This is a genomic window from Hydrogenophaga sp., assembly GCF_011772445.1.
Taxonomy (GTDB): Bacteria; Pseudomonadota; Gammaproteobacteria; order Burkholderiales; family Burkholderiaceae_C; genus Hydrogenophaga.
Map to the genome: position 1 here is coordinate 111,019 of NZ_WVZN01000005.1, position 110,710 is coordinate 221,728.

General features: G+C 68.0%; 109 protein-coding genes and 1 pseudogene (2 of these 110 running past the window's edge). 40 read left to right on the forward strand and 70 right to left on the reverse strand.

The genetic code is table 11. The features are described from left to right. The 9 genes from GTO19_RS02055 to GTO19_RS02095 form a co-directional block, all read right to left on the reverse strand. Positions 1-682, reverse strand: the 5' portion of a protein-coding gene (locus GTO19_RS02055; RefSeq protein WP_291017904.1) for a UbiA family prenyltransferase. It extends 785 nt beyond the left edge of the window; only the first 682 of its 1,467 coding nucleotides appear in the window; it begins with the start codon at positions 680-682; its stop codon lies beyond the left edge, outside the window. Positions 683-732: 50 nt separating this feature from the next. Continuing rightward, the gene (locus GTO19_RS02060) at positions 733-1,392 is read right to left on the reverse strand and encodes an exopolysaccharide biosynthesis protein (RefSeq protein ID WP_291017907.1); all 660 of its coding nucleotides are present in this window, start codon (positions 1,390-1,392) and stop codon (positions 733-735) included. Between the two features lie 97 nt (positions 1,393-1,489). Further along, on the reverse strand, positions 1,490-2,500 hold the full coding sequence (locus GTO19_RS02065) for a sulfate ABC transporter ATP-binding protein (protein ID WP_291017910.1): 1,011 nt from the start codon (positions 2,498-2,500) through the stop codon (positions 1,490-1,492). Continuing rightward, positions 2,497-3,384 carry a sulfate ABC transporter permease subunit CysW gene (gene cysW / locus GTO19_RS02070; protein ID WP_291017913.1) on the reverse strand — a complete coding sequence of 296 codons (888 nt, stop codon included), beginning with the start codon at positions 3,382-3,384 and terminating at the stop codon, positions 2,497-2,499. The genes GTO19_RS02065 and cysW overlap by 4 nt, the downstream gene beginning before the upstream one ends. Beyond that, positions 3,381-4,256, reverse strand: coding sequence for a sulfate ABC transporter permease subunit CysT (cysT, locus tag GTO19_RS02075; protein WP_291017915.1), 876 nt, complete (start codon positions 4,254-4,256; stop codon positions 3,381-3,383). Before cysT ends, cysW begins: the two co-directional genes overlap by 4 nt. Before the next feature lie 3 nt (positions 4,257-4,259). Further along, the gene (locus GTO19_RS02080) at positions 4,260-5,255 is read right to left on the reverse strand and encodes a sulfate ABC transporter substrate-binding protein (RefSeq protein ID WP_291017917.1); all 996 of its coding nucleotides are present in this window, start codon (positions 5,253-5,255) and stop codon (positions 4,260-4,262) included. A gap of 135 nt (positions 5,256-5,390) precedes the next feature. Continuing rightward, positions 5,391-5,684, reverse strand: a complete 294-nt coding sequence (locus GTO19_RS02085) for a DUF1330 domain-containing protein (RefSeq protein WP_009519403.1) — start codon at positions 5,682-5,684, stop codon at positions 5,391-5,393. A gap of 68 nt (positions 5,685-5,752) precedes the next feature. Then, positions 5,753-6,769: a sulfate ABC transporter substrate-binding protein gene (locus tag GTO19_RS02090; RefSeq protein WP_291017921.1), complete on the reverse strand. Its 1,017-nt coding sequence runs from the start codon at positions 6,767-6,769 to the stop codon at positions 5,753-5,755. A gap of 146 nt (positions 6,770-6,915) precedes the next feature. Next, complete coding sequence (locus GTO19_RS02095; protein ID WP_291018262.1) at positions 6,916-7,866, reverse strand: LysR family transcriptional regulator; 951 nt, start codon at positions 7,864-7,866, stop codon at positions 6,916-6,918. Between the two features lie 107 nt (positions 7,867-7,973). On the opposite strand from GTO19_RS02095, the gene GTO19_RS02100 reads away from it, so the two are divergent. Together GTO19_RS02100 and GTO19_RS02105 are read left to right on the forward strand one after the other, a co-directional pair. Then, positions 7,974-9,491, forward strand: coding sequence for a CoA-acylating methylmalonate-semialdehyde dehydrogenase (locus tag GTO19_RS02100; protein ID WP_291017923.1), 1,518 nt, complete (start codon positions 7,974-7,976; stop codon positions 9,489-9,491). Positions 9,492-9,541: 50 nt separating this feature from the next. Further along, positions 9,542-11,200 (forward strand): GMC family oxidoreductase, encoded by a 1,659-nt coding sequence (locus tag GTO19_RS02105; RefSeq protein ID WP_291017925.1) that lies wholly within the window; start codon positions 9,542-9,544, stop codon positions 11,198-11,200. A gap of 6 nt (positions 11,201-11,206) precedes the next feature. Here GTO19_RS02105 and GTO19_RS02110 read toward each other — a convergent pair whose 3' ends face one another. After that, positions 11,207-11,533 (reverse strand): hypothetical protein, encoded by a 327-nt coding sequence (locus tag GTO19_RS02110; RefSeq protein WP_291017928.1) that lies wholly within the window; start codon positions 11,531-11,533, stop codon positions 11,207-11,209. Positions 11,534-11,547: 14 nt separating this feature from the next. Next, positions 11,548-12,810, reverse strand: coding sequence for an ammonium transporter (locus GTO19_RS02115; protein WP_291017931.1), 1,263 nt, complete (start codon positions 12,808-12,810; stop codon positions 11,548-11,550). Between the two features lie 360 nt (positions 12,811-13,170). On the opposite strand from GTO19_RS02115, the gene GTO19_RS02120 reads away from it, so the two are divergent. The 6 genes from GTO19_RS02120 (at position 13,171) to GTO19_RS02145 (ending at position 18,590) form a co-directional block, all read left to right on the forward strand. Next, complete coding sequence (locus tag GTO19_RS02120; protein ID WP_291017933.1) at positions 13,171-13,929, forward strand: TSUP family transporter; 759 nt, start codon at positions 13,171-13,173, stop codon at positions 13,927-13,929. 162 nt (positions 13,930-14,091) lie between these two features. After that, positions 14,092-14,616, forward strand: coding sequence for a hypothetical protein (locus GTO19_RS02125; RefSeq protein WP_291017935.1), 525 nt, complete (start codon positions 14,092-14,094; stop codon positions 14,614-14,616). A gap of 198 nt (positions 14,617-14,814) precedes the next feature. Beyond that, positions 14,815-15,594, forward strand: coding sequence for a hypothetical protein (locus tag GTO19_RS02130; RefSeq protein WP_291017938.1), 780 nt, complete (start codon positions 14,815-14,817; stop codon positions 15,592-15,594). Further along, positions 15,591-16,103, forward strand: coding sequence for a hypothetical protein (locus GTO19_RS02135; protein WP_291017941.1), 513 nt, complete (start codon positions 15,591-15,593; stop codon positions 16,101-16,103). The genes GTO19_RS02130 and GTO19_RS02135 overlap by 4 nt, the downstream gene beginning before the upstream one ends. After that, positions 16,100-16,804 (forward strand): hypothetical protein, encoded by a 705-nt coding sequence (locus GTO19_RS02140; RefSeq protein WP_291017944.1) that lies wholly within the window; start codon positions 16,100-16,102, stop codon positions 16,802-16,804. Before GTO19_RS02135 ends, GTO19_RS02140 begins: the two co-directional genes overlap by 4 nt. Next, a complete protein-coding gene (locus GTO19_RS02145) occupies positions 16,773-18,590 on the forward strand; it encodes a calcium-binding protein (protein WP_291018266.1) in 1,818 nt (605 codons plus the stop codon). Before GTO19_RS02140 ends, GTO19_RS02145 begins: the two co-directional genes overlap by 32 nt. A gap of 50 nt (positions 18,591-18,640) precedes the next feature. Here GTO19_RS02145 and mrdA read toward each other — a convergent pair whose 3' ends face one another. Genes mrdA through GTO19_RS02165 form a run of 4 tightly spaced genes read right to left on the reverse strand, consistent with a single transcriptional unit; the run spans position 18,641 to position 23,182 of the window. Further along, entirely contained in the window at positions 18,641-20,602 is a 1,962-nt protein-coding gene (mrdA, locus tag GTO19_RS02150; RefSeq protein WP_291017947.1) for a penicillin-binding protein 2, read from the reverse strand. A gap of 16 nt (positions 20,603-20,618) precedes the next feature. Continuing rightward, positions 20,619-21,149, reverse strand: a complete 531-nt coding sequence (gene mreD / locus GTO19_RS02155) for a rod shape-determining protein MreD (protein WP_291017949.1) — start codon at positions 21,147-21,149, stop codon at positions 20,619-20,621. After that, positions 21,146-22,111 carry a rod shape-determining protein MreC gene (gene mreC / locus GTO19_RS02160; RefSeq protein WP_291017951.1) on the reverse strand — a complete coding sequence of 322 codons (966 nt, stop codon included), beginning with the start codon at positions 22,109-22,111 and terminating at the stop codon, positions 21,146-21,148. The genes mreD and mreC overlap by 4 nt, the downstream gene beginning before the upstream one ends. 27 nt (positions 22,112-22,138) lie before the next feature. Then, the gene (locus GTO19_RS02165; RefSeq protein WP_291017953.1) at positions 22,139-23,182 is read right to left on the reverse strand and encodes a rod shape-determining protein; all 1,044 of its coding nucleotides are present in this window, start codon (positions 23,180-23,182) and stop codon (positions 22,139-22,141) included. A 269-nt stretch (positions 23,183-23,451) separates the two neighbouring features. Between GTO19_RS02165 and gatC the strand changes: the two genes are divergently transcribed. Genes gatC through gatB form a run of 3 tightly spaced genes read left to right on the forward strand, consistent with a single transcriptional unit; the run spans position 23,452 to position 26,764 of the window. Beyond that, a complete protein-coding gene (gene gatC / locus GTO19_RS02170) occupies positions 23,452-23,751 on the forward strand; it encodes an Asp-tRNA(Asn)/Glu-tRNA(Gln) amidotransferase subunit GatC (RefSeq protein WP_009519391.1) in 300 nt (99 codons plus the stop codon). Continuing rightward, complete coding sequence (gene gatA, locus GTO19_RS02175; RefSeq protein ID WP_291017955.1) at positions 23,748-25,250, forward strand: Asp-tRNA(Asn)/Glu-tRNA(Gln) amidotransferase subunit GatA; 1,503 nt, start codon at positions 23,748-23,750, stop codon at positions 25,248-25,250. The genes gatC and gatA overlap by 4 nt, the downstream gene beginning before the upstream one ends. Before the next feature lie 2 nt (positions 25,251-25,252). Continuing rightward, the gene (gene gatB / locus GTO19_RS02180; RefSeq protein ID WP_291017957.1) at positions 25,253-26,764 is read left to right on the forward strand and encodes an Asp-tRNA(Asn)/Glu-tRNA(Gln) amidotransferase subunit GatB; all 1,512 of its coding nucleotides are present in this window, start codon (positions 25,253-25,255) and stop codon (positions 26,762-26,764) included. Between the two features lie 10 nt (positions 26,765-26,774). On the opposite strand, the gene GTO19_RS02185 is transcribed toward gatB, so the two are convergent. Together GTO19_RS02185 and pyrE are read right to left on the reverse strand one after the other, a co-directional pair. Further along, positions 26,775-27,443, reverse strand: coding sequence for a DUF4124 domain-containing protein (locus GTO19_RS02185; RefSeq protein WP_291017959.1), 669 nt, complete (start codon positions 27,441-27,443; stop codon positions 26,775-26,777). A gap of 29 nt (positions 27,444-27,472) precedes the next feature. Further along, complete coding sequence (gene pyrE / locus GTO19_RS02190; protein ID WP_291017962.1) at positions 27,473-28,171, reverse strand: orotate phosphoribosyltransferase; 699 nt, start codon at positions 28,169-28,171, stop codon at positions 27,473-27,475. Between the two features lie 13 nt (positions 28,172-28,184). Between pyrE and GTO19_RS02195 the strand changes: the two genes are divergently transcribed. Further along, positions 28,185-28,979 carry an exodeoxyribonuclease III gene (locus GTO19_RS02195; protein ID WP_291017964.1) on the forward strand — a complete coding sequence of 265 codons (795 nt, stop codon included), beginning with the start codon at positions 28,185-28,187 and terminating at the stop codon, positions 28,977-28,979. Positions 28,980-28,983: 4 nt separating this feature from the next. Next, positions 28,984-29,625 carry an MBL fold metallo-hydrolase gene (locus tag GTO19_RS02200; RefSeq protein ID WP_291017966.1) on the forward strand — a complete coding sequence of 214 codons (642 nt, stop codon included), beginning with the start codon at positions 28,984-28,986 and terminating at the stop codon, positions 29,623-29,625. 3 nt (positions 29,626-29,628) lie between these two features. Here the strand turns inward: GTO19_RS02200 and GTO19_RS02205 are convergent, their stop codons facing one another. Continuing rightward, complete coding sequence (locus GTO19_RS02205; RefSeq protein WP_291017968.1) at positions 29,629-30,486, reverse strand: M48 family metallopeptidase; 858 nt, start codon at positions 30,484-30,486, stop codon at positions 29,629-29,631. Between the two features lie 58 nt (positions 30,487-30,544). Here GTO19_RS02205 and GTO19_RS02210 point away from each other — a divergent pair, with 58 nt between their 5' ends. Next, on the forward strand, positions 30,545-31,936 hold the full coding sequence (locus GTO19_RS02210) for an AmpG family muropeptide MFS transporter (RefSeq protein ID WP_291017970.1): 1,392 nt from the start codon (positions 30,545-30,547) through the stop codon (positions 31,934-31,936). On the opposite strand, the gene GTO19_RS02215 is transcribed toward GTO19_RS02210, so the two are convergent. After that, entirely contained in the window at positions 31,896-33,413 is a 1,518-nt protein-coding gene (locus tag GTO19_RS02215; RefSeq protein ID WP_291017973.1) for a class I adenylate-forming enzyme family protein, read from the reverse strand. The two genes, GTO19_RS02210 and GTO19_RS02215, sit on opposite strands and share 41 nt — an antisense overlap. Positions 33,414-33,550: 137 nt before the next feature. Between GTO19_RS02215 and GTO19_RS02220 the strand changes: the two genes are divergently transcribed. Next, positions 33,551-34,270 carry a response regulator transcription factor gene (locus tag GTO19_RS02220; protein WP_291017975.1) on the forward strand — a complete coding sequence of 240 codons (720 nt, stop codon included), beginning with the start codon at positions 33,551-33,553 and terminating at the stop codon, positions 34,268-34,270. Further along, the gene (locus GTO19_RS02225) at positions 34,267-35,511 is read left to right on the forward strand and encodes an ATP-binding protein (RefSeq protein WP_291017978.1); all 1,245 of its coding nucleotides are present in this window, start codon (positions 34,267-34,269) and stop codon (positions 35,509-35,511) included. Before GTO19_RS02220 ends, GTO19_RS02225 begins: the two co-directional genes overlap by 4 nt. 221 nt (positions 35,512-35,732) lie before the next feature. Here GTO19_RS02225 and GTO19_RS02230 read toward each other — a convergent pair whose 3' ends face one another. From GTO19_RS02230 to GTO19_RS02425, 40 genes are all read right to left on the reverse strand, one after another. Then, positions 35,733-37,715 carry a nucleoside-diphosphate sugar epimerase/dehydratase gene (locus tag GTO19_RS02230; RefSeq protein ID WP_291017981.1) on the reverse strand — a complete coding sequence of 661 codons (1,983 nt, stop codon included), beginning with the start codon at positions 37,713-37,715 and terminating at the stop codon, positions 35,733-35,735. After that, complete coding sequence (locus GTO19_RS02235; protein WP_291017983.1) at positions 37,712-38,293, reverse strand: acetyltransferase; 582 nt, start codon at positions 38,291-38,293, stop codon at positions 37,712-37,714. The genes GTO19_RS02230 and GTO19_RS02235 overlap by 4 nt, the downstream gene beginning before the upstream one ends. 32 nt (positions 38,294-38,325) lie before the next feature. Beyond that, a complete protein-coding gene (locus tag GTO19_RS02240) occupies positions 38,326-38,889 on the reverse strand; it encodes a sugar transferase (protein WP_291017986.1) in 564 nt (187 codons plus the stop codon). Further along, complete coding sequence (locus GTO19_RS02245; RefSeq protein ID WP_291017988.1) at positions 38,886-39,845, reverse strand: SDR family oxidoreductase; 960 nt, start codon at positions 39,843-39,845, stop codon at positions 38,886-38,888. The genes GTO19_RS02240 and GTO19_RS02245 overlap by 4 nt, the downstream gene beginning before the upstream one ends. Beyond that, positions 39,842-40,969: a non-hydrolyzing UDP-N-acetylglucosamine 2-epimerase gene (gene wecB, locus GTO19_RS02250; protein WP_291017990.1), complete on the reverse strand. Its 1,128-nt coding sequence runs from the start codon at positions 40,967-40,969 to the stop codon at positions 39,842-39,844. The genes GTO19_RS02245 and wecB overlap by 4 nt, the downstream gene beginning before the upstream one ends. Then, on the reverse strand, positions 40,962-41,972 hold the full coding sequence (locus GTO19_RS02255; protein ID WP_291017992.1) for a polysaccharide biosynthesis protein: 1,011 nt from the start codon (positions 41,970-41,972) through the stop codon (positions 40,962-40,964). The genes wecB and GTO19_RS02255 overlap by 8 nt, the downstream gene beginning before the upstream one ends. 6 nt (positions 41,973-41,978) lie before the next feature. Then, positions 41,979-42,845: an SDR family oxidoreductase gene (locus GTO19_RS02260; RefSeq protein ID WP_291017994.1), complete on the reverse strand. Its 867-nt coding sequence runs from the start codon at positions 42,843-42,845 to the stop codon at positions 41,979-41,981. After that, positions 42,842-44,098, reverse strand: coding sequence for a glycosyltransferase family 4 protein (locus GTO19_RS02265; RefSeq protein WP_291017996.1), 1,257 nt, complete (start codon positions 44,096-44,098; stop codon positions 42,842-42,844). The genes GTO19_RS02260 and GTO19_RS02265 overlap by 4 nt, the downstream gene beginning before the upstream one ends. Then, positions 44,095-46,530 (reverse strand): hypothetical protein, encoded by a 2,436-nt coding sequence (locus GTO19_RS02270; protein WP_291017997.1) that lies wholly within the window; start codon positions 46,528-46,530, stop codon positions 44,095-44,097. Before GTO19_RS02270 ends, GTO19_RS02265 begins: the two co-directional genes overlap by 4 nt. A 94-nt stretch (positions 46,531-46,624) precedes the next feature. After that, positions 46,625-47,683, reverse strand: coding sequence for a glycosyltransferase (locus GTO19_RS02275; RefSeq protein WP_291017998.1), 1,059 nt, complete (start codon positions 47,681-47,683; stop codon positions 46,625-46,627). Beyond that, on the reverse strand, positions 47,680-48,402 hold the full coding sequence (locus GTO19_RS02280) for a methyltransferase domain-containing protein (protein ID WP_291017999.1): 723 nt from the start codon (positions 48,400-48,402) through the stop codon (positions 47,680-47,682). The genes GTO19_RS02275 and GTO19_RS02280 overlap by 4 nt, the downstream gene beginning before the upstream one ends. Next, positions 48,399-49,337: a glycosyltransferase gene (locus GTO19_RS02285; RefSeq protein WP_291018001.1), complete on the reverse strand. Its 939-nt coding sequence runs from the start codon at positions 49,335-49,337 to the stop codon at positions 48,399-48,401. The genes GTO19_RS02280 and GTO19_RS02285 overlap by 4 nt, the downstream gene beginning before the upstream one ends. A 2-nt stretch (positions 49,338-49,339) precedes the next feature. Continuing rightward, positions 49,340-51,304 carry a hypothetical protein gene (locus GTO19_RS02290; protein ID WP_291018003.1) on the reverse strand — a complete coding sequence of 655 codons (1,965 nt, stop codon included), beginning with the start codon at positions 51,302-51,304 and terminating at the stop codon, positions 49,340-49,342. Then, positions 51,301-52,299 (reverse strand): lysylphosphatidylglycerol synthase transmembrane domain-containing protein, encoded by a 999-nt coding sequence (locus GTO19_RS02295; protein WP_291018005.1) that lies wholly within the window; start codon positions 52,297-52,299, stop codon positions 51,301-51,303. Before GTO19_RS02295 ends, GTO19_RS02290 begins: the two co-directional genes overlap by 4 nt. A 26-nt stretch (positions 52,300-52,325) precedes the next feature. After that, positions 52,326-53,504 carry a glycosyltransferase family 4 protein gene (locus tag GTO19_RS02300; RefSeq protein ID WP_291018008.1) on the reverse strand — a complete coding sequence of 393 codons (1,179 nt, stop codon included), beginning with the start codon at positions 53,502-53,504 and terminating at the stop codon, positions 52,326-52,328. Continuing rightward, entirely contained in the window at positions 53,501-54,163 is a 663-nt protein-coding gene (locus GTO19_RS02305) for a NeuD/PglB/VioB family sugar acetyltransferase (protein WP_291018011.1), read from the reverse strand. The genes GTO19_RS02300 and GTO19_RS02305 overlap by 4 nt, the downstream gene beginning before the upstream one ends. Beyond that, entirely contained in the window at positions 54,153-55,112 is a 960-nt protein-coding gene (locus tag GTO19_RS02310; protein ID WP_291018013.1) for an NAD(P)-dependent oxidoreductase, read from the reverse strand. Before GTO19_RS02310 ends, GTO19_RS02305 begins: the two co-directional genes overlap by 11 nt. A gap of 10 nt (positions 55,113-55,122) precedes the next feature. After that, positions 55,123-56,604: a lipopolysaccharide biosynthesis protein gene (locus GTO19_RS02315; protein ID WP_291018015.1), complete on the reverse strand. Its 1,482-nt coding sequence runs from the start codon at positions 56,602-56,604 to the stop codon at positions 55,123-55,125. Continuing rightward, the gene (locus GTO19_RS02320; protein ID WP_291018017.1) at positions 56,594-57,916 is read right to left on the reverse strand and encodes a hypothetical protein; all 1,323 of its coding nucleotides are present in this window, start codon (positions 57,914-57,916) and stop codon (positions 56,594-56,596) included. The genes GTO19_RS02315 and GTO19_RS02320 overlap by 11 nt, the downstream gene beginning before the upstream one ends. A gap of 12 nt (positions 57,917-57,928) precedes the next feature. Continuing rightward, positions 57,929-58,849 carry a hypothetical protein gene (locus GTO19_RS02325; protein ID WP_291018020.1) on the reverse strand — a complete coding sequence of 307 codons (921 nt, stop codon included), beginning with the start codon at positions 58,847-58,849 and terminating at the stop codon, positions 57,929-57,931. A 4-nt stretch (positions 58,850-58,853) separates the two neighbouring features. Next, a complete protein-coding gene (locus GTO19_RS02330; RefSeq protein WP_291018023.1) occupies positions 58,854-59,480 on the reverse strand; it encodes a class I SAM-dependent methyltransferase in 627 nt (208 codons plus the stop codon). Further along, positions 59,481-60,140: an acetyltransferase gene (locus GTO19_RS02335; protein WP_291018025.1), complete on the reverse strand. Its 660-nt coding sequence runs from the start codon at positions 60,138-60,140 to the stop codon at positions 59,481-59,483. After that, positions 60,137-61,204, reverse strand: a complete 1,068-nt coding sequence (locus GTO19_RS02340) for a GNAT family N-acetyltransferase (protein WP_291018028.1) — start codon at positions 61,202-61,204, stop codon at positions 60,137-60,139. Before GTO19_RS02340 ends, GTO19_RS02335 begins: the two co-directional genes overlap by 4 nt. After that, entirely contained in the window at positions 61,201-63,081 is a 1,881-nt protein-coding gene (gene asnB / locus GTO19_RS02345; protein ID WP_291018030.1) for an asparagine synthase (glutamine-hydrolyzing), read from the reverse strand. Before asnB ends, GTO19_RS02340 begins: the two co-directional genes overlap by 4 nt. Beyond that, positions 63,081-64,268, reverse strand: coding sequence for a DegT/DnrJ/EryC1/StrS aminotransferase family protein (locus GTO19_RS02350; RefSeq protein ID WP_291018033.1), 1,188 nt, complete (start codon positions 64,266-64,268; stop codon positions 63,081-63,083). Before GTO19_RS02350 ends, asnB begins: the two co-directional genes overlap by 1 nt. 16 nt (positions 64,269-64,284) lie before the next feature. Continuing rightward, positions 64,285-65,286 carry an SDR family NAD(P)-dependent oxidoreductase gene (locus GTO19_RS02355; protein ID WP_291018035.1) on the reverse strand — a complete coding sequence of 334 codons (1,002 nt, stop codon included), beginning with the start codon at positions 65,284-65,286 and terminating at the stop codon, positions 64,285-64,287. A gap of 17 nt (positions 65,287-65,303) precedes the next feature. Continuing rightward, positions 65,304-66,416 (reverse strand): DegT/DnrJ/EryC1/StrS aminotransferase family protein, encoded by a 1,113-nt coding sequence (locus GTO19_RS02360; protein ID WP_291018269.1) that lies wholly within the window; start codon positions 66,414-66,416, stop codon positions 65,304-65,306. 2 nt (positions 66,417-66,418) lie between these two features. After that, complete coding sequence (locus GTO19_RS02365) at positions 66,419-66,997, reverse strand: acyltransferase (protein WP_291018272.1); 579 nt, start codon at positions 66,995-66,997, stop codon at positions 66,419-66,421. A gap of 5 nt (positions 66,998-67,002) precedes the next feature. Then, the gene (locus GTO19_RS02370) at positions 67,003-67,953 is read right to left on the reverse strand and encodes a Gfo/Idh/MocA family oxidoreductase (protein WP_291018037.1); all 951 of its coding nucleotides are present in this window, start codon (positions 67,951-67,953) and stop codon (positions 67,003-67,005) included. Positions 67,954-67,981: 28 nt separating this feature from the next. Next, the gene (locus GTO19_RS02375) at positions 67,982-69,280 is read right to left on the reverse strand and encodes a nucleotide sugar dehydrogenase (RefSeq protein WP_291018040.1); all 1,299 of its coding nucleotides are present in this window, start codon (positions 69,278-69,280) and stop codon (positions 67,982-67,984) included. Continuing rightward, positions 69,277-69,849 (reverse strand): dTDP-4-dehydrorhamnose 3,5-epimerase, encoded by a 573-nt coding sequence (gene rfbC, locus GTO19_RS02380; RefSeq protein WP_291018043.1) that lies wholly within the window; start codon positions 69,847-69,849, stop codon positions 69,277-69,279. Before rfbC ends, GTO19_RS02375 begins: the two co-directional genes overlap by 4 nt. After that, positions 69,846-70,751, reverse strand: coding sequence for a glucose-1-phosphate thymidylyltransferase RfbA (gene rfbA / locus GTO19_RS02385; protein WP_291018046.1), 906 nt, complete (start codon positions 70,749-70,751; stop codon positions 69,846-69,848). Before rfbA ends, rfbC begins: the two co-directional genes overlap by 4 nt. Then, positions 70,748-71,650: a dTDP-4-dehydrorhamnose reductase gene (rfbD, locus tag GTO19_RS02390; protein WP_291018049.1), complete on the reverse strand. Its 903-nt coding sequence runs from the start codon at positions 71,648-71,650 to the stop codon at positions 70,748-70,750. Before rfbD ends, rfbA begins: the two co-directional genes overlap by 4 nt. Next, complete coding sequence (gene rfbB, locus GTO19_RS02395; RefSeq protein ID WP_291018051.1) at positions 71,647-72,711, reverse strand: dTDP-glucose 4,6-dehydratase; 1,065 nt, start codon at positions 72,709-72,711, stop codon at positions 71,647-71,649. Before rfbB ends, rfbD begins: the two co-directional genes overlap by 4 nt. A gap of 54 nt (positions 72,712-72,765) precedes the next feature. Next, positions 72,766-72,972, reverse strand: coding sequence for a zinc-finger domain-containing protein (locus GTO19_RS02400; RefSeq protein ID WP_291018054.1), 207 nt, complete (start codon positions 72,970-72,972; stop codon positions 72,766-72,768). 10 nt (positions 72,973-72,982) lie between these two features. Next, the gene (locus GTO19_RS02405; protein ID WP_291018057.1) at positions 72,983-73,921 is read right to left on the reverse strand and encodes a branched-chain amino acid transaminase; all 939 of its coding nucleotides are present in this window, start codon (positions 73,919-73,921) and stop codon (positions 72,983-72,985) included. A gap of 62 nt (positions 73,922-73,983) precedes the next feature. Further along, positions 73,984-74,394 (reverse strand): glycerate kinase, encoded by a 411-nt coding sequence (locus tag GTO19_RS02410; protein ID WP_291018060.1) that lies wholly within the window; start codon positions 74,392-74,394, stop codon positions 73,984-73,986. 1 nt (position 74,395) lies between these two features. Continuing rightward, positions 74,396-75,775, reverse strand: a complete 1,380-nt coding sequence (gene radA, locus GTO19_RS02415; RefSeq protein ID WP_291018063.1) for a DNA repair protein RadA — start codon at positions 75,773-75,775, stop codon at positions 74,396-74,398. 10 nt (positions 75,776-75,785) lie between these two features. After that, the gene (locus GTO19_RS02420) at positions 75,786-76,832 is read right to left on the reverse strand and encodes a nitronate monooxygenase family protein (protein ID WP_291018066.1); all 1,047 of its coding nucleotides are present in this window, start codon (positions 76,830-76,832) and stop codon (positions 75,786-75,788) included. A gap of 50 nt (positions 76,833-76,882) precedes the next feature. Then, positions 76,883-77,800 carry a LysR family transcriptional regulator gene (locus GTO19_RS02425; protein WP_291018068.1) on the reverse strand — a complete coding sequence of 306 codons (918 nt, stop codon included), beginning with the start codon at positions 77,798-77,800 and terminating at the stop codon, positions 76,883-76,885. 72 nt (positions 77,801-77,872) lie between these two features. On the opposite strand from GTO19_RS02425, the gene GTO19_RS02430 reads away from it, so the two are divergent. From GTO19_RS02430 to GTO19_RS02505, 16 genes and pseudogenes are all read left to right on the forward strand, one after another. Continuing rightward, entirely contained in the window at positions 77,873-79,528 is a 1,656-nt protein-coding gene (locus GTO19_RS02430) for an FAD-dependent oxidoreductase (RefSeq protein ID WP_291018071.1), read from the forward strand. A gap of 208 nt (positions 79,529-79,736) precedes the next feature. Further along, positions 79,737-80,539, forward strand: a pseudogene (locus tag GTO19_RS02435) (Bug family tripartite tricarboxylate transporter substrate binding protein). 104 nt (positions 80,540-80,643) lie between these two features. Next, positions 80,644-81,129: a homoprotocatechuate degradation operon regulator HpaR gene (gene hpaR / locus GTO19_RS02440; RefSeq protein WP_291018074.1), complete on the forward strand. Its 486-nt coding sequence runs from the start codon at positions 80,644-80,646 to the stop codon at positions 81,127-81,129. Beyond that, the gene (locus tag GTO19_RS02445; protein WP_291018077.1) at positions 81,126-81,782 is read left to right on the forward strand and encodes a fumarylacetoacetate hydrolase family protein; all 657 of its coding nucleotides are present in this window, start codon (positions 81,126-81,128) and stop codon (positions 81,780-81,782) included. The genes hpaR and GTO19_RS02445 overlap by 4 nt, the downstream gene beginning before the upstream one ends. Then, positions 81,779-82,552 (forward strand): fumarylacetoacetate hydrolase family protein, encoded by a 774-nt coding sequence (locus GTO19_RS02450; RefSeq protein WP_291018079.1) that lies wholly within the window; start codon positions 81,779-81,781, stop codon positions 82,550-82,552. The genes GTO19_RS02445 and GTO19_RS02450 overlap by 4 nt, the downstream gene beginning before the upstream one ends. Further along, entirely contained in the window at positions 82,549-84,018 is a 1,470-nt protein-coding gene (hpaE, locus tag GTO19_RS02455) for a 5-carboxymethyl-2-hydroxymuconate semialdehyde dehydrogenase (RefSeq protein ID WP_291018081.1), read from the forward strand. The genes GTO19_RS02450 and hpaE overlap by 4 nt, the downstream gene beginning before the upstream one ends. Positions 84,019-84,376: 358 nt before the next feature. Next, a complete protein-coding gene (gene hpaD / locus GTO19_RS02460) occupies positions 84,377-85,303 on the forward strand; it encodes a 3,4-dihydroxyphenylacetate 2,3-dioxygenase (protein WP_291018083.1) in 927 nt (308 codons plus the stop codon). 5 nt (positions 85,304-85,308) lie between these two features. Next, positions 85,309-85,764 carry a 5-carboxymethyl-2-hydroxymuconate isomerase gene (locus tag GTO19_RS02465; RefSeq protein ID WP_291018085.1) on the forward strand — a complete coding sequence of 152 codons (456 nt, stop codon included), beginning with the start codon at positions 85,309-85,311 and terminating at the stop codon, positions 85,762-85,764. A 2-nt stretch (positions 85,765-85,766) separates the two neighbouring features. Then, complete coding sequence (gene hpaH / locus GTO19_RS02470; protein ID WP_291018088.1) at positions 85,767-86,591, forward strand: 2-oxo-hept-4-ene-1,7-dioate hydratase; 825 nt, start codon at positions 85,767-85,769, stop codon at positions 86,589-86,591. A gap of 11 nt (positions 86,592-86,602) precedes the next feature. Continuing rightward, the gene (locus tag GTO19_RS02475; RefSeq protein ID WP_291018092.1) at positions 86,603-87,430 is read left to right on the forward strand and encodes an HpcH/HpaI aldolase/citrate lyase family protein; all 828 of its coding nucleotides are present in this window, start codon (positions 86,603-86,605) and stop codon (positions 87,428-87,430) included. A gap of 34 nt (positions 87,431-87,464) precedes the next feature. Continuing rightward, positions 87,465-88,259, forward strand: coding sequence for a class II aldolase/adducin family protein (locus GTO19_RS02480; protein ID WP_291018095.1), 795 nt, complete (start codon positions 87,465-87,467; stop codon positions 88,257-88,259). Continuing rightward, entirely contained in the window at positions 88,256-89,263 is a 1,008-nt protein-coding gene (locus tag GTO19_RS02485) for a 2-dehydropantoate 2-reductase (RefSeq protein ID WP_291018098.1), read from the forward strand. The genes GTO19_RS02480 and GTO19_RS02485 overlap by 4 nt, the downstream gene beginning before the upstream one ends. Before the next feature lie 41 nt (positions 89,264-89,304). Next, a complete protein-coding gene (locus GTO19_RS02490) occupies positions 89,305-90,120 on the forward strand; it encodes a LuxR family transcriptional regulator (RefSeq protein ID WP_291018101.1) in 816 nt (271 codons plus the stop codon). Between the two features lie 36 nt (positions 90,121-90,156). Beyond that, positions 90,157-90,612, forward strand: a complete 456-nt coding sequence (locus GTO19_RS02495; protein ID WP_291018103.1) for a hypothetical protein — start codon at positions 90,157-90,159, stop codon at positions 90,610-90,612. Positions 90,613-90,700: 88 nt separating this feature from the next. After that, entirely contained in the window at positions 90,701-91,789 is a 1,089-nt protein-coding gene (locus GTO19_RS02500) for an aromatic ring-hydroxylating dioxygenase subunit alpha (RefSeq protein WP_291018106.1), read from the forward strand. Positions 91,790-91,811: 22 nt separating this feature from the next. Continuing rightward, positions 91,812-92,825: a TRAP transporter substrate-binding protein gene (locus GTO19_RS02505; RefSeq protein WP_291018108.1), complete on the forward strand. Its 1,014-nt coding sequence runs from the start codon at positions 91,812-91,814 to the stop codon at positions 92,823-92,825. Positions 92,826-92,848: 23 nt separating this feature from the next. Here GTO19_RS02505 and GTO19_RS02510 read toward each other — a convergent pair whose 3' ends face one another. Beyond that, entirely contained in the window at positions 92,849-93,925 is a 1,077-nt protein-coding gene (locus GTO19_RS02510; RefSeq protein ID WP_291018111.1) for an NADP-dependent oxidoreductase, read from the reverse strand. A 14-nt stretch (positions 93,926-93,939) separates the two neighbouring features. Further along, complete coding sequence (locus GTO19_RS02515; protein WP_291018114.1) at positions 93,940-95,181, reverse strand: MFS transporter; 1,242 nt, start codon at positions 95,179-95,181, stop codon at positions 93,940-93,942. 89 nt (positions 95,182-95,270) lie between these two features. On the opposite strand from GTO19_RS02515, the gene GTO19_RS02520 reads away from it, so the two are divergent. Then, positions 95,271-96,287, forward strand: coding sequence for an AraC family transcriptional regulator (locus GTO19_RS02520; RefSeq protein WP_291018117.1), 1,017 nt, complete (start codon positions 95,271-95,273; stop codon positions 96,285-96,287). A 22-nt stretch (positions 96,288-96,309) separates the two neighbouring features. On the opposite strand, the gene GTO19_RS02525 is transcribed toward GTO19_RS02520, so the two are convergent. The 3 genes from GTO19_RS02525 to GTO19_RS02535 are packed head-to-tail and all read right to left on the reverse strand — an operon-like array spanning position 96,310 to position 98,195. Further along, entirely contained in the window at positions 96,310-96,930 is a 621-nt protein-coding gene (locus GTO19_RS02525) for a MarC family protein (protein WP_291018118.1), read from the reverse strand. A gap of 36 nt (positions 96,931-96,966) precedes the next feature. Next, complete coding sequence (locus GTO19_RS02530) at positions 96,967-97,446, reverse strand: MaoC family dehydratase (protein ID WP_291018120.1); 480 nt, start codon at positions 97,444-97,446, stop codon at positions 96,967-96,969. Beyond that, positions 97,446-98,195, reverse strand: a complete 750-nt coding sequence (locus GTO19_RS02535; protein ID WP_291018123.1) for an SDR family oxidoreductase — start codon at positions 98,193-98,195, stop codon at positions 97,446-97,448. The genes GTO19_RS02530 and GTO19_RS02535 overlap by 1 nt, the downstream gene beginning before the upstream one ends. Before the next feature lie 90 nt (positions 98,196-98,285). Here GTO19_RS02535 and GTO19_RS02540 point away from each other — a divergent pair, with 90 nt between their 5' ends. From GTO19_RS02540 to GTO19_RS02555, 4 genes are all read left to right on the forward strand, one after another. Then, entirely contained in the window at positions 98,286-98,885 is a 600-nt protein-coding gene (locus GTO19_RS02540) for a 2-hydroxychromene-2-carboxylate isomerase (protein ID WP_291018126.1), read from the forward strand. Positions 98,886-98,909: 24 nt separating this feature from the next. Further along, positions 98,910-99,596: a dienelactone hydrolase family protein gene (locus GTO19_RS02545; protein WP_291018129.1), complete on the forward strand. Its 687-nt coding sequence runs from the start codon at positions 98,910-98,912 to the stop codon at positions 99,594-99,596. Between the two features lie 113 nt (positions 99,597-99,709). Next, on the forward strand, positions 99,710-100,576 hold the full coding sequence (locus GTO19_RS02550) for an amidohydrolase family protein (protein ID WP_291018132.1): 867 nt from the start codon (positions 99,710-99,712) through the stop codon (positions 100,574-100,576). After that, positions 100,573-101,235 carry a glutathione S-transferase family protein gene (locus tag GTO19_RS02555; protein WP_291018135.1) on the forward strand — a complete coding sequence of 221 codons (663 nt, stop codon included), beginning with the start codon at positions 100,573-100,575 and terminating at the stop codon, positions 101,233-101,235. The genes GTO19_RS02550 and GTO19_RS02555 overlap by 4 nt, the downstream gene beginning before the upstream one ends. A 2-nt stretch (positions 101,236-101,237) precedes the next feature. Here the strand turns inward: GTO19_RS02555 and GTO19_RS02560 are convergent, their stop codons facing one another. After that, positions 101,238-102,350 carry a magnesium transporter CorA family protein gene (locus GTO19_RS02560; RefSeq protein WP_291018138.1) on the reverse strand — a complete coding sequence of 371 codons (1,113 nt, stop codon included), beginning with the start codon at positions 102,348-102,350 and terminating at the stop codon, positions 101,238-101,240. 25 nt (positions 102,351-102,375) lie between these two features. After that, on the reverse strand, positions 102,376-103,377 hold the full coding sequence (gene hemB, locus GTO19_RS02565; protein ID WP_291018141.1) for a porphobilinogen synthase: 1,002 nt from the start codon (positions 103,375-103,377) through the stop codon (positions 102,376-102,378). 208 nt (positions 103,378-103,585) lie between these two features. Here hemB and GTO19_RS02570 point away from each other — a divergent pair, with 208 nt between their 5' ends. Next, the gene (locus GTO19_RS02570; RefSeq protein WP_291018144.1) at positions 103,586-104,707 is read left to right on the forward strand and encodes a hypothetical protein; all 1,122 of its coding nucleotides are present in this window, start codon (positions 103,586-103,588) and stop codon (positions 104,705-104,707) included. A gap of 88 nt (positions 104,708-104,795) precedes the next feature. Here the strand turns inward: GTO19_RS02570 and GTO19_RS02575 are convergent, their stop codons facing one another. Beyond that, positions 104,796-106,994: a malate synthase G gene (locus GTO19_RS02575; RefSeq protein ID WP_291018146.1), complete on the reverse strand. Its 2,199-nt coding sequence runs from the start codon at positions 106,992-106,994 to the stop codon at positions 104,796-104,798. Positions 106,995-107,029: 35 nt separating this feature from the next. Continuing rightward, positions 107,030-107,725, reverse strand: coding sequence for a haloacid dehalogenase type II (locus GTO19_RS02580; protein WP_291018148.1), 696 nt, complete (start codon positions 107,723-107,725; stop codon positions 107,030-107,032). A 107-nt stretch (positions 107,726-107,832) separates the two neighbouring features. Between GTO19_RS02580 and GTO19_RS02585 the strand changes: the two genes are divergently transcribed. Further along, positions 107,833-109,035, forward strand: coding sequence for a CaiB/BaiF CoA-transferase family protein (locus GTO19_RS02585; protein WP_291018150.1), 1,203 nt, complete (start codon positions 107,833-107,835; stop codon positions 109,033-109,035). 5 nt (positions 109,036-109,040) lie between these two features. Further along, positions 109,041-109,970: a LysR family transcriptional regulator gene (locus GTO19_RS02590; protein WP_291018152.1), complete on the forward strand. Its 930-nt coding sequence runs from the start codon at positions 109,041-109,043 to the stop codon at positions 109,968-109,970. Here the strand turns inward: GTO19_RS02590 and GTO19_RS02595 are convergent. Further along, entirely contained in the window at positions 109,927-110,685 is a 759-nt protein-coding gene (locus GTO19_RS02595; protein WP_291018154.1) for a nitrilase-related carbon-nitrogen hydrolase, read from the reverse strand. The two genes, GTO19_RS02590 and GTO19_RS02595, sit on opposite strands and share 44 nt — an antisense overlap. A 4-nt stretch (positions 110,686-110,689) precedes the next feature. After that, positions 110,690-110,710: the 3' end of an NAD(P)/FAD-dependent oxidoreductase gene (locus GTO19_RS02600; protein WP_291018156.1), read on the reverse strand. It continues 1,641 nt past the right edge of the window; 21 of the gene's 1,662 nt are visible here — the last part of the coding sequence; its start codon lies beyond the right edge, outside the window; its stop codon occupies positions 110,690-110,692.

The following is a 110,710-nucleotide window of genomic DNA, read 5'->3' on the forward strand; positions in this document are numbered from 1 at the left end:
TGAACCACAGCGCGGGTGACGTGGCATGCGCGGCCAGCAGCGGCACGAACAACAGGCCGTTCTTGGACCACTGCTTGAGCCGGATGGCGCGCAGCACGGTCTTGAGCGTGAGCGGGCGGTGCTCGAACACCTGCGCGGGCGCATGGGTGGACTGCAGGCGCCGCAGCACGCCGGCGGGCGTGTTCACCGCAACGGCCTGCGCGCTGCCGGCCCACACGTGCAGGTCGTCGGCGCTGTTGCCGGCGTAGGCCCAGCGCTCGTGGCCGAGCAGGCGCGCGTGCGCAGCAATGGCCTCGCGCTTGTTGGCGCGGCTCAGGTTGGGGCCGCCGTCCCCGGTGGCCAATACGTCGCTGAACACGCCCAGGTGATCGGCCACGCGGCGAGCGATGCGCACGTCGGCCGCCGTGGCCAGCACCAGGGTGCGGCCACGCGCGTGTTCATGGCGCAGGAAATCGATGAAGTCGGTGCGCCAGGGCAGTTGCTCGGGCTCGGGCAGCACGGCATCGGCCAGCGCGCGCTTGAAGCCGGCCTTGCCGCGCGGCAGCCAGACCACCATGCGCAGCAGGTTCATCGGGTGGCGGCGCGCGAACAGCACCACGGACTCGTGCAGCGTATCGCTCGGCGTGAGCGAGCCGTCGAGGTCCACGTAGAGCGGACAGTCGTCCAGGGGCGGGTTGTTCATTTGCCTGAGCTGCGGGTCTCGGGCGATTCTAGGGGTCGCCCGTGACAGCATCAGGTGGAGAACAACCAGGCCCAGCCGCGCTGCACCAGGTCGATCGCGAGCTGGCCGAACGCCAGGGTATAGGCGATGGCGGCGGCGCCGGTCACGGTGGACACGGCCAGCGCCAGGCCGTCGCGGAACAGCCAGCCCAGGCCCAGCAGCACCAGGCTGGCGCTGGGCAGCACATTGCCGAAGGGCAGGGGCAGGAAGATGATGAAGGCCATCACCGCAATCCACAGGCCCCACCAGCCGCGCGTGCCTTCGTGGCGCCAGACCTGCCAGCGCGGACTCAGCCAGCGGTCGGCCAGGGCGTAGAGCCAGGCCAGACCGTGCAGGCTGCGGCGCGACCAGCGTTCGTTCAAGGTGAAGCCGCCCAGCGTGCCGGGCAGCGCCACGCGCTCGTGGCCGCGCGCCCAGTACCAGCCCAGGCCTGCGATGAAAAAGCTCACGAACCAGCCGGCGCCGCCCACGGGGATGAGCGTGAACAGCGAGAGCACCATCACCAGCACCGGCAACGAGGCTTCGCCGTGCAGGTTCATCAACTCGGCCAGCGTCAGGCGCAGCGGCGCGTGCACGTCGGGGTCGTGCGAGCCGCCCAGACCGTGCGAGCGCCACAGCCGCTCCTGGCGGATGGCGGCGCGGCGCAGGCGGCGTGCAAGGCTGTGGTCCATGGGGCGCGGTGATGCTGGTGTCCCTGCATGACCGTTTGACGACAGCGGGGTTCCCGGGCCACGCGCCAGCGCGACCGGCGCGACCGCGCCCCTGCGCTCAGGCCAGGGCCAGGGCGGGGTCGGCCGCGCCGAGGGGGCTGCGCGGCGAGACCAGCACCGTGTCGCCCTCGCGCAGGCCCAGGGCCTGGAACTGCGCCGTGCCCAGGCGCGCCTCGATCAGGTCGTGCCCGCCCGAGGTGCACTCGAGCTCGAGGCGCACCACCGGGTCCAGCACCAGCGCGCGGCGCAGGGTGGCCACCACGGCGCCGGTGGTGTCGACGCCGGGCAGCAGGCGCTGCACCTGCAGCTCGTGCGGGCGCAACGGGCGCGTGCCGTCGCCCACCAGCGGCACGCCGCCCAGGAAGCGCGCCACGAAGGGCGTGGCCGGGTGTTCCCACACCTCGCGCGGCGAACCGACCTGTTCGATCTTGCCGTGGTTCATCAGCACCACACGGTCGGCCACTTCCAGCGCCTCTTCCTGGTCGTGCGTGACGAAGATGCTGGTGACGTGCAGTTCGTCGTGCAGGCGGCGCAGCCAGCGGCGCAGTTCCTTGCGCACCTGGGCGTCGAGCGCGCCGAAAGGCTCGTCGAGCAGCAGCACCTTGGGCTCCACCGCCAGCGCGCGCGCCAGGGCGACGCGCTGGCGCTGGCCGCCGGAGAGCTGCGCGGGGTAGCGGTCGGCCAGCCAGTCGAGCTGCACGAGCTGAAGCAGCTCGTGGACCTTGGCCTGGATCTGCTTCTCGCTCGGGCGCTCCCCGCGCGGCTTCACGCGCAGGCCGAAGGCCACGTTGTCGGCCACCGTCATGTGGCGGAACAGCGCGTAGTGCTGGAACACGAAGCCCACGTTGCGCTCGCGCACGTGCACGTGCGTGCTGTCCTCGCCGCTGATCACGATCTGGCCGGCGTCGGCCGTTTCCAGGCCCGCGATGATGCGCAGCAGCGTGGTCTTGCCGCAGCCCGAGGGGCCCAGCAGGGCCAGCAGCTCGCCGCTTTCGATGTCGAGCCGGATGTTGTCCAGCGCGTGGAACGAGCCGAAGTGCTTGGAAATGTTCTGGACGTTGATGCTCATACGGATGCTCCTGCGACGGCGGGGTCGTGACGCGGCCGCTCGGGCGGCAGCTCGGCCAGGGCTTTGAGCTCGCGCTCCATGCGCCATTCGGCCACGGTCTTGATGACGAGGGTGATCAGCGCCAGCAGCGCCAGCAGCGAGGCCACGGCGAAGGCGGCGACGGACTGGTACTCGTTGTAGAGGACTTCCACGTGCAGCGGCATGGTGTTGGTCTGGCCGCGGATGTGGCCCGAGACCACCGAGACCGCACCGAACTCGCCCATGGCGCGCGCGTTGCACAGGATCACGCCGTAGATCAGGCCCCACTTGATGTTGGGCAGCGTGACGTGCCAGAAGGTCTGCCAGCCCGAGGCACCCAGCACCTGCGCGGCCTGCTCCTCGTCGTTGCCCTGCGCCTGCATCAGCGGGATGAGCTCGCGCGCGATGAAGGGGAAGGTGACGAAGATGGTGGCCAGGATGATGCCGGGCACGGCGAAGACGATCTTGATGTCGTGCGCGGCCAGCCAGGGGCCGAGCCAGCCCTGCGCGCCGAACACCAGCACGTAGATCAGGCCCGCCACCACGGGCGAGACGGAGAACGGCAGATCGATCAGCGTGGTGAGGAAGGCCTTGCCACGGAACTCGAACTTGGCCACGGCCCAGGCCGCGGCCACGCCGAACACCAGGTTCAGCGGCACAGCCACGGCGGCGGTGATCAGGGTGAGGCGGATCGCGGCCCAGGCGTCGGGCTCCTTCAGCGCCTCCCAGTAGGCTTCCCAGCCCTTGCGCAGCGCCTCGGCGAACACCGCGGCCAGCGGCAGCACCAGGAACAGCGCCATGAAGACCAGGGCGATGGCGATCAGCGTGCGGCGCACCCAGGGCGCTTCGGTTCGTACAAGGCTCATGCCATCGCTCCACCGGAGCGCTTGCGCTGCCAGGCCTGCAGGCCGTTGATGACCAGCAGCAGAACGAAGGAGATGAGCAGCATGACGGTGGCCACGGCGGTGGCGCCTGCGTAGTCGTACTGCTCGAGCTTGGAGATGATGATCAGCGGCGTGATCTCCGAGACCATGGGCATGTTGCCGGCGATGAAGATCACCGAGCCGTACTCACCCACTGCGCGCGCGAAGGCCATGGCGAAGCCCGTGAGCAGCGCAGGCGCGATGCTGGGGAAGATCACGCGCCAGAAGATCTGCCAGCGCGTGGCGCCCAGGCTGCTGGCGGCTTCTTCCAGCTCTTTCTCGGTGTCTTCCAGCACGGGCTGCACCGTGCGCACCACGAAGGGCAGGCCGATGAAGATGAGCGCGATGACCACGCCGTTGGGGTTGAAGGCGAGCTGGATGCCCAGCGGCGCGACGTACTGGCCGATCCAGCCGTTGTCGGCCAGCAGCGCGGTGAGCGAGATGCCGGCCACGGCCGTGGGCAGCGCGAAGGGCAGGTCCACCAGCGCGTCGACGATCTTCTTGCCGGGGAAGCTGTAGCGCACCAGCACCCAGGCCACCAGCAGGCCGAACACCACGTTGACCAGCGCTGCGATCAGCGAGGCACCGAAGGTCAGGCGGTAGGAGGCCAGCACACGCGGTGAAGCCACCGCGTCCCAGAACTGAGGCCAGGTCATCGAGAAGGTCTTGAAGACCAGGGCCGAGAGCGGGATCAACACGATCAGGCTCAGGTAGAGCAGCGTGTAGCCCAGGGTGATGTTGAAGCCCGGCAGCACGCGGCGCGCGGGGCGCCGCGCGCCGGGCGCTGCCGGCAGGGGCAGCGTGGTGGCGGTCATGGCTCAGCGGACCGTGTAGAGCTGGTCGAACTTCCCGCCGTCGTTGAAGTGGGTCTTCTGCGCCTCGGCGAAGGAGCCGAAGTACTGCTCCACCGTGAACAGCTTGACGGGCTTGAAGACGTCGGCGTGCTTCTTCAGCACCGCTTCCGAGCGCGGGCGGATGTTGTGCTTCGCCGCGATCTCCTGGCCCTGCTCGGTGTAGAGGAAGTCGAGGTAGGCCTTGGCTTCGGCGGCCGTGCCTTTCTTGTTCACCGTGCGCTCGACGATGGCGACCGGGTTCTCGGCCACGATGCTCGCGCTCGGGTGGATGGCGTCGACCTTGCCGGCGCCGAACTCGTTGTTCACCGACACCACCTCGGACTCGAAGGTGATCAGCACGTCGCCGACGTTGCGCTGCAGGAAGGTGCCGGTGGCGTCGCGCCCGCCGCGCGCCAGCACGGGCACGTTGGCGTAGAGCTTCTTCACGAACGCGGCGGCCTGTTCATCGGTGCCGCCTTTGGCGCGCACCTGGCCCCAGGCGGCCAGGTAGGCGTAGCGGCCGTTGCCGCCGGTCTTGGGGTTGACCACCACGACCTGCACGCCGGGCTTGATCAGGTCGTCCCAGTCCTTGATGTTCTTGGGGTTGCCGTTGCGCACCAGGAACAGCATGGTGGACGTGGTGGGCGCGGCGTTGTGGGGGAATTTCTGGCGCCAGTCCTTGGCGACCACGCCCTTGTCGGCGAGGAAGTCGACGTCGGTGGTGGTGTTCATGGTGACCACGTCGGCCTCCAGTCCGTCGGCCACGGCGCGCGCCTGGGCGCTCGAGCCGGCGTGCGACTGGTTCACCACCACGGTCTTGCCGGCCTTTTTCTGCTGCTCGACGAAGGCGGCGTTGATGTCCTTGTAGAACTCGCGCGCCACGTCGTACGAGACGTTGAGCAGCGTGGTGCTCTGGGCCGAGGCCAGGGTGCTGAGGGCCAGCCCGAGGGTGGCGACGGTGGTGCGCAGGGCGGTGTTCATGGTCGAAGGCTCATGGTGTTCAGGGGGCAGGAGCGGGATTCTGGAAGTGCCCTTCACAAAAGCAAACGACAGTTTTCTTGTTTCTTCATGCCATGACGGCATAAGAAACGGCGGCCACCGGCCGCCGGCCAGCGCTCAGGCGATGGCTTCGATGATGCGGATGTCGCGCTCGGCGCCATCGCCCAAGGCCTGCAGCGCCTCCTGGTAGGCGGGGCTGTCGTGCGCCGCGATGGCCTGGTCCACGCTGTCGAACTCGATCAGCACGGCGCGCTGCTGCACGGCCGCCTCGTACACCTGCGCGGGCATGCCGCGCGCCAGAAAGCGCGCGCCAAATGCTTGCAGGGCCGGCCCCGCCAATTGGGCATAGGCCGCCAGCGCGGCGGGGTCGCTGATCGATCGGTAGGTGGCCATCCAGTAAGCCTTGGGCATGGGGGGAATCTCCTCGTGGGTTGATGGGGCCTTCAACGGCGCGAGGATTGTCGCTCCCATGGGAAGACCTACTTGCGGGTGTAGATCTGGTCGAAGCTGCCGCCGTCGGCGAAGTGCACCTTGGCCGCCTGGTCCCAGCCGCCGAAGGCGGCGTCGATGGTGAACAGCTTGAGCTTGGGCAGTTGCTTGGCGTACTTGGCCTGGGCCTTCTCGGAGCGCGGGCGGTAGAAGTGCTTGCCGATGATGTCCTGCGCCTCTTCGGTGTAGAGGAACTCCAGGTAGGCCTGCGCCACGGCGCGCGTGCCTTTCTTGTCCACGTTCTTGTCGACCACGGTCACCGCGGGCTCGGCCAGGATGGACAGCGAGGGGTAGACGAAGTCCACCTTGTTGCCGAACTCCTTCTCCAGCAGGTAGGCCTCGTTCTCCCAGCTGATGAACACGTCGCCCTGGTTGCGCTGCGCGAAGGTGACGGAGGAGCCGCGCGCGCCGGTGTCCAGCACGGGCACGTTGGCGTAGAGCTTGGCGACGAATTCCTTGGCTTTTTCATCACCGCCGTACTTGCGCTTGGCGAATTCCCAGGCGGCCAGGTAGTTCCAGCGCGCGCCGCCCGATGTCTTGGGGTTGGGCGTGATGACCTTGACGTCGGGTCGGATCAGGTCGTCCCAGTCCTTGATGTTCCTGGGGTTCCCGGCGCGAACCACCAGCACGATGGTGGAGGTGTAGGGCGAGCTGTTCTGCGGCAGGCGCTTCTGCCAGTCCTTGGGCACCCACTGGCCGTTGGTGTGCAGGGCGTCGGTGTCGCCGGCCAGGGCCAGGGTGGCCACGTCGGCGTCCAGGCCGTCGATGATGGCGCGCGCCTGGCGGCCCGAGCCACCGTGCGACTGCTTGATGGTCACGTCCTGGCCGGTTTTGGCTTTCCAGTGTTTGGCGAAGGCGGCGTTGTATTCGACGTAGAGCTCGCGCGTGGGGTCGTAGCTCACGTTGAGCAGGGTGACGGGTGCGGGCGCCTGGGCCTGGGCGGCGCCCAGCGTCAGGGTGAGGGCGGCGGCGCCCAGGGTGGTCAGCAGGTGGCGGCGGGTGGTCATGGTTCGTTCCTTGTTCGGTCGGTCGTTCGGAGGCGCTGGTGTCAGCGACAAGGCCGCGATGTTCCCGGCAAGCGGGCGAACAAGGAACGAATACGTTTTTGGTTGTTTATGACGAAAACATCTATGGGCGCTGCAGGGCGTTCCTGTCAGGGCCGCAGCGGAAAGCCCTCGGCCAGCGCCCCGCGCAGCCAGGCCACGAACACCGTGACCGCGCGCGGTACATGGCTGGCGTAGGGCCGGATGGCGTAGATGTGGTCGCTGAAGGTGCCGACGGCTTCCCAGTCCGGCAGCACCTCCACCAGCTTGCCGGCGCGCAGCGCGGCCTGCGCGCTGAAGTCCGGCAGCAGGGCGATGCCCAGGCCCGCCAGGGCGGCCTCGCGCAGTGCCTCGCTGTTGTTGGCGCCGAAGGGGCCGGTCACCGCCACCGTGGTGCGGGGAGCGCTGGCCTTGCGCCGCCCTTCGGCGGGCTGGAAGTGCCAGGCCGGCGTGTCCTGCGCGCGCGGGTAGTGCAGGCAGTCGTGGCCGGCCAGGTCCTGCGGCGTGGCGGGCGTGCCGCGGCGGCGCAGGTAGGCGCGGCTGGCCACCAGCACCGAGCGTGTGCGGCACAGCGTCCAGGCCACGTGCGTGTCGGGTGGCGCGGCGGTGTGGCGGATGGCAAGGTCGAAACCCTCGGTGGCCACCGAGCTCAGGCGGTCGGACAGGTCGAGCTCGATGCGGATGCCGGGGTGCTCGCGCAGGAAATCGGCGATGCGCGGCACGAGCTGCTGGCGCGCGAAGGCCACCGGCGCCGTTACCCGGACGCGGCCCGCCGGCACCTCGGCCAGGTCGCGCACGCTGGCGAAGCCTTGGGCGATGCGCTCGAAAGGCTCGCGCAGGCCATCGACCAGGCGCTGGCCTGCTTCGGTGAGGCGCACGCTGCGCGTGGTGCGCTGCACCAAGGGCACGCCGGCCGCGCGTTCCAGCTCGCTGATGTGCTGGCTCATGGCGGCCTTGCTCACGCCCAGGCGCTGCGCCGCCGCGGTGTAGCTGCCGTGCTGCGCCAGCACGGTGAGCCAGTGCAGGTGGGACCAGAGGTGCTCGGCTTTTTCCAGACTCATGGGCACATTGTTCACCATGGCAAACAATGCGTTCAAGTCCGGCGCCTAGGCAGGGGCGGGGCCGCTGCCTAGACTGGGCCGCTTCGCCACCGCCAGGGACCGCCGCCATGACCACGAACCCCACCTCCATCGCCCACTTCATCGGCGGCCGCGTCGCCGCCGGTTCGTCCGTGCGCGTGCAGGACGTGACCAACCCCGCCACCGGCGCCGTCACCGGCCGCGTGGCCCTGGCCAATCCGGCCGACGTGGATGCGGCCGTGGCCGCCGCGCAAGCCGCCTTCCCGGCCTGGGCCGACACGCCGCCGATCCGCCGCGCGCGCGTGATGTTCAAGTTCCTCGAGCTCGTGAACCAGCACAAGGACGAACTGGCGAAGCTGATCACCAGCGAGCACGGCAAGGTGTTCACCGACGCGCAAGGCGAGGTCGCGCGCGGCATCGACATCATCGAATTCGCCTGCGGCATTCCGCAACTGCTCAAGGGCGACTTCACCGACCAGGTCTCCACCGGCATGGACAACTGGACCCTGCGCCAGCCGCTGGGTGTGGTCGCGGGCATCACACCCTTCAACTTCCCGGTGATGGTGCCCATGTGGATGTTCCCGGTGGCCATCGCCGCGGGCAACTGCTTCGTGCTCAAGCCCAGCCCCATCGACCCCTCGGCCTCGCTGTTCATGGGCGAACTGCTGAAGAAAGCGGGCCTGCCCGACGGCGTGTTCAACGTGGTGCAGGGCGACAAGGAGGCGGTGGACGCGCTGCTGGTGCACCCCGACGTGAAGGCGATCAGCTTCGTCGGTTCCACGCCGATCGCGAACTACATCTACGAGACCGGCGCGCACCACGGCAAGCGCGTGCAGGCCCTGGGCGGCGCCAAGAACCACATGGTGGTGATGCCCGACGCCGACCTGGACCAGGCGGTGGACGCGTTGATCGGCAGCGCCTACGGCAGCGCCGGCGAGCGTTGCATGGCCATCAGCGTGGCGGTGCTGGTGGGCGACGTGGCCGACAAGATCATGCCCAAGCTGGTCGAGCGCACGAAGACGCTGAAGGTGCTGGACGGCATGAACCTCGCGGCCGAGATGGGCCCCATCGTCACGGCCGCCGCGCACCAGCGCATCAGCGGGTATATCGACGCGGGCGCCAAGGAAGGCGCGACGCTGCTGGTGGATGGCCGAGGCTTCAGCGGCGCCACGGCGGGCAAGGGCTGCGACAAGGGCTTCTGGATGGGCGGCACGCTGTTCGACCACGTCAGCACCGACATGAAGATCTACAGGGAGGAGATCTTCGGCCCGGTGCTGTCCTGCGTGCGCGTGCCCGATTTCGCGCAGGCGGTGCAGATCATCAACGAGCACGAGTTCGGCAACGGCGTCTCCTGCTTCACGCGCGACGGCAACGTGGCGCGCGAGTTCGCGCGGCGCATCCAGGTGGGCATGGTGGGCATCAACGTGCCCATTCCCGTGCCCATGGCCTGGCAGGGCTTCGGCGGCTGGAAGAAGAGCCTGTTCGGCGACATGCACGCCTATGGCGAAGAGGGCGTGCGCTTCTATACGAAGCAGAAGTCGATCATGCAGCGCTGGCCGGAAAGCATTTCAAAGGGCGCCGAGTTCGTCATGCCGACGGCGAAGTAAAGTCCCGCGCGCCAGCAGCGCGACAAACAACAACGAGAGCGAGACAAGGCATGAGCGACACCCGCTTCGACTTCATCGTCATCGGCGCCGGCACGGCGGGCTGCCTGCTGGCCAATCGCCTGAGCGCCGACCCGACGAAGCGGGTGCTGCTGCTGGAGGCCGGCGGCAAGGACGACTACCACTGGATCCACATCCCGGTCGGCTACCTCTACTGCATCGGCAACCCGCGCACCGACTGGTGCTACCAGACCGAGCCCGACCCCGGCCTCAATGGCCGGCGCCTGCGCTACCCGCGCGGCAAGACCCTGGGGGGCTGCTCCAGCATCAACGGCATGATCTACATGCGTGGCCAGCGGCGCGACTACGAGCACTGGGCCGAGGCCACCGGTGACGCCGCCTGGCGCTGGGACGCCTGCCTGCCCGACTTCACCGCGCACGAGGACCACTACCGCCTCGACGCCGCGCAGGACCCTTCATTCGCCGCGCTGCACGGCAATGGCCGCCGCGGCAGCACCGGCGAGTGGCGCGTGGAGAAGCAGCGCCTGCGCTGGGACATCCTCGACGCCTTTGCGCAGGCCGCGCAGCAGGCCGGCGTGCCCGCCACGGCCGACTTCAACACCGGCGACAACGAGGGCGTGGGTTATTTCGAGGTGAACCAGAAGGCCGGCTGGCGATGGAACGCGTCCAAGGCCTTCCTGCGCCCGGTGCTGCGACGGTCCAACCTCACGGTGTGGACCGAGACGCTCACCGAGCGCCTGCTGTTCGAACGCGCAGCGAATGGCGAACTGCGCTGCAGCGGCGCCGAGTTGCGCCGCGGCGGCGAGCGCGTCAGCGTGCAGGCCATGCGTGAGGTCGTGCTGAGCGCGGGCAGCATCGGATCGCCCGCGGTCCTGCAGCGCTCGGGCGTGGGCCCGGCGGCGCTGCTGCGCGCGCACGGCATCGACGTGGTGCATGAACTCAAGGGCGTGGGCGAGAACCTGCAGGACCACCTGCAGATCCGCGCCGTCTACAAGGTGCAGGGCGCGCCCACGCTCAACGTGCTGGCCGGTTCGCTGTGGGGCAAGGCCCGCATCGGCCTGCAGTACGCGCTGTCGCGCAGCGGGCCCATGAGCATGTCGCCCAGCCAGCTCGGCGCCTTCACGCGCAGCGATCCCGCGCAGCCGCACGCCAACCTGGAGTACCACGTGCAGCCGCTGAGCCTGGACGCCTTCGGCGAGCCGCTGCACGCCTTTCCGGCCTTTACCGCGAGCGTGTGCAACCTCAACCCCACCAGCCGCGGCCACGTGCGCATCACCGGCGCCGACCCCGAGGCCGCGCCCGCCATCGCACCGCTGTACCTGGCCACGGACGAGGACCGCCGCGTGGCCGCCGACAGCCTGCGCGTGACGCGGCGCATCGTGGCCCAGCCTGCGCTGGCGCCATTCAAGCCCGAGGAGTTCAAACCGGGCCCGCAATACCAGAGCGATGACGAGCTCGCGCGCCTGGCCGGCGACATCGCGAGCACGATCTTCCACCCTGTGGGCACCACCAAGATGGGCCGCGCCGACGACGACACGGCCGTGGTGGACAGCCACCTGCGCGTGCGCGGCATTGCCGGTCTGCGCGTGGTGGACGCGGGCGTGATGCCCACCATCACCAGCGGCAACACCAACAGCCCCACGCTGATGATCGCGGAGAAGGCGGCGCGCTGGATACGCGAGGGAGCCTGACAGCCCTCAGCGCAGCCCGCCCACGTACTTGTGATCGGCGCCCGCGGGCGCTGGCCCGGGTGGCGCGGTGCGCAGGGCTTCGGCCGCCACGTCCAGCAGGGTCTTGCGCGGCGTGGCGCCCATGTCGACGATGGCCGCTTCCAGCTTGTCGGCCCATTGCCGAAGGTCCTCGTGGCCCTCGGCGGTGGCCTTCTCGCGCGCGAAGCGCACGATGGCGCGCGCGTACTCCGCGTTGGTCGCGAGCCATTCGGTGTCGGTCACGCGCCCCGTCTTGCGCCGCAGCAGCACATGCAGGTGTGCCGCGATGGCGAACAGCTCGCTCGTGTTGCTCATGGCCCGGACCGCGCTCAGCCGCCCAGGCGTTCGTTGTGCAGCGAAGCGTCCAGCCCCTGGCGCTCGTCGTCCGCGCGCACGCGCAGGCCCGCGAAGCGCGACACGATGAACAGCACCACCGTGGTCATCACCAGGCTGTAGGCCAGCACCGCCACGCAGGCAATGAGCTGGGTGAGCACGCTGCCCTCCAGTCCCGAAATGGCCGGGTCGGCCAGCACGCCGGTGAGCAGCGCGCCCACCAGGCCGCCCACGCCGTGCACCCCGAAGACGTCGAGCGAGTCGTCGGCGCGCAGCAGGCGTTTGAGGCCCGTGGCGCCCCAGTAGCAGGCGAAGCCCGCCGCCACGCCGATCAGCAGGGCCGCGCGCGGCCCCACAAAGCCGGCGGCGGGCGTGATGGCCACCAAGCCGGCTACCACACCCGAACACAGGCCCAGGAGCGTGGCGCGTCGGCGGGCCCACCACTCGGCCGCCATCCAGGCCAGCGCACCGGCGGCGGCGGCGATGTGCGTGACTGCGATGGCCAGGCCCGCGCGGCCGTCGGCCGCCAGGGCCGAGCCGCCGTTGAACCCGAACCAGCCCACCCACAACAGGCCGGTGCCGGCCATGGTCAGGCCCAGGTTGAAGGGCAGGAAGGGTTCGCGCCCGTAGCCCTGCCGGGGCCCCAGCGCGTAGGCGCAGACCAGGGCCGCCGCGCCGGCGTTGATGTGCACCACCGCACCGCCCGCGAAATCGAGCGCACCGAGTTGCGCCAGCCAGCCGCCCGGCTCCCACACCCAGTGCGCGATGGGCGCGTAGACCAGCAGCAGCCACAGCCCGGAGAAAGCGAGCAGGGCGCCGAACTTCATGCGCTCCACCAGAGCGCCTACCACCAGCGCGCAGGTGATGACCGCGAAGCTGAGCTGGAACATGGCAAACACCGATTCCGGCAGGTGCGGGGCGATGTGGCTCACCGCCACCTGACCACCTTGACCCAGGTAGTCCAGCCCCGCGAAGCCCGCGCGGGACAGGCCACCGATGATTCCCCCGAATGAGCCTCCGGGCGTGAAAGCCAGTGAGTAAGCGATCGCAAACCAGAGAACGCTGACCAGGGCGGCGATGCCCATCACGCTGGCCATGGTGTTGATGACGTTGAAGCGGCGGACCATGCCGCCGTAGAACAGACCGATACCGGGCAGGGTCATGAGCAGCACCAGGGCGGTGCTCACCATCACCCAGGCGGTGTCGGCGGCGGAGAGGCTGTCCAGGGCCGCCAGGGCGGGGCCGCTGATGTCTGGCATACGAATCCCCCAACGTGGTTGTGCACGGCGTGGTGCATTTCCTGTGCCAGGACCGGCCCGGTGCAAGGGAAAGCCCGGATGCACCCGGGCGGTGCAAGCCGCTACAGTCCCTGCATTGCCTGGTGCTCGGTAGGGTATTCAGGACGTTGGAGACCGAGGAGACACCCGTACCGGCACCGCCGGACACGCCGCACAGGCACCCCGACAGAGCCGACCCACAAGGTCGGCTCTTTCTTTTTAGGCTCCCCCCTGCGCGCCTTCGGCGCTTCCCCCGGGGGGGACGCTGCCGATGGACCGGCGGAGCCGGATCCATGGCAGCCTGGGTGTGGGCGTGCTCGGCGCGGCGAGAATCCGTGTCCTATGGAACTGCTGCTCGTCTCGGCCGCCTCGCTGCTCGCTGGTTTCGTGGACTCGATCGTGGGCGGGGGCGGGCTGATCCTCGTGCCGGCGATGTTCGCGGTCTTCCCCACCACCCACCCGGCCACGCTGTTCGGCATCAACAAGGGGGCGGCGGTGCTGGGCACGGCGGCGGCCACGGTGCAGTACGCGCGACGCGTGGACATGCCCTGGCGCTCCTTGCTGCCGGCGGCGGCCGCGGCGTTCATCGGGGCGATGGCGGGGGCCTGGACGGTCACGGTGATCTCGCCCGACTTCCTGCGCCGCGCGCTGCCGTTCGTGCTGGGCGCCGTGCTGGTCTATACGCTCATGCGCAAGGACCTGGGCCACGCGCACGACCCGGCCTTCGCCGGGCGCCGTCTCACCGCAGCGGCCTGTGTGATGGGCGTGGTCATCGGCTTCTACGACGGCTTCTTCGGTCCGGGCACGGGCAGCTTCTTCGTCTTCCTGTTCGTGCGCTGGCTGGGCTTCGACTTCCTGCACGCCAGCGCCAGTGCCAAGCTGCTGAACACGGCGTCCAACCTGGCGGCGCTGCTGCTGTTCGCGCTCAAGGGCCACGTGTGGTGGCACTACGCGCTGGTGATGGCGCTGGCCAATGTGGTGGGCAGCCTGGCCGGTACGCGGCTGGCGCTCAAGCACGGCAGCGGGTTCGTGCGCTGGGTGTTCATCGTGGTGGTGGGGGCGCTGATCCTCAAGACCACCTGGGACGCCTGGCTGCGGTAGTCGGCCTGCGGTCGACGAACACCAGGCTCGGTGGCCGTGAGGGCGCTACACCTGGGGGTAGCCGCCACAAGGCTTCTGCAAGATCCATCCGCCATGGCATGGGTGAGTCTTGCATGCGGTCCTCGTAAGCGACTTCACCCAACGCCTTCTCCCCTTGCCCTCATGCACTCCAAGTTCCACGACACGCTCCGTCTCCTCAGGAAGGGGGTCGCACTACTTCTCGTCATCGTCGTCGGGACGCTGGCCGTGAGCGTCGCGCTCATCGGCTGGAACGAGTTCAAGCGCACCCGTCAGCTCGATCGACTGTCTCGCGAAACGCAAGTGCCCCAAGCGTTGATTGACATCGGCGAGCGCCCATTGGCATCGCTCTTCGGATCGCTCGAAGAGCGCATCTGCGTATTGCGTCCCTACACGGGCAATCGAGGGATTGAGAACATGAGTCCGGAAGAAGAACAGGCGGTGCGCCGCCTTGATCTGCCCAGCGAGGACCTGACCTGGTATCTGGTGGCGTTTCAGGGCAAGGCAATTGCGCGGGTGCTGCTCATCAACGAGACGACTGTTGCAGAACTGACCTCTGACTCCATGTGCTTCGGCCAGCATGACATTGGCCTCATCCGGGTGCAGCAACACCCGACATCACCACCGCCCATCCGGCAGGTGCAATTCATCAATGGGAGCGTCAAATGAGCACGGTGTTCGGTCGTTTCGCCATGCCTGTACCGGTGCGCCATGGACGAAACACCTGGGCGAAGGTGGTGGCGATAGCGCGCGTGGGTCGTACACCCGGGGGTTAGGCGCACACCCGCTCCCGCATGATCCTCCCGCCAAGGCAAGGAGGAGCGGATGGGGCTTGAGGCATCGACGCGCGCACACGCGCTGAAGTGGATGTTGCGGATCGCGTGGGCAGGGGCGGCCCTGGCCGCCTGCGTGGCACTGGGCCATGGCTTTCAGTACGCGAACTGGTCGGGCTATGTCCCGGCGCAAGCGCCCACGCACTGGGGCCCGCGCGTACCCACTGTCGGGCTGCTGGGTGGCGTGCCGGTCCACATCCCGCCCGGGGCGGCCGACTACCCGGAGTTCGATGGCGATCCGGCCTGGGGGCAGTGGACGCGCCACGTGCCGGTGCGCACCCCCACCTCGTCCATCCGCCGCTTCGGCATGCTCCTGCGGCACCCGGAGCTGACGCCGGTCCACGAACCGGGCCCGTTGTCCGCGGGCCTCAAGGCGCTTGAAGCCGAGGCCGACCATCCCTGGGTGCTGGCATTGGTCCTCAGCGGCGAGCGCTTTCCCGGTGCCGATGCCCTGCGCCGGTTCGTGCGCGAGCGCGTGACCGACGACGCCCACTGGCCCGCGCCAGCACAGCAGGGCCGACAGCACCGGGTCGATTTCGTGCCACCGGCCCTGCAGGCGGCAAGGCACGAAGGGCTCGGCCCGGTGCCGGACGACCGCCACCTGGCCTACGACGATGCCGGGCACCTGCTGGCCTACATCGCCTGCAGCAACGACCCCGTGCTGCCCCGGCACTGCGTGCAGGTCTGGTCGCTGGAGCGCCACGGCTGGCCGGTGCTGGTGTCGGTGCATTACCGGCGCAGCCTGGAGGCGGAGTGGGCGCACATCCAGCGCGGCGTGACTAACGCCGTGTTGACCATGCGGGTGGCGCCATGAGCGCGCGGGCCCGCTGGCGTCGGCGGCTGCTGTTCGCGCTGCTGCCGGTGCTGCTGTTCTACGGCACGTACTTCGTATCGCGGTACGCGGTGTTCAGCTTGACCATGGATCGGCAGTCGATGGTGATGGAAGAGCTCATCCGATCCGCCGTTGCGAAGAAGTCTCCCCGGTTGGGCGAACTGATTGCGCCTACCACTTTGGGCACGAATCGCTCTGCGGGCTGTTCGTTCCTGTTGCTCGAAGAAGTCTGGCGCGACTGCAAGTCCATCACGCTGTCCGGCGATGCCTCGGACGAAGACGTCCTCGAACTGAAAGCCGTCATCCGCTCGGTCGCCGTTCCCATCGTTGCCAACCCCTGCGCTCATATCACCGACGCCACCTTGATCCATGGCATCGATCGACATCGTTTCGGCTGCGACGGGATTTCCTCTCCGTTCCGCGCAGTGGTGAGGTACGCCTCGCGAGGAGAGATTCACTTTCACTTTTCATCTCAAGGGAGCATTGAATGACAGCTACTGTCTATGTCCGATCCGTCATGCCCGGCACTGTCAAGAACAGCCGCCGAGATATCTCAAGGGTCGGGCACGCATGGATCGAGATCCACCACTCGGACGGCTCGATCGAGTCCGCCGGGCTGTACCCGAATCCGGTCGCATACACCGCGCCAGGGGAGGTCATCAGTACCGACGCCCGGGACTATGCCGGCCGAGGCTTGACGTCGGACCCCATTCCCGTCACCAGTGCAGAGTTGCAGAAGCTGCGAGAGTTTGTCGAGTTGTCCAAGCGAGGCGTCACCTGGACGCTGCCGGGCTATGGAAGCGGTGAAAGAACCTGGAACTGCGCCACCTGGTCCATCGCCGCCTTGCAGTACGCCGGTGCCGACGTGCGCTTCTCGTCCAGCGGCCTCGCGCCCTGGTTCATCCCGCTGTACATGGAAAAAGACCCGCTCCCATCCACGTGGACCGCCGAAGGCTGGGGTGATATCCATCCCTATGGCGTCGACCCCACCACCAACACGCGCTTCACGAGTTCGCGCAAGAACTCCTCGCCCCTCGTGCTGGACCTCGATGGCGACGGCATCGAAATCTCAGCGTTGACCGGCGCCGTCCTGTTCGACCACAACGCCGATGGCCTGCGCACCGGCACCGCCTGGGCCGGGGGCCGACGACGGCTTGCTGGTGCTGGACCGCAATGGCAATGGCTGGATTGACTCGGGGCGCGAGCTGTTCGGCAACCACACCCTGCTGAACGATGGTGCATACGCCGCAGACGGTTTCGAGGCCTTGGGTGCGCTCGACGGCAATGCCGACGGCGTGATCGATGCGCGCGATGCGGGCTTCGCCGCCCTTCGGGTGTGGCGCGATCAGGACCAGGACGGTGTCAGCGACCCGGGTGAGTTGCATGCGCTCGACGCCATCGGCCTCTCACAGATCGACCTTGCGCCAACGGCGCACGCCGAAACCCTGGCCGATGGCACGCGCCTGGATGGTTTGGGCAGCTTCAACCTCGACGGCCAGATCCATGCGTACACGGACGCCTGGTTCGCCGAGAACCCTTTCCATCGCGCGTTCAACACGCCCGTCGCATCGTCAATCAATACAGCCTTGCCCGACATGCAGGGCTCGGGCGCGGTGCGCGATCTGCGCGAAGCGGCCGCCCTGTCGCCCGCGCTGGCCGATCTGCTGAACCAATTCGCGTTGGCCGAAACACGCGATGCGCAGCGCGTGCTGCTAGAGCCCATCCTCCACGCCTGGGCAGAGACCAGCGACTTCGTCACGCTGAGCGATTGGTCTGCCGCAGGACACACCGTGACATTCGATCTGCACCAGCTCGATGCCGAGGCAACCGCCCTCTGGCGCGAACGCATCGCGGTGCTCGAGGCTTTCAATGGACAGCACTACGTCACGCTCAAGCCCAATGGCACCACCAACGTGTGGACGGGATCGACACGGCAGCGGCTTCTCCAAGAGAGCTGGACGGCGCTGGAGGACGGCGTCTACGGCGCGCTGGCGATGCAGACGCGACTCAAGCCGTATCTGGACGGAATCGATCTGGTCATCGACGAAACCAGTGTGCGCTGGGACGGTGCGGGCATGCAGGCGCGGCTGACCGAACGCCACGAGAGCGACCCGCGCGAGGCGCTGCTGGACCTGGCCGACCTGAGCCTGCACGCCGGCGCACCGCTTGCCGTCGCCGGCGTGGACGCGCAGGCCTTGCTGCGCCGCTGGCTGGCCGAACTGCCCGAAGGCAGCCCGATCCCCGAAGAGCTGCGTGGCGTGGGCGTGGGGCACGGCTTCGGCACGTCGGCCAACGATCGAATGGACGGTGCCGCTGGCGATGACGCGCTGTATGGAGCTGGCGGAGACGATGAACTCCTGGGCTTGGCCGGCGACGATGCACTCTCGGGAGAAGGCGGGTCCGACTTGTTGCGTGGTAGTGCCGGACAGGATGCGCTCGATGGTGGGGATGGCAACGATCACCTGTACGGCGGGGCCGACGACGACCATCTGTTTGGCGGGGGCGGCGACGACCGCTTGTATGGCGACGCTGGCGACGATGTACTCCACGGTGGCGCAGGCAACGATTACCTCAATGGCGGCGCTGGCTCGGATATCTACCGGTTTGGACGCGGCGACGGAAAGGATGAAATCCACAACCCCGAATACCTTGCCGACAACGACGTGGCCGTTGAAGACAAGTTGTTCTTTTGCGAGGGAATCGAACACCATCAGCTCTGGTTCCGGCGCGAGAACAGCCATCTGGAGGTCCGCGTCATGGGTACCGATGACGTGGTTCGACTGAATGGCTGGTACAGCAGCACACCTACGCGGATCGACGCCTTCGAAACCGCCAGCGGCGATACGCTGTTCGCCCAACAGGTCGATGCGCTGGTGCAGGCCATGGCGGCATTCGCGCCGCCGCCGCCGGGACAACTCTTGCTGACATCCGAGCAGCAAGCGGTGTTGACACCTGTGCTGGCCGCCAGTTGGGGATGACCCGCGGGATCCTGCCTTTTGGCCTATTCCGGCTGCAGTGACCGCGCCGCCTAGGGCGCTGGCTCGGCGGGCGGCCAGGGCACCTCGCTGACCTGGCGCGGTGTGCCCTGCGGCGGGCCGCCGCCGCCGGCTTGCAGGGAGGCGATGTCCTGCTCGCTCGGGTACTGGCCGAGCAGCAGGTAGTCGAACACGCGGCGCGCGATGGGGGCTGCCGCCGCGGCGCCGAAGCCGGCGTTCTCCACGATCACGGCCAGCGCCACGCGCGGCGCGTCGGCCGGCGCGAAGGCCAGGTAGAGCGAGTGGTCGCGCTGGTGCTCCTCGAGCTTCCTGGCGTCGTAGCGCTCGCGTTGGCCGATGGTGACGGCCTGGGCCGTGCCGGTCTTGCCGCCGCTGGTGTACCCGGCGCCCGAGAACACGCGCGCCGAGGTGCCTTCGGTGGTGACGGCCTGCATGGCACTGAGCACGGCGCGCACGTGCTCGGGCTTGAAGTTCAGGTTCTCGGTGGGAGGCGCGGGCAAGGGGTCGACCTGCCCCGTGAGCGGGTTGCGCCGTGCCAGCGAGAGGTGCGGGGCGTGCTTGATGCCCCCGTTGGCCAGCGTGGCCATGGCGTTGGCCATCTGCAGCATGGTGAAGTTGTTGTACCCCTGGCCGATGCCCAGCGAGATGGTCTCGCCCGCGTACCAGCGCTGCTGGTCGGGGCGCTTGTAGGTGTTGCGCTTCCATTCCTGGCTGGGCAGCACGCCGCGCACCTCGCCCTTGAGGTCGATGCCGGTGATCTGGCCGATGCCCAGGGGCTTCATGAAGTCGTGGATGGCGTCCACGCCCATCTCGTTGGCCAGCGAGTAGTAGTAGACGTTGCTCGACTTGATGATGCTGCGGCGCAGATCCACCGCGCCCAGCCCGCCGTCGCCATGGCTGCGGAAGCGGTGGTTGCCCAGCATCCAGTAGCCCGGGTCGTTGATGACCGTTTCGGCCTTGCGCGCGCCGGTTTCCAGAGCGGCCATGGCCATGAAGGGCTTGTAGGTGGAGCCCGGCGGGTAGGTGCCGCGCAGGGCGCGGTTGAGCAGCGGCTTGTCGAGCGATTCGTTGAGCGCGCGCCAGTTGTCCACGTCGATGCCCTCGACGAAGAGGTTGGGGTCGAAGGTGGGCTTGGAGACGAAGGCCAGCACCTCGCCGTTGCGCGGGTCGATGGCCACCAGCGCGCCCCGGCGATCGCCGTACAGCGTCTCGACCAGGTGCTGCAGCTTGGCGTCGATGGTGAGCACGACGGTGTCGCCCGGCGTGGGCGGCGTGGCCGCGAGCGAGCGCACCGCGCGACCGCCGGCCGAGGTCTCGACGCGCTCGAAGCCCGTGGTGCCGTGCAGCAACTGCTCGTGCTGCTGCTCGGCGCCGAGCTTGCCGATGTACTCGGTGCCGCGGTAGTTGGCCTGCTCTTCTTCGGGCCAGTCGGCGATGAGCTCCTTCTCGCGCTGGTTGATGCGGCCGATGTAGCCGACCACATGGCTGGCCGTTTCACCGTTGGGGTAGTGGCGCAGCAGGCGCGCGCGCACCTCGACGCCGGGGAAGCGGAAGCGCTGGGCGGTGAAGCGCGCCACCTCCTCGTCGCTCAGGCGGGTGCGGATGGGCAGCGAATCGAAGCGGTGCGACTCCTCGAGCAGCTTGCGAAAGCGTCGCTCGTCGCGCGGGCCGATGTCGACCAGCTCGCGCAGGCCGGTGATGGTCTCGTCCAGGTCCTCGATCAGCGAGGGCGTGAGCTCCAGCGTGTAGGCGGAGTAGTTGCTGGCCAGCACGCGCCCGTCGCGGTCGACGATCTGGCCCCGGTTGGGCACCACCGGAATCACCGCCGTGCGGTTGCTCTCGGCCTGGGCCATGAACTCCTCGTGCTTGTGCACCTGGAGCCAGCTCATGCGCGCCACGATGAGGCCGAAGGCGAACAGCACCGCCAGCGCGACCACGATCACGCGCTGGCGGAACTGCCAGATGTCCGCATCGACGTTGCGCAGTTCGGTCATGGCCTTGGCTGTGGGGTCAGATCGGGCGGTTGTCGTCGGGATCGGGTGCGCGGCGCTGCGGGGCCAGCAACATCACCGTGACGACAGGCCACAGCATGGCCTCGATCAGTGGCGAAAGGAAGTAGGGCCATCCCGGGAAGCTGCCGCCACCCAGCAGGCGCACCACCATGCCCAGCAGATGCGCCACCGCAAACAGCGGCAGCACCTGCAGCGACTGCTGCAGCACCGGAAACCACAGCAGGCGCCGGTGCATGGCCACGGCGCCGAAGGCCATGACGGTATAGGCCAGCGCGTGCTGGCCCAGCAGCGCGCCCTGGTGCACGTCCATGGCCAGGCCGAAGAAGAAGGCCGTGCCCACCCCGATGCGCAGTGGCTGGTGCACGCACCAGAACACCAGGGTGAGGGCCAGCAGGTCGGGCACCCAGGCGGCCCGCCCGAACAGGCCCATGTTCATCAGCATGTTCAGCGCCAGCGCAATGAGCAGGCTGAACCAGATGAAAACGGTGTTGGCGGGCAGCAGCAGTTGCTGGCCGGGGCGCATGATCATGGCGTGGCCCCCCGGTTGCCCGGTCGCACAGCGCCCTTGGCGCCCGGCACGCCGCCGGGCTTGGCGGCATCGCTGGCGGGCGCTGCGGCGGGTGGCGGGGGCACCTGCGCGCCGGCGGGCTCCAGCACCAGCACGTGCAGCGTGCCGTCCATGCGGGCCAGCGGCTCGGCGCGGATGCGCATGAAGGAGGAGCCGCTCTGGCGTTCCACGGTCGTCACGCGCGCCACCGGCAGGCCGGGCGGGTAGACGGCGTCCACGCCGCTGGTGGTGAGCAGGTCGCCCTCGCGGATGTCGGTCTCGGCCAGGGTGTAGCGCAAGGCAAGGCCGTCGCCGTCGCTGGCGGGCTCACCGTAGGCCACGCTGCGCACCCCGGAGCGAACGTCCAGCACGGGAATGGCCTGGTCGCGGTCCACCAGCAGGCTCACCTCGGCGATCAGCGGGTACACACGCGTGACCTGGCCCAGCACGCCCGACTCGTCGATGACCGGTGAGCCAGCCTGCACACCATGCGTCTGGCCGCGGTCGATGACCACGCGGCGGGAGTAGGGGTCGGCGGCGTCGTAGACCACCTGAGCGCCGATGGCCCGCGGCATCACCCGCTCGCGCATGGACAGCAGTTCGCGCAGGCGCTGATTCTCCTTGCGCAGCTGCTCCACCTGCAGGCTGTTCGCGGCCTGGTCGGCCAGGCGGCGCACGGCGTCGGCCTCGTTCTGCTGCGCGGCGTGCAGGCTGGTGACGTAGCCGCCGGCGGCGCCCACCAATTGCACGGGTTGCAGCACGGCCCATTGCACGGGGTAAAGCACGGTGGCGAGCACCGCGCGCACGGGCTGCGCCACGCGAAAGCGCAGGTCGGCCACCATCAGGAACAGCGCGACGGCGCTGAACACCACGAGCTTGGACAGGGCCGAGGGGCCCTGCTTGAAGAACGGCGGTGGGGTGCGGTCCAGCGTGCCCAGTGGCATGGTGGCTCGCCGCGCGGAACGCGGCCCTTATTCGCTGGTGAAGATCGTGCCCAGGCGCTCCATGCGCTCCAGGGCCATGCCGCAGCCGCGCACCACGCAGGTGAGCGGCTCTTCGGCCACCAGCACGGGAAGGCCGGTTTCTTCGGCCAGCAGGCGGTCCAGGTCGCGCAACAGGGCGCCGCCGCCGGTGAGCATCATGCCGCGCTCGGCGATGTCGGCGCCCAGTTCGGGCGGGGTCTGCTCCAGCGCGTTCTTGACGGCGCTGACGATCTGGTTGAGGGGTTCGGTGAGGGCTTCGAGCACCTCGTTGGAGCTGATGGTGAAGCTGCGTGGCACGCCCTCGGAGAGGTTGCGGCCCTTGACCTCCATCTCGCGCACCTCGGAACCCGGAAAGGCCGAGCCGATTTCCTTCTTGATCGCTTCGGCCGTGGGCTCGCCGATCAGCATGCCGTAGTTGCGGCGGATGTAGGCAATGATGGCGTCGTCGAACTTGTCGCCACCGACGCGCACGCTGCCCTTGTAGACCATGCCGCCCAGGCTGATGACACCCACCTCGGTGGTGCCGCCGCCGATGTCCACCACCATGGAGCCGGAGGCCTCGGTCACCGGCAGGCCGGCGCCGATGGCCGCGGCCATGGGTTCCTCGATCAGGTAGACCTCGCGGGCGCCGGCGCCCAGGGCCGATTCGCGGATCGCGCGGCGCTCGACCTGGGTGGAGCCGCAGGGCACGCAGATGATGATGCGCGGGCTCGGCTTGAACATCGAGCGCGGGTGCACCATCTTGATGAACTGCTTGAGCATCTGCTCGGTGACGGTGAAGTCGGCGATCACCCCGTCCTTCATCGGGCGGATGGCCTCGATGTTGCCGGGCACCTTGCCGAGCATGGCCTTGGCCTCGCGCCCCACGGCCTGGATGGTCTTCTTGCCCTGCGGACCGCCTTCGTGGCGGATGGACACGACCGAGGGCTCGTCGAGCACGATGCCCTTGTTGCGCACGTAGATGAGGGTGTTGGCGGTGCCGAGGTCGATGGCCAGGTCGGTCGAGAAACTCCGACGGAACGCTTCAAACATGGTGGGTGAATCCTGTGGAATGCGTGCGCTCACGCGAGCGCGTGCAGCCGGGGGTGGGGCCGAAGATCGGGCCGGACATCGGGGCTAAGTGATTGATTCGGTGACGAAAACCGGGCCAGAAGGCCGACTCCGCCGAACGCTGGATAATACCCGAACGCCTGTGTACAACCGCACGAAAACAGGGCGGTTTGCCCCGCAAAAGCGCCGTTTTGCAACCGGTTGCAGGCCTTCGCCGCACCCGTGGAGCAGGCTCCTTCACCCCCAGCACCATGTCCCTGACCCTTCAAGACATCGGGCGCATCGCCAACCTGGCGCGCCTCGAACTCGACGCCGAGCACAGCGAGCGCATGCTCGCGCAACTCAACGGCTTCTTCGACATTGTCGAGCGCATGAACGCCGTCGACACCACCGGCGTGGAGCCGCTGGCCCACCCCACGGCCGTGATGGAGGACGTGGCCCTGCGCCTGCGCCCCGACGTGGTGAGCGAGCCGAACGCGCGCGAGGCCAACCAGAAGAGCGCTCCGGCCGTGGAGCGCGGCCTGTTCCTCGTGCCGAAGGTGATCGAATGAAGGCGCTCCACGAGATGGGCGTGGCCGAGCTCGCGCAGGCCATCGCCGACAAGCAGACGAGCAGCGCCGAAGCCACTCAGCACCTGCTGGCGCGCGCGAAGCAGCACCAGGCGCTGGGGGCGTACCTGTCGTTCAACGAAGAGGCCTCGCTGGCCCAGGCCCGGGTGGCCGACGAGCGCCTTGCGGCCGGCGAGCGCACACCGCTGCTGGGCGTGCCCATCGCGCACAAGGACATCTTCGTCACGCGCGACTTTCCCAGCACCGCGGGCTCGAAAATGCTCGAGGGCTACCAGAGCCCCTTCGACGCCACCGTGGTGACGAAGCTGGCGCAGGCCGGCGCCGTGAGCCTGGGCAAGCTCAACTGCGACGAGTTCGCCATGGGCGGCAGCAACCAGAACTCGGCCTACGGGCCGGCCCACAACCCCTGGGACACCACCCGCGTGCCTGGCGGCTCCTCGGGCGGCACGGCCGTGGCCGTGGCCGCACGCCTGCTGCCCGCCGCCACCGGCACGGACACCGGGGGCTCCATTCGCCAGCCCGCCAGCTTCTGCGGCGTGACCGGCATCAAGCCCACCTACGGCCGCTGCTCGCGCTACGGCATGGTGGCCTTCGCCTCCAGCCTGGACCAGGCCGGCGCCATGGCCCGCAGCGCGGCCGACTGCGCCACCCTGCTCACGGCCATGGCCGGGCCGGACATCGATCGCGACTCCACCAGCCTGGACCACCCGGCCGAAGACTACAGCCGCCTGCTCGGCCAGCCCCGCGAGGGCGCCACCGCCGCGCAGCCGCTCAAGGGGCTGCGCATCGGCCTGCCGAGGGAGTTCTTCGGTGAGGGCGTGGCCGCCGACGTGCTGGCGCCGGTGCACGCCGCGCTGGCCGAGGTCGAGAAGCTGGGCGCCACGCTGGTGGACGTGTCGCTGCCCCGTACCGAGCTGGCCATTCCGGTCTACTACATCATTGCGCCGGCCGAGGCGAGCTCGAACCTCAGCCGCTTCGATGGCGTCAAGTTCGGCCACCGTGCGGCCCGATACGACGACCTGCTGGACATGTACAAGAAGTCGCGCAGCGAGGGCTTCGGCCCCGAGGTGAAGCGGCGCATCATGATCGGCACCTACGTGCTCAGCCCCGGCTACTACGACGCCTACTACCTCAAGGCGCAGCAGATCCGCCGCCTGATCGCGCAGGACTTCCAGCAGGCGTTCACGCAGTGCGACCTGATCGCCGGCCCGGCCGCGCCCACCGTGGCCTGGGCCATCGGCGAGAAGGCGGACGACCCGGTCGCCAACTACCTGGCCGACATCTTCACGCTGCCAGGCAGCCTGGCCGGCCTGCCGGGCATGAGCGTGCCGGCGGGCTTTGGCGGGTCCGGCGAGAACAGGGGCCTGCCCGTGGGCCTGCAATTGATGGGCAACTACCTGAAAGAGGCCGAGCTGCTGCAGGCCGCGCACGCCTTCCAGCAGGCCACCGACTGGCACACCAAGACGCCCGCAGGGTTCTGACCATGAGCAAGCCAACCGCCTCCCTGCTGGTGCAAGGCTACGAAGTCGTGATCGGCTTCGAGACGCACACCCAGCTCGCCACCCGATCCAAGATCTTCAGCCGCGCCGCCACCGCCTTCGGCGCCGAACCCAACACCCAGGCCTGCGCGGTCGACCTCGCGCTGCCCGGCACCCTGCCCGTGATGAACCGCGAGGCCGTGGCCTGCGCCATCCGCCTGGGCCTGGCCGTGGGCGCGCACATCGCCGAGAAGAGCGTCTTCGCGCGCAAGAACTACTTCTACCCCGACCTGCCCAAGGGCTACCAGATCACCCAGTACGAGATCCCGGTGGTGCAGGGTGGCTCGGTGACGTTCTTTCTCGACACCGGCAAGGGCGCCGCCGACGCGGCGCGTGAGAAGAAGACCGTGCGACTGGTTCGCGCGCACCTGGAAGAGGACGCGGGCAAGAGCCTGCACGAGGACTTCATCGGCCAGAGCGGCATCGACCTCAACCGCGCCGGCACGCCGCTGCTGGAGATCGTGACCGAGCCCGATATCCGCTCCAGCGCCGAGGCCGTGGCCTACGCCAAGGAACTGCACAAGATCGTCACCTGGATCGGCATCTGCGACGGCAACATGCAGGAGGGCTCCTTCCGCTGCGACGCCAACGTCTCGGTGCGCAAGCCGGGCGCGCCCCTCGGCACGCGGCGCGAGATCAAGAACCTGAACTCCTTCAAGTTCATGCAGCAGGCCATCGACTACGAGGTGCGCTGGCAGATCGAACAGATCGAGGACGGCCACGCCATCGAGCAGGCCACGGTGCTGTTCGACCCCGACACGGGCGAGACGCGCGCCATGCGCACCAAGGAAGACGCGGACGACTACCGCTACTTCCCCGACCCGGACCTGCCGCCGCTGGTGGTGGCGCGCGACTGGGTGGACGAAGTGAAGGCGGCCATGCCCGAGCTGCCGCGTGCCATGGCCGAGCGCTTCGTGCAGCAGTACGGCCTGCCCGAGTACGACGCCACCACGCTCACGCAGAGCCCCGCCATGGCGGCCTACTTCGAGGCCGCGGCCCAGGCCAGCGGCCAGGCCAAGATGGCCAGCAACTGGGTGATGGGCGAGGTCTCGCGCCGGCTCAACAACGAGGAGCGCGACATCGCCGAGGTGCCGGTGAACGCGGGGCAGCTGGCCGCGCTGCTCGCGCGCATCGCCGACGGCACGGTGTCGAACAACGCCGCCAGACAGGTGATGGACGCGCTGTGGACCGGTGAGGGTGCCGATGCGCAGGTAATCGACGCACGCGCGCAGATCGACGCCGTCATCGAGGCCAAGGGGCTCAAACAGGTCAGCGACAGCGGCGCCATCGAGAAGATCATCGACGAGGTCATGGCCGCCAACGCGGAGATGGTGGCCCAGTTCCGTGCCGGCAAGGACAAGGCCTTCAACGCCCTGGTGGGCCAGGCCATGAAAGCCAGCAAGGGCAAGGCCAACCCGCAGCAGGTGAACGACCTGCTGCGCAAGAAACTGGGTTGACCCGGGGCGGTCAGCGGCTCTGGGCGGCGGTGTTGGCCCAGAGTTGCTTGAGCTTGGCCAGTTCTTCGTCGAAGCGCGCGTTCACGCGTTGCTTTTCCTGGGCCTGGTCGGCCAGGAACCGCTTCTGCACGTCCATCTGCTTCTCGTTGTCATCGACCTTGCGGCGCAGCCACAAAGGTGCCTTCGCCAGATCGCCCTGGTAGAACTCCAGCTCCTGCGCGATGCCCTTGCGCTGCTCGACCAGGGCCGCCTCGCGCTTGTGCACCGCCGCAATCACCTCGTCGATCTGAGCGAGCGCCTCCTGGCGCTCCTTGTCGTGCACCGCCTGATTGGGGTAGCGGATCAGCAGCGCACGATCGCGGCGCCGCTCTTCCTGAATGCGGGCCTGTTCTTCTTGCTCGGCGCGGCGCTTGGCCTCCACCTTCTCGCGCTCTTCGCGTGTGTAGCTGGGCGGGATCACCTCGCGCACGGTGCCGGTGCGGCCCAGGCGCTGCTGCTCGCGGTCGAGGCAATCGACGATGGGGCGGTCGGAGGTGATGCGCCGGCCCTTGCTGTCGGTGCAGGTGTAGATGGATTGGCTGCTCTGGGCCTGAGCGCCCGCTGCCATCAGCCACAACGCCGCCGCAATGGCCGGCCCGAGGCGGCGGGACAGGGGATGCGTCGACGGTGGGTGGTTCATGGGTGGTGGTCTGGCAGGTGTCGGGCGACTCAGCTCACGCCGTAGCGCGCCCGGTAGGCCAGCACGCGCTCGCGGTGCGCCGCGACCTCGTTGCCGGCCTGCGCGGACAGATACTGCAGCAAATCATCCAGCCTCGCAATCGAACAGACCTGCAGACCCAGCTGCCGCTGTACGTACTGCACGGCACTGTGATCCACGTCGCGGACGCCGCCGTCCGGGCCGACCTCGGTGGCCTTTTCCTGCCGGTCCAGCGCGATGGCCACGGCGCTCGGCGTGGCGCCCGCCGCGCGGATCAGCGCGATCGACTCGCGCGCAGCGGTGCCGGCGCTCATCACGTCATCGACGATCAGCACCCGGCCTTGCAGCGGCGCGCCCACCAGGGTGCCGCCCTCGCCGTGGTCCTTGGCTTCCTTGCGGTTGTAGGCGAAGGGCACGTTGCGGCCCAGGCGGGCGAGCTCGATGGCCACGGCCGCGCCCAGGGGGATGCCCTTGTAGGCGGGGCCGAAGATCATGTCGAAGGGGATGCCGCTGTCGAGCAGCGCGCGTGCATAGAATTCGGCGAGCCGACCGAGCTTGGCGCCGTCGTCGAACAGGCCCGCGTTGAAGAAGTAGGGCGAGAGTCGACCCGCCTTGGTCTTGAACTCGCCGAACTTCAAGGCACCGGCCTCGACGCAGAACTTCACGAATGCCTGGGCCAGCGGCTCGTTCGCCGCGCCTGCCATCACCATAGGGGACTTCCTCGTGTTCAATCTGACCAGCCTCAACCTCAACGGCATCCGCTCGGCGACCACCAAAGGCCTCGAGGCCTGGCTGGCGAAAAGTGCGCCGGATTGTATTTGCATGCAGGAAGTGAAGGCCCAGGCGGCCGACGTCGCCGGTCGCTTCGAAGAACTGGCCGGGATGCGCGGGCACTTCCATTTCGCGCAGAAGAAGGGCTATGCGGGCACGGCGGTGTTCTCTCGCCACGAACCCAGTGCGGTGGTCACGGGTTTTGGCACGCACGAGTTCGACGACGAGGGCCGCTACACCGAGCTTCGCTTCGACACGCCCAAGCGAAAGCTGTCCATCATCAGTGTGTACTTTCCCAGCGGTTCGTCGGGGCCGGAGCGCCAGGAATCCAAGTACCGCTTCCTGGCGGCGTTCTTCCCCCACCTGGTGACGCTCAAGTCGCAGCGCGAGTTCATCCTGTGTGGCGACGTGAACATCGCGCACACACAGAACGACCTGAAGAACTGGCGCAGCAACCAGAAGAACAGCGGCTTCCTGCCCGATGAGCGCGCCTGGATGACCCGCCTGTTCGGCGAGGACGTGGGCCTGATCGATGTCTACCGCAAGCTGCAGCCCGACACCACCGACGCCTGCTACACATGGTGGAGCAACCGGGGCCAGGCTTACGCAAACAACGTCGGGTGGCGGCTCGACTACCACCTGGCCACGCCGGCCATTGCCGCGCTGGCGCGCACCGAATCCATCTTCAAGGAGCAGCGCTTCTCGGACCACGCGCCGATCACCATTGGCTACGACTTCAAACTCTGAGCCGATGCTGCGCTACCGCACCGTTCCCGTCACCGCCTTCGCCCAGAACTGCTCCATCGTCTGGTGCGACGAGACGATGGAGGCCGCGATCGTCGATCCGGGTGGCGATCTGGACCGCCTGCTTGGCGAAGTCAAGGCCCTGGGCGTCACGCTCAAGGCCATCTGGCTCACGCACGCGCACATCGACCACGCGGGCGCCACGGCCGAACTCGCAAGGCGGCTGTCCTTGCCGATCATCGGTCCGCACGAGGGCGATCGCTTCTGGATCGACGCACTGCCCCAGCAGGGGGCGATGTTCGGCTTTCCGCCGGCCGAGACCTTCACGCCCACGCGCTGGCTGCACGATGGCGACACGGTGCGCATCGGTCGCTGCGAGCTCGCGGTGCGCCACTGCCCCGGCCACACGCCGGGGCACGTGGTGTTTCATTCGAAGGAGGCGCAGCGCGCCTTCGTGGGCGACGTGCTGTTCGTGGGCAGCATCGGCCGCACCGATTTTCCGGGTGGGAACCACGCAGATCTGCTGGCCAGCATCCGTGAGCGGCTGTGGCCGATGGGGGATGAGACGGTGTTCGTCCCCGGGCACGGGCCCGAGGGCAGCTTCGGGCGGGAGCGGCGGATGAATCCGTTTGTGGGCGAGCGGATCTGAGCCTCAGCCCTTGCGCGCCTGCTCGTACAACCCTTGCACCTTCGGCACATTGGCCTCAAGCTGCCGAATGCGGTCCGGCCCCGTCGGGTGGGTCGACAGAAACCCCGGCGCCGCGCCGCCGCCGGCCGCGGCCATCTTCTGCCACAGGGTGACGGCCGCGCGCGGCTGATAGGCCGACCGCGCCGCGAGTTCCAGGCCTACCAGGTCCGCCTCGGTCTCGTCGTCGCGGCTGTACTTCAGGCTCAGCAGTTGGGTGCCCAGGTTGGCGGCCACGTCGCCCAGTTGCCCCAAACCCAGCAGTTGTGCCGCGATCGACAGGCCGATGCCCGTGGCATTGGTCTTGGCCACGCGCGAGCGCGCGTGTTCTCGCAGCGCATGCGCCATTTCGTGGCCCATGATCATCGCGGCCTCGTCGTCGCTGAGCTGCAGCTTCTCGAGGATGCCGGTGTAGAAGGCGATCTTGCCGCCGGGCATGCAGAAGGCGTTGATCTGCTCGCTGCGGATGAGGTTGACCTCCCACTGCCACCCGCTGGCGCGCTTGTTCCATTGCGGCGAATGCGGAATGAGGCGCCGCGCCATGTTGCGCAGGCGCTGGACCTGGGGGTCGCCGCTGGCCACGAGCGCACCCTTGGCCCTGGCCTCGGCCATCATCTGGTCGTATTGCTGGTCGGCCGCCTTTTCCAGTTCTTCCGCTGGCACCAGGTTGCGCAGGGCCGAACCCGAGCCCACGTCCACCTGGGCCAGCGCGGGCGCGGCGGCCGCTGCACCGGCGGCGAGCACGAAGGCACGGCGCGCCGACCACACGGGCTCGGCGCGTGGTGGGGCGGGGTCACGGGTCTTGAGGTCGCAGAGGAAGCACATGGGCGAATAATAGGCAAAGCCGCGCGCCCTTGCGTGACGGCGTTCCACCATCCATCGCATGCCACCCGACGCCACCTCGCCCACGCCCACCGCCGATCAACGCCTGTCGTGGGCGCAGACGCTTCGCGTCTACCTCGAACCCGCCAGCCTGCGCATGTTCGCGCTGGGCTTCTCGGCCGGCCTGCCGCTGCTGCTGGTGCTGGGCACGCTGAGCTTTCGGCTGCGCGAGGCCGGCATCGACCGCACCACTATCGGCTACCTGAGCTGGGTCGGCCTGGCGTATGGCTTCAAGTGGTGCTGGGCGCCGCTGGTGGACCGGTTGCCGATCCCCTTGCTCACGCGCGCGCTGGGCCGCCGGCGCAGTTGGCTGCTGCTGTCGCAACTGGCCATCGTGGCGGGGCTGGTGGGCATGGCGCTGGTCGATCCTCGGGCCGGGCTGGACGCGGTGGTCTGGTGTGCGCTGGTAGTGGCCTTTGCCTCGGCCACGCAGGACATTGCGCTGGACGCCTTCCGCATCGAATCGGCCGACACGCAGCGCCAGGGCGCGCTGGCGGCCACCTACCAGACGGGCTACCGCCTGGCCATGATCTGGGCCGGCGCGGGCGTGCTGTGGCTGGCCGCGCGTGCCGAGGTGGCGGGCGGCGGCTACCAGCAGGCCGCCTGGAGCACGGCCTACCTGGTGATGGCCGCGAGCATGTCGGTGGGCGTGCTCACGGTGCTGATGTCGCGCGAGCCCGCCCGCATGGAACTGCCGCCCGCCCGCAACGTCCAGGAGTGGCTGCAGACCGCGCTGGTGGAGCCTTTCGCCGATTTCCTGCGCCGCTACGGCAAGCACGCGGTGCTGGTGCTGGCGCTCATCGGCGTGTACCGCATCAGCGACGTGGTGATGGGCATCATGGCCAACCCGTTCTACGTGGACATGGGCTACACCAAGGACCAGGTGGCCGCTGTGAGCAAGGTCTACGGCGTGATCATGACCTTGCTGGGCGCCTTCGTCGGCGGTGCGCTGTCCATGCGCCTGGGCGTGATGCGCGTGCTGATGCTGGGTGCGGTGCTGTCGGCCGGCAGCAACCTGCTCTTCGCCTGGCTCGCCGGCCATACGGCCAGCCTGCCGGCGCTGGTCATGGTCATCTCGGCCGACAACCTGAGCGCGGGCGTGGCCTCGGCGGCCTTCATCGCCTTTCTCTCGGGCCTCACGAACGTGAGCTACTCGGCCACGCAATACGCGCTGTTCAGTTCGATGATGCTGCTGGCGCCCAAGTGGGTGGCGGGCTACTCCGGCGCCTTCGTCGACAGCTTCGGCTACACGCCCTTCTTCATCGGCACGGCCCTGCTCGGCGTGCCGGTGCTGCTGCTGATCTGGCTGGCCACGCGCTGGTTGCCGGTGCCGCCCACCACTGCGCCGGCCGCTAGCGCTGGCTCACCAGCCAGGCCCGGATCGCCGGCTTGACCACCTTGCCCAGCGCGGTGCGGGGCAGGGCGTCCACGCGGTGCCAGTGGCGCGGCCACTTGTAGCGCGCCAGACGGCCCTCCAGCGAAGCGGACACGCCGCCCTGCCAGTCATCGGGCGCGTTCTCGCGCAGCACCACCACGGCCACGCACGCCTCGCCCCAGCGTTCGTCCGGGCGTCCCACCACGGCGCACTCCGCCACCCAGGGATGCTCGGCCAGCAGTTGCTCGATCTCGGCCGGGTAGATGTTCTCGCCGCCAGAGATGATCATGTCCTTGGCGCGACCCACCACCACGTAGCTGCCATCGGTGTCCTGGCGCGCCAGGTCGCCGCTGTGGAAGAAGCCCTCGGCGTCGAGCGCGGCGATGTCGGGCCAGTACAGGCCCACCACGTTGGGGCCACGCACGCAGATCTCGCCCACCCGGCCGCGCGCCACGGGTTCGCCGTCCGGGCCGGCGAGGCGGATCTCCACACCTGGCGCGGGCCAGCCGCAGGAGCCCACGTGGTCCATGGCTTCGGCCGGGCCGAGGGCGATGGAGAACGGGCCGGTTTCGGTGCTGCCGTACACGTTGCACACCGGGATGCCGCGCGCGTGGCAGGCGCGCAGCAGATCGGCTGGCAGCAGGCTGGATCCGGCCCAGATGGCGCGCAGGCAGGACAGGTCGGCGCGCGCCCAGCGCGGGTGCTGCTGCAACGCCTGCAGCGTGGCGGGCACCTGCAGGGTGAGCGTGGGGCGCGACGCGGCCAGGGCGTCGAACACCGCGCCCGGATCGAAGCGGCGGTGCAGCAGCACCGTGGCGCCGCGCGACAGGGCGGGCAAGGTCTGGATGCACAGGCCGCCCACGTGGAACAGCGGCAGCGCGGTGAGCACGGTGTCGTGCTCGGTGATCTCCTGCACCTGCGCGGCGATGGCCATGTTGGCCAGCAGGTTGGCCTGGGTGTGCACGGCGCCCTTGGGTTGGCCGGTGGTGCCCGAGGTGTAGACCAGCAGCGCCGGGTCGTCGGGGCCGCCCGCGTTGTCCGCGAAGCCCTCCGGTGGCTCGGTGGGCAGCTCGTCGCCGGTGTCCAGCGCCTCTACCGGCAGGGCCGCGATGCCATGGGCAGCGGTCAGGGCGCGCGCGGGTTCCGCGAAGGCCTCGTCGTGCACCAGCAGCACCGGCGCGCTATCGTTCAGCACGCTGGCCCACTCGGCCGGCGCCAGGCGGTGGTTCAGCGGCACCAGCATGGCGCCGCGCTGCGCCAGGGCGAACAGCAGCGCGATCTGTGCGGGGTGGTTGAAGCCCAGCCAGGCCACGCGCAGCCCACGTTCCACCGGCAGGGTCTGCGCCAGCGCCCGGGCGCGCAGGGCCAGTGTGGCGTAGTCCAGTGATCGCCAGCGCGGATCCTCGCCGTCCCAGCGCAGGGCGGTGTGGCGGGGGTGGATCTGGGCGCGTTGCGCGAGCAGCGCGCTCAGGGTGTCGGCGGCGGGCAGGGGCATGGCGGTGGATCGGTTGGGCGCGGCGTGGCGGACATATCGGCCGCCATCATTTACCTTACTTTACGCGGGGCGCAAGCCCGCTTCACGCGGGCGACACAGCATCGGTGTCACCGGCGCCCGCCGCTACACTGATCCGCATGACCACCGCCCACTTGCTGATGATCGAAGACGACGCCCGCCTGGCCGCGATGGTGCAGGAGTACCTGGGCCAGTCGGGCTTCGAGGTGACCCATGCCGCCGACGGCGAAAGCGGCCTGGAGCAACTGCCGCTGGTGCAGCCCGAGCTGGTCATCCTCGACCTGATGCTGCCCGGCATCGACGGCCTGGAGGTGTGCCGCCGCATCCGTTCGCTCAGCACCTCGCAGGCCCGGGTGCCGGTGCTCATGCTCACCGCCAAAGGCGACCCGATGGACCGCATCGTCGGCCTGGAGCTCGGCGCCGACGACTACCTGCCCAAGCCCTTCGAGCCGCGCGAGCTGCTGGCGCGCGTGCGCGCCGTGCTGCGCCGCCGCGCCGAGGGCGGCGGCAACGGCGGCAGCCGCACCACGCCGGTCATGCGCTTCGGCACGCTGGAGATCGACCGCGACGCGCGCACCGTCACCGTGGGCGATCACCCGGCCGAGCTCACCTCGTACCAGTTCGACCTGCTCGTGGCCATGGCCGAGCGCGCCGGGCGCGTGCTCACGCGCGACCAGATCATGGAGGCTGTGCGTGGCCGCGAACTGGAGGCCTTCGACCGCTCGATCGACGTGCACATCGGGCGCATCCGCGGCGCCATCGAGGCGGACAGCAAGAACCCCAAGCGCATCCTCACGGTGCGCGGCGTGGGCTACGTGTTCGCCAAGCAGCAGGAATGAGTCTTTCACTGTTTGGCCAACGCCTGTACCTGCGCATCTGGCTCGCGGTGGTGGCCGCCGTGACCGTGCTCACCCTGGTGGTGGGCTGGCTGTGGCAACAGGCACTGGAGCGCGACCGCGAGGAACGCGAAGCGCGCGTGATGCGCACCATCATCGTGGAGAACTCGGCGGGAGACGTGCTGGGCAACGCGCCCGCGCGCGCCGAGCGCATCCCCGGCGAAGGCTGGCGCTTCGAGGTGATCATGAAGGACAGCAGCAAGCTCTACGTGATGCTGCCGTTCTCCAACCGCGGCGCGCCCACCAACCCGGGCAGCCGCGCGCCGGCCTGGCTGCTCACCCCCGCCGGCTTCGCCTGGCTGCTGGGTCTGGTGGCCCTGGCGGTGGCGCTCGGGGCCTACCCCATCGTGCGCCGCCTCACCAAGCGGCTGGAGACGCTGCAGAAGGGCGTGGAGCGCTGGGGCGCGGGGGACCTGTCGACGCGCCTGTCGGTACACGGGCAGGACGAGGTGGCCTTCCTGGCCGAGCGCTTCAACGTGGCGGCCGAGCGGGTGCAGACACTGCTGCAGTCGCACAAGCGGCTGTTGGCCAACGCCTCGCACGAGCTGCGCTCGCCCCTGGCGCGCATCCGCATGGGCTTGGCCCTGGTGGGCAACGACCCGGCGCACCAGGCGCAGCGCGCCGAGATCGCGCGCAACATCGACGAACTCGACCAGCTCATCGACGAGATCCTGTTGGCCAGCCGGCTCGACCTGAGCGACCCGTCCGACCCGGCGGCCCTGGGGCCGGAAGAGGAGGTGGACCTGCTGGGCCTGGCCGCCGAGGAGTGCGCGCGCGCCGAGGCAGAACTGGAGGTGGCGCCGCAAGCCGGCGCGGTGGTGGTGCACGGCCACGCCAGGCTGCTGCGCCGGGTGCTGCGCAACCTGCTGGAGAACGCGCGCCGCTATGGCCGCGGGGCGGGCAATGCCGATGCCGAGGTGCGGCTGAGCCTGTCCGTGCAGGGAAGCGGCCAGGCGCGCCAGGTGGTGGTGTCGGTGGACGACCACGGTCCGGGCGTGCCGGCGGAGTTGCGCGAGCGCATCTTCGAACCTTTCTACCGGTTGCCGGGCGCCAGCGAACGCGAAGGCGGCGTCGGGCTGGGCCTGTCGCTGGTGCGCACCATCGTGGAACGCCACCAGGGCGCGGTGCGGTGCGAAGACCGCCCGGGCGGCGGTGCGCGGTTCGTGGTCACGCTGCCGGCCTAGTGCCGTGGCGCCGCGAACTTCCCCCAAATTGGGGATGCCGGTCGGCTGTCAGGCCCGACACAATCGCCGAGTTGCTGTCACGACACCGTTTCAGAGCCAACCATATGCACGAGGTGCATATCTGAACCAGGCCCGAGACACCCGAATTGATCAGGTCTCCCAACGACGTCCTCTCGAGGACTTGTCAAAGCCACCGAAAGGTGGCTTTTTTTTCGCCGCTGTCAGGCTTGTGCAGCCGGGATCGGATCCTGCGGGCCGCTGTGCAGCCAGTCGACGACCTCCCCGGACGGCTGATAGCCCTGCACGGCTTGCTGCAGCAACGCGCGGATGGCGTTGACGTCATTGGCCCGCATGGCGGCTTCCAGTTGTTCCAGCAGGCCCAGCAGCGTGTCGGGTGCGAGCCGCACTTCCTGCGCACGCAGGATGCGCGGGTGCCGGGTGGGCAAGGGGTTGTCGCCGATCAGCAGCTCTTCGTAGAGCTTTTCGCCGGGGCGCAGGCCGGTGATGCGGATCTCGATGTCGCCCCAGGGCTGCTGCTCGTTCTTCAGTTGCAGGCCGGAGAGCTCGATCATGCGCTGCGCCAGGTCGACGATGCGCACCGGCTCGCCCATGTCGAGCACGAAGACGTCGCCGCCCTCGGCCATGGCGCCGGCCTGAATGACCAGCTGCGCCGCCTCCGGAATGGTCATGAAGAAGCGGGTGATGTCGGGGTGTGTGACCGTGACGGGTCCGCCCGCGGCGATCTGCTCCCGGAACAGCGGCACCACCGAGCCGGTGGAGCCCAGCACGTTGCCGAAGCGCACCATGCTGAAGGTGGTGGCGCCATCCCGGCGCTCGGCCAGGGCCTGCAGCACCAGTTCGGCCAGTCGCTTGCTGGCGCCCATGATGTTGGTGGGGCGCACGGCCTTGTCGGTGCTGATGAGCACCATGTGCCGCACGCCGGCATCGAGCGCGGCACGGGCCGTCACCCAGGTGCCCCAGACGTTGTTGCGCAGGCCTTGCACGGCGTTGTGTTCCACGAGCGGCACGTGCTTGTAGGCGGCGGCGTGGTACAGGGTATGGGGCTGCCAGGCCTGGAGGATCTGGCGCATGCGGTCTTCGTCCTGGACCGAGGCCAGCAGCGGCACGATCTCGACGGCGTCGGCGTCGGCGTCGGCGTCCACGTGGCGCGTGAGTTCCTGGTGAATCGCGTACAGCGCGTACTCGCTCTGCTCGATGAGCAGCAGTGTGTGGGGCCGCAGGGCAGCGATCTGGCGGCACAGCTCGCTGCCGATGCTGCCGCCCGCGCCCGTCACGGCCACCACCTGGTCGCGGACCAGCTTGTTCAGCAGTGTGCCGTCGGGCGTCACGGGCTCGCGCCCCAGCAGGTCCTCGATGTCGAGTTCCCGCAGGTCGCTCAGGTTGACGCGGCCCGCGGCGAGATCCGCCATGCCCGGCAGGGTGCGCACGTGCAGTGGCAGGTGACGCAGCGATTCGAGGATCTCGCGGCGGCGCCGTTGCGAGGCCGAGGGCAGTGCCAGCAGCACATCGGTGGCGCCGATGGAGGGCACCAGTTCGTGCAGCGACGCGGGCGGGTAGACGTTGCGTCCGTCCAGGCTGTTGCCTTGCAATGCGGGGTCGTCGTCGATGAAGCCGAGCAGGCGGTGCTCGCCGCTGCGCGCCAGGGCGGCGGCGAGCTGGCGGCCGGCGGAACCCGCACCGTAGATCAGCACGCCGGGCAGTTCCTCGCGAGCGAGCACCTTGCGGTAGAGGCCACCGAGCCAGACCCGCACGAGCAGTCGGCTCAGGCCGACGAAGACGAACAGCAGCAGTGGCTGGATCACGCCCACGGACCGCGGTACGCCGGGCACGCTGATGGCGGTGAACACCGTGGCGTAGAACAAGCCGTACAGGGCCATGGCCTGGCCCAGGCTGAGCATGGCGTTCCAGCCGGCGTAGCGGAAGATGGCGCGGTACAGGCCGAACCGGGTGAACAGGGGAATGGCGATCGGCACGGAGCCGATGACCGCCCAGAGGTAGGGCATTTCCAGGCGCAGCCAGACCTCGAGTCGCAGGTACAGGGCCACCCAGACGGCGAGCACGCACAACGCGATGTCCACCGACACGGCGAGCGCGCGCTTGACCGGGCGCGGGATGTGCAGGAGGGCGCTGGCGAGGCCTTCGTCGGTGCCGGGAGGGGGGGCCTCGGGGCGGGGCGGACTCATGCGCGACCCTCGCCGGGGCCCAGGATCGCGTCATCCGGCAGTTGCACGCCATAGCCCAAGGCGGAACCTGCTTGCAGCCAGGCGCGCGCACCGATGCGGGTACCACCGGCCATGGTGGCGTTGGTGCCCAGGTGTCCGTACGCGCCCACCTGGGCGTGGTGGTCCACCACAGCGCCCATGTTGACGATGGCGCCGTCACCCAGAACGGCCTCGGTGCCGATGGACGCCAGGGCCATCACGGCGCTGCCCGGGCCCAGAACCGCACTGGGTGACACGAAGGCGCGTGGGTGGACCAGATTGGCCAGCAACAAACCGGCAGCGCGGACCCGTTCGGACAGTGCCTGGCGGGCCCGGTTGTTGCCGATCGCGACGTGGGCCGTTTGCACGCCACGCGCGGGCAGGTCATCGAGGAGGGCGCTTGCGCCCCAGACGGGAATACCCATGATGTCGGTACCGGGGGACTGCTGATCGTCCAGGAAAGCGAGCACCTGATGGGTGCCGCTCAGCCGAACGAGTTCGAGCACGCTGCGGCCGTGCCCGCCGGCTCCCACGATGACCAGCGGTGTTGGCTGGCTCATTCGATCATGTCTCCCCGGGAATTCTGTTGAAGTCAGTGCTGCACGCCTTCGCGCCGCAGCACCTTCATGGCCGTAAGCCAGAGGATGCGCAGGTCAAAGGCCAGGCTGCGGCGCTGAAGATACTCGATATCCAGCGCCACCTTTTGCGGAATCGGCAGCTCGTCGCGGCCGTTGATTTGCGCCCAGCCCGTCAGGCCGGGCACCAGGTCGTCCACACCGGCCTGAGTTCGGAGCGCGATGAGGTCGTCCTGGTTGAAGAGCGCCGGACGCGGGCCCACGAAACTCATGTCGCCTTTGAGGATGCTCCAGAGTTGCGGCAGCTCATCCAGGCTGCTCTTGCGCAGGAAGGGGCCGATGGGCGTGAGCCAGCGTTTGGGGTCGTCCAGCAGGTGGGTGGCCACGGCGGGCGTGTCCACGCGCATGCTGCGGAACTTGGGCATGCGGAAGATGCGGTTGTGGCGGCCCACGCGGTCGCTCCAGTACAGGGCGGGGCCAGGAGAGGTGAGGCGCACGGCCAGTGCCACCAGGGCGATGGGCACGATCAGCACCAATGCCGCCGGCACGGCCAGCACAAGGTCAAACAGACGCTTGCTCACGCTGGCAGCCCCGTTGCGGCCCGGCGCAGGCCTTCGTCCACCGACACGGGGGGGGACCACCCCAGGGTGTGGCAGGTATGCGCGATGTCAACTTGCAGGCTGCCCAGCAGTCGTTGGGCCACGGCGCGCTGGCCCAGTAGCGCGGCACTGGCCTCCAGCAGCGAGGCAGGCACCGGCAGCAGGCGCGCAGGGCGCCCCAGTGCTTTGCCCATGCGCCTGAGCAGCTCGGCCGTCGACAGGTCCTCGCCGTCGCTGACCAGGAGGGTCTGGCCGGCCGCCGCGGGATGGTTGATGCAGCTCACCAGCAGGTCCACCAGGTTGTCCAGAGCGACCAGGCTTCGGCGGTTCGCCGTCACGTCGCCCAGCGGCAGCGGCCAGCCGCGGCGCACGGCACGCATCAGTGCCGCGAAATTGGCCTTGACGCCGGGGCCGTAAACCAGGGGAGGGCGGACGATCACGATCTCCATGCCGCTGGTCGCGCCCAGCGCACGCAAGCCCTCTTCCGCCTCGCGCTTGGATACGCCATAGGGATCGAGCGGGGCTGGCGCATCGTCGAACCGGAAGGCGCGCCCCGGAGCTGTTTGTTCGCCATTGACCTTGATGCTGCTGACAAAGACGAAGCGCCGCACGCCAGCGGCGGCGCTCTGACGGGCGAGGTTCAGGGTGCCGGCGGTGTTGGCCAGGCGAAACGCCGCGAGGGGGTCGGCGGCCCGCTCGTCCATGACGTGCACGCGTGCCGCCAGATGAACGACCGCGTGTGTGTGGGCCAGGCACGCGGACCAGTCCTGGTCGGGCCTCAGCTCGGCGGCGGCAACGGGTGTGCCGGTGCCCAGCTGACCGGAGCGGCGCGCAGTGCCCAGCAGACGACGGCCCTCGCTGCGCAACCGGGCGTCCAGCGCTTGGCCCACAAATCCGGTCGCCCCCGTCAGAAGGATCTTCCCAGGGACGGCATTCATTGGGTCGCTGGTTTGGACCACACGGTGCGGTTCACGTAGTCCACGTAGCTGAGCACGACGCGCAGCACCTGAGTGGACACGGCCGGCGTTTCGTAGTCGGAGACCGGGCGCGCCGGCCCGGCGGGGCTGCTGGTCACGACGCGGATGGCATCCAGGACGCGCTCGCGCTTTAGCCCGGACATGATCAACACGCCCGCGTCCATGCCCTCGGGGCGCTCATGCGCGTTGCGGATGGTGATCGCCGGAAAACCTAGCAGGGCACTCTCTTCGGTGATGGTGCCGCTGTCGGAGATGGTGCAACGCGCTCGCGTTTGCAGGTGAATGTAGTCGTTGAATCCGAAGGGCTTGAGGAACTGAATCTTCGGGTGGTGCTGGCGCGTGCCCAGCGCGTCGAGCCGTTTGCGCGTGCGGGGATGCACCGACACCACCACTGGCAGGTCAAAGCTGTCGGCAATGCCGTTCAGTGTGTCGAGCAGGTCGTCCAGATTGGCTTCGCTGTCGACGTTCTCTTCGCGGTGGGTGCTGACGATGAAGTACTGGCCGGCTTGCAAACCCAGGCGCTTGAGTACGGTGGATCGCTCAACGCCTTCGCGGTAATGGTCCAGCACCTCCCGCATGTGGGAGCCCGTCTTGATGATGGTCTCTGGCCGAATGCCCTCGGCGATCAGGTAACGCCGTGCGTGTTCGGTCAGCACAAGATTGATGTCGCTCAGGTGATCCAGTACCTTGCGGTTCAGTTCTTCCGGCACACGCTGGTCGAAGCAGCGATTGCCCGCTTCCATATGGAACACCGGAATCTTGCGTCGCTTGGCCGAGATCACCGAGAGGCAGGAGTTTGTGTCGCCATACAGGAGAACGGCGTCCGGCTGTTCCAGCGCCATGACCGCGTCGGCGCGCTCGATCACACGGGCTATGGTCTGTGCAGCGTTCTCTCCGGCGGCCTCGAGGAAGTGGTCCGGCTTGCGGATGCCGAGGTCCTCGAAGAAGACGTGGTTGAGTTCGTAGTCGAAGTTCTGCCCGGTGTGCACCAGCACGTGCCGGGTGTGTGCGTCAAACGCGGCAATGACGCGCGACATCTTGATCAGCTCGGGGCGTGTGCCCACGATGGTCATGACCTTAAGCATGCAGCCGCTCTTGAATGTAGTTCAGCTTCGTCAGCAGCTGCTTGACGCCAGCGATGTCGAGCCGCTCGGCGTTGTGGGAGGTGTAGTCCTCCAGCGCCGAGACACGGGTTTCGCCTTCGACGAAGTATTTGTTGTAGTTGAGGTCGCGGTCGTCGGATGGCACGCGGTAGTAGCGCCCCATGTCCTCTGCCTTGCCCATTTCCTCGCGCGACAGCAGCGACTCGTAGAGTTTCTCACCATGGCGGGTGCCGATGATGCGCACAGCCGCCGGGCTGCTGAACAGTTCAAGCAACGCCTGCGCCAGGTCGCCTACCGTGGACGCCGGGGCTTTCTGAACGAAGATGTCGCCCTGGCTGCCGTACTGGAACGCGTGCAGCACGAGGTCGACCGAGTCCTCCAGAGACATCAGGAAGCGGGTCATGGCGGGATCGGTGACCGTGAGGTCCTGGCCGGCCCGAATCTGGTCGATGAACAGGGGGATCACCGAGCCGCGCGAAGCCATGACGTTCCCGTAGCGCGTGGCGCAGAGCACGGTTTCCTCGGGACCGCGCATGCGCGACTTGGCCACCATCAACTTTTCCATCATCGCCTTGGAGATGCCCATTGCGTTGATGGGATAGACGGCCTTGTCGGTGCTCAGCACCACGACGCGGCGCACCCCGGCCGCGATGGCAGCGTTCATCACGTTCTCGGCGCCGAGAACATTGGTGCGCACTGCTTCCATGGGATAGAACTCGCAGGACGGCACCTGCTTGAGCGCGGCCGCGTGGAAGACGAAGTCCACACCGTGCATGGCCTGGTGCACGCTGTCGTAGTCGCGCACATCGCCTATGTAGAACTTCAGCTTCGGGTGCGACAGCGCGATACGCATATCCTCCTGCTTCTTCTCGTCGCGGCTGAAGATGCGGATCTCGCGCACGTCAGTGTCGAGAAAGCGTTGCAGCACCGCGTTGCCGAAGGAACCGGTGCCGCCGGTGATCATCAAGACGCCATTGGAAAACATGTCGAATCAGGATTGGGAGTGGAACAGGCGCATGCCAGCGATCAGGGCCGGCCATTCAGGGGCAACGTAGCCGGTGTCTGCGTGGAACTTCGAGGCGTCGAGCGAACGGTCGATGACCAGGGAGGCGTCCGGAAAGATCTCGATCTGGCGGTCGTAGGCCTGGGCCACGAGCGCGAGGAGATCGGCCTTGGCGATGGCCCGGGTGGCCACGTGGTAGAGCCCATGCAGGTCGGGGCGAGGCAGCACGTGGTCACGCACGACGCGCGCGAGCTCCACGGTGGGCAGGCCCGAGAAGACCGCCCGGGTGAACCCCTTGACGCTGCCAGACTGCGCCAGAAACCAGCCGACCAGGCCGTTGGCGCCGCCCTCCAGCTCCTCCCCGATGATCGAGGTGCGCAGGGTGATGGTATGGGGGTAGTACACCTCGCCCAGGTGCTTCGAGCGTCCGTACAGGTCGGTGGCGTCGGCCGTGTCGGCCTCAACGTATCCACCGCGCTGGCCGGAAAACACGCAGTCCGTGCTGACGTGGATCAGCCGGGCTTTGGCGACGTCGCAAAGGCGGGCGAGCCGGTGCGGCAGCAGGGCGTTGATCGGCAGCGCTGCCAGCGGATCGTTGGCCGCCGACAACTGCTTGATGAGGCCGATGCAGTTGATGACCACGTCGGGGCGCACGCGGGCGAACAGCTGGCTCAGGGTGTCGGTGTTCTCCACATCCACGCCGCTGATGAGGCGCTCGGACAGCGCGGGGGCGAAGTGTCGCCGGGCCGCGCCCGAGCGCACGGTGGCCCAGGTTTGCAGATCCGGAGCCTGCGACAGCAGCCGAAACATGGCGTGGCCGAGCATGCCCGTGCCGCCCAGGATCAGGACGTTCAACGCGAGTTCTCCTGTGGGTGGTCGGCGTGCTGCATGGTCAGATGTCTCAGGTGTTCGATCAGGTCGTCGGTCAGTTGCGGCAGGCTGAAGTGCGCGGCCGCATACCGCCCTGCATTGTCTCCCATCGCTGCGCGCCGCCCTTCGTCCAGTCCATGCATGGCCTGCACCGCTTTGGCCAATGCGGTGGCATCGCCGGCCGGACAGGACAGTCCGGCATCGGCTTCGCGCACCAGGCGTGCGGCCTCGCCATTGATGGCAGCGATGATGGGTCGGCCCGCTGCCAGGTAGGCCTGCAGCTTGCTCGGCACGGTGTAGGCGAAGATGGGCTCGTCGCGCAGCGTCAGCAGCACCGCCGAGGACGCGGCCAGCAGGGCGGGAATGTCGGATTGTGCGAAGCGCCCCGGCAGGGACACATTGCGCAGACTGTGCTCGCGCACCTGCTGCGCCAGCCAGTCCGACAGGCTTCCGCTGCCTATCAGATAGAGGCGCACCGGGCTGCCGATCGCCTGCAGCTGGCGTGCGGCGTCTATGACGGCGTCGAGCGCCTGCGCGGTGCCCAGGTTGCCTGTGAAGGCGACGGAAAAGCCCTGGGCCATCTCCGCGGCAAGTTGGCGCGCCGACTCGCTGACCTGTGCCGCACCGCTCTCTGCGGTCCAGGCATTCGGGTAGTAGTGGATGCGGGCTGGCGCCGGCGCGAGCGCGGCAATGGGTTCGCGAAACGCTTCGGAGGGGATAAGGATGCTGTCGGTATGCCGGTAGATGTAACGCACGACGTGGCGCACAGCCGCCAGCACGCGCTGGTTACGGATGAAGCCGGTGGCGGACAGGCTTTCGGGCCACAGGTCCTGCACCCACACCGCCAGTGGTGCCCGCTTCAGCCAGGCGATGGGGATGGCCGGCAGGGCCTGCAGCAGTGGCGAGGGCGCGTACACCAGGACGGCGTCGAAGGAGCGGCCTCGCAGGACCCAGGGGCCCAGCAGGCCGGCGGCGAGGATGAAGGACAGGTAGTTGAGGGCCAGGCGAACGCCGCCCTGTCCGCGTGGCGCAAGTGGGACGCGCAGTATGTCGACATCACCCAGCGTTTCGCGTGTCAACCCGGTGGCCCGATAGTGCGGGAAGACGCGGCCTTCCGGATAGTTGGGTTGGCCTGTCAGTACCGTAACCTTCACGCCGCGCTGCGCCAAGGCCTGAGCAAGTGCGTTGATCCCGAACACCTCGGGCCAGCAGTACTGGCTGACGATGAGCAGCTTCATGGAAGTTGGTCAGGGGCAGTGGCCCGGGTCGGTGTGGTCGTCGACAGGCGCGCGAGCAAGAGTCCCCAGAGGAAGAAGGTCAGGATTCCTGGGTAGGGCTGGCGCATGCCCACTTTCAGCATGTTCTCGCCCAGCATGAGATAGAAGGTGGCCAACGCGGTGGCGATCAGCAGCGGGTCCGACAGCACCGTGCGGCGTTGTCGCCAAAGCGCGTGCACAGTCCAATACAACAGCACCAGCAAGGGGGCCACGGCCAGGAATCCGAAGTTGTACAGTGCGTCGAGCCAGTAGTTGTGCGCGCTGGGATGTTCATCGCGGTTCGGGGGGCTGGCGTGGCCGAACAGGAAGGCTCTTGTCGAACTGGTGATTCCCTCTGCGTAGTAGGCCCAGTGTCGCAAGCGGTCCGTGACACCAGCCGGGGCTCCCATCATCCGGTCGATGTCAGCTTGGGTGAGTGTGCCGGCGTTGCCCGAACCGCCCGAACCACCGCTTGCGTCCTGCATAACAAATTTGGCGGACAGGTCGTGCCACGACAGGTTGGCATAGATGCCGCCCATGGCGATGGCCACGATCATTGCGGCAAGCAGGGCTTTGATCTTGTGTCCGGTCATTGCCCGCACGAGCGCGATCACGGCCCCGCCCAACAACAGACTTCCCATGGCGGATGCCGAGCGAGAGGCGACCGCGTACACGGCCACAGCCGGCAGCAGCACCAGCAGTGCTGTGCGGGCCCAGCGCGGGGAGCGCGCATCGAGCAGCCCGCAGCTGAGCAACGTCAATCCCACCACCACCGACGGGAAGTACTGCAGATGCTGGTAAATGCTGAAGAAGCCCAGCGAGGGGGCAAGGATCAACAGACCCTGTTTCCAGGTCAGGAGCAGGTGAACCGGCACCAGCAACACCAGCATCCACAGCGCGGTGCGTTCGAACACCCGACGATCGTCCATACGGCCGAACATTTCCCCCAGAACCAGGGCAAACATGGGCAGGAGGTACTGCGCCAGAAGCACGAGCTTGGCCCCTTGTTCAGGTGAGCCGATGTTGGCCACAATCAGGGCGGTCAGAACAAAGGACAGAGCGGTGAAGAACAGGGTGGCCAGTGACCGGGATGCCCCCGTGTAGTGACCCAGCAGAGCAATGCCCCCGAACATGCCGGCAATCGACAAGGGCAGCGGAAGGTGCAGGATGGAGCCACCTGAATCGAAGATGAATGCCCTGTCATGAAACAAGCCGCCCTGGATCTGGAAGAAAAACGGCGTCACCAGGAAGGCGGCGACCAGCCAGTGCAGCGCGCCGCGCACGCGCGTCAGACCAGGCACCTGTCTGGCGGTACCCAGCAGAAATCCCAGGCTTAGCAGGGCGCTCAAGAGGTACAAAGCCGTCAGCGCTTGTGTCCCCATGACATGGAAGACAAAGGGCACGCAGGTGGCGATGAGGGCATTGGCCAGAAGATCCGGCCCAAAGACATCGTGTCCTTTGCCGGAGTGGATCAACCGTGCACGAATTGAAGCGGCCACGGTCATGATGGCACCGCCTGCGACGGAAAGTCCCACGGCGAGCCAGAAGAAGTTTGAGCCGTCGGACGTCAATGGCAATCGGGGTTGCGTCTTTGCTAGCCAGGCGAGTGCCAAGCCCGTGACCAGCATCGCTGCTGGAATGAGCAGGTAGCGTTTGGGCAGGCCGTCGCCAGCGAACCTGCGCGCCAGGGAGGGTGCCAGGGCCTGGCCATAAATGGTGGGCAATAGGCCACCAATTGCAAAGGCGGTGAAAAGCATGCCGGCCGAGGCCTTGCCCACCAGCAGGGCGATCGAGATGCGGAACACATAGACGCTTGCACCAACGATGGCGGTGGAACCGAAATGCGGCAGCAAGGTTTTGGCCGACAGCCCTCGTCCTGAGGCGGGGTTGCCGAACAGCTTTGCTTGCCGTAGGGCCAGCAACGGCGTGATGGCCCAGGGCACGGCGCTCCAGGCCAGATCGACGCCGCCAAGAAGGTGGAAGCCGACGCAGCCCAGGAGTGTGGCGCCTTCGGCCACCAAGGTGGTCAGGGCAGGTGTGGTCTGGTGCTGGCGTTCGTGCTCGGCCAGGCAGATCTCTCCAATCCATTCCGCCATGCGGCGAAAGATCAGCACGGCAGCTAGCATGGTGGGCGTACCTCCAATGCCCACGCTGAGAAATGCGGCAACGGCACCCAGTGGCAGCAGCAGAAGCAAGCGGTTGCGCAACAAATTCGGGGCTACGTGACCCTGGTGGTCCGCGAGGATTAGGCCGCGCGCGTTGGCTGAAAAGGCAAAGAACAGTGCCAGCGTGGCAGCTTGGACAATGCCGATCTCCGCGGCCAGCGTAGCGTCGCCCGTAAGGCCGATGGCCATCAGCAGGGCGGTCATCGAGAACGAGTTGAACAGGGCTGCGGCAGGAAACAGCAGAGGCATGGTGTGACAGGCAGAGTGGGGCGTTAGTGCACCAGAAAATTCTCTGGCGCTGTTATGGTTTTCGTATCCGATTGTCGGAGTGCACTTGAGTTGTCTATCCCCGGGCTGTGTGGTCTTGCGTCGCCTCCTCCTGTGCATCTTTGGCCAGCAGCAGTTGAGCCACGAATGCCTGGGCCGAGAGCGGGGTCACGGTTGGTTCCGGTGTCTTGAGGTATCGGAGCACGGCGCGGGCCATGGACACAGGCGACAAGGGGTCGAAGCACTCGATTGGCGTCACCACATCGCGGACGTAGTCCCGTTCCGCTGCCACGATGGGCAACCCGGCCGCTTGGGCTTCCAGCAGCGGCAGGCCAAAAGACTCCATCAGTGAGGGGTAGATCAATGCGCCGCTGCTGGCATAAAGGGCACCAATGGCATCGCCTGTGACATGGCCGGCGTTCACCACGCGCAAGCCGTGGGTGCGGCTTTGGGAATCGATCCAGCGCAACAGCGGTTCGTTCATTTGCTGGTCTAGCGTGAGACACAGGGATGGGAATTGGTCTCGCCGGGCGAGCTCAATCCAGGCCTCGATCAGGCGGCGGTGGTTCTTGTGAGGTTCACCGGATGCCACATAGATGAAGTCATGCGGCGAATGGTTTGCTTTCCCTTCGACCGTTTCAGCGGTTGCCTGCATGAACGGCACCACGCGCGCGGGCACTCCCAGGAAGCGCTGCACGTCACTCGCCATCGAGGGCGTCTGCACCAGTACCTGTGCGCCTCGCAGGCCATGCCGAAGCCAGAGCCGCTCCAGCAAGATGCGGCGTCGAACCTTGGGGGCCAGTTCATCAAGCGCGATGGGCGCCACCAAGTACCGGTTCTGGACGAGTACCGATACCCGGCTGTGCACAGGCAGCAGCGGCGGCAGATTACCAAAACACAGCACGTGGTCGCTGGTTCGGGCCCTTCGCGCTAGGGACAGTTCCGCCGCGAGCCGTCCTCGCAAGGTGGGCTGGAATCGCAAGACCTCCAGATGATCGGGCAACGATCTGTCCAGTTCGAGACGTCGGTCCAGCAAAGCTATGCCGCTGCGCTGTGGAATGGCGTTGAGCAGTGCCATGAGCAGCGCCCGGCCGCCGCCGTGGTGCACGTTGGGGGCGTGAATGAGCAAGCTCATGCGTCAGATCGTGGTCTGGCCAGCACCAGCAAGGTCTCGCCGCCCAGGAGTCGCACGCCCGCATGGGAAAACATGGCGTGGGCTGCGGCGCGAAGAAGCCCGGCCAAGCGTGTGACGGCTTTCTTGTTGGGCGCCGTGAGGGCAGGGCGCGTGTAACGCTCTTCTACCACTTGCCAGCCGCATTCCTCAAGCATGGCGAGAGCCAGTCCGCGGGTGAAGTAGTGAAGATGTCCGACTTTATGGCGCACATGTAGTAAGGGGCGCTCCCGGGTCACGCTGACGGCCGAGAGGTCGAGAGGAATATGAAATACGGTGTAGCCGGCACGCTCACGCAAAGCTGCCAGAAAGGCGAATGGATCGCCCAGGTGTTCGAGCACATCAAGCACCAGTGTCAGATCGGGCGTCGGTCGGTCGATGGTCAAATAGTCGCCCAACGTGAAGCGGATGCCTTCTGCCTGGCGCTGTGCCCAAAGTGCTGGCAGGCCAGGGGCGATGTCAAAACCCTCCATATCGGCTTGCTGCCAATGGGAACGCAAGGTCGACAGCACGCCACCGGCCCCACAGCCCACCTCGACCACGCTGGTCGGCGACAGGCCGTGCCGCGCCAGCAGTCTCAGGACCTGCTGCGCCTTCCATGGCGAATCAGCGCTGTCCCAATCAGGGTTCTGTTGGGCGTAGTCGCCTTCGGTATAGCGACGGGTGACCGGGTCGTGCTTCATGGATTTCGCTCGGAGGGGCTGGAGCGCACGGACCATAGCAGGCGATGGCCTGCCCGGTTGAACAAGGCATTGCCCAGCAGTCGCAGCGCCCGCAGGGACAGCACGCGCGGCCAGGATTGCGACCAGGCCGCGCGCACCGAACGGCCCGCCATGCCCCAGCGGCCCGCCCGCAGGTGCAACTGCGCGCTGATCAGGTGTGCATGGGCGAGCGCGCGAGGCCCTAGCGCCGCAATGTCGGAAGGAAGGTCTGGGGTACGCAGCAGTGCTTCAATGATGGCCACGGGTTCTGCAGCGCGCTCCGGGCTGGTGGGTGCAAACGATTGCGAGCCATCGTGAACCCGAAATCCTGCCAGCGAACGTTCGATGTGAATGAAGTGGCCTTGCAGGCCGAGGCGCAACCAGAAGTCGTAGTCCGGCATCTGGCGTAGGCGGGCATCCCATGGACCTGCGCGCTCATACGCATCGCGCCTGAAAAATGCACCAGGCCCGGGGGGGCAGACGACATCGGTGAACATCGTGCGGTAGTCGTAGGGTGGGGCTTGCACCGGCCGCACGGTTCGCGACTGCGGGTCGAGCAAGTGATAGTCGCAATACGTAGCCACGGCGTGCGGATCGGCTGCGAGTGCGGCAACCGCCGCGCTGGCTGCGCCAGGTGCCAGCGTGTCGTCAGCACTCAGGTACGCAAGGATCGACCCTCTGGCCATGGCCCAGCCTTTTGCCAAGGTGCGCGCTTGCCCCATATTGACGTGTCTTTCGCGTACGAAGTCACCAGCGATTCCTGCCAGGACTTCGGGCGTGTGGTCCGTCGAGCCGTCGTCGAGGACGATCAACTCCAGCGGATGGTGATCCTGCGCCAGCACGCTTCGCACGGCCTCGGCAAGGTACTTGCCGTGGTTGTAGGCGGGTATGACGATGGTGACCAGTGGAGCGGACATGATCACCTTGGAGCTTGGTGTTGCGACATGACTTTCCATAGGCCCGGGCGAACCTCGACACATTGTGGTGGCTGCGCCGCCGAGCCTGGCGGCACGAGATACACCACGACGTTGCCATTTTCGACCAGGCGATACACGGGCAGTTGGACTCGGCGCAGGCGATCTTCCAGCCAGCCATGCGAACTGCGCTCCACCACTGCATAGCGAAAACCTCCCGCTTGCAACGCAGCGAGCACGTCGTCGGTCTTCTGTATGACGTCCTGTTCCGCCAGGCTGTCGCGGCATTGAAGTTGATCGGATCGTAGCCAGTAGCCATAGTAGCCAGCGATCATGACTCGCTCTCCGGGACGCCCCTCGTTGGCCAATGCTGACAAGGGTGGGCAGGATTCGCTGGCTTTGAGACAACGTTCTTCCCGACCCGTGGTCAACAGCCGCAGGTTGGCTGCTCCGGCCCTGACTTTGTTGACGGCGGAATAGAGGGCCAAAATCAACAAACCCCAAGTGCCGAGGCGCAACCACCAGCGCCGATCCCCCAGTGCCGCTTGAGCCGTAAGCGCCGCCAGCGGCGCGAACAGCAGCAGGGTGGCCAAGATATAGCGAGGGGCAAGTACGGAAGGGCGCATGACCACCCAGGCGACGGTAGACAGAAGCGCCGCCGATGTCACCGCAGTCAAAATGCTGTCTCGCCAGCGCGCACCGTGCATTGGGCGCCGCAGCGCGATCCAGGCCATGCCAGGCACGGCCAGCAGCAGCAGCGACACGCCACCGCCCTGCATAGGATAGGTGCCAAAAACGAGTGCGTACGGATAGGTCAGCAGGATTTCTCGCGTCACCTCCGGGCTGTGCCACACCTGATTCAACCAAGAGCCGACTTCGCCCATGCCGAAAAAGGGTGCCAGAGGGGCGCCATAGAGCACGCCGTTCTTGAGCCACTGTGGCAGCCATGCCAGGGCGGCCCAGGCTGCCAGCACGCTCGCTGTGCGGACCAAGGCCCGTCCGTTGTACCGGTCGCCCAGCGCGTGGCCGCGGCGTTGCCACGCCAGCAGCACCAACATCGCCACGCCCAGCGTGAGCACATACGAGAACTTGGCGACCGTGGCGCTGCCGGCCATCAACCCCGCCCAGGCCAGCGCACGGAAGCGGCCGTCCTCTGGCGCATCACGCAACAGCCAGTAAAGAGCGGCCAAGGCGAAGGCGGCGCCGAACAGGTCCACCTTGCCGTCGAACACGTACAGCGTGAAGCTGGACGACGTGATCAGGATGGTCCAGGCCACCCAGCGCGCCACCAGACCACCGCCGCAGCGGCCGACAATGCCCGAGAGAAACACGCCGCAGGCCAGGGCCACCGGCCAGACCAGGAACTTGGCGGCGGCTGTGCCCTGCCAGCGCATCAGCACGGCGTAGTGCAGCTCGGCCGGCAGGCCGATGCTGGAGAACGCCTCGTAGGTACCGCGCATGGGCTCGAGCACGCCGCTGCTTGCCATGATCAAGGCGTAGGCGAGGTAGAAGGCTTCGGCATCGCCCGTGGGCGGCATGGTGAGGGCTGCCGGGGCCAGGCACAGGAAAAACAGCACCACCACCGCGGCCAGGCCGCGCATCGGCCAGTCCAGGCGCCAGAAGCTGTCCCAGGCATCGCGCAGCATCGCCATGCCTTGCGCCGCGCGGGGGCGGCTGGCAATCAGCGCCAGCCAGCCGAGGACCAGCACGGCACCGACCGGCACGGGTTGCAACTGGCCCATGAGGCCCAGCACGGTGAACACCGCATTGAAGACCATCAGGCCCGCCAGGAACTGCGTGGCCAGGTCCACCCAGGCGTCCGAGGCCAGCGCCGCGGGTCGCGCCGGACCACGGAGGCCCAGTGCCCACTGCATGGCCCGGCCTGCCCCCACACAGGCCAGGGCATGTGCGGTGGTGACCGGTACCGCCAGCATCAGCGTGGCCAAGGTGACGGTGGGGTGGGCGTTCATGGCTTGTCTTCCTCGCGATGAACCGGCTCAGTCTCCTGCGCCCCGATCGTGCGCGGCGATGGCGCAGCCGGTCGCGCCAAGAGGCACAGCGCGCCGATCAGCGACGACCCGAGCAGCGTGACCAGATGCAGCAGAACGACGAAAGCCAGTGCCTGGATCCCATGTACCTGCAGCATGCCCAAGGCTGCCACGCCAAAAAACTCGTAGGTGCCTACGAAGCCCGGGGAGGCCGGGACCATGGTGCCGATGGCGATCAGCAGCAGCACGAACAAGGCGTTGCCGGGTGCGAGGTCAAGGCTCAGCGCGCGCGCGGTGAGCCACACCAGGGCCACCTCCAGGGTCCAGATGATGATGGTGAGCAGCAGAAAGCCGGTGAAGCGCCCCGGCCGAAAGCCGCCTGCGATGCCCGCCAGCGCGGATTGCAGGATCTCGCGGGCGCGCGCGGCGGTGCGATCGGGGAGGCGCCGCAGCAGGCGCGCGTGCAGCCAGGGCACGAAGCGCTCGCCCATGGTGTGCGCGGCTGTGAGCACGGCGATGGCGGTGGCGGTGATGGCCGCCACCACCACGCCCGCCTGCTTGAGCCAGGTTGGAATCGCCGGGTAGGACAGCAGCACCGCGGACAGCAGTACCAGCATGAAGGCCAGATCCGCGGTGCGCTCGACCACCAGTGTGGCAAAAACCTTGGTGCGCGACATCTGCTCCGTACGGCCCAGCTCGAGCGCACGGGCGAGGTCGCCAGCGCGCGCGGGCAGCAAGTTGTTGAGCAGGTAGCCGATCATCAGGGCGCGAAAACCCGGCCACCAACGCACCGGCGGCTGGTGCTCCACCACCAGCCGCCAGCGCTGGGTGCGTAGCGCGAAAGACGCGATCAGCAGCAGTGGCAGGGGCGCGAGCACCCAGGCGTCGGCGCCTGCCAGCGTGCGGGCCACCGCGCCGAGGTCGAAGTGGCGCATCAGCCACCCGATGGCGGCCAGACTCACCGCCAGGCCAGCCATGGTCAAGGCGTGTTGTCGCCAGGCCCTCATGCCTTGCCTTGCCGCTGGGCCAGGCCGCTCAGCAGGGCCACCATGTCACGGGCGACCTTGGGCCAGTTCAATTGCTCCTGCACGAAGCGGCGGCCCCCGTTGCCCACGCGCCGCCGCAGGGACTCGTCGCCCAACAAGGCGCGCAGGCGTTGCGCGATGGCTGCCGGCGTGGGCTCCGTGCATTGCACGAGGTGCTCGCCATCGACCAAGGTGGCATTGCCCAGCAGATCGAGCGGCGTGTTGACCACCGTCGGAACGGCGAGCAGCATGGCCTCGATCGTGGCCGTGCCCATACCGACGTAACGCCCGGTGAGCGAGGAGAACAGCAGGTCGGCCGCCTTCATGTGTGCCAGCACGTCGGCGTGCGGCTGCTCTCCGAGGAACTCGACGCGCTCGCCCAGGCCCAGGCTGGCCGCCAGACGCGGTGCCTCGTCGTAGTAGACGTGGCCCACGATGCGCAGCTTCAGCGTGGGGTAGTCGGGGGCCAGCTCGGCGAAGGCCTTGACCAGCGGCACGAAGCTGCGCTGCTCGCTAACCGCGCCCACTCCCAGGATCAGCCCCCGGAATGCGTGGTCGTTGGAGTGCTGGGCCAGTGCTTCGCCGTCCCCGGCCACACCGTAGTTGACGAGGTGGGTCTTGCGCAGCACGCGCTCGCCCTGCACGTCTGACAGGTACTGGCGGATCTGTGTGTCCCAGGCCACCACCGCGTCGCAAAACGGAAAGACGCCCAAGCCACAGATGAGCCGGTCCAGCCGGTTGAGCAGGCGGTCGCGGCGTGGGTTGAGCGACTGCAGCTGCGTGCCGACCGAGCAGACCAGTGGCGCGCGCGCTCGCCAGGCCGCGAAGGCGGCGGGAAACGCGATATCCAGGTAGTGGTTGACCAGCAGCACGGCATCGGCCCGGAAGCGGCGGGCGATGCGCGCCAGCCGCCACCAGTTGAGCGGGTTGATGGCGCATAGCTGGTAGTGCTTGAAGAAGCCGGCCAGCGGCAGGCGCCAGGCCTGCAGACGGTGCACCGAGAGTCCGTCTTCAAACGCATGCGACAACGAGGCACCGAGCGTCACGATCTCCACGGCGTGGCCCTGGCGCTGCAGTTCGGCGGCCAGGTTCTGGGTGTAGAACGCAGTGCCCGTGCGCATCGGTGGATACATGCCGCCCACCAGGAGGATCCTCATGCCGAGGGCCTTTCTCGTGCGGGCACTCCGGCGACAACGGTGCCGGGCGGCACATCGCGCACCACCGCACTGCCCAGGCCCACCAGCGCGCCCTCGCCGATGCGGATGTCTTCGCGCACGTTGCAGCCGCAGCCCAGGTAGGCGGCCCGCCCCACCTGCACCCGACCCGAAAGGTTGACGCCACTGGCCAGGATGCCGAAGTCGTCGACGCGCACGTCGTGGTTGAGCACACAGTTGGCCAACACGGTGACGTGGCGGCCCAGACGTACCCGCGCCAGCAACACCACGTTGGGGTACACGATGCAGCCTTCCCCGAGATCGGCGCTGCTGGCCACGACGGCGCGTGGGTGCACCAGGCTGGCGAAGGGCAGTCCGGCCAGGCCCTTGGCCTGCAACAAGGCCTCGCGGCGCGCGTTGCTGCGAGGGCTTCCCAGGCAGTCGACCAAGCGGCCATTGCCCAGCAGCCGCGGTGCGTCGCTCAGGCCACCGAGCACCGGCACGCCAAACTGCAGCGAGCCGGGCGCCAGAGCGTCGTCGAGCAGGCCGAGCACGCGGTAGCGCGGGGCCTCGCGGTTGATGTCGTCGACGATGGCGAGCACGTCGGCGCTGGTGCCGCCGCCGCCCACCAGCACGAGCTCGATCAGGGGTTCAGATGGCATTGCTGCGGTACCAGTCAGCCGTTCGGCGAATGCCTTCCTCCAGATCGACCTTGGCCTTGAAGCCCAGCAGATCAGCGGCTTTGCGGGTTTCGGGAATGCGCAGTTCGATGTCGGCCGACAGCGGTGGCTTGAACACGATCTCGGACCGCGAATTCAAGACGCGGCACACCGCTTCGGCGAGGCCGAAGATGGTGGTGACCGCGCGCGCATTGCCCACGTTGAAGGATTCGCCGATGGCCTTGGGATGCTCCAGCGCGAGCATCAGGGCGTCAACCATGTCGTCGACGAAGCACCAGGCCCGGATCTGCGAGCCGTCGCCATAGATGGAGATGGGCTCGTTGCGCAACGCCTTGCGGATGAAGATCTGGATGGCGCCTTCGCCGGTCTGACCCGGGCCATAGATGTTGAACGGACGCAGCGTGACCACGGGCATGCCGTGCTCTCGGAAGTAGGCGTGAGCCAGGTGCTCGCCGGCGAGCTTGCTGACGGCGTACACCCAGCGCGCCTCACCGGCCGAACCGGCGACGGCGTGGTTCTCTTCAGTCACGCGGTAGGCCATGCTACCGAAGACCTCTGACGTCGAGAACTCGATCACTCGGTCCTTCACGCCCGCTTCCTGCGCCGCGCGCAGCACGTTGGCGGTACCGATCATGTTCACTTCCATGGTCTTCACCGGCGACTTGATCACGGTGTCGATGCCAGCGATGGCGGCCGCGTGCACCACGATGTCGGCACCCGTGAACACCCGCTTCACCGCTGTGGAGTCGAGGATGTCGCCCTGCACCAGCGACACATTGGGGTGCAGGGCGCCGCCGGTGTGCTGGATGGTGTTGCGCGCCAGGTTGTCGAACAGCGTGACGCGGTTGTGGTCGGCGAGGCGGCCGGCCAGGGTGGAGCCGATGAAACCGGCACCGCCGGTGATGACGATGTGTTTTCCCTCAATGGCCATGGGAGTCTTTCTAGTGCGAGCGTTGGCGGGCCAGGGCCCGCAGGACTTGTGAAGCTTGGTATCGGTCGGCGGCGTCAGTGCCCAGCGCCACGGCCAAGCCCAGGCACAAGCACCACAGGGCGGCTTTGGCGACTAGCGTGGCCGGGTCCCACAGGGTGGGGTTTGTTGGCCAGGTCATGCCGATCAGCACCAACGCCACGACCAATGTCAGCGTGAAGGCGATTCGGGGCGCCCGGTAAGGCACCGTGAACCAAGGGCGACCCAAGGCCAGGTAGCCCGCAAAAACGCAGGCGGGCGCGATCGTAGCAGCGAGGGCCGCGCCCAACAGGCCGAACCAGCGCGTGAGCAGCAGCGCGGCGAACAGGTTGAGCATCGCGCCCGCCACATTCAACAAGGCCACCCGGCCGGTGCGCTCCCCCAGGAACAGGCCAGGCGCGAAGACGTACAGCGTCGAGAACATGGCGCCCAGCGTGAGCAGCGGCAAGACCGCGCTGCCGCCATGAAAGGCCGGGCCGGTTAGCGTGCCCATGATCGGTGCCGACAACAGGGCGATGGCGCCCACGAGCGCGACCATCGCCACCAGGTACCAGCGGCAGATGCGCCCGAGCGTGGCAGCCGTGCCGGGCTCGCGCCAGTGGCGAAACACCAAGGGAGACAGCGCGGCCTGCAAGCCCACGGCCAGGATCGACACCACGGACGCGAAGCGGGCCGTGACCCCATAGACCCCGAGCGCCTCCAGCCCCAGCAGTTCGCGCACCACGATGCGGTCGATGAACAGGTTGCCGAACACCGCCGCGCCCGACAGCACCAGGGGCAGTGAATAGCGCAGCATGGTTTGCAAGCGCTGAGCATCGAACACCCGCTCCAGCAGACCGCTGGCGCGTGAGAGGGAAACCACCATGCCCAGCAGTGCGCCCGCCAGCTGTCCCCAGAAGACGCCGGCCACGCCGACCTCCTGGACCGCAACGAGCCAGATGCCCACGCCGGCACTGCCCAGCGCGTACGCGAGGCTGGCCACCACGTACGACCCTGGACGCAGTTGCCAACGCAGCAGGTCCTGCACGATGACGAATACGCCGTTGATTGCGATAGCCGCTGCAGCCAGTGCAAGCGTCTTGGGTGGGGCCTGCCCCGCGAGCAGCCAGTGGGCTAGCCCGTCGGAAAATGCCCATACGGCCAGGGCGAAGGCCGCATACGCGAGCGCGGCGAAACCGACGGCGGTGCTGGCGTAGGCGCGCCGGGCGCGCTCGTCCGGGGCGTCGGCGATGTAGCGTGCCATGCCTTGCGAAATCTCCAGCGCGACGGTCAGGTTCACCAGAGCACCCGCGATGGCCACGGTTTCCACCACCCCGTAGTCGCCGGAACCCAGTGCTCGCGAATACACGGGGATCAGAAAGATCTGAAGTCCCCGGACAAGCAAGGTCGATAGTCCGTAGAGCAGGGTGTCTCGGCCGAGTCGCTGCAGGCCCATCGTGGTCCGTTCAGGGTTCATCTTGCGATGCGAACGCGAGAACACGGCGCTTGAGTTCGACTGCTGCGTCGATACCCAGGGCCGAGTCGCCAAACCGCCTCAGGTATTGTTGCAGCACCTTCCGCAAGCTTTGTTCGTCTATTCCCATCCCGAGAAAGTACCGGTTCTGTTCGGGGTGGTACATCCATTCGGACGGCACGGGCTCTCCTGAAGCAAGTCGGAGATACCGACTTGCAACTGATCGTGGAGACCAGTTCTTTTCCACGAACTCTTTTGCTTGCGTGCCCAGCTCTTCCCGGTGAGCGCCATCGACGGCAAGGGCGCGAATCGCTTCCTCCAGTCGTTCTGGATGGCAATACAGGCTGGGCGGCCTCATGTAGGGTGCGAGGTCAGTTTCGTGGTAGGCACTGTAGTAGCCGCATACCACAGCAGGTTTTCCTGCGAGGGCAGCCTCCGCAGCAAATCCGGCCATTGGCGAGTCTGAGTAGACCTGGTCCACGACAAAGTCGCACGCCGCGATAGCCTGTCTCACTTCCATGTGTGGGCGATTGCTGATCTCGGTGTATTCGAGATCGATGCCGGCTCGCTGCAATCGCTGGATTGCCGCGCGAATCTCGGCTGTTCCCTTGCCTATGTGGAAGGAGGGGCTATGCAGGACTCGAACAACCGACGCGCGCGCGCGGGGTTCGCTGGGTTCATCAAGCGAAACAGCGTCAACGGGAATCCCAACGGCCAAGCCAATGACGTACGGTTTTGTGAGAAGTTGCGCCTGTGGCGGGGCGTTGATGATCACATTGGCATAGCGTTCGATTCGACGCACCGTGTCCAATCGTTCTTCGTTGACTCGATGGTAGACGGAGATGTCACTATCAGTAGGAAACGCAACTGAGGAGTGGTGCCCAGACATGCGGGACGTTCCTTGACAGAATCCGTCCATCCACGCGGGGCGCGAATCGGTCCCGTGAAACGTGTACACGATGCGCCGACCCAATAAGCGCATGAGGCGCAACTCGTGAAACCGAAAGAACGAAGATCCGCCGCCCATCAAAAACACATCGAAGCGGATCAAGGCCCAGATCAAAAATATTGCCCGGCTCAGCGTGACCAACGACAGCCAGAAGAGGCGGCGCAGTGACGATGCGTCAAGCGCTGCAATGCGCTGCTTGACGCACCATTGCGCGAAGCGCGGGACCCAGTGGTGGCTGGAGGATCCATAGCCGAATCTATGATCCTGAAGCGGGAAGAACTCCGCCTCTGCACCCAAATCCAAGAGTCCCCTTTGCAAGCGGGCGTAGTAGCCGGATACCTCAGTTAGTCCGATGAAAATTCGCATTGCGTGGGCGACTCAATCACGCTTCCAGCGAGCGATGCCAAACCCTCGGGCGCCGAACGCGTTGCCGTTGACCAGCATCCAGCGTTGCCCGCCGAGCTCAAACACTGCGGGATAGCAGAGCATTTCGTTTCCGAAGTCGGGCAAGTCCCTGACGCCACTCGCGGCATCGTTGCGGTGCCAGTGCAGGCCGTCTGCGGATTCTGCGTAACCGATTCGGTAGCGGCCGATGCTGCTGTGAACGAAGGAGAACCACATGCCTAGGACGCCCTTGCGAACTTCCAATACAGAAGACCGAGCCGTATTCGTTTCGCCCTCTCGCAGGTCTATCGCAACATGCCCTTTTCGTTCCCAATCGAGCGCGCTAGATCCTTCTGCTGATTTGATGTGGTAGCGTGACTGCAGTCGGCCGTCACCATCTCGGAACCACCCGATGCCCGAGACGTAGGTCATCAACCAGTGCCCGTTGAATCGAACTATGTTGGGCGAGGTCACCATGCAAGGATCGCAACTGCTGCGGCTCAGCAATGGCGCTTCACTAAGTCGATGGAATGCCTCGCCATCCGGGCTACTCGCGACGCCGATGGAAGCGTAGAACATCGGCGATTCGAATGCCTTGTTCCAGCCGATGAAATACATCAACCACCGGTCGCCATCACGGACGACGCAAGAAGGGAAGACGCCGTGTTCGTCGAAGTACCCCAAAGGGCCCGGAGACATGACTGGGTGCTCGCCTACGCGAGCGAGGGTCACGGTGTCGTCCTCGAGTTGAAGGTCGACGAATCCTATGCTCGAGTACTGGCGCTCGTCACGAGAGGCGAAGAACACACGCACCGTCCTGTCGTCGACCACCATTGGCGTCGGCAACTGTGCGTGGCTATACATCCAGGGTTGACCAAACGAGTCAAGAGCCAGGAAGCGTTTGAACTCCCACATGGCGCTAGATCCTTACGACTATCGTCCACTCATACAGCGGGTAGTCGTGCAGCAACGACACCTTTCGCGAGTAATTGCGCTTGCAGTGGTCGAACCAGAACAAAGGGTCACCATAGAACAGGTGAGGCTCTTGCCAGTCAACATAGGTCGACAACAGATTGAACGCGAAACCCTTGCGCGACTGACGATGCATTTCATCGAGCTTGGCCAGGATGAACCGTTTCCACTCTTCCTCGCTGGCTTCAAAGCGCACGTTGAACGTGCCCGAAACGAACGTGTAGTCGGCCTCGGTCTCGACGGTGGCACTCTGGCGCAAGTCCAGTTCGCCTTGGAACCCGGCGAGTCGTGCCCGCGCGGTGTCCAGCATCTTCTCGCTGAGGTCGTAGCCGTGATAGGCGCTGACCCTCATGCCGCGCTCCAGCAGGTGGTCGAGGTGCGCGCCGTAGCCGCAGCCATAGTCATTCACGCTGAATGGCGCGGCGTCTGCCTCGACGACCGAGGTCAGTTTTTCGAAGCGCAGGCGCTGGGACTCGGGCGTGTTCCAGCCCACTGCCGTGGACACCGGGCCATTGCGCTCCAGGTTGTCGCTGTAGAGCGCACTGATGCGCGAGAGGGGTTTGGAAAGGTCCACTCAGAACTCCAGTTGGTCGCTGGTTTTGGGAAAGGCCTTGGTTGCACTGGGCACGAATACCTCGCGTTCGCGCGTATCGCGCGCGACGACGGCGCCGGCACCGATCAGGTTCTCGGGGCCGATGCTCAGGCTGTCATGCAGTGTCGAGTTGACACCCAGAAAACAGTTGTCGCCGATCCTGCAGGAGCCCGACACCACGACGTGTGACGAGATGAAGCAGTGATTGCCGATGCTCGAGTGGTGCCCGATGTGGTTGCCGCTCCAGAGGATCGTGTTGTTGCCGATGTGCACATGAGGCTGGATCACGTTGTTCTCGAAGATGAACACGTTCTCGCCAAATCGGTTGCTGCTCCAGGTCTTGACGTTGGGCGCGATGAACGACGCGAAGGAATAACCGCGGCCCTTCAGTTCCTCGTAGGTGGATTGCCGGAACTTGTTCATCTTGCGGTAGCCGATGGCAACGAAGACATCGACCTCACCCGGTGGGTGGTGCCGCTCGAGGTCCTCGATCGTCACGATGGGCAAGCCGCAGTACTCGTCGCGGTCCTTGTACTGCGCATGGCATGCGAAGGCGCGCACGCGGTAGTCGGTGTATTCGTGAAAATAGTCGCGCACCACTTCCGCGAACAAAGCGGTGCCCACGACGACCATGTCTTTCATTTGGTCTCCTGGTTCGCCGTGGCACAAGCCAGGGCAGAAAACGGCAAAACATAAAAGCCGGGGTACTCGCGCAGCAGGGTGTCGCGCGTGGTGGCCAGCAGATCTGCCGAACGCAGCCGGGTGAAGTAGTGGTAGCGGATGTCCCGGGTACCCCACTTCTTCTTGAAGGCGTACACACCATCCTGCGTCAGCCAGGTGCCGCCCCAGTTCCACTGGCGATAGCCGCACGCCATGGCGTCGACCATGGCGTCGTGGATGAGCAGTGGCAGGGCTTGAGAGGAACGGTGCTTCTCGACCACGCAGGGCGTGAAGTACTCCACTGTCTGGTTGCCGTAGAGGAGCAGGAGGGCCGCGACGCGCTCGCCGTCCTGTTCAGCCAGATAGATCGTCCATGCGTCACGGGGCAGGCTCGTGGCGAGCCGCTGAAAGAAGTCGAGCCGCTTTGGCAGACCATTGATCGAGCGGATGTTCTGGTCGTGGGTGGCGTGCAGGAACGCAATCGCGTCATCCGACTGCGATCGCGAGACCTTCAGACCGCTGCGCTGGGCCTTGCGAATGTTGCGCGGGCGCGGGTCGTCGAACAGGGCCATGAGGCTCACCGCCTGCCGGTCTTGTGGGAAGACGGTGAACTGCCCAATGCGCTCGTCGCGCAGGTCATGCGGCAGATTCGCTTCGTACAGCGTGTGGTCCTCGACGAGCGGGTTGGTGATCAAGGTTGACGCCACGGCGCCAATCCGCTCGCCGAAGGCATCAAAAGCGCGTACCACGGCAAGCCAGGCCTGCTGATCGCCATCGGGCACGATGGCGCCACCGTTGCTGCCGTAGAAGGCCAGTGAGTTGATCACCGGACCGAGCGCGCCCCGCTTGACCAGCAAAGGCAACGCCGCACGCAGACCGGATGCGTCCTGGGCAGTCAGCCAGTGGGGGTGCGACTGCGTTTCGGCGGCGACCAGGCCGATGTAGGCCGGGCTGGCATAGATCAGCGTGCGTGGATCGCTATAGACAAAGGCTTCGATGGCATCGTTGCCCGGGCCGTCGATGACGTGAGTGGTGAGGCCGCTCATGGCAGGGTCGTGGCAAGCCACTGTTCAACGTTGAGCAGCGACCAGATCAGCAGGCGGCGGTTCTGGCGCCCCTCGAGATGGTCGTTGACGAGAGATGTAACCGTCTCGCGGTCGAGCAGCTCGTACAGCGGAGAGTGCCTGTCCAGCAGCTTGCGGCGGACGAAGTCAATGCTTTCGCCCTTGAACCAACTGGCGTCAGGCGACGAAAAGCCTTGTTTCTCGGCCTGCGCGATGCTGGCGGGGATGTGCCGTGCCATCACGTCGCGCAGGATCTGCTTGCCGTCGCGGGTTTTCTCGAAGTACTTGACCGCCTTGCCGCCGGGCTCGTTCTCATTGATCCGTACCACCTCTGCCAGGTTGTTGAGCTTGAGGTTGACCGGGCACTGCATGGCGAACTCGACCAGGTCGTTGTCCATGAAGGGCACGCGGGCCTCCAGCCCGTGCGCCATGCTGAGCTTGTCCTCCACCACAAACAGGCCGTGCAGGAAGGTTTTGGCTTCGAAATAGAGCGAGTGGTTGATGTAGTCCTCGGGCCTGTCGAGCTCGTTGTCGTGCGTCAAGAAGACGTCGCGGAAGATGTCGCGCGTCCAGACGTGCTTCACGTCGCCCCAGATTGGCGCGAATACCTTGGAGAGAACCGTGTTGGGAATGAGCCGATGCCAGAACACGTAGTACTGGTCGATGTAGTGCTCGAAGTCCTGATTGACCACGGCACGGTAGTAGCGCCAGGGGTAGCCACCGAAGAGCTCGTCACCCCCTCCGCCGGACAGCACGACCTTTACAAACTTGCTGGCGAGTTGCGCGGCGTAGTAGTTGGGATAGCTCTGGCCCACGCGGGGCTCTTCCAGGTGCCAGGCCAACCGGGGCAGGCAGCGTTCCATGTCGCCAGCCTTGAGCACCATCTCGTAGTGCTCGGTCTTGAAGCGCGCCGACATGGCCTCTGCCTTGACGCGCTCGTCGAACGCCAGTTCGATGCCCGAGGCCGAGCTCAGGTCGAAGCCGCAAGTGAACGTCTTGAGGTTGGCGAAGGATTGGGCGGCGACCGCGGTGATTGAGCCGCTGTCCATGCCGCCCGACAGGTAGGCGCCAAGCTCGACGTCGCTCACGAGCTGCCGGTTGACGGCTTGGCGGAACAGGCGGTCGAGCTCTTCCAGGTACTCCTCGCGACTGGCGGGCTGGTCCGGTTCGCGGAAGCGGTAGTCCCAGTAGCGCGTGCGGACCAATGCCGCGTTGGGCTGACGCAGGTCCAGCGTGGCGTAGTGGCCTGCAGGCAGCAACTGCACATCCTGCAGCAAGGTGCGGTCGGTGAAGATGTTCTGGAACGTGAGGTATTCCAGCAGCGCAGCCTTGTCCAGTTGCCGCTGGAACGCGGGATGGGCCAGGATCGCCTTCTGTTCCGATGCGAACAGCAGCCGCCCGTTTTGCTGAGCCACGTATAAAGGCTTGATGCCGTAGCGGTCGCGGGCCAGCAGCAGGCGGTGCTCCTTGCGGTCCCACAAGGCCAGCGCGAACATCCCGTTGAGTCGCCCCAGGGCCTCGGTTCCCCAATATGCCAGGGCATGCAGCAGCACTTCGGTGTCGGATTGCGAGCGAAACCAGTAGCCAGCCGCCTGCAATTCGGCCCGCAACTCGCGGAAGTTGTAGATCTCGCCGTTATAGGTGATGACGTAGCGGTGGTCGGCGCTGATCATTGGCTGATGTCCACCAGGCGAGAGGTCGATGATGGCCAGGCGCCGGTGGCCGAAGCCCACCGGGCCTTCGATCCAATGCCCCTCGCCGTCAGGACCACGATGGGCGATGGCATCGGTCATCCGCTGCAGGATGACCGGCGACACCGCGTCGCCCGAAAGATCGATCAGTCCAGCGATGCCGCACATCAGGGGTTCGAGGCCAGAACCTGGTCGATCACATAGGCCTGTTCGGCCTCGCTCATGCCATGGAACAGCGGCAGCGAGATGCTGCAGTCGTTGGCGGCCCACGCATTGGGGAAGTCGGCCGACGACAACTGGTACTTCTCGCGATAGAACTGCAGCATGTGCACCGCATGCGTGGCTGGACGCGTGGAGATGCCGGCTTTCAACAGGTGGTCCATCCATTCATTTCGGCGTGCATTGACTCGGGGAATGGATTCGCGAGTGACCGGTTCGGGCTGGAACAGGCACGGGTAGCTCTGGTATCCGTGGGTCATTCTGTCGAGGTGGGCGGGCGTGCGCAGCCAGGACAGGCCCGAGAACGCCTCGTCGTAGACGCGCGCCAGGCGTTGGCGCTCGGCCACGATGGCCGCCGCACGGTCCATCTGAGCCGCGCCCAGGGCCGCCTGAATGTCGGTCATGCGCTGGTTGTAGCCGGCGTCTGGGTGGTCGGCTAGCAAGTAAGGGCGCGGGCCCAGGTGGCGCTGGAGGTCGCTCATGGCGGCTCCGTGGTCGCGCAATCGGCGCAACTTGACGGCCAACTCGTCGTCGTCGGTGGTGACCATGCCTCCTTCGCCGGTGGTGATGGCCTTGCGGGGGTGGAAGCTGAAAGACGCGGCCTGGCCAAAGGTGCCCACGTGGCGATCGCCGATGCGGCTGCCGAAGCCGCAGGCGGCGTCTTCCAGCACCCACAGCTTGTGCGCGCGTGCCAGGCGGTTCACTCCGTCCATGTCTGCCGGCAGGCCGAACAGGTGCACCGGCAGGATGGCGCGCGTGCGCGGTGTGATCTTGGCTTCGAGGTCGACCAGGTCCAGGTTGAAGGTGCTGAGGTCGATGTCGCAGAACACCACTTTGCCGCCAAGGTGCTCAACCACGTTGGCCGTGGCGATCCATGTGAACGCCGGAACGATGGCTTCGTCGCCTGGGCCGAAACCCAGGGCCGCCAGCGCCAGGTGAAGGCCTGTGGTGCAGGAGGTGACGGCGATCGAATGCTTGGCGCCGGTAAAAGCGCTCCATTTCTCCTCGAACTCGCGCACCTTGGGACCTTGCACGAGCCAACCGCTGCGCAGTGGCCCGAGCACGCTCTGGATTTCTTCCTCGGTCAATTGGGTGCGCGCGATGGGCACCTGCATGGCAGCAGTGGTGGTGTTCATGGTTTCCTCGTTGAGATCAGGCGCTCAGCCCGACGGCGACACGGCGAGCCGCGACTTCGGCCTTGTGGGCGGCGCGCCACTCGATCAGCCGGCGCAGGCCTTCTTGCAACCCGATGCGGGCGGTGAACCCGATCTCACGCGTCGCCTTCACGGGCGAGCCGATGCGGTTGCGCACAAGCGTTGCCTGGCTGCGGGGCGCGTAGCGGATGGGTTGCTTGCACCCGGTCAATTCGATCAGCATCTCGGCCAGTTCCTTGAGAGAGGTGCGCTGGCCCGTGCCCACGTTGTAGAAGCTATCGACCGCATCGGCCTTCATGGCACACAGATTGGCCAGCCCGCAGTCCTCGACCGCTACGAAATCGAAGGCCTCGGAGCCGTCGCCCATGATGGTCGGACTTTCGCCCTTGTCGATAGCATCGAGCATCTTCATGATCACGGCGATGTAGGCGCCGTGATAGTCCTGGCGCGGGCCATAGACGTTCATGTAGCGCAGGCCCACGTAGTTCAGGCCATATCGATGGTGGAACGAGCGCATCATGGCCTCGCCCGCGATCTTGGTGGCGCCGTAGAAGTTCTGGTTGTTGAAGGGGTGGTCTTCGGTCATGGGCTCTTCGATGGCATCGCCGTAGACCGAGGCCGAAGACGACCACACCAGACGCTTGATACCCTTGGCCACGCAGGCCTCCATCACGTTGAAGGTGCCTCGCACATTCACGTCGAAAGCCGTGCGCGGGTACTCGTGGCACTGCAGCAGCCAAAGCGCTGCGAGGTGGAATACCCCATCAGCATTCTCGAACGCCGATTGCAGGATGTCGGTCTGCATGATGTCGCCGCCAGCTTCGTAGATGCGAACGCGGGGATCCTTGAGGGCCTCGGCGAGGTTCTCCGCGCGGCCACGGACGAAGTTGTCGTAGATCACGACCTCTTTCACATCCTCGCGAAGCAAGTGGTCGACCGTGTGGGAGCCGATCAGGCCGGCGCCGCCGACCACTACGAATTTTTTGCCTTTGATGTCCATGGCTGGTTTCTTCGAGTTCAGGGTTGTGTAGATGCGCAGGCATCCTGAAGGGCTTCGATCACGCGGTCCTGCACCGATTCGCTCAGATCGGCGGACATGGGCAGGCTCATGACCCGTTCCGCCGCGAAATCGCTGACGGGCGTGGGATGGGGCGGGCAAAGCTCGGTATACGCGGGCTGACGGTTCAGCGGCATCGGATAGTGCACGGCCGTGGGCACGCCGCGTTGCTCCAGGTCGGTTTGCAGCGCCGCACGCTGTTCCACAAACACGGTGTATTGCGCCCACACGCAGGTGCGATCGATGGGGCGGTCGAGCAGCCGGATGGGTAGACCGCTGGCGCGCAGCACCTTCCCCCAGCGCTCGCCCAGGGCGATGCGCCGTTCGACCTCCCAATCGAATCGATCGAGTTTGGCCAAGACGATGGCGCACTGCAGCGTGTCCATGCGGCCCCCCACGCCAATGCGGGTGTGCACGTACCGCCCGGATTGGCCATGCACGCGGATTTCACGCAGGGCCTGGGCCAGGCCGTCGTCGTTGGTGAAGAGGGCGCCTCCGTCTCCGTAGCAGCCCAGCGGTTTGCTGGGGAAGAAACTGGTGCAGCCGAGCGTAGACAGGTTGCCGCTCTGGCGGCCCTGGTAGGTCGCGCCGAAGCTTTGTGCGGCATCTTCGATCACGGGAATGCCGCCATGTCGCGCAGCCACCGTGTTGATGGCATCCATATCCGCGGTCTGCCCATAGAGGCTCACGGGCATGATGGCCTTGGTACGGCTGGTGATGCGGGCTTCGATCTGCGTCGCATCGATGTTGCAGGTGCCAGGCTCGATGTCCACGAACACCGGGGTGGCGCCCGCCAGCACGATCATCTCGGCCGTCGCGGCGAAGGTGAACGGGGTGGTGATGACTTCGTCGCCGCGTCCGATTCCCAGGGCCATCAGGCTCATCAGCAACGCTTCGGTGCCGCTGGAAACGGTGATGCAGTGTCGCGCGCCCGTGCGGGCGGCCAGCCGCTCCTCCAGTTCCCGCACTTCCGGTCCCATGATGTACTGGCCATGCTCCAGCACGGCATTGATGCGCGCCTGGATCTGCGGTTGCAGGGCGCGGTACTGGCTCTTGAGGTCGATGAAAGGAATGTTCATGGCGAGGGCTCTCGGGACATTTGCCGTCCATTGAGGCGGTAGTGCGAGCCGGTGTGCGGACAGGTGAAGCTGCCATTGCCGTCCAGGGGCAATGGGATCTGTTCGCCATGTTCGCTCATCCAACCCTTTTGGCGCGCAGGAACGCCAACCATCAAGGCGTAGGCAGGCACATCGCGCGTCACGACGGCACCCGCACCCACGAAGGCGAACTCGCCGATCGTGACCCCGCACACCACGGTGCAGTTGGCGCCGAGCGTCGCACCGCGGCGGACCAGCGTGTTGCGGAACTCGCTCTTGCGTTCCACGAGCGCTCGCGGGTTGTGCACGTTGGTGAACACCATGCTGGGACCGCAGAACACTCCTTCTTCCAGGGTGACATTGTCGTAAATGCTCACATTGTTCTGAATCTTGCAGCGGTCACCGATCTCGACCTTGTTGCCCACGAACACGTTCTGGCCCAGCGAGACGCCCTTGCCAATGTGTGCGCCCGCGCACACGTGTACGAAGTGCCAGACGCGCGAGCCCTCTCCGATCGTTGCGCCTTCGTCGACGATCGCGCTCGGGTGAATGCTCACGTCCTTCACGCGCGCTTGCCTTCCAGGAAGGGGTGGCCTTCACCGGGGCGTGGAGCCGAAGGACGGCTTTCGCGGATGGTGTCGACCACTTCGATGCAGGGGCGAGCATCGGCCAGTCCGTACCCCCGGCCCGCGAGCACCTCTCTGTAGCTCGTGGTGTGCAGGTCGGTGAAGCCTTCGGAGAACTCGAGTTGCTCGCCGTTGATGTCGATGTTGCGGAAAGTGGTCTTCTTGCCCCTGACCTCCGCTGGCAGGTCATCCGCGTCGATGGACAGGAACCAGCGCACCCGCGCGCGCTCGTACTCGAGGTAGCCGGCGGCCTTGGCCTCGGCATTCAGGTGGACCTCATTGCGCACCACGGGCCCGAACACGAACTGCAGCATGTCGTAGAAATGCACGCCGATGTTGGTGGCCACGCCAAAGGACTTGCGCGGATCGCCCTTCCAGCTCTGCATGTACCACTTGCCGCGTGACGTGATGTACGTGAGCTCCACGTCGAACTTGCGGTCCCTGGACGCGTTCGCCACTTTCTCTCGCAGTTTCAGGATGGCGTCGTGGTGGCGCAACTGCAGGATGTTGTAGACGCGTCGACCGGTCTCGCGTTCAATCTCGGCCAGGTCGTCGATCAGGGCCGGCGTAGGTACCAGAGGTTTTTCGCAGATCACGTCGCAGCCCAGCCGCAGACCCGCCGCGATGTGGGCGTGGTGCAGGTGGTTGGGTGAACAGATGCTCACGTAGTGGAGGGCGGTGGCAGGGTCGCGCCGCAGGCGGCACGCGTGCTCCAGGAAGTGCTCGAAGTCGGTGAAAAACTCGCTTTGGGGCGAGATGCTGTCAATGATGCCAACCGAGTCGTTGATGTCGTAGGCGATGGAAAGGCGCTGGCCAAGGTCCTTGATGGCGCGCATGTGCCGTGGGGCGATGTAGCCGGCGGCACCGATGAGGGCAAAGTTCTTCATGGGGGTGGGCGTGTGGTCAGCGCGGGGGTCACAGGCGAAAGACACTGAAGCCGGCTCGCGCGGCTTCGTGCCGGTCATACAAGCTCTTCAGGTCGCCCAGCACCGGTTGTCCGCCAGGGCGGCACAGTCGGGCCAGTTGAGGTGGGCTCAACTCCCGGAACTCGCGGTGGCCCACGGCCACGATCAGGCTGTCCACGGGCTGATCTGTCTTCAACTCACCCAATTCGATGCCATATTCCTCCCGGACTTCCTGCGCATCTGCCCAAGGGTCGGTGACGACCACGTTGACGTTCCAGCCCTGGAGCTCGCGTACCAGATCCGCGACCTTGCTGTTGCGGATGTCGGGGCAGTTCTCCTTGAAGGTGATGCCCATCACGCCTACGGTGCTTCGCGGCACGTCGATGCCGTTCCGCAGCATGCGTTTGATGACGTTGCGCGCGGCGTAGCGCGCCATGTTGTCATTGATGCGTCGGCCCGCCAGGATGACTTGCGGGTTGTAGCCCACTTCTTCCGCCTTGTGCGTCAGGTAGTACGGGTCCACGCCGATGCAGTGTCCGCCGACCAGTCCGGGCCTGAAAGGCAGGAAGTTCCACTTGGTGCCCGCGGCCTCGAGCACTTCGAGCGTGTCGATGCCCATGCGCTCGAAGATGAGCGCCAGCTCGTTCATCAGGGCGATGTTCAGGTCGCGCTGGGTGTTCTCGATCACCTTGGCGGCCTCGGCCACTTTGAGGCTCGTTGCGGGGAAGGTGCCTGCGGTGATGATGGAGCGATAGAGTGCGTCGACGGCGGCGGCAGAAGCGGGCGTGGAACCGCTGGTGATCTTGCGGATCTTGGTCAGCGTATTGACCTTGTCGCCCGGGTTGATGCGCTCGGGGCTGTAGCCACAGAAGAAGTCCTGGTTGAACTTCAGTCCCGACAGGCGTTCCAGCACCGGCACACAGACCTCTTCCGTGCAGCCAGGGTAGACGGTGGATTCATAGATGACCAGGCCGCCGCGACGCAGCGCCTTGCCAACGGTTTCGCTGGCCCGAATCAACGGCGTCATGTCGGGACGATTGGCCTTGTCCACCGGCGTGGGTACGGTGACGATGAAGATGTCGGCCCGTTCGAGTTCCGCCGGGTCGGCACAGTAGCGCAAATGCTGGGCATCGCGCAGTTGCGCCTCGCTGCATTCGAGCGTGTGGTCGCGTCCGGCGCGCAGTTCTGCCACGCGGTGCTCATTGATGTCGAAGCCCAGCACAGCGCGCGAGCGACCGAATTCGACCGCCAGCGGCAGGCCGACGTATCCCAGTCCGATGACGGCGATGAGCTTGTTGTCCAGGTTCATGCAAATGGGGAGAAGGAATGTTGTGCCTGAGCCAGGCCGGGGGCTGCCGCATCCCTGGCCGACAGGGTCGGTGAGCCGTCCAGTGGCCAGCCAATGTCCAGGGCGGGATCGTCCCAGCGGATGCTGCGCTCGGCCGCGGGGGTGTAGTAGTCGGTGGTCTTGTAGAGGAAGTCCGCGCTCTCGCTGGTCACCAGGAAGCCATGCGCAAGACCCGGCGGAATCCAAAGCTGGCGCCGATTGTCTTCGCTCAGCTCGACGCCCACCCATTGGCCATAGGTCGGCGATGCGGTGCGGACATCGACGGCCACATCGAACACGCTGCCGCTTGTGACGCGCACCAGCTTGCCCTGGGCATGTGGCGGTAGCTGGAGGTGCAAGCCGCGCAGCACACCTCTGGCGCTTCGGCTGTGGTTGTCCTGCACGAAATGCACGTCCAGCCCAGTGGCCTCGTTGAAGAGGCGCTGGTTGAAGCTCTCGTAGAAGAAGCCGCGGGCGTCGCCGAACACCTGGGGCTCGAGAACGAGCACACCAGCAATGTCGGTGGGAATGACCTTGAGCTGGCCGCTCATGCCGCCGGGCCTCCGAATACGCGGTCTTGCAGCAGCCGCATCAGATACTGCCCATACCCGTTCTTGCTCAGCGGCTCCGCCAGCCGCTGCACCTGCGCCGCATCGATCCACCCATTGCGCCAGGCAATCTCCTCCGGACACGCGATCTTCAGCCCCTGCCGGTGTTCCAGCGTGGCGATGAACTGCCCCGCGTCCAGCAAGCTGTCGTGCGTGCCGGTGTCCAGCCAGGCATAGCCGCGCTGCAGGATCTTCACGTCGAGTTGGCCGCGTTCGAGGTAGGCCTGGTTCACGGCGGTGATCTCGAGCTCGCCGCGCGCGCTGGGCCGGATGCCGCGCGCGATGTCGACCACCTGTGCGTCGTAGAAGTACAGGCCGGTGACGGCGTAGCTGCTGCGCGGCTGCAGCGGCTTCTCCTCGATGCTCAAGGCCTTGCCGCGCTCGTCGAAATCGACGACGCCGTAGCGTTCGGGATCGGTCACGTGGTATGCGAACACGGTCGCACCATTGGCCTGCGCGTCTGCTCCGCTCAGCAAGCTGGCAAAGTCGTGTCCGTAGTAGATGTTGTCCCCCAGCACCAGCGCGCTCGGGCTGTCGCCCACGAAGTCCGCGCCGATGATGAAGGCCTGCGCCAGGCCATCCGGGCTGGGCTGCACCGCGTATTGCAGGTTCATGCCCCAGGCACTGCCATCGCCCAGCAACTGCTGGAAGCGCGGCGTGTCCTGCGGCGTGCTGATGACCAGCACCTCGCGGATGCCCGCGAGCATGAGCGTGCTCAGCGGGTAATAGACCATCGGCTTGTCGTACACCGGCAGCAGCTGCTTGCTGATGGCCAGCGTGACCGGGTGCAGGCGCGTGCCCGAACCACCGGCGAGGATGATGCCCTTGCGTTGCGTGCTGCTCATGGTGTCCCCAGGTACTCCGTGAGCATACGCCGCACGCCGGCTTCCCAGGCCGGCAGGCGCAGCCCGAAGGACGCGCGCAGGCGCGAGGTGTCCAGGCGCGAGTTCAATGGGCGTCGCGCGGGCGTGGGGTAGTCTGTGGTGGCAATGGGCTCGATGGCCTGCGCCTTCCAGGGCAGATCGGGTCGCAGCTCACGCCCCTGTTCGATCACGAAGCGCGCGAGGCCATGCCAGCTTGTTTCACCCGCCGCGGCCACGTGGTACGTGCCAGTCAGCATGGGTTGTGCGGCCAGCGCACGAATGGCGTGCGCGCTGACGTCGGCCAGCAGTTCGGCGCCCGTGGGCGCGCCCACTTGGTCGGCCACCACGCGCAGTTGCTCGCGCTCCTGCGCCAGCCGCAGCATGGTGCGCGGGAAGTTGGCGCCGCGCGCCGCGTACACCCAGCTCGTGCGCAGGATCAGGTGGCGCGCGCCGCTCTCGCGCACGGCCTGCTCGCCCGCGAGCTTGGTGCGGCCATACACACTGAGCGGCGCGGTGGCGGCGTCCTCGTCGCGCGGGCTGTCGCCGCTGCCGTCGAACACATAGTCGGTGGAGTAGTGCAGCAGCAGTGCGCCGCGCGCGGCGGCGGCGCGGGCCAGTGCGCCAGGGGCCTCGGCGTTGATGGTGTGCGCCAACGCGGGCTCAGACTCGGCCTTGTCCACCGCCGTGTAGGCGGCCGCATTCACGATCGCGTCGGGCGCCACGCGCTCCACCAGTGGGCCCAGGCTGTCCACCCGGGCCAGGTCCACCGCGCCCGCATCGTTCGGGTCGCGGTCGAAGGCCAGCACCTCGCCCAGCGGCGCCAAGCTGCGGCGCAGTTCCCAGCCCACTTGACCGTTGGCGCCCAGCAGCAGGATTTTCAAGCGGCCCCCTGGTATTGCACCTGTACCCACTCGCGGTACGCACCGCTTTGCACTTCAGCCACCCAGTCGGTGTGGTCCAGGAACCATTGCACCGTCTTGCGGATGCCGCTGTCGAAGGTTTCGATCGGACGCCAACCCAACTCGGCTTCGATCTTGCGCGCGTCGATGGCGTAGCGCCGGTCGTGCCCCGGACGGTCCTTCACGTGCGTGATCTGCTCCGCGTAGGACTGGCCGTCCGCACGCGGGCGCAGTTCATCGAGCAGCGCGCAGATGGTCTTCACGATGGCGATGTTGGGCTGCTCGTTCCACCCACCCACGTTGTAGGTCTCGCCCACGCGGCCGGCCTCCAGCACGCGGCGAATGGCGCTGCAATGGTCGCCGACGTAGAGCCAGTCGCGCACCTGCAAGCCATCGCCATACACGGGCAGGGGTTTGCCTGCCAGGGCATTGACGATCATCAGCGGGATGAGTTTTTCGGGGAAATGAAACGGCCCGTAGTTGTTGCTGCAGTTGGTGGTGAGCACCGGCAGCCCGTGCGTGTGGTGCCAGGCGCGGACCAGGTGGTCGCTGGCCGCCTTGCTGGCGCTGTAGGGGCTGTTGGGTTCGTAGGCGTGCTGCTCGGTGAACGCGGGCGCCTCGGGCGCCAGGCTGCCGTACACCTCGTCGGTGCTCACGTGCAGGAAGCGGAAGGCGGTCCGCTCGGTCTCCGGCAGCCTCAACCAGTGGGCGCGTACCGCTTCCAACAAGCGGAAGGTGCCCATCACATTGGTCTGGATGAAGTCTTCGGCGCCGTGGATGGATCGGTCCACGTGGCTCTCTGCCGCGAAGTTGATCACCGCTCGCGGCCGGTGTTCGGCCAGCAGGCGCGCCACCAGGGCCGCGTCGCCGATATCGCCACGCACGAACACATGGCGCGCATCGCCTTCCAGGCCCCGCAAGTTGCCCAGGTTGCCTGCGTAGGTGAGCTTGTCGAGGTTGAGCACTGACTCGTTGCTTTGCGCGAGCCAGTCCAGCACAAAGTTGCTGCCGATGAAGCCGGCGCCGCCGGTGACCAGGATCATTCGAGTCGTCTCCCTGTGCGGTGCCGGGTCTTCAACGCCCGACTTCACGCCTGTTCAATGCCCGTGCGCCACCTGCTCGCCAGCGGCGAGCTTGTACACCGTTCCACAGTACGGGCACATCGCTTCACCCGTGGACGCCACGTCCAGGTACACCTTCGGGTGGCTGTTCCACAGCTTCATGTCGGCCAGCGGGCTGGGGCAGAACACCCCGCCGTGCGTATTCAGGTCCCTGGCCTTGAGTTCGACGACTGCCTTGCTCATGCTGCGCTCCTCAGACCTTGGTCAGCCAGTGGGCGTACTTGGCGTTGCGCCCGTTCACGATGTCGAAGAAGGCCGTCTGGATCTTCTCGGTGATCGGCCCGCGGGAGCCGCTGCCCAGCTCGATGCGGTCCAGCTCGCGAATGGGCGTCACTTCGGCGGCGGTGCCGGTGAAGAAGGCCTCGTCGGCGATGTAGACCTCGTCGCGCGTGATGCGCTTCTGGACGATGTCCAGACCCAGGTCCTTGGCGATGTGGAACACCGTGTTGCGCGTGATGCCGTTGAGCGCGCCGGCCGAGAGGTCGGGCGTGTAGATCACGCCGCCCTTGATGACGAAGATGTTCTCGCCAGCGCCTTCGCTCACGAAGCCGCTGGAGTCGAGCAGCAGGGCTTCGTCGTAGCCCTCGTCGGTGGCCTCGGTGTTGGCCAGGATGCTGTTGGTGTAGTTGCTCACCGCCTTGGCCTGCGTCATGGTGATGTTGACGTGGTGGCGGGTGTAGCTGCTGGTCTTGACGCGGATGCCGCGCTTCATGCCTTCGTCGCCCAGGTAGGCGCCCCAGGCCCAGGCGGCCACGCTCAGGTGGATGGTGTTGCCCTTGGGGCTCACGCCCAGCTTCTTGTCGCCGATCCAGGTGAGCGGGCGGATGTAGCCGCTCTTGAGGCCGTTGGCGCGGATCACCTCTTTCTGCGCCTCGTTCACCTGCTCGACGGTGAAGGGGATCTTCATGCGCAGGATCTTGGCGCTGTTGAACAGGCGCTCGGTGTGTTCCTGCAGGCGGAAGATGGCCGTGCCGTTGACCGTGTCGTAGGCCCGCACGCCCTCGAAGGCCCCGCAGCCGTAGTGCAGGGTGTGGGTCAGCACGTGGATCCTGGCGTCGCGCCAGTCCACCAGCTGGCCATCCATCCAGATCTTGCCGTCGCGGTCGGACATCGAGGGAACGGGGGCGCTCATGGTTTTCCTTGAGGGTGTGGGGGTATTCGGGTCAACCGGCGATTTTACGGCGGCGCCCGCCCTCAATGCTCGGCCGGGGCGTCCGCTTCGGGACGCTTCAGGCCCCAGTCCTTGAGCTTGCCGCCGGCGAAACGGGCCTGCACGCTGCTGCCGCCCGGGTCGGTCCAGCGGTAGACCTCGGGCTGTTCGCCCTCGGGCGACAAGAGCTCGCCCAGGGCCCGGGTCAGGCCGATCACGCTCACCAGCGGCATGCCGGCGTGCAGGCGCGCGTTCAGCATCACGGCGCTGTCGACGTGGCCGATCGGTCGCCGCGCCGCGCGCTGCATGACCGTCATCAGCCGGGTGAAGTGCAGCAGCATCCACAGCACGAGGCCGCCGGCCACGGCCGCCACGCCGGGCCAGCCGAACTGCCGGTAGCCCCAGAAGAGAAGGGCGGCGCCGATGACGGCCGCCGCGACGCGTCGCATGTTCATGTCAGTCCAGTCTGCGCACCAGCTCCAGCGCCTCTTCGATGCGCTCGACCCCGTGCACGCTCAGGCCGTCGAAGGCCTTGTCGTTCTTCTTCGGCAGGTTGGCCTTGGGCACCACCGCCACGGAAAAGCCCAGCTTCGCCGCTTCTTTCAGGCGCTCCTGGCCGCGCGGCGCGGGCCGAACCTCGCCGGCCAGGCCCACCTCGCCGAAGGCCAGAAAACCCTTGGGCAGCGGCTTGCCGCGCAGGCTGCTGGTGATGGCGAGCATCACCCCCAGGTCGGCCGCGGGCTCGCTGATGCGCACGCCCCCCACTGCGTTGACGAACACGTCCTGGTCCAGGCAGGCCACGCCCGCGTGGCGGTGCAGCACGGCCAGCAGCATGGCCAGCCGGTCGCGCTCCAGGCCCACGCTCAGCCGGCGCGGGCTGGGCCCGCCGCTGTCCACCAGGGCCTGCAGCTCCACCAGCAGCGGGCGCGTGCCCTCCAGCGTCACCATCACGCAACTGCCCGGCACCGGCTGGGCGTGTTGCGACAGGAAGATCGCGCTCGGGTTGCTCACGCCCTTCAAGCCCTTCTCGGTCATGGCGAAGACGCCGATCTCGTTGACCGCGCCGAAGCGGTTCTTGATCGCGCGGATGAGCCGAAAGCTGCTGTGCGTGTCGCCCTCGAAATAGAGCACCGTGTCGACCATGTGTTCCAGCACGCGCGGGCCGGCCAGTGCGCCTTCCTTGGTGACGTGGCCGACGAGCACGATGGCCGTGCCCGAGGCCTTGGCCGCGCGCGTGAGATGCGCCGCGCACTCGCGCACCTGCGCCACCGAGCCCGGGGCGCTGGTGAGCTGTTCCGAATAGACGGTCTGGATCGAGTCGATCACCGCGATCGCGGGCTTCTCGGCGTCCAGCGTGGCCAGGATCTTCTCGAGCTGGATTTCGGCCAGCACCTGAACCTCGGAGCCGTCGATGCCGAGGCGGCGCGCGCGCAGCGCCACCTGGGCGCCGCTTTCCTCGCCTGTCACGTAAAGCGAGGGAAACCCCGCGCGCTGCAGGCTGTCCAGCGCCTGCAGCAGCAGGGTGGATTTGCCGATGCCCGGGTCACCGCCGATCAGCACCACGCCGCCCTCGACGATGCCACCCCCCAGCACCCGGTCCAGTTCCTCGTGGCCGGTGGGCGTGCGCTGCACGTCCTTCGCCTCGATGCGCGAGAGCGGCATCACCTCGCTGGTCTTGGCCAGCGCCGCGAAGCGGTTCTTCGACGGCGCGCCGCCGCCTTCGGCCACGCCCTCCACCAGCGTGTTCCAGGCGTTGCAGTGCGGGCACTTGCCCAGCCAGCGCGGGCTGGTGCCCCCGCACTCGCCGCAGGTGTAGATCGTCTTGTCCTTGGCCATGAGGCCGGGACTATATCGGGCCGAACCCCTCGATCAGCCCGCGCGTGATCTCGCCCGCGCCCGCCGCGCGGCAGCCGCTGGCGTTCTGGCCCGACCACAGCGGCGTGAAATCGCCCTTGCCCTGTTTCTCCCAGTGCGCGCGCAGCGGCGCGATGGCCGAGGTGGCCAGCGGAAACTCGGGCGCCACCGGGTTCAGCGGCCCCAGTTCGCGCATCACGCGGTTGGGCACGCCGCGCGCGGGCCGGCCGGTGAACAGGGTGGTGAGCTGCGTGTGGCGCGCGGCCTCGCTCTGCAGCACGGCGCGGTGCAGGGCGCTGGTGGTGGCCTCGGGGCTGCACAGGTAGGCGGTGCCCACCTGCACGCCGTCGGCGCCCAGGGCCATGGCGGCGCGCACGCCCGCCGCGTCGGCGATGCCGCCGGCCGCGATCACCGGCACGCGCACGGCGGCCTTCACCTGCGGCAGCAGCGCGAAGGTGCCGGTCTGGCGCGACAGGTCGTGGCTCAGGAAGTGGCCCCGATGGCCGCCGGCCTCCAGGCCTTGCGCGATCACCGCGTCCGCGCCGTTGGCTTCCAGCCAGATCGCTTCGTCCACCGTGGTGGCCGAGCTCAGCACCTTCGCGCCCCAGGCCTTCACGCGCGCCAGGAGATCGGGCGCGGGCAGGCCGAAGTGAAAGCTCACCACGCGAGGCTTGAAGGGCTCCAGCGCATCCGCCGCCGCCGCGCTGAAGGGCAGGCGGCCCGGGCCGGCGGGGATGCTGGCCGGGTCGATGCCGATCTCGGCGTAGTAGGGCGCCAGCGCCGCGCGCCAGGCGGCCTCGCGCGCGGCGTCGGGTTCGGGCGGCGTGTGGCAGAAGAAGTTGACGTTGTACGGGCGACCGCCGGCGGCCAGCAGCGTGAGCTCGCGCTGCATTGCGTCGGGCGCCAGCATGGCGCAGGGCAGGGAGCCCAGGGCGCCCGCCTCACCCGCCGCCAGCGCCAGGGCCGCGCCCTGCACGCCCGCCATCGGCGCCTGGATCAGGGGCCAGCGCGTGCCCAGCAGTTCGCTCAGTCGGTTCATGGCGCGAGTGTAGGCAGGCGGCAATGCCCCTTGTGCCGACCCGGCGCGGCTCAGGCGCCGCTCTCCATCAGATCGGCGAAGGCCCGCGCGGCGGGTGACAGCGATCGATCGCTCTTGAACACCACGGCCGTGTCGCGCTCCACCGCCGGGCGCATCAGGCGCCGCGCCACCAGCTCGGGGTGCAGGGCGGGTGCGAACACGCTGCCCGGTACCACCGCCACGCCCAGGCCGGCCGCGGCCAGGGCCACCGCCGTGGTGAGCAGCGAGACCTCGTGCGCGACGCGCAGTTCGGCACCCGCTTCGCGCGCCGCCGCGTCGATGCGCCGGCGCACGCCGTAGCCCGGCCGCACCGTGATCACGGGCCAGGCGGCGAGCTGCTTCCAGGTCAGCGGCTTGTCCGCCGCGAACCGCGGCCCGGCGGGCGCCACCGCCGCCAGGTGGTCGCGCAGCACCACGCGCTGCGACAGCCCGGGCACCGGACCTTCGAGCGTGCCCAGCCCCAGGTCCACGTGGCCCGCGAGCACGCGCTCGGCGAACTCGCCGGGCGCGCAGTCGTCGATCTGCAGCTCGATGGCAGGGTAGCGGTCGAGGTAGCGGCGCACGGCCGCCGGCAGCAGGGTCTGCGCCACCGTGGACGTGGCCGCGATGCGCAGCCGCCCGCGTTCGCCGCGCGCCAGCGAGGCCATGCCGCCGCTCAAGGCCTGCATCTCGGCCAGCGCGCGACGCGCGTGGCCGATGGCCTCGGCCGCTGCTTCGGTGCGGCGCAGGCTGCGCGTGCTGCGGTCGAACAGGCGCACGCCCAGGCGCGCCTCCAGTTCGCGCAGCAGCACGGTCACGGCCGGCTGTGTCAGCGACAGGGCCTCGGCCGCGGCCGAGAGCTGGCCGCTGTCGTACACCGCCACGAAGGCGCGCAACTGGCGCACCGAGGGCAGGCTGCCCAGGTGGGCGGGATTTTTATGAATCGCCATGGAAGTTTCATTTTTCACGCGGTGCGTGAGGGCCTGTAATTGTGGGTTCCCATCGATTCAACGGAGACAAGCATGACCCAGACCCTGCGCGCGCAGGTGCTGATCGTGGGTGCCGGGCCCGTGGGCCTGACGCTCGCCATGGACCTCGCCCAGCGCGGCATCGACGTGCTGGTGGCCGAGACGCGCCACCGCGGCGAGCCGCCCAACGTCAAGTGCAATCACGTGTCGGCGCGCTCGATGGAGATCTTCCGCCGCCTGGGCGTGGCCGGCGCGCTGCGCGAGGCCGGCCTGCCCGCCGACTACCCGAACGACGTCGCCTACCGCACCAGCTTCACCGGCGACGAGCTCTCGCGCATTCCCATTCCCGCGCGCCAGAGCCGCTACACCGCCACCGGCGGCCCCGACACCTGGTGGCCCACGCCCGAGCCGCCACACCGCATCAACCAGATCTACCTGGAGCCCGTGCTGTTCGCGCACGCCGAACGCCAGAAGGGCCTGCGCATCCTCAACCGCACGCGCATCAACGAGGTGTCGCAAGACGAGAGCGGCGTTCACGCCCGTGGCGTGAACCTGGACAGCGGCGAGGCGCTGCACCTGGAGGCCGACTACCTCATCGGCTGCGACGGCGGCCGATCGATGGTGCGCAAGCAGATCGGCGCCAAGCTCTCCGGCACCGACGAGGTGGGCCGCGTGCAGTCCACCTACTTCCGCGCGCCGTCCCTGCTGGGCCTGGCGAAACACGGCCCGGCCTGGGCCACCTTCTCGCTCAACCCGCGCCGCTGCGGCAACGTCTACGCCATCGACGGGCGCGAGACCTGGCTGCTGCATAACTACCTCAAGGCCGACGAGGCCGACTTCGAATCCGTCGACCGCGACTGGGCGATCCGCGAGATCCTGGGCGTGGGGCCTGACTTCCAGTACGAGATCATCAGCAAGGAAGACTGGATCGGCCGCCGCCTCGTGGCCGACCGCTTCCGCGACCGCCGCATCTTCATCTGCGGCGACGCCTCGCACCTGTGGATCCCCATGGCTGGTTACGGCATGAACGCGGGCATCGCCGACGCGATGAACCTGTCGTGGGTGCTGGCCGCGCACCTCAATGGCTGGGCCACCGAGGCCGCGCTCACGGCCTATGAGCGCGAACGCCAGCCCATCACCGAGCAGGTCTCGCGCTTCGCCATGAACCACGCGCTGGCCTTGCAGGCCCAGCGCGAGGGGGTGCCGGCCGGCATCGAGGACGCGGGCGAGGCCGGCGCCGCCGCGCGCGCCAAGGCCGGTGTCGCGCTGTACGAACTCAACGTGCGCCAGTACTGCTGCGGCGGCCTGAACTTCGGCTACTTCTACGACGACTCGCCGCTGATCGCCTACGACGGCGAGGCCGCGCCCGGCTACACCATGGACGGCTTCACGCCCTCCACCGTGCCGGGCTGCCGCACGCCGCACGTCTGGCTCGACGACGGCCGCTCGCTCTACGACGCGCTGGGCCCCGACTACACCCTCCTGCGCCGCGACCCCACGGTCGACGTGCGGCCGCTGGAAGACGCGGCGCGCCAACGTGGCGTGCCCCTGCGCTTGCTGGACCTGAGCCCGCGCGAGGCCGGCGAGCTCTACACGCCCGCGCTGCTGCTCTCGCGCCCCGACCAGCACGTGGCCTGGCGCGGCGACGCACCGCCGGCCGATCCGCTCGCGCTGATCGACCGCCTCCGCGGCGCCGCAGTCGCGGCCTGACACGATTCATCACCACAGGAGACACACCATGAACCGCCGCCTTGCCCTGACTCAGCTTGCCGCGCTGTGCGCCGCCACCGCCTCGCCCGCTGCCTTCGCGCAGCCCGACAAACCCATCACCATCGTCGTGCCCTACGCGCCTGGCGGCACCACCGACCTGCTCGGCCGCCTGCTCGCGCAGCACATGTCGCCGCTGCTCGGCCGCACCATGATCGTGGAGAACAAGCCCGGCGCCGGCAGCGGCGTGGGCGCGGCCCACGTGGCGCGCGCGGCCGCCGACGGCAACACCCTCCTGGTGGCCACCAGCACCACGCTGGCCATCAACCCCTGGCTCTACAAGCAGCTCGCCTACGACCCGGCGAAGGACTTCGCGCCCATCGGCATGATCGGCGCGGTGCCGCTGCTCGTGTGGTGAACCCCTCGCTGCCGGTGAAGACCATCGCCGAACTGGTGGCGCTGTCGAAGTCGCGCCCCGGCGGCCTGGTCTACGGCTCGGCCGGCAACGGCAGCCCGCACCACCTGGGTGCCGAAATGTTCAAGGCCGCCACCGGCGCCAATCTCAAGCACGTGCCCTACCGTGGCAGCGGCCCCGCCATCACCGACCTGCTGGGTGGCCAGATCGACCTCATGTTCAGCGACATCCCGCCCGCGCTGGGCCACGTCAAGACGGGCAAGCTGCGCGCCATCGCCGTCACCTCCGCCAAGCGCCAGCCCGCCGTGGCCGAGGTGCCCACCATCGCCGAATCGGGCCAGGCCGGCACCAAGGACTTCGAGGCCGTGGCCTGGCAGAGCGTGGTGGCCCCGGCCGGCACGCCGCCCGAACTCATCAACCGGTACGCCGAGGCCCTGGCCAAGGTGATGAAGGAGCCCGCGCTGCGCGCGCGCCTGGAGGGCGATGGCTTCGAGCCAGTGAGCGCGCCCATGAGCCCGGCGCAGCTCGGCGCTTACCAGCGCAGCGAGACCGAGCGCTGGGGCAAGGTGGTGCGCGCTTCGGGCACCACCATCGACTGAGGTCCCGCGACGAACGGGCCCCTGGCTCGGGGAAAACCCCAGAACGTTCCGGGGTAGGCGGATCGGTCGATTTCATTTAACATGTTAAATAAATCGACGCCGCCATGGACAGCACCGACAAGACCTTCACCCACCGCAACCTTCCGCGCCTGTTGCTGCAGGCGCGGGAGTCGGTGATGCAGCACACGCGGCCCAGCCTGCGCGAGCACGGCCTGAGCGACCAGCAATGGCGCGTGCTGCGTGTGCTGGGCGAACACGCGCGCGACCCGGCCGGCATCGAGACCGGGCGCATCGCGCGCGAGGCCTTTCTGCTCGGGCCCAGCCTCACCGGCGTGCTCGCGCGCATGGAGCGCGACGGCCTGATCTCGCGCGAGCGCTGCAGCCAGGACGCACGTCGCACCGTGGTGCGCGCCACCCCCGCCGGGCTCAAGCTCGTGCGCAAGCTGTCCGCCACCATCCAGGCGCACTACGCCTGGCTGGAGGAGCGACTGAGCAAGGCGCGGCTCGCGCAGCTGTATGCCCTGCTCGACGAGGTGATCGCCCTCGAAGGTGATGTGGACGACAACGACATGAATGAGGAGGCTGCATGAGCGGTCCTGGATGGGTGCCGCCGGGCACCGTATACGGCACGCTGCTGAACTTCCGCGGCGAAGTCGCGCGCTGGCAGCCGCGCATGGACGACAAGCCCTATGGCGGCGCGCCCAAGGCGCCCGTGCTGTACGTGAAGACGGCCAACACCTTCGCGCCGCACGGCGCCAGCGTGGCCCTGCCCGCGGGTGAGACGGTTGAGGTCTCGGCCAGCCTGGGCCTGCTGATCGGCGAGCACGGCGCGCCCACGCACGCGCTGCTGGTCAACGACGTGAGCCTGGCGCACGACAGCTACTACCGCCCACCCATGAAGTTCCGCAACCGCGACGGCTTCCTGGGCCTGCCGCAGGAACCCACGCCGCTCAACGCGCTCGGTGGCATCGACGGCCTGGCCGCGCTCGAACTGGAGCTGCGCATCCACGGCGTGCACAAGCAGAGCACCACGCTCAAGGACCTGGTGCGCGACATCCCCACGCTGCTGAAGGACGTGGGCGAATTCATGACCTTGCGCGCCGGCGACGTGCTGCTGATCGGCAGCGAGGTGCTGGCCGACGGCACCCGCCCGCGCGTGGTGGCCGGTGATGCGGTGGAGATCAGTGCGCCGGGCTTCAAGCCCGTCATGCAGCGCTTCGTGACCGAGGAGGAACCGCGATGAAACGAGCCCGCATCGCCTGGGCCGGCGCGGTCCACGACGCCGTCGAGCGCGACGGCCAACTCGAGCTGCTCACGCCCGCCTTCAAAGGCCGCCGCGTCGGCTTCGACGAGGTCGTCTGGCTGCCCCCGCTGGCGCCCGTGCCGCGCCCGCGCACCGTGCTGGCCCTGGGACTGAACTACGCCGACCACGCCAAGGAACTGGCCTTCAAGCCACCCACCGAACCCCTGGCGTTCGCCAAGGGCGAGGCCTCGCTCATCGGCCACCGCGCCTTCACCGTGCGACCGGCCGACGTGAAGTTCATGCACTACGAGTGCGAGCTCGCCGTGGTCATCGGCCGCACCGCGAAACACGTGAAACGCGGCGACGCCCGGGACTTCATCGCCGGCTACACCGTGGCCAACGACTACGCGATCCGCGACTACCTGGAGAACTGGTACCGCCCCAACCTGCGCGTGAAGAACCGCGACACCTGCACGCCCATCGGCCCCTGGCTGGTGGACGCGCAAGACCTGCCCGACCCCGCGAACCTGGCCCTGCAGACCACGGTGAACGGCAAGGTCACCCAGAGCGGCAACACCCGCGACATGGTGTTCGACGTGCCCACGCTCATCGAGTACTTCACTTCCTTCATGACCCTGCAGGCCGGGGACCTGATCCTCACCGGCACGCCCGACGGCGTGGTCGACTGCCAGCCCGGCGACGTGATCGTCACGTCCATCGAGGGCATCGGCGAACTGCACAACACCATCACCGCACCCGCCACCACATGACCATCCAGCACCTCATCAACGGCAAGGCCGTCGGCAGCGCCGCCACCTTCGAGACCACCAACCCCGCCACGCAGGCCACGCTGGCCGAGGTCGCCGCTGGCGGCGAGGCCGAGGTCAACGCCGCCGTGCAGGCCGCCAAGGACGCCTTTCCCGCCTGGGCCGGCCGCCCCGCCACCGAGCGCGCGGCCATCATGCGCAAGCTGGGCGAACTCATCACGAAGCACGTGCCCGAGCTCTCGCGCACCGAGACCGACGACACCGGCCAGACGATTTCCCAGACGGGCAAGCAGCTGGTGCCGCGCGCGGCCGACAACTTCAGCTACTTCGCCGAGATGTGCACGCGCGTGGACGGCCACACCTACCCCACGCCCACGCACCTGAACTACACCCTGTTCCATCCGGTGGGCGTGTGCGCGCTCATCAGCCCCTGGAACGTGCCCTTCATGACGGCCACCTGGAAGACCGCGCCCTGCCTGGCTTTCGGCAACACGGCCGTGCTGAAGATGAGCGAGCTGAGCCCCTTGACGGCCGCGCGCCTGGGCGAGCTGGCGCTCGAGGCCGGCGTGCCGCCGGGCGTGCTCAACATCGTGCACGGCTACGGCCGTGAGGCGGGCGAGCCCCTGTGCAGCCACCCCGACGTGCGCGCCATCAGCTTCACCGGCTCCACCGCCACCGGCAACCGCATCGTGCAGAGCGCGGGCCTGAAGAAGTTCAGCATGGAACTGGGCGGCAAGAGCCCCTTCGTGATCTTCGAGGACGCCGACCTGGACCGCGCGCTCGACGCGGCCGTTTTCATGATCTTCAGCAACAACGGCGAGCGCTGCACCGCGGGCAGCCGCATCCTGGTGCAGCAGAGCATCTACGCCGACTTCGCGCAGAAGTTCGCCGAACGCGCGAAGAAGATCGTGGTGGGCGACCCGCAGGACGACAAGACCATCATCGGCCCGATGATCAGCCAGGCCCACCTGGCCAAGGTGAAGAGCTACATCGAACTCGGCCCGAAGGAGGGCGCCACGATGCTCTGCGGCGGCCTGGACCGCCCGAGCTACGCGCCCGAGCTGTCGGCGCGCGTGGCCAAGGGCAACTTTGTGTGGCCCACGGTCTTCGCCGACGTGGACAACCGCATGAAGATCGCGCAGGACGAGATCTTTGGCCCGGTGGCCTGCCTGATCCCGTTCAAGGACGAGGCGCACGCCATCGAGCTGGCCAACGACATCCAGTACGGTCTCTCCAGCTATGTGTGGACGGAGAACCTGGGCAAGGCGCATCGTGTGGCGGCTTCCATCGAAGCGGGCATGTGCTTCGTCAATTCTCAGAACGTTCGCGATTTGCGGCAACCCTTTGGGGGAACCAAGGCTTCGGGTACCGGGCGCGAGGGCGGCACCTGGAGCTACGAAGTCTTTCTCGAACCCAAGAACGTGGCGGTGTCTTTGGGGGCGCACCACATTCCTCATTGGGGGGTGTGATGGGTTTTCGGGGCGCTTCGCTCATCTGGGTCGGCAGGATCGAAGCGCCAGGGCGCTCTGTTCCGCGAATGTCCCCCGGATCGGGCTGCGCCCGACCCTCCTCCTTTATTTCGCTACACAGAGCGCCCTGTCACTTCGATCAACAGACGAGCGCGGCGCGCCAACGGATGGTTGACCTCGTTCGCAGCCCAGCAGTGACGATGGGTGCCCGCCGCAGCGAAATAAAGGAGGAGCCAAGGGCGCAGCCCTTGGCGGGGGACATTCGCGGAGGCGGGCACCCATTGGCGCTGCCCCCCACCAAGGCAGCCGAGCAATCGGTGGCAAACCAAGCCACCACACCTGGAACAGGAGACCAACCATGGGCAAGCTAGCACTGGTAGCCAAGATCACCCACGTCCCCTCCATCGTCCTCAGCGAGATCGATGAGGGCCCCCGCAAAGGCACCCGCCAGGACGCCATCGACGGCCTCAAGGAAATAGGCCAGCGTTGCAGAGACATGGGCGTCGACACCTTCATCGTCTTCGACACCCACTGGCTGGTCAACGCCAGCTACCACATCAACTGCGCCAAACACTGGCAAGGCAACTACACCAGCAACGAACTGCCGCACTTCATCGCCAACATGCCCTACGCCATCCCCGGCAACCCCGAACTGGGCAAGCTGCTGGCCAAGGTGGCGAACGAGTGGAAGGTGGACACCCTCGCGCACGACGGCACCACCCTCGCGCCCGAGTACGGCACCCTGGTGCCCATGCGCTACATGAACCCCGACCAGCACTTCAAGGCCGTGTCGGTCTCGGCCCTGTGCATGGCCCACTACCTCAACGACAGCGCCCGCCTGGGCTGGGCCCTGCGCCGCGCCATCGAGGACGAATACGACGGCACCGTCGCCATCCTTGCCAGCGGCTCGCTCAGCCACCGCTTCGCGCAGAACGGCCTGGCGCCCGAATACGCCTTCAAGCTCTGGAGCCCCTTCCTGGAAACCATGGACCACGAGGTGGTGCGCATGTGGCAAAGCGGTGAGTGGAAGGCCTTCTGCGAGATGCTGCCCGAGTACGCCGTCAAGGGCCACGGCGAAGGCTTCATGCACGACACGGCCATGATGCTCGGGGCGCTCGGCTGGAGCGAGTACGACGGCCACGGCGAAGTCATCACGCCGTACTTCGGCGCCTCGGGCACGGGCCAGATCAACATCGTCTTCCCGGTCACGCCGGTCACGGGCAAGGCCATCCCGCAGCCGCAGGCCTCCTCGGCCCAGGGCTTCCAGGCCGTCTCGCGGCTCTGAACGCCATGCCCCACCTCGTCATCCTCTACAGCGGCAACCTCGACCGGCCCGACGCCGAGGGCGGCACCGACATGCGTGCGCTGTGCCGATCGCTCGCCGACGCCATGCTCACCATCCACGACGAAGGCGGGCGCCAGGTGTTCCCCACCGGCGGCACGCGTGTGCTGGCCTTTCCCGCCGCGCACTGGGCCATCGCCGACGGCGGCGACGCGGGCGAAGCCGCTGGCATGGGCCGCGACTACGCCTTCGTCTACCTCAACCTGCGCATGGGCCGCGGGCGCAGTGCGGCGGTGCAGAAGCGTTCCGGCGGCGCGCTGGAGGCCGTGGCGCGCCAGCACTTCGCCGAGCAACTGGCGCGCCGGCCCATCGGCATCACCGTGCAGGTGGACGAAGGCCCCGAGGTCTTCGACGCCAAGATCAGCTCCCTCCATCCCCTGTTCACGCCCCTGCGATCGACCTGACCATGCTCGACGACGCCACCCTTCAACAGCTCGCCACCGAACTCGATGAATCCGCGCGCCAGCGCGTGCCGCTGCGTCACTTCTCTCAGCGCTTCCCGTCCATGACCATCGACGACGGCTACCGCGTGGGGCGCGCCTGGGTGGCGCTGCAGCGTGGCCGCGGTGACCCGGTCATCGGCCACAAGATCGGTCTCACCAGCCGCGCCATGCAGATCTCCAGCCAGATCGACGAGCCCGACTTCGGCACCCTGCTGGGCTCCATGAAGCTGGTGGCCAAGGCGGGCGAAGAACTCGAGATCCCGGTGAACCGCTTCCTCTCGCCACGCGTGGAGGTGGAACTGGCCTTCGTGCTCAAGCAGGCGCTCAGCGGCCCGGTCACGGTGGAACAGGTGCTGGCCGCCACCGACTACGTGACGCCCGCCATCGAAATCATCGACGCCCGCATCGAACAGTTCGACCGCGACAGCAAGAAGCCGCGCAAGGTCTTCGACACCATCAGCGACAACGCCGCCAACGCCGCCATCGTCATCGGCGAGGGCGACGCCCGCTACCGCGCCAACCCGCTCACCACCGACTTGCCCTGGTGCGGCGCCGCGCTCAAGCTCAACGGCGTGGTGGAGGAGACCGGTCTGGCCGCTGGCGTGCAGGGCCACCCGGCCATCGGCATCGCCTGGTTGTCGGAAAAGCTCGCCCCCTGGGGCGAAACCTTGCAGCCCGGGCAGATCGTGCTCGCGGGCTCGTTCACGCGCCCGGTGCCCGCCAAGGCCGACGACCGCTTCGAGGCCGACTACGGCCCGCTCGGCGTGCTGCGCTTCCGTTTCGTTTGACGCCGTTCGACATGCAGATCCCCACCAACGTCTTCAAGCAGGCCCTGGCCGAAGGCCGCGCGCAGATTGGCCTGTGGGCCGCACTGGCCAGCGCCTACAGCACCGAACTGATCGCCGGCATCGGCTACGACTGGCTGCTCATCGACGGCGAGCACGCGCCCAACGACGTGCGCAGCACGCTGGCGCAACTGCAGGCCGTGGCCAGCGCGCAGCAGGGCTTCGGCGATGCGCGCTCCCACCCCGTGGTGCGCGTGCCCGTGGGCACCGGTGACGTGGGCACCGCGCTCATCAAGCAGTACCTGGACATCGGCGCCCAGACCCTGCTGGTGCCCATGATCGACACGGCCGAACAGGCCGCCCAGGTGGTGGCCGCCACGCGCTACGCGCCCGTGGGCGTGCGTGGCATGGGCAGCGCGCTGGCGCGCGCCTCGCGCTGGCAGGCGCACGCGCGCTACGTGCATGAGGCCGACGAACAGGTCTGCGTGCTGGTGCAGGCCGAGACCGTCACCGCCATGAAACACCTCGACGCCATCGCCGCCACGCCGGGTGTCGACGGCGTGTTCATCGGCCCCGCCGACCTCAGCGCCAGCATGGGCCACCGCGGCAACGCCGGCCACCCCGAGGTGCAGGCCGCCATCGCCGACGGCATGCGCCGCATCCGCGCGGCGGGCAAGGCCCCGGGCATCCTGGCCACCACCGAGGCCGGCGCGCGCCAGTGGCTGGACGCCGGTGCGCTGTTCGTCGCCGTGGGCGCGGACAGCATGCTGCTGGCCGCCGGCGCCACGCAACTGCTCACCCGATTCAAGGGCCCGATCGAACAGGGCCCGAACACCTACTGATCCACGACCCACCCGAGACCCGAGGAGACACGCCATGAACGCCGCCCTGCAAACCAGCACCGTGCTGCCGCCCGGCATGCACGCCGACGAATGGGCCGCGCGCCTGGAGCTCGCCGCCTGCTACCGCGTCTTCGCCATGCTCGGCTGGACGGAGATGATCTACAACCACATCACCCTGCGCCTGCCCGACAGCGTGACCGGAGGCGAGAAACACTTCCTCATCAACCCCTTCGGCCTGCACTACAGCGAGGTCACGGCCAGCAACCTGGTGAAGATCGATCTGCAGGGCCAGGTGCTCGACGGCTCCACGCACCGCGTCAACCCCGCAGGCTTCACGGTGCACGCCGCCATCCACGACGGCTTGCAAGGCGCGCACTGCGTGATGCACACGCACACCACGGCCGGCGTCTCCGTGGCTTGCCTGAAAGACGGCCTGCAGCAGACCAACTTCTACACCGCGCAACTGCACGGCATGGTGGCGTACCACGACTTCGAGGGCATCACCATCCACGCCGACGAGGGCCCGCGCCTGCTCCAAAGCATCGGCGACAAGCCGGCCGTGATCCTGCGCAACCACGGCCTGCTGGCCTGGGGCGCCACGCTGCCGCAGACCTTCGCCATCCTGTGGACCCTGCAGCGTGCCTGCGAGATCCAGCTCGCCACCTTCAGCATGGGCGGACCGCAGGCCGTGATCCCCGTGCCCGAAGACATCGCCGCCAAGTGCACGCGCGACGCCTTGCAGTTCAGTCCGAACCACGGCGCCGGCCGCGACGTGTTCGACGCCTTGGTGCGCCAGGTCGACCGCATCGATTCGAGCTATCGGGCATGAGCGCGCCCACCGAGATCCGCAGCGTCGCCATCGTCGGCGCCGGCGCCATCGGCGGTTGGCTCGGCACGCGCCTGGCGCGCTCGGGCCGCGAGGTGAGCGCGCTTGCGCGTGGCGAGACGCTGGCCGCGCTGCGCGCGAACGGCCTGCGCCTGCACCAGGGCGGCGAGCTGCTGCAGGCGCCGGTGCGCGCGTCCGATCAGGCCCACGAACTCGGTCCGCACGACCTCGTGATCCTCGCCGTGAAGGCCCCCGCGCTGCCCGGCATCGCGCCCGCCATCGGGCCATTGATCGGCCGCCACACCGCCGTGCTCACGGCCATGAACGGCGTGCCCTGGTGGTTCTTCGAAGGCTTCGGCGGCGCGCTGCAAGGCACGGCCCTGCCCGTGGTGGACCCGGGGGGCGCCATGGCGCGCGCCGTGCCCGGCCGCCACGTGCTGGGCGGCGTGGTGCACGCCAGTTGCGCGCTCGACGCGCCCGGCGTGGTGCGCCACCACTTCGGCAACGGCCTCATCGTGGGTGAGCCGTCGGGCGAACAGAGCCCGCGCGCGCAGGCCGTCGTTGACGCGCTCACCGCGGCCGGCATCGAGGGCAAGCTGTCGCCGCAGATCCAGAAGGACGTCTGGTACAAGCTCTGGGGCAACATGACGGTCAACCCCGTGAGCGCCATCACCGGCGCCACCACCGACCGCATCCTCGGCGACCCGCAGGTGCGCAACTTCATCAGCGCGGTGATGCTGGAGGCCAAGGCCATCGGCGCCAAGCTGGGCATCCCCATCGACCAACAACCCGAAGACCGCCACGCCGTCACGCTCAAGCTCGGCGCCTTCAAGACCTCCATGCTGCAGGACGTGGAGGCCGGCCGCCCGGTGGAGCTGGACGCGCTGGTCGCCGTGGTGGCCGAGCTGGGCCGCCTCACGCAGGTGCCCACGCCCTTCACCGAGGCCTTGCTGGGTCTGGCCCGCTTGCGCGCCCGAACCCTCGGCCTGTACCCCGAGCAGGGTTAGTCCGCTGGCGCGCCGGGCGGGCCTGTTTCCAGAATGGGCGCATGCCCGCCATCTGGTCCCTCGATGCCCCCGCGCCCGGCCAGGCCCTTAGCCCCGCCGCCGTCTCGGCCCTGCTCGACTGCGCGAGCGCACCGCCCAGCGCGGCGCGCTTGCTCAGCGCCATCGACGCGGTGGTGCCCGTGGAGTACCTCTCGCTCGTCAACTTCCGGCGCGACACACCCGAACTCGTCGAAGGCAGCTCACGCCACGCGCACGGCCGCGACGTGGTCGCCGAGTGCTTCGCCATCTACCGCCGCAGCTACTGGCGCGCCGACTCGGTGATGCGCCTGGCCGACCGCGTGGCGCGGCGGCCCTCGCGCGAGGTGGCGGTGCTGCACTGCCGCGCCGACGAGTTGCCCGTGGCGGGCTGGCGCAACGACATCTACAAGCGCGAGCGCCTGACCGAGCGCTTCACGCTGCTGCACGCGCCCACGCCGGGCGCGGTGCAGGCCATCCACCTTTACCGCGACGAACGCCAGGGCCTGTTCCGCGCGGACGAGATCGATCGTCTGCTCGGCCTGGCGCCGCTGCTGCGGCAGGCGCACCAGGCGGCGCTGAACGCGGAGTGCGTGGCCGTGGACCGCGAGGCGCAGATCGCGCAATCGCGCCAGCGCCTCGCGCGGTTGGTGCCGACGCTCTCGCCGCGCGAGGCCGAGGTGGTGGCGCGAATCGCGCACGGGCTCAGCGCGGACGGCATCGCTGCGGAGCTTGACATCGCGCCGTCGACGGTGGTGACGTTAAGGAAGCGGGCGTACGCCAAGCTGGCGGAGGCGGGGTTGCCGGCAGATCGGCTGCGGCTGGCGCGCTGGCTGGCATAGTGTGTTGCCCTTCCTCAGTTCGACGGAGAGAGTTACTTGACGAATTCGATGGATCGCGGCCAGGTCGTGCGGATGGATCCCGAAGCGAAGTCAATGGATCCGGAGTTGCCGCCCTTCATCGCGGCACCGCCGGATGCCCCTGCCTACCATGGGTTTCCTTTGCTTCCGCAGTCTCGACTGGACGACTTCGTCTTTGGTCTGATTACCGAGGTCCAAGGGGATCAGCCTGCCAGTTGGGGGGATGCATTCGTGGTGGCACCGAACGGTTCTCGTGCGGGCATCGTGTGGCAGTCGGGAACTGGCGAAGCGCACGAGATTTGTTCACCGAGTGCTGGTCGGTGGGGTGTCTATGGCTTCTACTTCAAGCGGCCGATCCGCTGCGACGCCGATCTCGTCGCGGAGCTCCATGCGGTTCTGCCTGAAATCAAGGCGTTCTATTCCGAGGCCGCCAAGTGCTGCCCTGAATCGGTCGTCCCGTGCCCGCCTTACTAAGTCCCCTTCCATCCCCTTCGAAGGGGACAAGCCACCCCCACCCGCCACCTAGCATGCCCTCTCCATCCCCACGAGGAGGAGACACCCCATGTGGCTGCGCAACTGCTGGTACGTCATCGCCTGGGACCACGAGATCCCGGCGGCCGATTCGCCGACCCTGTTCACGCGCACCGTGCTCGGCGAGCCGGTGCTGGTCTACCGCACGCAGATCGGCGAACTGATCGCCCTGGAAGACCGCTGCTGCCACCGGCACGCGCCGCTGTCGGTGGGCCGGCGCGAGGGCGATTGCGTGCGCTGCGGCTACCACGGCCTGAAGTTCGACCACCGCGGCCAGTGCGTCGAAGCCCCGGGCATCGAGATCATTCCGGCCAAGGCCAAGGTGAAGCGCTACCCGCTGGTGGAAAGAAACAAGTGGGTCTTCGTGTGGATGGGCGACCCCGCGCTCGCCGACGACGCGCTGCTGCCCGACAACTTCAGCTGCGATTCACCGGACTGGCAGAACAAGCCCGGCTACCTGCACTACGACACGCCCTACCTGCTGATCTGTGACAACCTGCTGGACTTCTCGCACCTGAGCTACGTGCACGAGAAGTCGCTCGGCGGCTCCACGCGCATCGCGCAGGCACGCCCCGCCATCGAGCCCGTGCCCGGCCCTAACGCCGAGTGGCCGCAGATCGGCATCAAGGTCTCGCGCCACGTGAACGACGTGCCGCCGCCGCCCTTCTACCAGCGCTTCCGCCGCTTCGACACGAACCTGGACCGCTGGTTCGTCTACGAATTCCTGTTGCCCGGCACGCTGCTCATGCACTCGGGTGGGCGGCTCACCGGCAGCGCGCCCGACGCGCCCGGCCCGTCGGTGCGCCTGCATTCCTGCCAGACGCTCACGCCCGAGACCGCCACCACCACGCATTACTTCTTTCAACAGTCGCACCCCACGGGCGAGGGCGACGAGACGGTGACGCAGAGCATCTACGACAGCCTGATCGGCGCCTTCAACGAAGACCGCGACATGATCACCGCGCAGCACCGCAACATTCAGCGCAACCCCACGTTGCCCATGCTGCCGCTGGCCATGGACGCGGCGCTGATCCAGTTCCGCCGCCTGCTCGAGGCGCGCGTGCGCGCGGAGCAGCAGGCGCAGACCCTTTCCCCCACCCAGCCGGCCACGATGGCCTGACAAGCACCACGGAGACAAGTCCATGACCCGCCACACCCTCAAGCCCATCGCGCTGCTCGCGCTGTTGGCCGCCAGCGGCACCGCCAGTGCCCAGACCGTGCTCAACGTCTCCACCTGGCTGCCGCCCGCGCACGGCGCCACCATGGCGCAGAACCAGTGGTGTGAAGCGGTAGAGAAAGAAACCAAAGGCAGCGTCAAGTGCAACCTGCTGCCCAAGGCCGTGTCCGCGCCGCCCGGCACCTTCGACGCCGTGCGCGACGGTCTGGCCGACGTGTCCTACACGGTGGACGGCTACACGCCCGGGCGCTTCATCTTCACGCAGGTGGCCGAGTTCCCCTTCCTCGGTGACTCCTCCACCGCCACCAGCGTGGCCTACCAGCGCATCTACGACAAGTACTTCGCGCCGCTGGGCGAACACCGCGGCGTGAAGACGCTGGCCGTGTTCACGCACGGCCCCGGCATCATCTTCACGGTGAAGCAGCCGGTGGCCAGCGCGGCCGACGCGGCCAAGCTCAAGTTCCGCATCGGCGGCGGCAACATCAACGAGCTGTCCAAGCTCATGGGCTGGAACACCACCCTCAAGCCCGCCACCGACTCCTTCGAGCTGCTGTCCACCGGCGTGATGGACGGCACCTTCTTCCCCGACGAGTCCCTGCAGTCCATGCGCCTGGGCATGGTGAAGTACGCCACCACCTTTCCGGGCGGGCTCTACAACACCAGCTTCGTCTTCATGATGAACAAGGCCAGGTACGACAGCCTCAAGCCAGAGGAACGCGCGGCCATCGACAAGGTCTCGGGCGAGTACGCCGCGCGCCTGTTCGCCGCCGGCTGGGACCGCACCGACGCCGCCTCGCGCGACATCCAGAAGACCACTGGCGTGCAGCGACAGATGGCCAACGAGGCCTTCGTGAACGAGGTGAAAGCCAAGCAGGCGCAGCTGGAGGACAAGTGGGTGGCGGCCGCCGAAGGCCGTGGCCTCAAGAACGCGCGTGCGGTGCTGGCGGAGTTCCGCGCGGAGACGCAGAAGCTGAAGTGAGCCCCTGGCGCGCGGGCCGGGGTTCAGGCCTCGGCCACGCGCACCACCGTCTTGCCCAGGTGCCGCCCCGCCAGCAGGTCGATCAGCCCCTGCGGTGCTTGCAGCAGCCCGTCCACCACGTGCTCCTGCGCATGCACCTGACCGTCCTCGATCCAGCGGTGCATGCGCTCGCGAAAGCCCCGCAGGTGTTCGAGGCGCTCGCCGTAGTGGTCGAGCACGATGAAACCCTGCATGCGAACGCGCTTTTGCAGCACGGTGGCCAGCAGCGCGGGCCGCTGGTCCGGTGACGGCGCGTCGCCGGTGGCCCCGTTGTAGTGGGCGATGAAGCCGCACACCGGCACCCGCGCGCCGGGGTTGAGCAGGGGCAGCACGGCGTCGAGCACGGCGCCGCCCACGTTCTCGAAGTACACGTCGATGCCTTGGGCACAGGCCCGCGCGAGTTGCTGCGCGAAGTCGGCGGCGTGACGGTCGACGCAGGCGTCGAAGCCCAGGACGTCCACGGCGTGCCGGCATTTGTCGGCACCCCCCGCAATGCCCACGGCGCGCGCGCCGTGCAGGCGCGCCAACTGACCCACCATGGCCCCCACGGCACCCGTGGCCGCGGCCACCACCACGGTCTCGCCAGGGCGCGGCTGGGCGATGTCGAGCAGGCCCACGTGCGCGGTGAAACCCGGCATGCCCAGCGCGCCGAGCGAGAGCGAAGGCGCCAGGGGCCGCGCCGCGCTCTCATCGAGCGGCAGCAACTCGCTGCCGTCCGACAGCGCAAAGTCCTGCCAGCCCGCGCGAGCGAGGACCAGCTCGCCGGTCCGCCACTCAGGGTGGCGCGACGCCACCACGCGGCTGACCGTGCCGCCCACCATGGTCTCGCCCAGGGCCACGGGTGGCGCGTAACCCGGGCCCACCGGGTCCATCAGGTTGCGCATGTAGGGGTCGAGCGACAGCGCCAGGGTGCGCAGCAGCACCTGGCCCTGCGCGGGCTCGGGCACGGGCCCGGTCTCGATGCGAAAGTCCGACAGGCGCGGCGCGCCCTCGGGCCGGGCGGCGAGCGCGATGCGTCGGTTCTGTCCGGGGACCTGGACGGGAGAAGGGCTTGCGTTCATGGTGTCGTGTTCCGTCAGGCGCGCTGGACGCGCGGGCCATGGCGCAGGGTCAACAGCGTGCCCAGGGTGATGGTGGCAATGGCGAACAGGGGCCCGCCGAGCGCGCCCACGTGATCGACCAGCATGCCGCCGCCGATGGCGCCGCTGGCGATGGCGATCTGGAACGCGGCCACCAGCAGCCCGCCCGCGGCTTCGGTCTGGTCGGGCGCGGCGCGCACGATCCAGGTCTGGAACCCCACCGGGAAGGCGCCGAAGGCAAATCCCCAGAGCGTGACGGCGACGGCCGTCACCAGCGGCGAGCTGCCCGCCAGCAGCAGGCCCGCGGCCAGCAGCACGATCAGCGTGCCGCCGGCCACGATGGCGCGGCGTTCGCTGCGCTCGGCCAGGTAGCCGCCCACGAGGTTGCCGAAGAAGCCGCCGATGCCATAGCCCAGCAGCACCAGCGAGATCGCCTGCACCGACAGGTGGGTGACGTTCTCCATGAGCGGGCGGATGTAGGTGAAGCCGGCGAAGTGGCCCGAGATCACCAGCACCACCGCCAGCAGGGCCACGCGCACGTCGCCGCGGGTCAGCAGGCGGCCCAGCCGGCGCAGGTCGGCGTGGTCGCGCGGCGGCAGCGCCGGCAGGGTGAGCGCCTGAGCCGCCAGCGTGAGCAGGCTCACCGCGCCCGCCACGACAAAGGCGCTGCGCCAGCCCCACAGCTCTCCCATCCAGGCGCCGACGGGCGCGGCGCACACGGTGGCCACCGACACGCCGGTGAGGATCAGGGACATCGCCCGCGCGAAACGCTCGGGCGGCACCAGCCGCAGCGCCAGCGCGCCGGCCAGGGACCAGAAGCCCCCCAGCGCCACGCCCAGCAGCACGCGCGCCAGCAGCAAGGCGGGCAGGGAACTGGCCAGTGCAGCCATCAGGTTGGAGACCACCAGCAAGGCGCTCAGGGCCAGCATGACCCAGCGGCGGTCGATGCGCCGCGTGAGCACGGGCAGGGCGGGCGCGGCGATGGCGCCGACCACGGCCGTGGCGGTGACGGTCTGGCCGGCCGCGCCGTTGCTGATGCCCAGGTCCGCGGCCATGGGCGTGAGCAGGCTCGCGGGCAGGAACTCGGCCGTCACCAGGCCGAAGACGCCCAGCGACAGGGAGCCGATCGCGGCCCAGTGGGCCTTGTCGGTGGTCGGTGCAGGGGCGCCAGAGGATTCGGGCGTGAGGGGGTGGCCGGCCGGTTCGGCGTCGAGGCAGGCGCTGCAGGAAGAAGTCATGGGTGGGCAAGGGTTGAAAAGGGCGCCGGATGGGCAAGGTCGACAGCCTAGGGCTAGCATCTCGGCGTTTCAATGTCGAATCGGCCGAAATGCATGACCATTCCTCCGCGCTTGCGCCCCAACTCCGTGAACCGGCGCCCAGCAAGCCCTCGGATCTGCTGAGTCAGATCCTGCTCGGGCTGCGGCTCGATGGCGTGGAATACGGCCGCTGCGTGATGCGCCCGCCCTGGGCCGTGGCCTTTCCCGCGCGGCCCGAGGCGCGCTTTCATTTCGTGGCCCGTGGCACCGCCTGGCTGCGCACGCCGGGCAGCGATTGGCTGGCGCTGCAGGCCGGTGACGCCGTGCTGCTGCCGCGCGGCGCCTTTCACGTGCTGGCGAGTTCGCCGCAGGTGCCGACGGTGGACATCGATTCGCTGGCGCGCACCCCCGTGGCCGACAACATTTACCTCGTGGGCGAGGCGCCACCCGCGGGTGGCGAGCCGCTGGGCCCGAGCAGCGACGTGATGTTCTGCGGCGCCATGCGCTTCAACCTCGACCCGCTGCACCCGCTGCTGGCCATGATGCCGGACGTGATGCGCGCCAACGAGCTGGCGTCGCGCGACCCGTCGGTGCCCGCGCTGCTCGAGGCCATGGAGCGCGAGGTGGCGCTGGAGCGCATCGGCGCCTGCGGCATGCTCGCGCGCCTGGCCGACGTGCTGGCCGCGAGCATCATCCGCGCCTGGGTGGAGTGCGCCTGCAATGACGCCAGCGGCTGGATCGCGGCCATGCAATGCCCGCGCATCGGCAAGGTGATCGCGGCCATTCACGCCGCGCCCGAGCGCGACTGGTCGGTGCCGGCACTGGCGGACCTGATGGGCGCGTCGCGCTCGAGCTTCGCCGAGGCCTTCACCCGCACCGTGGGCGAAAGCCCCGCGAAGTACGTGGCCCGTGTGCGCATGTTCCAGGCGCGGCGCTGGATCGAGCGCGAGGGCATGCGCGTGGCGGTGGCGGCCACGCGCTTGGGCTACGACTCCGAGGCCTCGTTCAGCCGCGCCTTCAAGCGCATCGTGGGCCTGCCGCCCGCGGCCCTGCGCCACAAGCGCCTGGCTGCGGCGGCCACGCCCTAGCGCGTGCGGGCGATCCCGGCTCTCAGGCCGCCAGTGCGGGAAAGAGCTTCACCAGCCCGCTGGCCATCACCTCCACCGACAGCGCCGCCAGGATCAGCCCCATCAGGCGCGTCATCACGTTGATGCCGGTCTGCCCCAGGCCACGCGCGATGGGCTCGGCCAGCGCGAAGCACACCGCCGTGGCCAGCGCGATGACCACGCCGTAGCCCACCAGCGCGGCGTGCTGGAGGAAGGTCTTGGCCTGGTCGGCGTAGATCACCACCGTGGACATGGTGGCCGGACCGGTGAGCAGCGGGATGGTGAGCGGCACCACCGCGATGCTGGTGCGCGGCGAATCCTCGCTCAAATCCTGGTCGGCCGCTTTGGCCTCGGCCGGGCGCGCGTTCAGCATGGCCAGCGCCGAGGTCAGCAGCAGCATGCCGCCGCCCACCTGGAAGCTCGCTAGCGAGATCGAGAAGAACTCCAGGATCTGCAGCCCCACCAGCGCGCAGGTGGCGATCACCGCGAAGGCGCTGAAGGCCGAGATCATCACCGTGCGCTGGCGCTGTTTGCGGCTGAAGCCCTGCGTGTAGTGGATGAAGAAGGGGACGATGGCCAGCGGGTTGACGATGGCCAGCAGGGTGATGAGGGGTTTGAAGTCCATGGTGGCGGCGGGTGGCGCGCCGCATTGTGGCTGGCTTCAGGGCGTTTGGGCAGGGTTCCTCAAGCGGAACATGCCGTAGCCCTCCATGCGCAACACCGGGTCCCCATGCTGGTTCACCATCTCCCAGATGGTGCGCACCAGGCCGACGTCGGGGCGTTTGCCCATCACGCGCTTCTCGGTGATGGTGTGCCTGAGCGTGAGCGTGTCGCCGGGGAACACGGGCTTGAGCCACTTCAGGCTCTCCAGCCCCGGTGAGCCGAGGCTGGAGGTCTCGTGCAGGAAGTTGGTGACCATGAGCCGCATGGCCATGGCGCAGGTGTGCCAGCCGCTGGCGCACAGGGCGCCGAAGACCGAGTCCTTCGCGGCCTCGGGGTCGAGGTGGAAGGGCTGCGGGTCCCACTGGCTGGCGAAGGCGACGATCTCCTCGGCGGTGGGCGAGAGGCTGCCGAGGTCGCGCGTCTCGCCGACCGACAGGTCTTCCCAGTACAGGCGGGGTTCCTTTTTCGGCACGGACATCAGCGCGCTCCCGAAACGTCGATCAGGCTCATGGTGGTGTAGCTCGCGGCGTCGGACAACAGCCAGACGATCAGGCCCGCCACCTCGTCGGCCTGTCCGCCGCGTTGCATGGGGACCTGCGGCGCGAGCTCGCGCAGCCGATCAGGCCGCCCGCCGCTGGCGTGGATGTCGGTGTCGATCAGGCCCGGCCGAACGGCGTTGACGCGGATGTTCTCCGCCGCGAGTTCCTTGGCCAGGCCCACGGTGAAGCTGTCGATGGCGCCCTTGGCGGCCGCGTAGTCCACGTACTCGGCGGGCGAGCCCAGGCGCGCCGCCGCGCTGGAGAGGTTGACGATGGCGCCCCCCGAGCCGCCGTGTCGGGGGCTCATGCGGCGCACGGCCTCGCGCGCGCACAGCAGGCTGCCGATCACGTTGATGTCGAACATGCGCCGCCAGCGCGCCATGTCCATCTCGTCGAGGCGCGCCCGGCGGTCCACCACGCCGGCGTTGTTCACCAGGCCCGTGAGGCGGCCCAGCTTGGCGTCGATCTGCTCGAACATGCGCAGCACCTGCGCCTCGTCCTCCACTTGCGCCTGCACCGCCATGGCGCGCCCGCCGTCGGCGCGGATGGCGCGCACCACCTCGTCGGCCGCCAGCGAGTTCGCGGCGTAGTTCACCGCCACCGCCCAGCCCGCCTTCGCGGCCAGGCGGCAGGTGGCCGCGCCGATGCCGCGCGAGCCGCCCGTGACCAGCAAAACCTTGTCGCTCATTCCCTACCTCCTGCAACAGTCATCCGCATGGCGTACAAGAGCGCCTGCGCCTTTGAACGGCGCCCATTACAACAGCCAAACGGAGACTCCATGCGTCGCACGGTCGACTACTTCTTCGCCACGATGAGCCCCTGGGCCTACCTCGGTCACGAGCGCTTCGTGCGCATCGCCCACGCCGTCCACGCCGAGGTGCGCGTTCGCCCCATGGACCTGGGCAAGATTTTTCCCCTTTCGGGCGGTTTGCCGCTCGGCAAGCGCGCGCCCCAGCGCCAGGCTTACCGCCTGGTGGAACTGCGCCGCTGGAGCGAGTGGCTGGGCCTGCCGCTGAACCTGCACCCGAAGCACTTTCCCGTGGCGGGCGACCCCTCGGCGCGGCTCATCAGCGTGGTGGCCGAGCGCGACGGCACCGAGGCCGCGTTGCGCCTGACGGGCGCGGTGCTTTCGGCCGTCTGGGCGCGCGAGCTCGACATCGCCGACGCCGACACCCTGGCCGTGCTGCTGAAGGAGGGTGGCCTCGACGCCGCGCGGCTCGCACAATCGCAAGCCGACGAGGCCCAGGCGCTGGCCGACGCCCACACCCAGGCCGCGATCGACGCGGGCGTGTTCGGCGCGCCGGCCTACGTCATCGACGGCGAACTCTTCTGGGGCCAGGACCGGCTCGACTTCGTCGAGCGCCGGCTGCAGGCCTGACACCACCCACCAAGGAGAACACGCATGAGCGACACCATCACCCTCAAGGCCGCCGACGGCCACAGCTTCCCCGCCTACGTGGCGCAACCCGCCGGCAAGCCCAAGGGCGGCATCGTCGTCCTGCAGGAAATCTTCGGCGTCAACTCGCACATCCGGTCGGTGGCCGACGGCTACGCGGCGGCGGGCTACCTCGCCGTGGCGCCCAGCACCTTCTCGCGCATCGGCAAGGGCGGGCTGGAGATCGGCTACACCGAGGCCGACATGAAGGAGGGCATGGGCCTGAAGTCCGCCGTGGAAGCCTTGCCTGCACCCGGCGTGATGCCCGACATCCAGGCCGCCATCGAGCACGCCGCACAGGCGGGCAAGGTGGGCATCGTGGGCTTTTGCTGGGGTGGCCTGCTCACCTGGCGCGCGGCCTGCACGCTCAAGGGCCTGAGCGCGGCGGTGCCGTATTACGGCGGTGGCATGACCACGCCCGAGGAAGCGGCGCGCCAGCCCCGGGTACCCGTGATGGCGCACTTCGGCGACCAGGACCACTGGATCCCGCTGGACACGGTGGAAGCCTTCAAGAAGGCCCAGCCCGGCGTGACCGTGCACGTCTACAACGCCAACCACGGTTTCAACTGCGACCAGCGCGGCTCGTACAACGAAGCGGCCGCCAAGTTGGCGCGTGAGCGCACGCTCGCATTCTTCGCCCAGCACATAGGCTGAACATGGAACACCCCCGCCGCGCTTCGCGCGTCCCCCCTCGAGGGGGCGATGCCTGCGGCCCGGCGAAGCCGGTTCCGCGGCATCTCTGGGTGGGGCTCCTGCTCTCGATCGGGATGGGAAGTGCCGCCGCGCAGTACCGCGGCCCGCTGTTCGACGCGCACCTGCACTACAACGACGAGGCCTGCGGCCACGCCAGCACGCCCGCGCCCGAGTGCCCGCATCCGCTGACCGACGTGCTGGACCGCATGCAGCGCAATGGTGTGCGCGCCATCGTGGCCAATTCGCGGCCCAACGACGGCACGCGCGCCCTGGCGCAGGCGCGCGAGCAGACGCGTGCGGCTGGCGTCACCGTGGTGCCCTTCGTGCGGCTCTACCGCAACCGCGCCGATTACAGCAACTGGTTCCGCGACCCGAGCATCGTGGAGATGGTGAACACCGAACTCGCGCGCGGCACACCCGCCGGGCCCTACCGCGGCCTGGGCGAATTCCACCTGTACGACAGCGCCAACGCCGACGGGCCCGTGGCGAAGCAGCTCATGGCCCTGGCGGACGAGAAGGGCCTCGCCGTCCTCGCGCACGTGGACGACGTGGCGGTGGAAAAGCTCATGGGGCACACGCCGTCCAAAGGCCGCAACACGCGCCTGATCTGGGCGCACACCGGCATCGGCGGCTCACCGGTTGCGCGCGTCGATGAACTCTTCGCCCGCTTCCCGCAACTGCGCGGCGAACTGTCCTACCGCCCCGGCCTCACCTGCGGCGAGGGCGAGCTGTGCCCCGAGTGGCGCGCGCTGCTGCTCAAGTACCCCGACCGTTTCCTCATCGGCTCGGACACCTGGGTCAACCAGCGCTGGCTGTACTACGACGGCCTGATGCAGGGCTACCGCGCCTGGCTGGGCACGCTGCCGCCGGCGGTGGCAAAAAAGATCGCCTGGGACAATGGCGCCGCGCTTTTTGGTGTGTCCGAGCCCCCCTCTCGATGATCCGACTGCACTTCTACCCCAGCACCGCGGCCATGGTGCCGCACATCCTGCTCGAAGAACTCGGCGTGCCTTACGAGCGCGCGCGCATCGATCGCGAGCACGGCGCGCTCGACTCGCCGGCCTACCGCGCGCTCAACCCCAACGGCCTGATCCCCGTGCTGGAAGACGGCGATCTCGTGCTCTACGAAACCGCCGCCATCTGCCTGCACCTGAGCGACACGCACCCCGAAGCGAAGCTCATGCCCGCCCTGGGCACGCCTGAACGGGCGCAGGCTTACAAGTGGCTCATGTGGCTCACCAACACCCTGCAGGCCACGCTCATCGTCTACTTCTATCCGCACCGCTGGGTGAACGAGGCGGGCAGCGAGAGCGAAGCCGAGATCAAGGCCGTGGCCAAGCGCCGCGTGGGCGCGCAGCTGGATCAACTCGATGCCGAACTCGCGCGCCACGGCGGCCCGTGGTTCCTGGGCGAAGCGTATTCGCTGCTCGACGCCTACGTCTTCACGCTGTGCCGCTGGACGCGGCACTTCTCGCCCGACTCCCCGGTGCGCCCCGCGCGCGAGCGCCCGCACCTGGGGCCCTACCTGCAGCGCGTGCTCGATCGTCCGGCGCTGCGGCGCGTGATGACCAACGAAGGCCTCGCCGAGCCCTGGGTCTGAGCTCAGCGGCCTGACGACGAGCGCAGGTAGCGCTTGCGCCAGAAGTAGGCGCTGAGGCCCACGGCCACGAACACCATCGAGCCCATCGCCCACCAGAAGCCCGCGCGCTCGTGGATGAACGGGATGAACTCGAAGTTCATGCCGAAGATGCCGGCGATGAGGTTCAGCGGCAGGAACACGGCGGTCAGCGCCGTCAGCGTGCGCATGATGTCGTTGGTGCGGTTGCTCTGCGCCGAGAAGTGCATCTGCACGGCCGTCTCCGCGTTCTGCTCGAGCCGGCGCACGTGGTGCACCACGCGCTCGATGTGCTCCAGCACATCGCGGCTGCGCACCTTCAGCAGCTCCAGCCCGCGGTGGCCGCCGATGGCCTCGTTCGCGTCCCAGTCCTCCAGCGCCTCCAGCCAGTCCTGCAGGGCGCTGCGCTGGTCCTCGCAGATCTCGTCGAGGTGGTGCAGCGAGATGCGCGCGTCCAGCAGCGAGTTCCAGTTGGTGAAGCGCGTCTTGGGGTGCAGCAGTTCGGACTGCCAGTGATCGAGCTGGCGCGTGAGCTCGCGCCGCAGGTCCAGGTAGCCGTCCACCATCTGGTTGACGATGCGCAGCATCAGGTCGGCCGGGTTGCCGGGCAGGCCGCCGCCCACGGCGCGCGGCGCCACGCCGGCGCTGGCCAGCAGCCGCGCGGAGTACTGGTCGAGCACGCCGCAGCCGGCCGGGTGCACCGTCAGCAGCACGCGGTCGAACACCGCGAAGCCCACGGGGCTGGTGTCGATGCGCCGCAGCACGGGCGGCCCACTGCGCTTGACGTGTTCGGTGAGCACCGCGCCGGGTTGCGAGATGTCGGTCTCGGCCTGGCCCGCGGCCAGGCGGCGAAAGACCAGGATGTCGTACTTGGACGTGTAGTCGTAGTGCGAGGGCAACTGGTTGTTGAGCAGGTCGCTCACGTGCAGGTCCACCAGCGTGGTGCCGCACATCACCTGCAGCGCGGCCTGCACGTGGCCGTGTTCGAGCTCGAATTCGCGCCGGCCGCAGGCCACCCAGAGAAAGCCCTTTGCGGGCAGCAGCATCGGCAGCGCGGTGGATTCGTTCACCGATCCGGGCTGTACGTGAAAGACCCGCATCGTGTGGCCCTGTGTTGGCGGCCGGTCAGCCGCGCAGCAGGCGCGCGGCATCGCGCGCGAAGTAGGTCAGCACCCCGTCGGCGCCCGCGCGCTTGAAGGCCAGCAGGCTTTCCATCATCACGGCGTCGTGGTCCAGCCAGCCGTTCTGCGCGGCGGCCTTGAGCATGGCGTACTCGCCGCTCACCTGGTAGGCGAAGGTGGGCACGCCGAACTCGTCCTTCACCCGCCGCACGATGTCCAGGTAGGGCATGCCGGGCTTGACCATGACCATGTCCGCGCCTTCGGCGATGTCCAGCGCCACCTCGCGCAGGGCCTCGTCGGTGTTGCCCGGGTCCATCTGGTAGACCTTCTTGTCGGCCTTGCCCAGGTTGGCGGCCGAGCCCACGGCGTCGCGGAAGGGGCCGTAGAAGGCGCTGGCGTACTTGGCGCTGTACGCCATGATGCGCGTGTGCACGCGGCCGTCGGCCTCCAGTGCCTGGCGGATGGCGCCGATGCGCCCGTCCATCATGTCGCTGGGCGCCACGATGTCCACGCCCGCCGCCGCCTGTGTGAGCGCTTGGCGCACCAGAATGGCCACGGTCTCGTCGTTGATGATGTAGTTGGCCTCGTCCAGCACGCCGTCCTGGCCGTGGCTGGTGTAGGGGTCCAGCGCCACGTCGGTCATCACGCCCAGTTCGGGGAAACGCTGCTTGAGGGCGCGCACCACGCGCGGCACCAGGCCGTCGGGGTTGGTGGCCTCCTGGCCATCGGGCGTCTTCAGCGCCGGGTCGATCACCGGGAACAGCGCCATCGCCGGGATGCCCAGCTTCACGCAGTCCTCGGCCACGGGCAACAGAAGGTCCAGGCTCAGGCGCTCCACGCCGGGCATGGACGCCACGGCCTCGCGCCGGTTCGCGCCGTCGAGCACGAACACCGGGTAGATCAGGTCAGCGGGGTGCAGGCGGTGCTCGCGCACCAGCTCGCGGGTGAAGGCGTCGCGGCGCAGGCGGCGTGGCCGGGCGGCGGGGAAGGGGGCGGGGCTGTGCATGGCGGCTATTGTGGCAAAGGCGAGCGGGTGCCCGTAGGGGGTGGCGGCGCCGTGGCGCATTGCACGGAAATGAGAAGTTCCGGCTACTCGGACCTGTATCTGCGGAGGCGATTGGTGCACATTTCGTTACATCGCCCGCCAGGACGGACCACCCCCCTGGCGACAGGCGGACAAAGCACCAGATGACGCAAGCCCCGTGTTGAAACCCATGGCCACACCGAAGAAAGACCAGCCTGGCGCCGCCGGCGCGGCGGGCCAGCCGCGCGGCGACGAGCACTGGTCGCTGGCCGAGCAGTGCCCGCAGTTGCTGACCGCGGCGGCCGGGCAGATCAGCGACGCCTTGCAGGCCCTGCAGAGCGGCCTGGACCAACTGAACGCCCACGGCGCGGTGCCCGCCCGCGAGCAATGGGCCCTGACGGTGCCCATGGGCCGCATCAAGCGGCTGACGACGGTGATGCAGCAGATCCAGCGCTTTCACGACGGGCGCATCCGCCAGTCGCACGAGAAGCTCGATCTCTCGCAACTGGTGGAGGCCTGCCTGCAGGAGCGCCGCAAGGAGTTCGCGCTCATGGGCGCCGACGTGCGGCGCAAGCTCAAGCCGGTGGAGGTGCTGCTCGACCCCACCGTCACGCACGCCCTGTTCAACGCGCTCCTCGATTGGGCGCTGCCCCTGGGACGCCACGTCAGTGTGCGGGTGGACATCAACGACTGGCCGCCACACGCGCGCCTGCAGGTGCGCGTGCACGGCGACGAGGCGCCGTCGTCGCGCGCGCCGGACCTGGACAACCTGGATTGGGCGCTGGTGCGCCAGATCGCCCACACCACCGGCGGCATCGAGGTGCAGCGCCAGGTGTCGGCCGATGGCATCGTCGCCAGCGTTATGTTCCACCGCACGGTGCAGGCCATCGACGGCATCTCGGCCGTGGATCTGTCCGACGGGCAGTCCTCGATGTTCAAGTCGCTGCAGGGGGTCTACGCGCTCATCGTGTCGCCTTCGCTGCAGATCCGCTCGGACGTGCGCGACGCGCTGCGCGAGATCGGCGTGAGCGCCGACAGCGTGGTGGACCTGATCCAGGCGCGCGAGGCCTCGGCGCACCGCATGCCCAGCCTGGTGGTCATCGACGCCGTGCTCAAGGGGCCGGAGTTCGACCAGTTCCGTCGCGCCCTGGTGCGCGACGCGATGGACATGCCCTTCGTCGAGATCTCGCCCGATGACAGCGCGTTCGACATGTCGGGCTTCGGTGACATGGCCATGGCCCGCGTGGGCCGCGGCAACATCCGCGAGTCGCTTGGCACGGCGGTGATGTTCGAACTCGCGAAAACGATCTGATCTTCCAACCGGTTGATGTGCGGCCACCAAGGGCCGCCATAGAGAAGGGCGCCCGCAAGGCGCCCTTCTCGCCTTCTGGCGGGGCCCGTCAGGCCGAGGCCTTCACCTTCAGGCGCCAGGCGTGCAGCAGCGGCTCGGTGTAGCCGCTGGGCTGCTCCTTGCCCTTGAACACCAGGTCCAGCGCGGCCTGGTAGGCCTTGCTGGTCTTGGCGTTGCCGGCCAGGGGCTGGTAAAGCTTGTCGCCCGCGTTCTGCTTGTCCACCTTGGCGGCCATGCGCTCGAAGGTGTCGCGCACCTGCTTTTCACTGACCACGCCATGGTGCAGCCAGTTGGCGATGTGCTGGCTGGAGATGCGCAGCGTGGCGCGGTCTTCCATCAGGCCCACGTCGTTGATGTCGGGCACCTTGGAGCAGCCCACGCCCTGGTCCACCCAGCGCACCACATAGCCCAGGATGCCCTGCGCGTTGTTGTCCAGCTCCTGCTGCTTCTCGGCCGCGCTCCAGTTCGGGTTGGCGCTCACGGGCACGGTGAGCAGGCCGGTGAGCAGGGTGTCGCGTTCCCTGTCGGCGTCGATCTTCTCCATGCCCTTCTGCACGTCGCTCACGAGCACCTGGTGGTAGTGCATGGCGTGCAGCGTGGCGCCGGTGGGGCTGGGCACCCAGGCGGTGTTGGCGCCGGCCTTGGGGTGGGCGATCTTCTGCTCCAGCATGGCCTTCATCAGGTCGGGCATGGCCCACATGCCCTTGCCGATCTGCGCCTTGCCGCGCAGGCCGCACGAGAGGCCCACCAGCACGTTGTTGCGCTCGTACGCCTGGATCCAGGCGCTGGCCTTCATGTCGCCCTTGCGCACCATGGGGCCGGCCAGCATGGCGGTGTGCATCTCGTCGCCGGTGCGGTCGAGGAAGCCGGTGTTGATGAAGGCCACGCGGCTGGGCGCGGCGGCGATGCAGGCTTTCAGGTTCACGGAGGTGCGGCGCTCCTCGTCCATGATGCCCAGCTTGACCGTGCTCTCGGGCAGGCCCAGCAGTTGCTCGACGCGGCCGAACAGCTCGTCGGCGAAGGCCACTTCGCGCGGGCCGTGCATCTTGGGCTTGACGATGTAGACCGAGCCCTTGCGCGAGTTGCGCAGCGGGTGTTTCTTGTCCTTGCGGATGTCGTGCACCGCGATGGCGGTGGTGATGACCGCGTCCATGATGCCCTCGGGAATCTCCTTGCCCTCGGGGCCCCAGAGGATCGCGGGGTTGGTCATCAGGTGGCCCACGTTGCGCACGAAGAGCAGCGAGCGGCCATGCAGGCGGACCGTTTTCTTGCCCTTGGGCGCCGTGTACTCGCGGTCGGCGTTGAGGCCGCGCGTGAGCGTCTGGCCGCCCTTCTCGAAGGTCTCGGTCAACGTGCCCTTGAGGATGCCCAGCCAGTTGCTGTACGCCAGCAGCTTGTCCTCGGCGTCCACCGCGGCCACGGAGTCTTCCAGGTCGAGAATGGTGGACAACGCGGCCTCGACCACCAGGTCGCTCACGCCCGCCGGGTCGGTCTTGCCGATGGCGCTGTCGGGGCGGACCTGGATTTCCAGGTGCAGGCCGTTGTGCGCCAGCAGGATGGCGGAGGGCTTCTTCGCATCGCCCTGGTAGCCGATGAACTGCTTGCCATCGGCCAGCGGGCTGGTGCCGCCGCCGGCCAGCGACACGACCAGCTCACCGTCTTTCACGCGGTAGCCGGTGGAGCCGACGTGGGAGCCCTTCTTCAGCGGGCAGGTGCGGTCCAGCACGTGGCGGGCCCATTCGATGACCTTGGCGCCACGCTTGGGGTTGTAGCGCGCGCCCTTCTCGCAGCCGCCGTCCTCGGCGATCACGTCGGTGCCGTAGAGCGCGTCGTAGAGCCTGCCCCAGCGCGCGTTGGCGGCGTTGAGGGCGTAGCGCGCGTTCAGGATGGGCACCACCAACTGCGGGCCGGCCTGCACCGCGAGCTCGTCGTCCACGTTCTTCGTCGTCGCTTTCACCTTGCCCGGGTCGGGCACGAGGTAGCCGATGGTCTCGAGGAACTTGCGGTAGGCCGCCATGTCGCGCACCGGGCCGGGGTTGGCGCTGTGCCAGGTGTCCAGCTCGGTCTGCAGGCGGTCGCGCTCGGCCAGCAGGGCCGCGTTCTTGGGTGCCAGGCCGCGAACCAGGGTGTCGAAGCCCTGCCAGAAGGCGGCCGGCTCGGTGCCTGTGCCGGGCAGCACCTCGTCGTTGATGAACTGGTACAGGGCCGTGTCGACCTGCAGGCTGTGGATCGTGGTGCGTTGGCTCATGCGAGGGCTCCGGAAGAAAAAACGGAAGACGGGAATCAGAAGAAATCGAGCACGGCGCGCAGGTTGGTGCCGGTCGCCGTGGGTTGGGTGTCGAGTTGCTCGAAGGGCAGATTCGCGCGGTTGATCCACAGGGTCTGGTAGCCGAACCAGGTGGCTCCCAGCACGTCCCAGGCGTTGCTGCTCACGAAGACGATCTGCGCGCGCGTCAGGCCGGTGGCCTGTTCGCCCAGGGCGTACAGCCTGGGGGACGTCTTGAAGGCGCGCACCGACTCGGCGCTGATCACGTGGTCGAACAGGCCCTCGAGCCCGGCGCTGCGCAGGGCGATGCCCAGCATCTCCGGGTCGCCATTGGACAGGATGCCGGTGGTGACGCTCTGCGCGCGCAGCGCCTGCAGCACCTCACGGTTCTCCGGGAAGGACGAGAGGTGGCGGTACTGGTTCATCAGGCTGGCCGCCGCCTCGGCGTAGTCGTCCCAGCGTTCGGCCGCCTGCGGCACCAGCGCCTGGATGGCGTAGCGCAAGGCGCGCTCGGTGAGGTCCCAGAAGCTGCGGTAGTGCGCCGGCTCGCCGCTCATGGTGATGAGGCGCGAGTAGTCGATCTGGCGTTCGCGCCACAGCACGGCCAGGCGCGCCCCGCGGCCCGGGAACAGCTGTTCCGCGCGCAGGCCCACGCTGTACACGTCGAACAGCGTGCCGTAGGCGTCGAAGAGCACGGCGCGGGGTTTGGCCATGGGAAGGCACTGTATTGCAAACATCGGCGCGCATTGATCGGCTCATGCGCGATGGATCCATGACTTTTTTGCGTGTAATCTGCGGCTGATCATTCGAGGAGACCGCATTGAGCCCTGCCCCCGACCGCCCGAGCCTGCCGCTGAGCGGCATCCGCGTCGCCGAGTTCTCGCACATGGTGATGGGCCCCATGTGCGGCATGGTGCTGGCCGACCTGGGCGCCGAGGTGATCAAGGTGGAACCGCCGGCGGGCGACAACACGCGCCGCCTGCTTGGCTCGGGTGCGGGCTTCTTTCCGCTGTTCAACCGCAACAAGAAGAGCCTGGTGCTGGACCTGCAGAGCGAGGAAGGCCGCGAGGCCGCGCTGCGCCTGGTGGCCACGGCCGACGTGCTGGTGGAGAACTTCAAGCCGGAGACCATGCGCAAGCTCGGCCTGGATCACGCGAGCCTGAAGGCGCGCTTCCCGCGCCTGATCCACGTGAGCCACAAGGGCTTCCTGCCCGGGCCGTACGACCACCGCACGGCGCTCGATGAGGTGGTGCAGATGATGGGCGGCCTGGCCTACATGACCGGGCGCCCCGGCGACCCGCTGCGCGCGGGCAGCAGCGTCAACGACATCATGGGCGGGATGTTCGGCGCGATCGGCGTGCTGGCCGCGTTGCGCGAGCGCGAGCGCACCGGGCATGGCCAGGCGGTGCAGAGCGCGCTGTTCGAGAACAACATCTTCCTGGTGGCCCAGCACATGCTGCAGTACGCGGTGACGGGCGCGGCCGCCAACCCCATGCCGCAGCGCATCTCGCCCTGGGGCATCTACGACGTGTTCGACGTGGCCGGCGGCGAGCAGATCTTCCTGGCGGTGGTGAGCGACACGCAGTGGGCCATCTTCTGCAGCGCCATGGGCTGGAGCGACTGGCGCGACGACCCACGCCTGCGCACCAACAACGACCGCGTGCGCGCGCGCGACTGGCTGCTGCCCGAGCTGCGCGCGCGTGTGGCGCAGCGCCCGGCGAAAGAACTGGCCGAGCTGTTCGAGCGCCACGGCCTGCCGTTCGCCCCCATCGCCAAACCGCACGAGCTGCTGGACGACCCGCACCTGCGCGCCACGGGCGGCCTGGCGCCCATCACGCTGCCCGACGGCGAACGCGCCGGCCAGACCGTGCAGACCGTGCCGCTGCCCTTCACCCTGGACGACCAGCGCCTGCCGGTGCACAGCCCGCCGCGGCTGGGGGCGCACAGCGCCGCCGTGCTGCGTGAGCTGGGCTACGAGGACGCGGCGATCGAGCGGATGTCGCGCACGGCGAACAAGGGCTGAAGCGCATGGACAAGCTCAAGCAGCTTGAGACTTTCGTCTCCGTGGCCACGCGCGGCAGCCTCACGGCGGCGGCGCGCGCCGAGTCGGTGGCGCCGGCCATCATCGGCCGCCGGCTGGACGCGCTCGAGTCGCGCCTGGGCGTGAAGCTGCTGGTGCGCACCACGCGGCGCATCTCGCTCACGCACGAAGGCAGCGCCTTCCTGGAGGACTGCCAGCGCCTGCTGACCGACCTGTCGAATGCGGAAGCGAGCGTGAGCGCGGGCGGCGTGAAGGCCAGCGGGCATTTGCGCATCACCGCGCCGGCCGGCTTCGGCCGGCGCCATGTGGCCCCGCTGGTGCCGCGCTTTCGCGAGCTGCACCCGGAGGTGACGGTCTCGCTCAACCTGTCCGACCGCGTGGTGGACGTGGCCGGCGAGGGCTACGACTGCGCCGTGCGCGTGGGCGACCTGCCGGATTCGTCTCTGGTGAGCGTGCGACTGGCCGACAACCGCCGCCTGTGCGTGGCCGCGCCGGCCTACCTGCAGCGGCGGGGCACACCCGAAGCGCCGGCGGATCTGGTGCGGCACGACTGCCTCACCTTGTCCAGCGACGCCTCGCAGACGCGCGGCTGGGCGTTCTCACTGCCCGCCGAGGGCGGCGGCAGCGAGCGCGAGATCCACTACCTGCGCCCCGGCGGCCCCCTGGACTGCAGCGACGGGCAGGTGCTGCACGAGTGGTGTCTGGCGGGTCAGGGCATCGCCTGGCGCAGCACCTGGGAGGTGGAGGCCGACGTCGCCGCCGGCCGCCTGGTGCGGGTGCTCGACGCCTTCGCCGCGCCGCCCAACGGCATCTACGCGCTGTTTCCGCAGCGCAAGCACCTGGCGCTGCGCGTGCGGCTGTGGATCGACTACCTCAAGCACGAGTACGGGCGGGTGGAGTACTGGTCGGGAAAGTGACTGTGGCCTGCAGCACGTCCTCATCGCGCGTCGCCGCGCCCAGGCGCTCACCTGCCCGCGAGCACACGGTCGACAGGCCGTTGTAGACCGTCTCGCCCTCGCGCCCACAGGCGTTCGCATAGGCGATCGCCACGCCAAAGCGCCGCGCCGCCTCCGGCAGGCGCGTGCGTTGCACCTGGTCGTAGCCGACCATGTTGGCCGTCGGCACCAGCACCGCGTGCGCGCCGGCGTCGGCGAGTTGTCGCAGCGGTTCGTCGTGCTCCACGTCGAAACAGATCAACAGGCCCAGGCGCCAGCCGCGCCAGTCGAACCAGGCCGGCGGCGCGCTGCCTGGCGTGAAGCGCAGCGTGTCCCCGTCGCCGAAGAGGTGGGTCTTGCGGTGCACCGCGAGCAGCGCGCCGGTCCCATCGATCGCCGCGGCGCTGTTGAAAGGGCGTGCTTCCTTGTTGGCTTCGGGCCAGCCCGTGACGATGCCGATGCGGTGGCGCCGCGCGATGCCGCGCACCGCCTGCAACAGCGGGCCGTCGGCTGTCTCGGCGTGCGCGATCAGTCGCTCCGGGGCGATGAGGTAACCCGTGAGGAACATCTCGGGCGTGACGAGCCAGTGCGCGCCCCGCGCGGCGGCCTCGCGCGAGGCGCTGTCGAGACGCGCCAGCGCCTCGGTGCTGTCGGCCGGGTGGGCCGTCTGCCAGAGCGCCAGGCGCAGCGGCTCCATGGCCTCAATCGCTCAGCGCCACCGG

Coding starts and splice junctions, on each gene's coding strand:
- GTO19_RS02410 (WP_291018060.1), bottom strand. CDS start 74,394: ATGAACATGCGACGCGTCGCGGCGGCCGTCATCGGCGCCGCCCTTCTC.
- GTO19_RS02540 (WP_291018126.1), top strand. CDS start 98,286: ATGCGTCGCACGGTCGACTACTTCTTCGCCACGATGAGCCCCTGGGCC.
- GTO19_RS02535 (WP_291018123.1), bottom strand. CDS start 98,195: ATGAGCGACAAGGTTTTGCTGGTCACGGGCGGCTCGCGCGGCATCGGC.
- GTO19_RS02060 (WP_291017907.1), bottom strand. CDS start 1,392: ATGGACCACAGCCTTGCACGCCGCCTGCGCCGCGCCGCCATCCGCCAG.
- GTO19_RS02225 (WP_291017978.1), top strand. CDS start 34,267: ATGAGTCTTTCACTGTTTGGCCAACGCCTGTACCTGCGCATCTGGCTC.
- GTO19_RS02130 (WP_291017938.1), top strand. CDS start 14,815: ATGTTGCGGATCGCGTGGGCAGGGGCGGCCCTGGCCGCCTGCGTGGCA.
- GTO19_RS02520 (WP_291018117.1), top strand. CDS start 95,271: ATGCATGACCATTCCTCCGCGCTTGCGCCCCAACTCCGTGAACCGGCG.
- cysW (WP_291017913.1), bottom strand. CDS start 3,384: ATGAGCCTTGTACGAACCGAAGCGCCCTGGGTGCGCCGCACGCTGATC.
- radA (WP_291018063.1), bottom strand. CDS start 75,775: ATGGCCAAGGACAAGACGATCTACACCTGCGGCGAGTGCGGGGGCACC.
- GTO19_RS02300 (WP_291018008.1), bottom strand. CDS start 53,504: ATGAGGATCCTCCTGGTGGGCGGCATGTATCCACCGATGCGCACGGGC.
- GTO19_RS02570 (WP_291018144.1), top strand. CDS start 103,586: ATGGCCACACCGAAGAAAGACCAGCCTGGCGCCGCCGGCGCGGCGGGC.
- wecB (WP_291017990.1), bottom strand. CDS start 40,969: ATGCTTAAGGTCATGACCATCGTGGGCACACGCCCCGAGCTGATCAAG.
- pyrE (WP_291017962.1), bottom strand. CDS start 28,171: ATGGTGATGGCAGGCGCGGCGAACGAGCCGCTGGCCCAGGCATTCGTG.
- GTO19_RS02110 (WP_291017928.1), bottom strand. CDS start 11,533: ATGAGCAACACGAGCGAGCTGTTCGCCATCGCGGCACACCTGCATGTG.
- GTO19_RS02550 (WP_291018132.1), top strand. CDS start 99,710: ATGGGAAGTGCCGCCGCGCAGTACCGCGGCCCGCTGTTCGACGCGCAC.
- GTO19_RS02205 (WP_291017968.1), bottom strand. CDS start 30,486: ATGTGCTTCCTCTGCGACCTCAAGACCCGTGACCCCGCCCCACCACGC.
- mreD (WP_291017949.1), bottom strand. CDS start 21,149: ATGATCATGCGCCCCGGCCAGCAACTGCTGCTGCCCGCCAACACCGTT.
- GTO19_RS02405 (WP_291018057.1), bottom strand. CDS start 73,921: ATGAGCGCCCCCGTTCCCTCGATGTCCGACCGCGACGGCAAGATCTGG.
- GTO19_RS02255 (WP_291017992.1), bottom strand. CDS start 41,972: ATGTTTTCCAATGGCGTCTTGATGATCACCGGCGGCACCGGTTCCTTC.
- hpaR (WP_291018074.1), top strand. CDS start 80,644: ATGGACAGCACCGACAAGACCTTCACCCACCGCAACCTTCCGCGCCTG.
- GTO19_RS02140 (WP_291017944.1), top strand. CDS start 16,100: ATGACAGCTACTGTCTATGTCCGATCCGTCATGCCCGGCACTGTCAAG.
- GTO19_RS02420 (WP_291018066.1), bottom strand. CDS start 76,832: ATGAACCGACTGAGCGAACTGCTGGGCACGCGCTGGCCCCTGATCCAG.
- GTO19_RS02235 (WP_291017983.1), bottom strand. CDS start 38,293: ATGAGCCAGCCAACACCGCTGGTCATCGTGGGAGCCGGCGGGCACGGC.
- cysT (WP_291017915.1), bottom strand. CDS start 4,256: ATGACCGCCACCACGCTGCCCCTGCCGGCAGCGCCCGGCGCGCGGCGC.
- asnB (WP_291018030.1), bottom strand. CDS start 63,081: ATGTGCGGCATCGCTGGACTGATCGATCTTTCGGGCGACGCGGTGTCG.
- GTO19_RS02530 (WP_291018120.1), bottom strand. CDS start 97,446: ATGTCCGTGCCGAAAAAGGAACCCCGCCTGTACTGGGAAGACCTGTCG.
- GTO19_RS02125 (WP_291017935.1), top strand. CDS start 14,092: ATGCACTCCAAGTTCCACGACACGCTCCGTCTCCTCAGGAAGGGGGTC.
- GTO19_RS02080 (WP_291017917.1), bottom strand. CDS start 5,255: ATGAACACCGCCCTGCGCACCACCGTCGCCACCCTCGGGCTGGCCCTC.
- GTO19_RS02295 (WP_291018005.1), bottom strand. CDS start 52,299: ATGGCTGGCCTGGCGGTGAGTCTGGCCGCCATCGGGTGGCTGATGCGC.
- GTO19_RS02325 (WP_291018020.1), bottom strand. CDS start 58,849: ATGTGGGAGTTCAAACGCTTCCTGGCTCTTGACTCGTTTGGTCAACCC.
- GTO19_RS02200 (WP_291017966.1), top strand. CDS start 28,984: ATGCTGCGCTACCGCACCGTTCCCGTCACCGCCTTCGCCCAGAACTGC.
- GTO19_RS02105 (WP_291017925.1), top strand. CDS start 9,542: ATGAGCGACACCCGCTTCGACTTCATCGTCATCGGCGCCGGCACGGCG.
- GTO19_RS02595 (WP_291018154.1), bottom strand. CDS start 110,685: ATGGAGCCGCTGCGCCTGGCGCTCTGGCAGACGGCCCACCCGGCCGAC.
- GTO19_RS02400 (WP_291018054.1), bottom strand. CDS start 72,972: ATGAGCAAGGCAGTCGTCGAACTCAAGGCCAGGGACCTGAATACGCAC.
- GTO19_RS02580 (WP_291018148.1), bottom strand. CDS start 107,725: ATGGCCAAACCCCGCGCCGTGCTCTTCGACGCCTACGGCACGCTGTTC.
- mrdA (WP_291017947.1), bottom strand. CDS start 20,602: ATGACCGAACTGCGCAACGTCGATGCGGACATCTGGCAGTTCCGCCAG.
- GTO19_RS02090 (WP_291017921.1), bottom strand. CDS start 6,769: ATGACCACCCGCCGCCACCTGCTGACCACCCTGGGCGCCGCCGCCCTC.
- GTO19_RS02475 (WP_291018092.1), top strand. CDS start 86,603: ATGCAGATCCCCACCAACGTCTTCAAGCAGGCCCTGGCCGAAGGCCGC.
- hpaD (WP_291018083.1), top strand. CDS start 84,377: ATGGGCAAGCTAGCACTGGTAGCCAAGATCACCCACGTCCCCTCCATC.
- GTO19_RS02320 (WP_291018017.1), bottom strand. CDS start 57,916: ATGCGAATTTTCATCGGACTAACTGAGGTATCCGGCTACTACGCCCGC.
- GTO19_RS02265 (WP_291017996.1), bottom strand. CDS start 44,098: ATGAAGCTGCTCATCGTCAGCCAGTACTGCTGGCCCGAGGTGTTCGGG.
- gatB (WP_291017957.1), top strand. CDS start 25,253: ATGAGCAAGCCAACCGCCTCCCTGCTGGTGCAAGGCTACGAAGTCGTG.
- GTO19_RS02480 (WP_291018095.1), top strand. CDS start 87,465: ATGAACGCCGCCCTGCAAACCAGCACCGTGCTGCCGCCCGGCATGCAC.
- GTO19_RS02340 (WP_291018028.1), bottom strand. CDS start 61,204: ATGAGCGGCCTCACCACTCACGTCATCGACGGCCCGGGCAACGATGCC.
- GTO19_RS02315 (WP_291018015.1), bottom strand. CDS start 56,604: ATGAACCCTGAACGGACCACGATGGGCCTGCAGCGACTCGGCCGAGAC.
- GTO19_RS02465 (WP_291018085.1), top strand. CDS start 85,309: ATGCCCCACCTCGTCATCCTCTACAGCGGCAACCTCGACCGGCCCGAC.
- GTO19_RS02215 (WP_291017973.1), bottom strand. CDS start 33,413: ATGCCCCTGCCCGCCGCCGACACCCTGAGCGCGCTGCTCGCGCAACGC.
- GTO19_RS02135 (WP_291017941.1), top strand. CDS start 15,591: ATGAGCGCGCGGGCCCGCTGGCGTCGGCGGCTGCTGTTCGCGCTGCTG.
- GTO19_RS02165 (WP_291017953.1), bottom strand. CDS start 23,182: ATGTTTGAAGCGTTCCGTCGGAGTTTCTCGACCGACCTGGCCATCGAC.
- GTO19_RS02450 (WP_291018079.1), top strand. CDS start 81,779: ATGAAACGAGCCCGCATCGCCTGGGCCGGCGCGGTCCACGACGCCGTC.
- GTO19_RS02350 (WP_291018033.1), bottom strand. CDS start 64,268: ATGAACACCACCACTGCTGCCATGCAGGTGCCCATCGCGCGCACCCAA.
- GTO19_RS02245 (WP_291017988.1), bottom strand. CDS start 39,845: ATGAATGCCGTCCCTGGGAAGATCCTTCTGACGGGGGCGACCGGATTT.
- GTO19_RS02280 (WP_291017999.1), bottom strand. CDS start 48,402: ATGAAGCACGACCCGGTCACCCGTCGCTATACCGAAGGCGACTACGCC.
- rfbC (WP_291018043.1), bottom strand. CDS start 69,849: ATGAGCGGCCAGCTCAAGGTCATTCCCACCGACATTGCTGGTGTGCTC.
- GTO19_RS02500 (WP_291018106.1), top strand. CDS start 90,701: ATGTGGCTGCGCAACTGCTGGTACGTCATCGCCTGGGACCACGAGATC.
- GTO19_RS02485 (WP_291018098.1), top strand. CDS start 88,256: ATGAGCGCGCCCACCGAGATCCGCAGCGTCGCCATCGTCGGCGCCGGC.
- hemB (WP_291018141.1), bottom strand. CDS start 103,377: ATGCACAGCCCCGCCCCCTTCCCCGCCGCCCGGCCACGCCGCCTGCGC.
- hpaE (WP_291018081.1), top strand. CDS start 82,549: ATGACCATCCAGCACCTCATCAACGGCAAGGCCGTCGGCAGCGCCGCC.
- GTO19_RS02545 (WP_291018129.1), top strand. CDS start 98,910: ATGAGCGACACCATCACCCTCAAGGCCGCCGACGGCCACAGCTTCCCC.
- GTO19_RS02430 (WP_291018071.1), top strand. CDS start 77,873: ATGACCCAGACCCTGCGCGCGCAGGTGCTGATCGTGGGTGCCGGGCCC.
- GTO19_RS02095 (WP_291018262.1), bottom strand. CDS start 7,866: ATGAGTCTGGAAAAAGCCGAGCACCTCTGGTCCCACCTGCACTGGCTC.
- GTO19_RS02370 (WP_291018037.1), bottom strand. CDS start 67,953: ATGAAGAACTTTGCCCTCATCGGTGCCGCCGGCTACATCGCCCCACGG.
- GTO19_RS02505 (WP_291018108.1), top strand. CDS start 91,812: ATGACCCGCCACACCCTCAAGCCCATCGCGCTGCTCGCGCTGTTGGCC.
- hpaH (WP_291018088.1), top strand. CDS start 85,767: ATGCTCGACGACGCCACCCTTCAACAGCTCGCCACCGAACTCGATGAA.
- gatA (WP_291017955.1), top strand. CDS start 23,748: ATGAAGGCGCTCCACGAGATGGGCGTGGCCGAGCTCGCGCAGGCCATC.
- GTO19_RS02555 (WP_291018135.1), top strand. CDS start 100,573: ATGATCCGACTGCACTTCTACCCCAGCACCGCGGCCATGGTGCCGCAC.
- GTO19_RS02575 (WP_291018146.1), bottom strand. CDS start 106,994: ATGAGCCAACGCACCACGATCCACAGCCTGCAGGTCGACACGGCCCTG.
- GTO19_RS02590 (WP_291018152.1), top strand. CDS start 109,041: ATGGACAAGCTCAAGCAGCTTGAGACTTTCGTCTCCGTGGCCACGCGC.
- GTO19_RS02085 (WP_009519403.1), bottom strand. CDS start 5,684: ATGCCCAAGGCTTACTGGATGGCCACCTACCGATCGATCAGCGACCCC.
- GTO19_RS02375 (WP_291018040.1), bottom strand. CDS start 69,280: ATGAACCTGGACAACAAGCTCATCGCCGTCATCGGACTGGGATACGTC.
- GTO19_RS02275 (WP_291017998.1), bottom strand. CDS start 47,683: ATGAGCTTGCTCATTCACGCCCCCAACGTGCACCACGGCGGCGGCCGG.
- GTO19_RS02305 (WP_291018011.1), bottom strand. CDS start 54,163: ATGCCATCTGAACCCCTGATCGAGCTCGTGCTGGTGGGCGGCGGCGGC.
- GTO19_RS02115 (WP_291017931.1), bottom strand. CDS start 12,810: ATGCCAGACATCAGCGGCCCCGCCCTGGCGGCCCTGGACAGCCTCTCC.
- GTO19_RS02445 (WP_291018077.1), top strand. CDS start 81,126: ATGAGCGGTCCTGGATGGGTGCCGCCGGGCACCGTATACGGCACGCTG.
- GTO19_RS02220 (WP_291017975.1), top strand. CDS start 33,551: ATGACCACCGCCCACTTGCTGATGATCGAAGACGACGCCCGCCTGGCC.
- GTO19_RS02120 (WP_291017933.1), top strand. CDS start 13,171: ATGGAACTGCTGCTCGTCTCGGCCGCCTCGCTGCTCGCTGGTTTCGTG.
- GTO19_RS02510 (WP_291018111.1), bottom strand. CDS start 93,925: ATGAACGCAAGCCCTTCTCCCGTCCAGGTCCCCGGACAGAACCGACGC.
- GTO19_RS02335 (WP_291018025.1), bottom strand. CDS start 60,140: ATGAAAGACATGGTCGTCGTGGGCACCGCTTTGTTCGCGGAAGTGGTG.
- rfbA (WP_291018046.1), bottom strand. CDS start 70,751: ATGAGCAGCACGCAACGCAAGGGCATCATCCTCGCCGGTGGTTCGGGC.
- mreC (WP_291017951.1), bottom strand. CDS start 22,111: ATGCCACTGGGCACGCTGGACCGCACCCCACCGCCGTTCTTCAAGCAG.
- GTO19_RS02525 (WP_291018118.1), bottom strand. CDS start 96,930: ATGGACTTCAAACCCCTCATCACCCTGCTGGCCATCGTCAACCCGCTG.
- GTO19_RS02065 (WP_291017910.1), bottom strand. CDS start 2,500: ATGAGCATCAACGTCCAGAACATTTCCAAGCACTTCGGCTCGTTCCAC.
- GTO19_RS02290 (WP_291018003.1), bottom strand. CDS start 51,304: ATGAACGCCCACCCCACCGTCACCTTGGCCACGCTGATGCTGGCGGTA.
- GTO19_RS02270 (WP_291017997.1), bottom strand. CDS start 46,530: ATGCCTCTGCTGTTTCCTGCCGCAGCCCTGTTCAACTCGTTCTCGATG.
- GTO19_RS02185 (WP_291017959.1), bottom strand. CDS start 27,443: ATGAACCACCCACCGTCGACGCATCCCCTGTCCCGCCGCCTCGGGCCG.
- GTO19_RS02230 (WP_291017981.1), bottom strand. CDS start 37,715: ATGAGTCCGCCCCGCCCCGAGGCCCCCCCTCCCGGCACCGACGAAGGC.
- GTO19_RS02425 (WP_291018068.1), bottom strand. CDS start 77,800: ATGGCGATTCATAAAAATCCCGCCCACCTGGGCAGCCTGCCCTCGGTG.
- GTO19_RS02560 (WP_291018138.1), bottom strand. CDS start 102,350: ATGCGGGTCTTTCACGTACAGCCCGGATCGGTGAACGAATCCACCGCG.
- GTO19_RS02100 (WP_291017923.1), top strand. CDS start 7,974: ATGACCACGAACCCCACCTCCATCGCCCACTTCATCGGCGGCCGCGTC.
- GTO19_RS02515 (WP_291018114.1), bottom strand. CDS start 95,181: ATGACTTCTTCCTGCAGCGCCTGCCTCGACGCCGAACCGGCCGGCCAC.
- GTO19_RS02355 (WP_291018035.1), bottom strand. CDS start 65,286: ATGGACATCAAAGGCAAAAAATTCGTAGTGGTCGGCGGCGCCGGCCTG.
- GTO19_RS02490 (WP_291018101.1), top strand. CDS start 89,305: ATGCCCGCCATCTGGTCCCTCGATGCCCCCGCGCCCGGCCAGGCCCTT.
- gatC (WP_009519391.1), top strand. CDS start 23,452: ATGTCCCTGACCCTTCAAGACATCGGGCGCATCGCCAACCTGGCGCGC.
- GTO19_RS02310 (WP_291018013.1), bottom strand. CDS start 55,112: ATGGCCATTGAGGGAAAACACATCGTCATCACCGGCGGTGCCGGTTTC.
- rfbB (WP_291018051.1), bottom strand. CDS start 72,711: ATGATCCTGGTCACCGGCGGCGCCGGCTTCATCGGCAGCAACTTTGTG.
- GTO19_RS02210 (WP_291017970.1), top strand. CDS start 30,545: ATGCCACCCGACGCCACCTCGCCCACGCCCACCGCCGATCAACGCCTG.
- GTO19_RS02285 (WP_291018001.1), bottom strand. CDS start 49,337: ATGTCCGCTCCACTGGTCACCATCGTCATACCCGCCTACAACCACGGC.